111 protein-coding genes and 1 tRNA gene (2 of these 112 running past the window's edge) are annotated in these 114550 nt (G+C 52.2%); 52 read left to right on the forward strand and 60 right to left on the reverse strand.

Annotated features, from left to right (window positions below):
- Both proW and proV read right to left on the reverse strand, forming a co-directional pair.
- Positions 1-356, reverse strand: the 5' portion of a protein-coding gene (gene proW, locus ACQYWX_RS24060; protein ID WP_431686604.1) for a glycine betaine/L-proline ABC transporter permease ProW. The gene continues 754 nt to the left of window position 1, outside the view; 356 of the gene's 1110 nt are visible here — the first part of the coding sequence; its start codon is at positions 354-356; the stop codon falls past the left edge of the window.
- Between the two features lie 26 nt (positions 357-382).
- A complete protein-coding gene (gene proV, locus ACQYWX_RS24065) occupies positions 383-1594 on the reverse strand; it encodes a glycine betaine/L-proline ABC transporter ATP-binding protein ProV (protein WP_431686605.1) in 1212 nt (403 codons plus the stop codon).
- Between the two features lie 545 nt (positions 1595-2139).
- Here proV and trmL point away from each other — a divergent pair.
- A complete protein-coding gene (gene trmL, locus ACQYWX_RS24070; protein WP_431686606.1) occupies positions 2140-2604 on the forward strand; it encodes a tRNA (uridine(34)/cytosine(34)/5-carboxymethylaminomethyluridine(34)-2'-O)-methyltransferase TrmL in 465 nt (154 codons plus the stop codon).
- Positions 2605-2682: 78 nt separating this feature from the next.
- Here trmL and ACQYWX_RS24075 read toward each other — a convergent pair whose 3' ends face one another.
- The 4 genes from ACQYWX_RS24075 to ACQYWX_RS24090 form a co-directional block, all read right to left on the reverse strand.
- The gene (locus ACQYWX_RS24075; RefSeq protein ID WP_431686607.1) at positions 2683-3102 is read right to left on the reverse strand and encodes an organic hydroperoxide resistance protein; all 420 of its coding nucleotides are present in this window, start codon (positions 3100-3102) and stop codon (positions 2683-2685) included.
- A 249-nt stretch (positions 3103-3351) separates the two neighbouring features.
- Positions 3352-3831 (reverse strand): protein-export chaperone SecB, encoded by a 480-nt coding sequence (gene secB / locus ACQYWX_RS24080; RefSeq protein WP_216738604.1) that lies wholly within the window; start codon positions 3829-3831, stop codon positions 3352-3354.
- Positions 3832-3980: 149 nt separating this feature from the next.
- Positions 3981-4256, reverse strand: a complete 276-nt coding sequence (gene grxC / locus ACQYWX_RS24085) for a glutaredoxin 3 (RefSeq protein WP_127973106.1) — start codon at positions 4254-4256, stop codon at positions 3981-3983.
- Positions 4257-4299: 43 nt separating this feature from the next.
- Complete coding sequence (locus tag ACQYWX_RS24090) at positions 4300-4716, reverse strand: rhodanese-like domain-containing protein (RefSeq protein ID WP_279507586.1); 417 nt, start codon at positions 4714-4716, stop codon at positions 4300-4302.
- A gap of 443 nt (positions 4717-5159) precedes the next feature.
- On the opposite strand from ACQYWX_RS24090, the gene gpmI reads away from it, so the two are divergent.
- The 4 genes from gpmI to ACQYWX_RS24110 all read left to right on the forward strand — a co-directional run bounded on the left by gpmI (position 5160) and on the right by ACQYWX_RS24110 (position 10354).
- Positions 5160-6704 (forward strand): 2,3-bisphosphoglycerate-independent phosphoglycerate mutase, encoded by a 1545-nt coding sequence (gene gpmI, locus ACQYWX_RS24095; RefSeq protein WP_431686608.1) that lies wholly within the window; start codon positions 5160-5162, stop codon positions 6702-6704.
- A 239-nt stretch (positions 6705-6943) separates the two neighbouring features.
- Positions 6944-8062 carry a murein hydrolase activator EnvC family protein gene (locus ACQYWX_RS24100; RefSeq protein ID WP_253938529.1) on the forward strand — a complete coding sequence of 373 codons (1119 nt, stop codon included), beginning with the start codon at positions 6944-6946 and terminating at the stop codon, positions 8060-8062.
- A gap of 22 nt (positions 8063-8084) precedes the next feature.
- On the forward strand, positions 8085-9437 hold the full coding sequence (locus ACQYWX_RS24105) for a S41 family peptidase (protein WP_431686609.1): 1353 nt from the start codon (positions 8085-8087) through the stop codon (positions 9435-9437).
- Between the two features lie 59 nt (positions 9438-9496).
- The gene (locus tag ACQYWX_RS24110; RefSeq protein WP_431686610.1) at positions 9497-10354 is read left to right on the forward strand and encodes a divergent polysaccharide deacetylase family protein; all 858 of its coding nucleotides are present in this window, start codon (positions 9497-9499) and stop codon (positions 10352-10354) included.
- Between the two features lie 47 nt (positions 10355-10401).
- Here the strand turns inward: ACQYWX_RS24110 and ACQYWX_RS24115 are convergent, their stop codons facing one another.
- The 6 genes from ACQYWX_RS24115 to ACQYWX_RS24140 form a co-directional block, all read right to left on the reverse strand.
- Positions 10402-10893, reverse strand: coding sequence for a DUF2244 domain-containing protein (locus ACQYWX_RS24115; RefSeq protein WP_305901001.1), 492 nt, complete (start codon positions 10891-10893; stop codon positions 10402-10404).
- A 158-nt stretch (positions 10894-11051) separates the two neighbouring features.
- Complete coding sequence (gene hisF / locus ACQYWX_RS24120; protein WP_216738610.1) at positions 11052-11825, reverse strand: imidazole glycerol phosphate synthase subunit HisF; 774 nt, start codon at positions 11823-11825, stop codon at positions 11052-11054.
- 62 nt (positions 11826-11887) lie between these two features.
- On the reverse strand, positions 11888-12622 hold the full coding sequence (gene hisA / locus ACQYWX_RS24125; RefSeq protein WP_431686611.1) for a 1-(5-phosphoribosyl)-5-[(5-phosphoribosylamino)methylideneamino]imidazole-4-carboxamide isomerase: 735 nt from the start codon (positions 12620-12622) through the stop codon (positions 11888-11890).
- 55 nt (positions 12623-12677) lie between these two features.
- Positions 12678-13322, reverse strand: a complete 645-nt coding sequence (gene hisH / locus ACQYWX_RS24130) for an imidazole glycerol phosphate synthase subunit HisH (protein ID WP_216738611.1) — start codon at positions 13320-13322, stop codon at positions 12678-12680.
- A gap of 76 nt (positions 13323-13398) precedes the next feature.
- Complete coding sequence (gene hisB / locus ACQYWX_RS24135) at positions 13399-13992, reverse strand: imidazoleglycerol-phosphate dehydratase HisB (protein ID WP_011395282.1); 594 nt, start codon at positions 13990-13992, stop codon at positions 13399-13401.
- A 115-nt stretch (positions 13993-14107) separates the two neighbouring features.
- Positions 14108-14572 (reverse strand): SRPBCC family protein, encoded by a 465-nt coding sequence (locus ACQYWX_RS24140; protein ID WP_127973115.1) that lies wholly within the window; start codon positions 14570-14572, stop codon positions 14108-14110.
- 269 nt (positions 14573-14841) lie between these two features.
- Between ACQYWX_RS24140 and mutY the strand changes: the two genes are divergently transcribed.
- From mutY to ACQYWX_RS24155, 3 genes are all read left to right on the forward strand, one after another.
- Positions 14842-16011, forward strand: coding sequence for an A/G-specific adenine glycosylase (gene mutY, locus ACQYWX_RS24145; RefSeq protein WP_431686612.1), 1170 nt, complete (start codon positions 14842-14844; stop codon positions 16009-16011).
- Between the two features lie 75 nt (positions 16012-16086).
- A complete protein-coding gene (locus tag ACQYWX_RS24150) occupies positions 16087-16356 on the forward strand; it encodes an oxidative damage protection protein (RefSeq protein ID WP_011395279.1) in 270 nt (89 codons plus the stop codon).
- A 57-nt stretch (positions 16357-16413) separates the two neighbouring features.
- A tRNA-Phe gene (locus tag ACQYWX_RS24155) sits at positions 16414-16489 on the forward strand.
- Positions 16490-17254: 765 nt separating this feature from the next.
- Here ACQYWX_RS24155 and ACQYWX_RS24160 read toward each other — a convergent pair.
- Positions 17255-18979, reverse strand: coding sequence for a hypothetical protein (locus ACQYWX_RS24160; protein WP_431686613.1), 1725 nt, complete (start codon positions 18977-18979; stop codon positions 17255-17257).
- Positions 18980-19965: 986 nt separating this feature from the next.
- Here ACQYWX_RS24160 and ACQYWX_RS24165 point away from each other — a divergent pair.
- From ACQYWX_RS24165 to ACQYWX_RS24180, 4 genes are all read left to right on the forward strand, one after another.
- Positions 19966-20652, forward strand: coding sequence for a hypothetical protein (locus tag ACQYWX_RS24165; protein WP_431686614.1), 687 nt, complete (start codon positions 19966-19968; stop codon positions 20650-20652).
- Between the two features lie 203 nt (positions 20653-20855).
- A complete protein-coding gene (locus ACQYWX_RS24170) occupies positions 20856-21935 on the forward strand; it encodes a hypothetical protein (RefSeq protein ID WP_431686615.1) in 1080 nt (359 codons plus the stop codon).
- A 79-nt stretch (positions 21936-22014) separates the two neighbouring features.
- Positions 22015-22515: a hypothetical protein gene (locus ACQYWX_RS24175; protein ID WP_431686616.1), complete on the forward strand. Its 501-nt coding sequence runs from the start codon at positions 22015-22017 to the stop codon at positions 22513-22515.
- 72 nt (positions 22516-22587) lie between these two features.
- Positions 22588-23748 carry an HNH endonuclease gene (locus tag ACQYWX_RS24180; RefSeq protein ID WP_431686617.1) on the forward strand — a complete coding sequence of 387 codons (1161 nt, stop codon included), beginning with the start codon at positions 22588-22590 and terminating at the stop codon, positions 23746-23748.
- Positions 23749-23858: 110 nt separating this feature from the next.
- Here ACQYWX_RS24180 and ACQYWX_RS24185 read toward each other — a convergent pair whose 3' ends face one another.
- From ACQYWX_RS24185 to ACQYWX_RS24215, 7 genes are all read right to left on the reverse strand, one after another.
- Positions 23859-24542 (reverse strand): hypothetical protein, encoded by a 684-nt coding sequence (locus ACQYWX_RS24185; protein WP_431686618.1) that lies wholly within the window; start codon positions 24540-24542, stop codon positions 23859-23861.
- Positions 24543-25255: 713 nt separating this feature from the next.
- Positions 25256-25711, reverse strand: a complete 456-nt coding sequence (locus ACQYWX_RS24190) for a hypothetical protein (protein ID WP_431686619.1) — start codon at positions 25709-25711, stop codon at positions 25256-25258.
- 52 nt (positions 25712-25763) lie between these two features.
- Positions 25764-26639 (reverse strand): tetratricopeptide repeat protein, encoded by an 876-nt coding sequence (locus ACQYWX_RS24195; protein ID WP_431686620.1) that lies wholly within the window; start codon positions 26637-26639, stop codon positions 25764-25766.
- Positions 26640-26728: 89 nt separating this feature from the next.
- Positions 26729-27145 carry a hypothetical protein gene (locus ACQYWX_RS24200; RefSeq protein ID WP_431686621.1) on the reverse strand — a complete coding sequence of 139 codons (417 nt, stop codon included), beginning with the start codon at positions 27143-27145 and terminating at the stop codon, positions 26729-26731.
- 92 nt (positions 27146-27237) lie between these two features.
- Positions 27238-27618 carry a hypothetical protein gene (locus tag ACQYWX_RS24205; protein ID WP_431686622.1) on the reverse strand — a complete coding sequence of 127 codons (381 nt, stop codon included), beginning with the start codon at positions 27616-27618 and terminating at the stop codon, positions 27238-27240.
- Positions 27619-27781: 163 nt separating this feature from the next.
- The gene (locus ACQYWX_RS24210) at positions 27782-27949 is read right to left on the reverse strand and encodes a hypothetical protein (protein ID WP_431686623.1); all 168 of its coding nucleotides are present in this window, start codon (positions 27947-27949) and stop codon (positions 27782-27784) included.
- A gap of 132 nt (positions 27950-28081) precedes the next feature.
- Positions 28082-28513 carry a hypothetical protein gene (locus tag ACQYWX_RS24215; protein ID WP_431686624.1) on the reverse strand — a complete coding sequence of 144 codons (432 nt, stop codon included), beginning with the start codon at positions 28511-28513 and terminating at the stop codon, positions 28082-28084.
- 1053 nt (positions 28514-29566) lie between these two features.
- Here ACQYWX_RS24215 and ACQYWX_RS24220 point away from each other — a divergent pair.
- Entirely contained in the window at positions 29567-30118 is a 552-nt protein-coding gene (locus ACQYWX_RS24220) for a PEP-CTERM sorting domain-containing protein (RefSeq protein WP_431686625.1), read from the forward strand.
- Between the two features lie 363 nt (positions 30119-30481).
- Here ACQYWX_RS24220 and ACQYWX_RS24225 read toward each other — a convergent pair whose 3' ends face one another.
- Together ACQYWX_RS24225 and ACQYWX_RS24230 are read right to left on the reverse strand one after the other, a co-directional pair.
- Complete coding sequence (locus ACQYWX_RS24225) at positions 30482-31501, reverse strand: hypothetical protein (protein WP_431686626.1); 1020 nt, start codon at positions 31499-31501, stop codon at positions 30482-30484.
- A gap of 60 nt (positions 31502-31561) precedes the next feature.
- A complete protein-coding gene (locus tag ACQYWX_RS24230) occupies positions 31562-32146 on the reverse strand; it encodes an imm11 family protein (RefSeq protein ID WP_431686627.1) in 585 nt (194 codons plus the stop codon).
- A gap of 647 nt (positions 32147-32793) precedes the next feature.
- On the opposite strand from ACQYWX_RS24230, the gene ACQYWX_RS24235 reads away from it, so the two are divergent.
- Positions 32794-33849 carry a TolB family protein gene (locus ACQYWX_RS24235; RefSeq protein WP_431686628.1) on the forward strand — a complete coding sequence of 352 codons (1056 nt, stop codon included), beginning with the start codon at positions 32794-32796 and terminating at the stop codon, positions 33847-33849.
- Positions 33850-33962: 113 nt separating this feature from the next.
- Here the strand turns inward: ACQYWX_RS24235 and ACQYWX_RS24240 are convergent, their stop codons facing one another.
- From ACQYWX_RS24240 to ACQYWX_RS24255, 4 genes are all read right to left on the reverse strand, one after another.
- Entirely contained in the window at positions 33963-34373 is a 411-nt protein-coding gene (locus tag ACQYWX_RS24240) for a DUF4279 domain-containing protein (protein WP_431686629.1), read from the reverse strand.
- Between the two features lie 205 nt (positions 34374-34578).
- Positions 34579-35217: a thiopurine S-methyltransferase gene (gene tmpT / locus ACQYWX_RS24245; protein WP_431686630.1), complete on the reverse strand. Its 639-nt coding sequence runs from the start codon at positions 35215-35217 to the stop codon at positions 34579-34581.
- 176 nt (positions 35218-35393) lie between these two features.
- The gene (locus tag ACQYWX_RS24250) at positions 35394-35594 is read right to left on the reverse strand and encodes a hypothetical protein (protein WP_431686631.1); all 201 of its coding nucleotides are present in this window, start codon (positions 35592-35594) and stop codon (positions 35394-35396) included.
- Positions 35595-35788: 194 nt separating this feature from the next.
- Positions 35789-36736 carry an IS5 family transposase gene (locus tag ACQYWX_RS24255; protein WP_431685803.1) on the reverse strand — a complete coding sequence of 316 codons (948 nt, stop codon included), beginning with the start codon at positions 36734-36736 and terminating at the stop codon, positions 35789-35791.
- 563 nt (positions 36737-37299) lie between these two features.
- Between ACQYWX_RS24255 and ACQYWX_RS24260 the strand changes: the two genes are divergently transcribed.
- From ACQYWX_RS24260 to ACQYWX_RS24275, 4 genes are all read left to right on the forward strand, one after another.
- Positions 37300-39588: a PEP/pyruvate-binding domain-containing protein gene (locus ACQYWX_RS24260; RefSeq protein ID WP_431686632.1), complete on the forward strand. Its 2289-nt coding sequence runs from the start codon at positions 37300-37302 to the stop codon at positions 39586-39588.
- Positions 39545-40948, forward strand: a complete 1404-nt coding sequence (locus ACQYWX_RS24265; RefSeq protein WP_431686633.1) for a PQQ-binding-like beta-propeller repeat protein — start codon at positions 39545-39547, stop codon at positions 40946-40948. Before ACQYWX_RS24260 ends, ACQYWX_RS24265 begins: the two co-directional genes overlap by 44 nt.
- A 125-nt stretch (positions 40949-41073) precedes the next feature.
- Entirely contained in the window at positions 41074-41676 is a 603-nt protein-coding gene (locus ACQYWX_RS24270; protein WP_431686634.1) for a hypothetical protein, read from the forward strand.
- Between the two features lie 86 nt (positions 41677-41762).
- The gene (locus ACQYWX_RS24275) at positions 41763-42677 is read left to right on the forward strand and encodes a pirin family protein (protein ID WP_431686635.1); all 915 of its coding nucleotides are present in this window, start codon (positions 41763-41765) and stop codon (positions 42675-42677) included.
- Between the two features lie 10 nt (positions 42678-42687).
- On the opposite strand, the gene ACQYWX_RS24280 is transcribed toward ACQYWX_RS24275, so the two are convergent.
- Complete coding sequence (locus ACQYWX_RS24280) at positions 42688-43419, reverse strand: 4'-phosphopantetheinyl transferase family protein (protein ID WP_431686636.1); 732 nt, start codon at positions 43417-43419, stop codon at positions 42688-42690.
- Between the two features lie 290 nt (positions 43420-43709).
- Here ACQYWX_RS24280 and ACQYWX_RS24285 point away from each other — a divergent pair, with 290 nt between their 5' ends.
- The 11 genes from ACQYWX_RS24285 (at position 43710) to ACQYWX_RS24335 (ending at position 54829) form a co-directional block, all read left to right on the forward strand.
- Complete coding sequence (locus ACQYWX_RS24285) at positions 43710-44888, forward strand: hypothetical protein (RefSeq protein ID WP_431686637.1); 1179 nt, start codon at positions 43710-43712, stop codon at positions 44886-44888.
- On the forward strand, positions 44882-45616 hold the full coding sequence (locus ACQYWX_RS24290; protein ID WP_431686638.1) for a hypothetical protein: 735 nt from the start codon (positions 44882-44884) through the stop codon (positions 45614-45616). Before ACQYWX_RS24285 ends, ACQYWX_RS24290 begins: the two co-directional genes overlap by 7 nt.
- Before the next feature lie 267 nt (positions 45617-45883).
- On the forward strand, positions 45884-46372 hold the full coding sequence (locus tag ACQYWX_RS24295) for an acyl-CoA thioesterase (protein WP_127973136.1): 489 nt from the start codon (positions 45884-45886) through the stop codon (positions 46370-46372).
- A 435-nt stretch (positions 46373-46807) separates the two neighbouring features.
- On the forward strand, positions 46808-47794 hold the full coding sequence (locus ACQYWX_RS24300; RefSeq protein WP_431686639.1) for a 3-oxoacyl-[acyl-carrier-protein] synthase III C-terminal domain-containing protein: 987 nt from the start codon (positions 46808-46810) through the stop codon (positions 47792-47794).
- Positions 47791-48771 (forward strand): NAD-dependent epimerase/dehydratase family protein, encoded by a 981-nt coding sequence (locus ACQYWX_RS24305; RefSeq protein WP_431686640.1) that lies wholly within the window; start codon positions 47791-47793, stop codon positions 48769-48771. Before ACQYWX_RS24300 ends, ACQYWX_RS24305 begins: the two co-directional genes overlap by 4 nt.
- On the forward strand, positions 48740-49606 hold the full coding sequence (locus tag ACQYWX_RS24310) for an MBL fold metallo-hydrolase (RefSeq protein ID WP_431686641.1): 867 nt from the start codon (positions 48740-48742) through the stop codon (positions 49604-49606). The genes ACQYWX_RS24305 and ACQYWX_RS24310 overlap by 32 nt, the downstream gene beginning before the upstream one ends.
- Before the next feature lie 10 nt (positions 49607-49616).
- Positions 49617-50867 carry a F390 synthetase-related protein gene (locus ACQYWX_RS24315; protein WP_431686642.1) on the forward strand — a complete coding sequence of 417 codons (1251 nt, stop codon included), beginning with the start codon at positions 49617-49619 and terminating at the stop codon, positions 50865-50867.
- On the forward strand, positions 50855-52015 hold the full coding sequence (locus ACQYWX_RS24320) for an ATP-grasp domain-containing protein (protein ID WP_431686643.1): 1161 nt from the start codon (positions 50855-50857) through the stop codon (positions 52013-52015). The genes ACQYWX_RS24315 and ACQYWX_RS24320 overlap by 13 nt, the downstream gene beginning before the upstream one ends.
- A complete protein-coding gene (locus ACQYWX_RS24325; protein ID WP_431686644.1) occupies positions 52009-53088 on the forward strand; it encodes a GNAT family N-acetyltransferase in 1080 nt (359 codons plus the stop codon). Before ACQYWX_RS24320 ends, ACQYWX_RS24325 begins: the two co-directional genes overlap by 7 nt.
- Positions 53085-54092, forward strand: a complete 1008-nt coding sequence (locus ACQYWX_RS24330) for a Rieske 2Fe-2S domain-containing protein (protein ID WP_431686645.1) — start codon at positions 53085-53087, stop codon at positions 54090-54092. The genes ACQYWX_RS24325 and ACQYWX_RS24330 overlap by 4 nt, the downstream gene beginning before the upstream one ends.
- Positions 54093-54208: 116 nt before the next feature.
- Positions 54209-54829 (forward strand): C80 family cysteine peptidase, encoded by a 621-nt coding sequence (locus ACQYWX_RS24335; protein ID WP_431686646.1) that lies wholly within the window; start codon positions 54209-54211, stop codon positions 54827-54829.
- 35 nt (positions 54830-54864) lie between these two features.
- Here ACQYWX_RS24335 and ACQYWX_RS24340 read toward each other — a convergent pair whose 3' ends face one another.
- The 4 genes from ACQYWX_RS24340 to ACQYWX_RS24355 form a co-directional block, all read right to left on the reverse strand.
- Positions 54865-55590, reverse strand: coding sequence for an SOS response-associated peptidase (locus ACQYWX_RS24340; RefSeq protein ID WP_431686647.1), 726 nt, complete (start codon positions 55588-55590; stop codon positions 54865-54867).
- 91 nt (positions 55591-55681) lie between these two features.
- Entirely contained in the window at positions 55682-56092 is a 411-nt protein-coding gene (locus ACQYWX_RS24345; RefSeq protein ID WP_431686648.1) for a hypothetical protein, read from the reverse strand.
- 21 nt (positions 56093-56113) lie between these two features.
- Positions 56114-56407, reverse strand: coding sequence for a hypothetical protein (locus ACQYWX_RS24350; protein ID WP_431686649.1), 294 nt, complete (start codon positions 56405-56407; stop codon positions 56114-56116).
- Positions 56408-56451: 44 nt separating this feature from the next.
- The gene (locus ACQYWX_RS24355) at positions 56452-57348 is read right to left on the reverse strand and encodes a LysR substrate-binding domain-containing protein (protein WP_431686650.1); all 897 of its coding nucleotides are present in this window, start codon (positions 57346-57348) and stop codon (positions 56452-56454) included.
- A gap of 162 nt (positions 57349-57510) precedes the next feature.
- Here ACQYWX_RS24355 and ACQYWX_RS24360 point away from each other — a divergent pair, with 162 nt between their 5' ends.
- Together ACQYWX_RS24360 and ACQYWX_RS24365 are read left to right on the forward strand one after the other, a co-directional pair.
- The gene (locus tag ACQYWX_RS24360; protein ID WP_431686651.1) at positions 57511-58368 is read left to right on the forward strand and encodes a PhzF family phenazine biosynthesis protein; all 858 of its coding nucleotides are present in this window, start codon (positions 57511-57513) and stop codon (positions 58366-58368) included.
- A 3-nt stretch (positions 58369-58371) separates the two neighbouring features.
- Positions 58372-59004, forward strand: a complete 633-nt coding sequence (locus tag ACQYWX_RS24365; protein ID WP_431686652.1) for a LysE family translocator — start codon at positions 58372-58374, stop codon at positions 59002-59004.
- 10 nt (positions 59005-59014) lie between these two features.
- Here ACQYWX_RS24365 and ACQYWX_RS24370 read toward each other — a convergent pair whose 3' ends face one another.
- Positions 59015-59362, reverse strand: coding sequence for an antibiotic biosynthesis monooxygenase family protein (locus ACQYWX_RS24370; protein WP_431686653.1), 348 nt, complete (start codon positions 59360-59362; stop codon positions 59015-59017).
- Complete coding sequence (locus tag ACQYWX_RS24375; RefSeq protein WP_431686654.1) at positions 59362-59802, reverse strand: NIPSNAP family protein; 441 nt, start codon at positions 59800-59802, stop codon at positions 59362-59364. Before ACQYWX_RS24375 ends, ACQYWX_RS24370 begins: the two co-directional genes overlap by 1 nt.
- Here ACQYWX_RS24375 and ACQYWX_RS24380 point away from each other — a divergent pair.
- Together ACQYWX_RS24380 and ACQYWX_RS24385 are read left to right on the forward strand one after the other, a co-directional pair.
- Positions 59801-60550 carry an ArsR/SmtB family transcription factor gene (locus tag ACQYWX_RS24380; RefSeq protein WP_431686655.1) on the forward strand — a complete coding sequence of 250 codons (750 nt, stop codon included), beginning with the start codon at positions 59801-59803 and terminating at the stop codon, positions 60548-60550. The genes ACQYWX_RS24375 and ACQYWX_RS24380 overlap by 2 nt on opposite strands.
- Positions 60551-60624: 74 nt before the next feature.
- Positions 60625-60843 carry a hypothetical protein gene (locus ACQYWX_RS24385; RefSeq protein WP_431686656.1) on the forward strand — a complete coding sequence of 73 codons (219 nt, stop codon included), beginning with the start codon at positions 60625-60627 and terminating at the stop codon, positions 60841-60843.
- Positions 60844-60965: 122 nt separating this feature from the next.
- Here ACQYWX_RS24385 and ACQYWX_RS24390 read toward each other — a convergent pair whose 3' ends face one another.
- The 3 genes from ACQYWX_RS24390 to ACQYWX_RS24400 all read right to left on the reverse strand — a co-directional run bounded on the left by ACQYWX_RS24390 (position 60966) and on the right by ACQYWX_RS24400 (position 63695).
- Complete coding sequence (locus tag ACQYWX_RS24390; protein WP_431686657.1) at positions 60966-62027, reverse strand: matrixin family metalloprotease; 1062 nt, start codon at positions 62025-62027, stop codon at positions 60966-60968.
- Positions 62028-62099: 72 nt separating this feature from the next.
- Positions 62100-62960, reverse strand: a complete 861-nt coding sequence (locus ACQYWX_RS24395) for a hypothetical protein (RefSeq protein ID WP_431686658.1) — start codon at positions 62958-62960, stop codon at positions 62100-62102.
- A gap of 144 nt (positions 62961-63104) precedes the next feature.
- Positions 63105-63695, reverse strand: coding sequence for a hypothetical protein (locus ACQYWX_RS24400; protein WP_431686659.1), 591 nt, complete (start codon positions 63693-63695; stop codon positions 63105-63107).
- 449 nt (positions 63696-64144) lie between these two features.
- On the opposite strand from ACQYWX_RS24400, the gene ACQYWX_RS24405 reads away from it, so the two are divergent.
- Together ACQYWX_RS24405 and ACQYWX_RS24410 are read left to right on the forward strand one after the other, a co-directional pair.
- Positions 64145-66280, forward strand: a complete 2136-nt coding sequence (locus ACQYWX_RS24405) for an RCC1 domain-containing protein (RefSeq protein WP_431686660.1) — start codon at positions 64145-64147, stop codon at positions 66278-66280.
- 131 nt (positions 66281-66411) lie between these two features.
- On the forward strand, positions 66412-68451 hold the full coding sequence (locus ACQYWX_RS24410; RefSeq protein ID WP_431686661.1) for an AbfB domain-containing protein: 2040 nt from the start codon (positions 66412-66414) through the stop codon (positions 68449-68451).
- Between the two features lie 76 nt (positions 68452-68527).
- Here ACQYWX_RS24410 and ACQYWX_RS24415 read toward each other — a convergent pair whose 3' ends face one another.
- The 3 genes from ACQYWX_RS24415 to ACQYWX_RS24425 all read right to left on the reverse strand — a co-directional run bounded on the left by ACQYWX_RS24415 (position 68528) and on the right by ACQYWX_RS24425 (position 72981).
- Positions 68528-69598, reverse strand: a complete 1071-nt coding sequence (locus tag ACQYWX_RS24415; RefSeq protein ID WP_431686662.1) for an ABC transporter substrate-binding protein — start codon at positions 69596-69598, stop codon at positions 68528-68530.
- 191 nt (positions 69599-69789) lie between these two features.
- Positions 69790-70395: a response regulator transcription factor gene (locus tag ACQYWX_RS24420; protein WP_216737013.1), complete on the reverse strand. Its 606-nt coding sequence runs from the start codon at positions 70393-70395 to the stop codon at positions 69790-69792.
- 162 nt (positions 70396-70557) lie between these two features.
- A complete protein-coding gene (locus ACQYWX_RS24425) occupies positions 70558-72981 on the reverse strand; it encodes an ATP-binding protein (protein WP_431686663.1) in 2424 nt (807 codons plus the stop codon).
- Between the two features lie 124 nt (positions 72982-73105).
- On the opposite strand from ACQYWX_RS24425, the gene ACQYWX_RS24430 reads away from it, so the two are divergent.
- Positions 73106-73255: a hypothetical protein gene (locus tag ACQYWX_RS24430; protein ID WP_431686664.1), complete on the forward strand. Its 150-nt coding sequence runs from the start codon at positions 73106-73108 to the stop codon at positions 73253-73255.
- Here ACQYWX_RS24430 and ACQYWX_RS24435 read toward each other — a convergent pair.
- From ACQYWX_RS24435 to ACQYWX_RS24460, 6 genes are all read right to left on the reverse strand, one after another.
- Positions 73234-74346: a hypothetical protein gene (locus ACQYWX_RS24435; RefSeq protein WP_431686665.1), complete on the reverse strand. Its 1113-nt coding sequence runs from the start codon at positions 74344-74346 to the stop codon at positions 73234-73236. The genes ACQYWX_RS24430 and ACQYWX_RS24435 overlap by 22 nt on opposite strands.
- A gap of 29 nt (positions 74347-74375) precedes the next feature.
- Positions 74376-74681, reverse strand: a complete 306-nt coding sequence (locus ACQYWX_RS24440; RefSeq protein WP_431686666.1) for an ArsR family transcriptional regulator — start codon at positions 74679-74681, stop codon at positions 74376-74378.
- A gap of 125 nt (positions 74682-74806) precedes the next feature.
- On the reverse strand, positions 74807-75274 hold the full coding sequence (locus ACQYWX_RS24445) for a hypothetical protein (RefSeq protein ID WP_279505917.1): 468 nt from the start codon (positions 75272-75274) through the stop codon (positions 74807-74809).
- Between the two features lie 48 nt (positions 75275-75322).
- Positions 75323-76147, reverse strand: coding sequence for a hypothetical protein (locus ACQYWX_RS24450; protein WP_431686667.1), 825 nt, complete (start codon positions 76145-76147; stop codon positions 75323-75325).
- 591 nt (positions 76148-76738) lie between these two features.
- Positions 76739-77098 carry a DUF6559 family protein gene (locus tag ACQYWX_RS24455; RefSeq protein WP_431686668.1) on the reverse strand — a complete coding sequence of 120 codons (360 nt, stop codon included), beginning with the start codon at positions 77096-77098 and terminating at the stop codon, positions 76739-76741.
- Between the two features lie 34 nt (positions 77099-77132).
- Entirely contained in the window at positions 77133-77558 is a 426-nt protein-coding gene (locus ACQYWX_RS24460; protein WP_431686669.1) for a type II toxin-antitoxin system RatA family toxin, read from the reverse strand.
- Positions 77559-77843: 285 nt separating this feature from the next.
- Here ACQYWX_RS24460 and ACQYWX_RS24465 point away from each other — a divergent pair, with 285 nt between their 5' ends.
- Positions 77844-78758, forward strand: a complete 915-nt coding sequence (locus ACQYWX_RS24465) for an alpha/beta fold hydrolase (protein WP_431686670.1) — start codon at positions 77844-77846, stop codon at positions 78756-78758.
- A gap of 37 nt (positions 78759-78795) precedes the next feature.
- On the opposite strand, the gene pap is transcribed toward ACQYWX_RS24465, so the two are convergent.
- From pap to ACQYWX_RS24500, 7 genes are all read right to left on the reverse strand, one after another.
- Positions 78796-80295, reverse strand: a complete 1500-nt coding sequence (pap, locus tag ACQYWX_RS24470) for a polyphosphate:AMP phosphotransferase (RefSeq protein ID WP_279505909.1) — start codon at positions 80293-80295, stop codon at positions 78796-78798.
- A 106-nt stretch (positions 80296-80401) separates the two neighbouring features.
- On the reverse strand, positions 80402-81301 hold the full coding sequence (locus ACQYWX_RS24475) for a sterol desaturase family protein (RefSeq protein ID WP_431686671.1): 900 nt from the start codon (positions 81299-81301) through the stop codon (positions 80402-80404).
- A 169-nt stretch (positions 81302-81470) separates the two neighbouring features.
- Positions 81471-82622: a VWA domain-containing protein gene (locus ACQYWX_RS24480; protein ID WP_431686672.1), complete on the reverse strand. Its 1152-nt coding sequence runs from the start codon at positions 82620-82622 to the stop codon at positions 81471-81473.
- On the reverse strand, positions 82619-85054 hold the full coding sequence (locus ACQYWX_RS24485) for a DUF5682 family protein (protein WP_431686673.1): 2436 nt from the start codon (positions 85052-85054) through the stop codon (positions 82619-82621). Before ACQYWX_RS24485 ends, ACQYWX_RS24480 begins: the two co-directional genes overlap by 4 nt.
- Before the next feature lie 102 nt (positions 85055-85156).
- Entirely contained in the window at positions 85157-86242 is a 1086-nt protein-coding gene (locus tag ACQYWX_RS24490) for an ATP-binding protein (protein WP_216737000.1), read from the reverse strand.
- Positions 86239-87744: a DUF5691 domain-containing protein gene (locus ACQYWX_RS24495; RefSeq protein ID WP_431686674.1), complete on the reverse strand. Its 1506-nt coding sequence runs from the start codon at positions 87742-87744 to the stop codon at positions 86239-86241. Before ACQYWX_RS24495 ends, ACQYWX_RS24490 begins: the two co-directional genes overlap by 4 nt.
- A 56-nt stretch (positions 87745-87800) precedes the next feature.
- Positions 87801-89153, reverse strand: a complete 1353-nt coding sequence (locus ACQYWX_RS24500) for an SWIM zinc finger family protein (RefSeq protein WP_431686675.1) — start codon at positions 89151-89153, stop codon at positions 87801-87803.
- A 195-nt stretch (positions 89154-89348) separates the two neighbouring features.
- On the opposite strand from ACQYWX_RS24500, the gene ACQYWX_RS24505 reads away from it, so the two are divergent.
- The gene (locus ACQYWX_RS24505; protein ID WP_431686676.1) at positions 89349-90365 is read left to right on the forward strand and encodes an AraC family transcriptional regulator; all 1017 of its coding nucleotides are present in this window, start codon (positions 89349-89351) and stop codon (positions 90363-90365) included.
- A 14-nt stretch (positions 90366-90379) separates the two neighbouring features.
- On the opposite strand, the gene ACQYWX_RS24510 is transcribed toward ACQYWX_RS24505, so the two are convergent.
- Both ACQYWX_RS24510 and ACQYWX_RS24515 read right to left on the reverse strand, forming a co-directional pair.
- Positions 90380-90706: a DUF3301 domain-containing protein gene (locus tag ACQYWX_RS24510; RefSeq protein ID WP_431686677.1), complete on the reverse strand. Its 327-nt coding sequence runs from the start codon at positions 90704-90706 to the stop codon at positions 90380-90382.
- A 134-nt stretch (positions 90707-90840) separates the two neighbouring features.
- Positions 90841-91284: a GNAT family N-acetyltransferase gene (locus tag ACQYWX_RS24515; protein ID WP_431686678.1), complete on the reverse strand. Its 444-nt coding sequence runs from the start codon at positions 91282-91284 to the stop codon at positions 90841-90843.
- A gap of 388 nt (positions 91285-91672) precedes the next feature.
- On the opposite strand from ACQYWX_RS24515, the gene ACQYWX_RS24520 reads away from it, so the two are divergent.
- The 10 genes from ACQYWX_RS24520 to ACQYWX_RS24565 all read left to right on the forward strand — a co-directional run bounded on the left by ACQYWX_RS24520 (position 91673) and on the right by ACQYWX_RS24565 (position 104231).
- Complete coding sequence (locus ACQYWX_RS24520; RefSeq protein WP_279505890.1) at positions 91673-91882, forward strand: cold-shock protein; 210 nt, start codon at positions 91673-91675, stop codon at positions 91880-91882.
- Between the two features lie 320 nt (positions 91883-92202).
- Positions 92203-94617: a ribonuclease R gene (rnr, locus tag ACQYWX_RS24525; RefSeq protein ID WP_431686679.1), complete on the forward strand. Its 2415-nt coding sequence runs from the start codon at positions 92203-92205 to the stop codon at positions 94615-94617.
- A gap of 71 nt (positions 94618-94688) precedes the next feature.
- Positions 94689-95504 carry an arylamine N-acetyltransferase family protein gene (locus ACQYWX_RS24530; RefSeq protein ID WP_431686680.1) on the forward strand — a complete coding sequence of 272 codons (816 nt, stop codon included), beginning with the start codon at positions 94689-94691 and terminating at the stop codon, positions 95502-95504.
- A 75-nt stretch (positions 95505-95579) separates the two neighbouring features.
- Complete coding sequence (locus ACQYWX_RS24535) at positions 95580-96497, forward strand: DMT family transporter (RefSeq protein WP_216736991.1); 918 nt, start codon at positions 95580-95582, stop codon at positions 96495-96497.
- Positions 96498-96517: 20 nt separating this feature from the next.
- Positions 96518-97114: a Crp/Fnr family transcriptional regulator gene (locus tag ACQYWX_RS24540; protein ID WP_431686681.1), complete on the forward strand. Its 597-nt coding sequence runs from the start codon at positions 96518-96520 to the stop codon at positions 97112-97114.
- A gap of 160 nt (positions 97115-97274) precedes the next feature.
- A complete protein-coding gene (gene ada, locus ACQYWX_RS24545) occupies positions 97275-98336 on the forward strand; it encodes a bifunctional DNA-binding transcriptional regulator/O6-methylguanine-DNA methyltransferase Ada (protein WP_431686682.1) in 1062 nt (353 codons plus the stop codon).
- A 2-nt stretch (positions 98337-98338) separates the two neighbouring features.
- On the forward strand, positions 98339-99091 hold the full coding sequence (locus tag ACQYWX_RS24550; RefSeq protein WP_431686683.1) for a 2OG-Fe(II) oxygenase: 753 nt from the start codon (positions 98339-98341) through the stop codon (positions 99089-99091).
- Between the two features lie 59 nt (positions 99092-99150).
- A complete protein-coding gene (locus ACQYWX_RS24555) occupies positions 99151-99618 on the forward strand; it encodes a hypothetical protein (RefSeq protein WP_431686684.1) in 468 nt (155 codons plus the stop codon).
- Between the two features lie 388 nt (positions 99619-100006).
- Positions 100007-103444: a hypothetical protein gene (locus tag ACQYWX_RS24560; RefSeq protein WP_431686685.1), complete on the forward strand. Its 3438-nt coding sequence runs from the start codon at positions 100007-100009 to the stop codon at positions 103442-103444.
- Between the two features lie 112 nt (positions 103445-103556).
- On the forward strand, positions 103557-104231 hold the full coding sequence (locus ACQYWX_RS24565; protein WP_431686686.1) for a hypothetical protein: 675 nt from the start codon (positions 103557-103559) through the stop codon (positions 104229-104231).
- 56 nt (positions 104232-104287) lie between these two features.
- Here ACQYWX_RS24565 and ACQYWX_RS24570 read toward each other — a convergent pair whose 3' ends face one another.
- Positions 104288-106294, reverse strand: a complete 2007-nt coding sequence (locus tag ACQYWX_RS24570; RefSeq protein ID WP_431686687.1) for a calcineurin-like phosphoesterase C-terminal domain-containing protein — start codon at positions 106292-106294, stop codon at positions 104288-104290.
- Between the two features lie 198 nt (positions 106295-106492).
- Between ACQYWX_RS24570 and ACQYWX_RS24575 the strand changes: the two genes are divergently transcribed.
- Positions 106493-106819, forward strand: coding sequence for a hypothetical protein (locus tag ACQYWX_RS24575; protein WP_431686688.1), 327 nt, complete (start codon positions 106493-106495; stop codon positions 106817-106819).
- A gap of 15 nt (positions 106820-106834) precedes the next feature.
- Here the strand turns inward: ACQYWX_RS24575 and ACQYWX_RS24580 are convergent, their stop codons facing one another.
- Positions 106835-107485, reverse strand: coding sequence for a DUF3885 domain-containing protein (locus ACQYWX_RS24580; RefSeq protein ID WP_431686689.1), 651 nt, complete (start codon positions 107483-107485; stop codon positions 106835-106837).
- A 232-nt stretch (positions 107486-107717) separates the two neighbouring features.
- Here ACQYWX_RS24580 and ACQYWX_RS24585 point away from each other — a divergent pair, with 232 nt between their 5' ends.
- Complete coding sequence (locus ACQYWX_RS24585) at positions 107718-109061, forward strand: diguanylate cyclase (protein ID WP_431686690.1); 1344 nt, start codon at positions 107718-107720, stop codon at positions 109059-109061.
- A gap of 47 nt (positions 109062-109108) precedes the next feature.
- Here the strand turns inward: ACQYWX_RS24585 and ACQYWX_RS24590 are convergent, their stop codons facing one another.
- From ACQYWX_RS24590 to ACQYWX_RS24600, 3 genes are all read right to left on the reverse strand, one after another.
- Positions 109109-110986: a hypothetical protein gene (locus ACQYWX_RS24590; RefSeq protein WP_431686691.1), complete on the reverse strand. Its 1878-nt coding sequence runs from the start codon at positions 110984-110986 to the stop codon at positions 109109-109111.
- Between the two features lie 148 nt (positions 110987-111134).
- The gene (locus ACQYWX_RS24595) at positions 111135-111530 is read right to left on the reverse strand and encodes a hypothetical protein (RefSeq protein ID WP_431686692.1); all 396 of its coding nucleotides are present in this window, start codon (positions 111528-111530) and stop codon (positions 111135-111137) included.
- 24 nt (positions 111531-111554) lie between these two features.
- Complete coding sequence (locus ACQYWX_RS24600; protein WP_431686693.1) at positions 111555-111710, reverse strand: hypothetical protein; 156 nt, start codon at positions 111708-111710, stop codon at positions 111555-111557.
- A gap of 494 nt (positions 111711-112204) precedes the next feature.
- Here ACQYWX_RS24600 and ACQYWX_RS24605 point away from each other — a divergent pair, with 494 nt between their 5' ends.
- Positions 112205-112411, forward strand: a complete 207-nt coding sequence (locus ACQYWX_RS24605) for a hypothetical protein (RefSeq protein ID WP_431686694.1) — start codon at positions 112205-112207, stop codon at positions 112409-112411.
- A gap of 98 nt (positions 112412-112509) precedes the next feature.
- On the opposite strand, the gene ACQYWX_RS24610 is transcribed toward ACQYWX_RS24605, so the two are convergent.
- Positions 112510-113457, reverse strand: a complete 948-nt coding sequence (locus ACQYWX_RS24610) for an IS5 family transposase (RefSeq protein ID WP_431685803.1) — start codon at positions 113455-113457, stop codon at positions 112510-112512.
- A gap of 809 nt (positions 113458-114266) precedes the next feature.
- Between ACQYWX_RS24610 and ACQYWX_RS24615 the strand changes: the two genes are divergently transcribed.
- Positions 114267-114550, forward strand: partial view of an EamA family transporter gene (locus tag ACQYWX_RS24615; protein ID WP_431686695.1) — the start only. 607 nt of this gene lie beyond the right edge of the window; the window shows 284 of its 891 coding nt (coding positions 1-284); the start codon lies at positions 114267-114269; its stop codon lies off the right edge, out of view.

Consider the following 114550-nt stretch of genomic DNA (forward strand, 5'->3'; position numbering starts at 1 on the left):
ACAAACGTGGCCGGGATTGCCTGCAACCCCGCTTCAATAGAACTGAGGGTGATGTCGATAGGCCAGCGAACAGCCTGAAAGACCGGACGAAAATGGTTGACCACCCAGTCGAGCCCCTGCTCGACCCAGCTGTCGAGGGGAATCAACGCATCCTGAAAAGGATCGAAAATATCAAATGGAGTATCTTGTTGCGGCGCATCCGCCGGCGTGTCCAGCCATCCCGCCGCCGTATCTGGAGCCGGTTCGTTCGCCGTCGCGCCATCGCCCGCCGAAGCGCCCCATGGGTTGGCGGAAGGTTCCGGCGCATCTTCCGCCGGAGTGGACCAGGGATTGGAAGCTTGTTTATCGTCAGCCATGAATACCTCTAATAACTATTTCCGGCTTATGCCCGGCTATGACCGTTTGCATTGCTGCGATCCAACGCTTCAAGCAGCGTGGCTTTATTAATGACGCCGGCGTAGCGGCCATCGGTGTCCACCACAGGGAGTGCGCAAGGCGCCTGCGCAACCGCGCCAATCAAATCGCCCAATGAAACATTCGACGTCACCGGCTCCACTTCGGACAAGTAGGCGCTGGTAATTTTCTGCGCCTCCGCCTGGCTGCTGGCGCGCAGTGAATCCACGGACACCACGCCGTGAAACTTCCGGTCCGGACCGACCACATAACCAAAATCCCGGTCATGTTCTTTCAAGCGCTGCAACGCGGAACGTACTCCCATCCCTTCTCTTTCGATCAGAGTAACCTGAGTTTTACGGGCGATATCGCCAGCGCTCAACACGGAGGTGACATCCACGCCGCGGAAGAAGGATTTCACATAGTCATCCGCCGGGTTATTGAGGATTTCCTCCGGCGTGCCCACTTGCACCACGCGACCGCCTTCCATAATGGCGATGCGGTCGCCAATACGCATGGCTTCGTCAAGGTCATGAGAGATGAATATGATGGTGCGTTTGTCATTTTCCTGCAGTTGCAGCAACTGGTCCTGCATTTCCGTCCGAATCAGCGGGTCCAATGCGGAAAATGCTTCATCCATCAGCAGGATATGAGGGTCATTGGCGAGGGCGCGGGCTAAACCGACCCGTTGCTGCATACCCCCGGACAGCTCGTCAGGATAGCTGTTGGCGTAGGCGCTCAAGCCGACTTTTTCCAGCGCTTCCATGGCTCGGGACTCCCGTTCAGCCAAAGGAACGCTGGATAACTCAAGGCCAAAAGCGGTGTTCTGCACGACGTTGAGATGAGGCATGAGCGCGAAGGATTGAAACACCATGCTCATTTTGGTGCGGCGGACATTGAGAAGCGCGTCGTCATTCATGGCGATAATGTCTTCATCGTCCACCAGAATATTGCCGGAAGAAGGCTCAATCAATCGATTAAGCAAACGCACCAGCGTTGATTTACCGGAGCCGGACAACCCCATCACAACAAATATTTCGCCTTCCCTGACTTCGAAGTTGGCGTTGCAGACGCCTACCGTCTGCCCGGTTCGGGAAAATATCTCCGACTTATCTACGCCCTGGTTAAGGAGTTTCAGCGCAGCGTCCGGTTCAGCGCCGAATATTTTGTACAAATTCTTAACAACTAACTTATTTTTCATCAGTGGCTTCTGTTGCTTGTCTATGCCGCCGCGCCATCCCGGACGCCTTCTGCGACAAGGGCTCGGCGGCATTGTCAGAGACGCCTCCAATGGGGGTGCGGCTACGCATTATAGTTAGACTCAATTAAAAAACAGCTTTCAATTCTAACTAATATTTAAGCATTTAACCAATCCACACCAATTAGACACGCTTGGCAATCAGAAACAAAAAGCCTACAAACAGCATAAAATACAGACGATTACGAGATAAATTTAAGTAGTTTTTGCGATAGGATTGATCAGAAATACACCTGCCCGATAAAGAAACATGACAAAACGCAGAAAAAGTAGTTATACAACTAAAATTATTAATACAAACTACTTAAAGCAAGGCGAGAGGCGTTAGCAGAAGAATACGCAGATTCGATCTTCAAATGATTGCAGAAAGACCCAGTAAGAGAAAAAATAGACGCCTTTCGGCGCGCCCAGAGCCCGCCACGACCAGATAAACGCATTACTCAAACGCCCGGACGCTTCCGGAGCGCCTAATCAAAAAGAGCCTGAACGTGCTGAATATTGTTTTATTCCAACCGGAAATCCCGCCCAACACCGGCAACATCATAAGACTCTGCGCCAACTGCGGATTCGCCCTGCATCTTATCGAGCCCCTTGGATTCACCTGGGACGACAAGAGATTGCAACGCGCCGGTCTGGACTACCATGAGTACGCGCCAGTAAAACGACACGGAGATTTTCAACAGTTTCTGGACGACGTGCGTCCCAATAAGGTTTACGCGCTATCCACTCGCGGCAAATCCTACTATCACGAAGTATCCTTCTCCGCCGGGGACGCCTTGGTATTCGGGCCGGAGACTCGCGGCCTGCCGCAGCAGATGCTAAACGATCTGGGTCCCGAGTCCTGCTTGCGCGTTCCCATGCGACAAGACAGCCGCAGCCTCAACCTGTCCAACACCGTCGCGCTGGTATCCTATGAAGCCTGGCGTCAGTTGGGATTCGAAGGCGGACTTTAAACGCAGAAAAGCCTCCCGCTGGAGGCTTTATCCCAGGCGCCGCATCGCAGCTGAGAGCATAGCGGCGCCCACTCTGATTTAGTTCGCGACATGCAGACGCACGTCCACATTGCCTCTTGTCGCATTGGAATATGGACAGACTTGGTGAGCCTTATCGACCAGCGCTTGCGCTGCTTCCAGCTCCAAACCGGGCAGTTCAATGAACAGGTCGATATCCAGACCAAAACCGCCAGGAATCTGCCCTATTCCCACCTCAGCGCGGACATTCACGTCAGCCGGAAGCGCGGCTTTTTGCTGACTCGCCACAAACTTCAACGCGCCGATAAAACATGCGGAATAGCCCGCGGCGAACAGTTGCTCAGGATTGGTGGCCGCTCCGCCTGCGCCGCCCAGTTCTTTAGGCGTCGTTAATCGCACATCCAGTACGCCGTCGGAAGATTTCGCATGACCATCACGGCCGCCAGTGGAAGTAACCGCTGCTTTATAAAGTACGTTCATTGGGGGTTTCCTTTTTCGTGCTCTGATAATTTTGGGGTTAACCGGATCATCCGGGAACGAGACAATATTATCGCAACAATAGTTATCGCGATAAGTTTAATTTCCTATCAGAGTCATAGCGGTTCGCTATCCCTGTAGCACTGCCTCACCCTGAATAGAGTTGACGCCTATTTCAGGACTAGACATACCCCATATAAAAGACGAAAAAAAAGCCGGATAACCGGCTTCTTTAATAAGAAAACGCTCAGCTTAGTGCTTGGCTTCTTCCGCAGGAGCGGCCTGCTGCGCCTGTTGACGCTTCACGGCTTCCGCATAGATAGCGTCGAAGTTGACGGGTTGCAGCATCAATGCAGGGAAGCTGCCTTTAACCGCCAACATGTCGATAGTTTCGCGAGCGTACGGGAACAGGATGTTCGGGCAGAAAGCGCCCAGTGTTTGCGCCAGTTGCTGCGGGCTCAAACCATCGATCATGAACACGCCGGCTTGCTGCACTTCGATAACGAACGCAGTCTTATCAGCCAGTTTGGACGTGATGGTCAGGGTCAAAACGACTTCCCACTGGTTGTCGCTGACTTTTTTGTTCTCGGTGTTCAGGTCCATATTGACCTGGGGCTTCCACTCAGACTGGAATACCGCCGGAGAGTTTGGCGATTCGAAAGAAAGGTCTTTCAGATAAATACGTTGCAGCGCGAAAACTGGCTGCTTGGGAGCTTCTGCATTCTCAGACATGACTCTACCTTGATCTCTTTATATTGGTTTGCGGCTCGCAGCAGCGAACCCCCCTTGGTTAACTCGCGTCGGCGTGCGTCCGCAAACGCAGTAGCCATAGAAGCCGACACTTGTCGTTATTTTTCAATTATTCAGGAAGGGGAGACTGATTAGTCCGACGCTCCCGATTGCAGCAGCGCATCCAGCATGCCGGCGCGCTCCAGACCGTAGAGTTCGTCGCAGCCCCCCACATGTTCCTCACCGATCCAAATCTGCGGTACCGTGCGGCGACCGCTTTTCTGCATCATTTCCTGCCTCAGGGCGGCATTGAAATCAACTTTAATTTCTTCGAAAGACGCCCCTTTGGCCTCCAGGAGACGCTTAGCCCGGATACAATACGGGCAGAACTCCGTGGTGTAAATGGTCACGGGCTTGAACTGAGCCATAAAGAATACCGCTTAAAACGTCACTTCTATTACATATGGGCTTTTATTTTTTTGACAATGGCAAATTTGCATTACGCCATTCGACAATGCCGCCTGACAGACGCTGGACGCCTTTAACGCCAGCCGCCGCCAACGCTCTGACCGCCATGCCGGAATGCTGACCCATCTTGTCGGCGATGACGATGGTCTTGCCTTCGTGCTTCTTCAGTTCGCCGGCGCGTTCTTTCAGGCTGGTGACAGGCATATGAATGGAGCCTTTGATCACGCCTTCCGCCAGATCCTTCTTCTCACGCACATCCACAATGACGGCTTCATCATTATTCATCAGTCTGACCACTTGCTGCGGAGACAGAGATTTACCGCCGCGCAAACGCTCAGTAAGAAGCAGAGCGACGGCCAAACCGACGAATAATGAGCTTAAAATCCAGTGATCGAGAGCAAATAAAAGATACTTCTCCATAACTCCGCCTTTTCTTTAGTAATCTTCTGGGGAAGCGTCGCCGCCCTGCTCCGCTTCGATGTCACAGCCCCCACATCGCGCGCTGGCGATGTCGATGACTTAAAATCTGTTCGCAATCGGAGCCTGTCTCCGCCTGAAAAGCCCGGGCATTATACACAGCCGCCATAGGTTTCAGAAGACAAAGCCCCGGCCGTGTGGCCGATTCCCAACGACAACTCACGAATAAACAATAACTATCAACTACAAAGCAGTTTTAAATTTAAACTATCTATGCGAAACACAGTATGCTGGACCTAACGAAAATCCCAACCCCGCGCCCGAGCTGAAGCCAGGCGCCGTCTAGGCGGACAACGGATTCAGCCGTTTCTCCGATTGACGGCTTTCAAGACATGGGCGCTAATTACAAGTAGAATACTCGTAAAATTACTAATGGCGGACAGAAAATGACTGCAAAACGCAAACCTACAGCTTTACTCATTTTAGACGGTTGGGGATATCGCGAAGGCAAAGATTCGAACGCTATCGCCAACGCCAACACCCCATTCTGGGACCAGATATCCAGCCAAAACCCACATGTACTGATACACACTTCCGGCATGGCCGTGGGTCTTCCTGACGGTCAGATGGGCAACTCTGAAGTCGGCCACATGAACCTGGGCGCCGGACGTATTGTTTATCAGAATTTCACCCGTATCACCAAAGACATCGAAGATGGCGTGTTCGCTCAGAATCCCGTCATCAGCTCCGCTATCGATAAAGCGGTCAGCAAAGGCAAAGCGATCCATCTGCTTGGTCTACTCTCTCCCGGTGGCGTGCACAGCCATGAAGATCACATTTTAGCGGCCTGCAAAGTCGCCAAAGAGCGCGGCGCGGACAAAGTCTTCGTGCACGCGTTTCTGGACGGCCGCGATACGCCGCCCCGCAGCGCGCAGCCTTCGCTGGAGCGCACCGATAAACTGCTGAAAGAACTGGGCTGCGGCCGAGTCGCCTCCATTATCGGACGCTACTACGCCATGGACCGTGACAACCGCTGGGATCGTGTGCAGTCTGCTTACGACCTGCTGACCCTGGGCGAAGCGCCTTATCACGCAGAAAGCGCAGTGCAGGCGTTGACCGCCGCCTATGAGCGGGGCGAAGACGACGAATTCGTAAAAGCCACCCTTATAAAAGGAAGCGGCGATAACGACGCGGTTATCAATGATGGCGACGCCGTCATCTTCATGAACTTCCGCGCCGACCGCGCCCGCGAGCTAACCCGCTGTTTCGTCGAGCAGGATTTCGATGGCTTCACACGCAGCAAGCTGCCCAAGCTGGCGGACTTTGTCATGCTGACCGAATACGCCGCCACCATTCACACCGCTTGCGCCTACCCCGCCACGGAGCTGACCAACAGCATTGGCGAGTACATGGCCAACCTGCATAAAACTCAATTGCGCATTGCGGAAACGGAAAAATACGCCCACGTCACTTTCTTCTTCAGTGGCGGTAAAGAAGCCATGTTCGAAGGCGAAGAGCGTATCTTGATTCCGTCTCCCGATGTGGCGACCTACGACCTGAAACCGGAGATGAGCGCGCCGGAAGTTACCGACAAACTGGTGGAGGCGATTAAGTCAGGCAAATTCGATTTGATCGTTTGCAACTACGCTAACGGCGATATGGTTGGCCATTCCGGCGTCTACGACGCAGCGATGAAAGCGGCGGAATGTATCGACCAGTGTCTGAAGCGCATCGCCGAAGCCCTGGATGAAGTTGGCGGCCAATGCCTGATTACCGCCGACCACGGCAACGCGGAGCAAATGGTGGACGAAAATGGCCAACCGCATACACAGCACACCACTGGCCCAGTGCCGTTGATCTACATCGGACCAAAAGACATTACCCTGAAAAAAGACGGCAGACTGTGCGACATCGCGCCCTCCCTGCTGGATCTGATGCAGCTGGAAAAGCCGGAGGAAATGACCGGGGAATCCTTGATCATTCCGAACTGATTGTCGAAATAATCCAGAGAGGGAGAACAGTTGAACTGTTCCCCCTCTCTTTCTCTAGAGCATTGCCCCTCCCTACCTTACCACCGGGTTTTGCGCCGCAGACCGAAACTCCTCTATACTTGCCGGGGCCAAATCCCGGAGCCTCCCCTTACAGAGGCGTACATAATTATTAATAAAAGAATTTTCATACCGATCGCATGCAGCTTAGCCGTATCGTCCTCTACGTTATCGCAGTTCTGATGCTTGCGCCCGCGGCCGCCGAGAGTGTCAGGGCTGACAGCGGCTGGCAGGACCAGGGCGACCATGAAAAGAAGCTGAAAGAACTCAAGCGCGATATCAGCAAATTAAAAGACTGGATTCATGACGCCCAGGGCGAGCAAAGCGATCTTGAAAAAGAGCTGCGCGCCACCGAGGAAAAAATCCAGGATAAAGTCCGGGAAATCAACAAACTCCAAACCTCTATCAACGACACTGAAAAGCAGGTCGATGAGCTGGAGGACAAGGAGAAAGAGCATCTGGCCTCCCTTTCCCAACAGAAAGGCCTGCTCGCCAGACAGATTCAAGCCGCTTATGGCATGGGCCGCGAGCAAGGCGTCAAATTGCTGCTCAACGCGGAAGACCCCACCACCCTGCAAAGAATGCTGGCCTATTACGACTACCTGAATGTGGCCCGTGGCGAGCATATCGAAAAATATCGCCAGACTATCGAGGAACTGAAGCAGACCCGCGCGGAAATTCTCAAGCGCAACCAAGCGCTGCTGGAATCCCGCAATGCGCTGGCACTCAGCAAAGAAACGCTTGAGTCCAAACGCAAAGAGCGGGAAACGACGCTGGCCAAGCTCAACTCCAGCCTTAATTACAAGCAGAACGAACTGACCCGCATGCAGAAAAACCAGAAGCAACTAGAAACGCTGGTCAAGGAAGTGGAAAAGGCCATATCTAACTTAGAGTTAACCCAAGACTCTGTGCCTTTCTCCAAACTCCGTGCTAAATTACCCAAACCTACGAAGGGCGCATTGCAGCAGCTTCAAGGACAATCCGGCGGTGGTTTCAGACCGTCCGGGGTATTTTTCCAAACCCCACTGAACACCCCTGTTTCCGCCGTGCATCACGGACGCGTCGTGTTTGCGGATTGGCTGCGGGGCTTCGGCCTGTTGATGATCATTGATCACGGCGATGGCTATATGAGCCTGTATGGCTACAATCAAGCTTTACTCAAGGATACCGGCGATTGGGTTCGCAGCGGCGAGACCGTCGCCAGCGCCGGCAGCAGCGGAGGCCAGTCCGAAACCGGGCTATACTTTGAAATAAGGCATAACGGCAAGCCTGACGACCCTCTCCGATGGTTCAAGAAATAAAGGTGAATGCAGGGAATTTAATATGTTGTCAAAATTTACTCGAAATGCGCTATCCGGAATCATTCTCTCTCTCGCCGTTGCCCCACATGGTTGGGCTGACGAGCCCCTGCAGGAACCCGAAACTCCCATCGACGACGTCAGCGTAACAGACGCGGCCACTGCTGAACGCGGCAGTCTGCCTCTGGACGATCTGCGCAAATTCGCGGAAGTATTTGACCGCATCAAACGCGCCTATGTGGAAGACGTCGACGACACCACCCTGTTGAATAACGCCATTCGCGGCATGTTGTCCGGACTTGATCCCCATTCCGCCTACCTGGAGCCCAGCGCTTTTGAAGACCTGCAGGAATCCACTTCCGGCGAGTTCGGCGGCCTCGGCATTGAAGTCGGACTGGAAGATGGCTTCATCAAAGTCATCACCCCTATCGACGACACCCCCGCGCAGAAGGCGGGCATCGGCGCCGGCGACCTGATTATCAAGCTCGACAACAAAACTGTTAAAGGCATGACGCTGGAAGACGCCGTCAATATGATGCGCGGCAAGCCCGGCACCCCGATCAAACTGACCTTAGTGAAGAAAGGCGAAAACAGCCCCGTTGAACTGGAAGTGTTGCGCGACGTCATTCGCGTCGCCAGCGTGAAAACCATGAACCTGGACAAGGGTTACGGCTACATCCGCATCACTCAGTTCCAGGCGCAAACCGGCTCTGATTTCACTAAAGCGATCAACAAACTGAAAGAAGCCTCGCCGCAAGGTCTGAAAGGCGTGATTCTGGATCTGCGCAACAACCCCGGCGGCGTTCTGCAGGCGGCGGTCGACGTAGCCGACTCTCTGCTGGATGAGGGCCTGATTGTTTACACCGATGGCCGCATTAAAAGCTCAAAGCTGCGCTTTACGGCTACCCCTGGCGATGAGATCGCCGGCGCGCCGATGGTCGTACTGATCAACGGCGGTTCCGCATCCGCCTCGGAAATTGTCGCAGGCGCCTTACAGGACCACCACCGCGCCATCATCCTGGGCACGGAAAGTTTTGGTAAAGGCAGCGTTCAGACCGTGTTGCCGCTGGACGAAGAATACGGCCTCAAGTTGACTACTGCGCGTTACTACACGCCCAGCGGCCGCTCGATTCAGGCCCTTGGCATCGTGCCGGATATTCAGGTGCAGCGCGCCCAGATCACTGAAGAGGAATCACAACCGTTCTTCAAAGAGGCGGACCTGTCCGGTCACTTGGTCAACGAGAATGGCGAAAGCGACGGCAAAACCGCCAAGCGGGATAGCAGCGTACAGGAAATCATCGCTAAGGACTTCCAGTTGCGTGAAGCGCTAAATCTGCTGAAAGGCCTCACTATTATGAAGGCGTCTGCGAAAGGCTGAACTGTTTGAGGTCTTCGCTAATCAACCTACTCCGCGCCGGCGTCAGGGCCGGCCTTCTCTTGCTCTTGACGCATTCCGCGGCGAAAGCGGAGGAAGCCGCTGACGCCACGCAGCCCCAAGCGGCGGTGACGCCTGCGATCATGCGTTCAGCCCCTCTGGAAGATCATCCGCCCACCATCGCCATCATCATCGACGATATGGGCAACTATCAGCACATGGGGGAGCGCGCCATACGCATTCCTGCTCCGCTGACGCTGTCATTTCTGCCCTTCCGTCCTCATACCATTTCTCAAGCCAGACTGGCTTACGCCGCCGGCAAGGAAATCATGTTGCACATTCCCATGGAGAACGTGAAGCGGATTCCCCTCGGCGCCAGCGGGCTTACCAGCGACATGAGCAATCAGGATATGGTGGTGACGTTCCGGCAGGCGATCAAGGCGATTCCATACGTGAGCGGCGTCAATAACCATATGGGCAGCGCCCTGACGCAAAATCGCGCCGCCATGAATCTGGTGATGGGAGAACTGCAGGGCTATCCTCTGTACTTTGTCGACAGTCGCACCACGGCGTCTTCCATCGCGCACGCTGTCGCCGTCAGTCATTCCATTCCCACTCTGGATCGGGATGTTTTCCTGGACCATGTCATCAGCACCAAGGCCATCGACTTTCAGTTCAAACGCCTGCTGGACATCGCTCGCAAAAAAGGCACGGCCATCGCAATCGGTCATCCTCACAAAGAAACCATCGAATATCTGGAAAAAGTGCTCCCCTCACTGGGAGAGCAAGGCGTCGCCATCGCCACCATTAAAGGTTTGTGGGCGATTCGCAATAACGCCCAGGACATGTTCCAGACCACGCCCCCGACGATTCTGGCGGAACGCCATCACGACAGCGAACCCAAGAAAAGCGTCAACTAAATCAGTTTGTTAGTTGATAGAATTCGCTTAGGGTCGGATATCTATTATTAGTGATATAGATGCTGATAATGCGCCACCAGTGAGCGCAAGGTAGCGATCAACACTTTTCTGTCGCCGTCCGCCAGCCAGGCGCCCACTTCCACTTCCTCGCCTTTGCAGACGAACACCACACAGAGATGTCCATTGCGGCCGCCTTCCACCAGCACAATGCGCGTGTACCAACGGGGAAATGTCCAGGTGCGCTCCGGCTGCGCCATGCCTTTTTCAATGCAGACTTCCAGAGGAGTGATAAGGATCACTTCCTGCGAGGCGCAACGTTTGCTGACCGCCCGCAGCATCCCCGCCAGTAGCGCAAGTTCCAGACCGCAAAACGCCAGCACTGGCAGCGCACCAAAGAAAGAAAAAGCGATGGAGATAGTCAAGGCGACGCCGCCGACAGCAAAGAGGAAGACGCGGTTGCCTTTCCAGCCGGCGGAGTTGTTGGGTTGCAGAATCAGCCGGGCGCAAGCGGCATTTTCTCCGGGGACGACGTCGAGCATATACAAACCTGTTCAGGAAATGCCGAAGCAGGGCCTGTTCACACATCAACTTCAACAAGCCGGGAGCTGTTCCTAAAAAAAAAGTATATACCCGCTCTTCAAAGCGCGACACTTTACCTTTGCGGTTCAGTGGTCGCGCAGGAATACGTCAGCGAAAATCAGATGCGCACTTCAACGCCCTGCTTGGCCATAAACGCTTTGGCCTCAGGGATGCTGTATTCGCCGAAGTGGAAAATGCTGGCGGCCAACACGGCGTCTGCGCCGCCGTCTTTAACGCCATCGACCAGATGCTGCAGGTTACCTACGCCGCCGGAGGCGATCACAGGCACAGACACGGCGTCGCTCACCGCACGGGTCAGCGCCAGGTCAAAACCGTTTTTGGCACCGTCGCGATCCATGCTGGTCAACAGGATTTCTCCCGCGCCGAACTCCACCATTTTTCTGGCCCAGACAATCGCGTCCAACCCGGTTGGCTTGCGCCCGCCGTGGGTGAATATCTCCCAGCGCTCAGCTTCGCCGGGCGCGGAGACTTTCTTGGCGTCGATCGCCACGACAATGCACTGACTACCGAACTTGGCGGCCGCTTCACCGACAAATTCAGGAGTGAATACAGCGGCGGTATTAATGCTGACTTTATCCGCGCCGGCATTCAGCATGGTGCGGATATCCTCCAGCTTGCGAATGCCGCCGCCGACAGTCAGGGGGATAAACACTTGGCTGGCCATGCGCTCCACCGTATGCACAGTGGTGTCGCGGCCCTCATGGCTGGCGGTGATATCCAGGAAAGTGATTTCATCCGCGCCCTGCTCGTCGTAGCGCTTCGCCACTTCCACTGGGTCGCCTGCGTCGCGGATGTCCACAAATTGAACGCCTTTGACCACTCTTCCTTTATCTACGTCCAAGCAAGGAATAATGCGTTTCGCCAAGCCCATGTTGTTACCTATGTGTCTGTCTGATACTGGTGTTCGTGAGTTGTTTGGCCTTTCTATACCGATCAGGCGATGGAGTCGCAGTACGTTTGCGCTTCGCGCAGATCCAGCGCGCCTTCATAAATGGCACGCCCCGTGATCGCGCCAATAACGCCGCTGTCCGCCACTGTCGCCAGACGACGAATGTCGTCCATGTTGGTGACGCCGCCAGAAGCGATGACCGGCAAACCGGATTCCCGCGCCAGCGCCGCAGTAGCTTCCACGTTTACGCCCTGCATCATGCCGTCGCGGGCGATGTCCGTGTAAACGATGGAGGAAACGCCCGCGTCGCGGAACTGTTTCGCCAGATCCACAGCGCTTACGGAACTGACTTCCGCCCAACCTTCCGTCGCGACCATGCCGTCTTTGGCGTCAATGCCGACGATGACCGCGCCGGGGAAAGCGCGACAGGCTTCTTCGACGAAAGCCGGCTCTTTCACCGCTTTGGTGCCGATGATGACGTACTTCACGCCCGCATCCAGATACTGTTCGATGATGTCCAGTTCGCGAATGCCGCCGCCGATCTGAATGGGCAGATCCGGGTACGCTTTGGCGATGGCGGAGACAATTTCACCGTTCACCGGTTTGCCGGCGAAAGCGCCGTTCAGGTCCACCAGATGCAGTCTGCGAGCGCCTGCGTCGACCCATTGCGCGGCCATGGCCACGGGATCATCGGAGAATACGGTGGAGTCGTCCATGCGGCCCTGCTTCAGGCGCACGCACTTACCATCTTTCAAGTCTATCGCGGGGATTATAAGCATTGTGGTTCTCAGTCGTTCGGATGTCTGGCTGTAGGGAGTGTTGCAGCCGCCACGATCAAGGACGGCCGTTCCAACGGGTGAAGTTCTTCAGTAACTGCAGCCCGGCGTGCTGGCTTTTTTCCGGGTGGAATTGCGCGGCGAAGATATTGTCGCGCGCGATGGCGGCGGCGAAATCCACGCCATAACGGCAGGTTCCCGCCACGACTTCCGGGTGGTCGCCCGCCGCATAATAGGAATGCACAAAATAGAAGCGATCATTGTCGGCGATGCCATCCCACATGGGGTGATCAACGGTTTGTTTGACTTCGTTCCAGCCCATGTGCGGCACTTTCAGGCGTTGGCCATTTTCGGTCAAATCGTGGCCGAAAAATTTTACGTCGCCGGGAAAGACTTTAAGGCAGTCGACGCCGTTGTTTTCCTCACTGCGTTGCAGCAACACCTGCATGCCCACGCATACGCCCAGCATAGGGCGGCCGGAGGCGACTGCATCGAGGATAATCCTGTCGAAGCCAAGGCGCACGATTTCGCCCATGCAGTCACGCATTGCGCCCACGCCGGGCACCAGTACGCGATCCGCCTCAGCGATGATCTTCGGGTCGGCGGTCACAAGCACCTTCGCATCCGGCGCCACATGCTGTAACGCCTTCGACACCGAGTGCAGGTTACCCATTCCATAATCAATGACCGCGATCGTATTCATGCTTGGTATGACCGTTCCTGTTTTATTCGCTAAACGTAAAAAAGGCCGCTTTCATAGACAGCCCCTGGTTACGGAGTTACAGCGCGCCCTTGGTGGACGGCATAATGCCGGCCATGCGAGGGTCCAGCTCCAGCGCCATGCGCAGTGCGCGACCGAAAGCTTTAAACACTGTTTCAATCTGGTGGTGAGAATTGCGTCCACGCAGGTTATCGATATGCAGGGTTACCTGAGCGTGATTCACAAAGCCTTGGAAGAATTCGTAGAACAGATCGACATCGAACTGGCCAATCATGGAGCGGGTGAACTCGACATGCATTTCCAGGCCGGGTCGGCCGGAGAAGTCAATCACTACGCGGGACAGGGCTTCGTCCAGAGGCACATAGGAGTGACCATAACGACGAATGCCTTTTTTATCGCCAAGGGCTTTGGCGACGGCTTGCCCTAAAGTGATGCCGATGTCTTCCACGGTGTGGTGGGCGTCGATATGCAGATCGCCTTTGGCGACGATATCCATATCAATCAGGCCATGTCTGGCGACCTGATCCAGCATATGGTCGAGAAACGGCACGCCGGTTTCGAAACGGGCCTGACCGCTGCCGTCGAGGTTAATCTTGCAGGTGATTTGGGTTTCCAGCGTATTGCGGGTGACTTCCGCCTTGCGCTCCGCCATGCGTTACTCCAGCCAATGCAGAAAACGCGCATTATAGCGTGTAATCTCCGCTTAGCCTACAGCGCCGGGGACCGTCGCGGATAATCCGTCCGGTCCCAGCGCATCCGCGCAGGTATCAGGAGGCGAATTCTTTTTGCAGGTTGTCCATATAGACGTCGACCAAGGAGTTGAACTCGTGTTTAACCACGGGGCTGATGGCCAGTTTCAGCAGGCTTGGCAGAGGCAAAGTCAGTGAGCCTTTGGTCTGGAAGCGCGCTTCCACGCGACCGCCTTTGTCCACCACGGTCCAAGAACCCTGCACTTCGCTGTTCCCTTCTCCTTTTATAGGCGCCCAGGTGATGCTGCCGCGTTCTTTATCTGCACTGTACTGGCAGGCGTAAACAGTCTGGATAGCATGCTTGTCAACGCCGATCTTCTTCATTTCCCAGCGATAGGCGTTATCGCCCAGGTCCACCAACTGCTCCACTTTCGGAAAGTGGGATACGGAAGCCGGCACGTCGGCCAGCAAATCGAACACCCTGTCGTAACTGGCGGATGTTTCGAAGGTTCGGCTGATTTCAATTGTGATGTTTACAGACACAAGCTATCTCCTTAAGACTGCACACTTTATTATCGGCGGGTTTTCATTGGTGTGGTTTATCAGGCGTAATCCTGTACACTCCGCGAAGTACTGTTCTATATATACGGATACGTCTTTATATACGGACACGTCTTTTATATACGGACGCGCAATCTAAGCGGCCGCTGCAACAGCGGGCGGGACGCGCTATCCGCCGGAGTACGCCCGACAAATCGATCCTTCAGGGCCCATAGTTTGCTACGCTAATTGCCACAAGTCTATCTACTTACATGAACAATCCGTCGAATCCCCAAAAAAAACAGCCTGTTACTCTATCCCATGATTCCGCTGGCGAGCAGGACGCCGCCACGGCGACAAACAGCTTCGCTGCGCGCCTGCTGACATGGTTTGACCAATATGGCCGCCATGACCTGCCCTGGCAAGATCCACGCACGCCTTATCACGTGTGGATATCGGAGATCATGTTGCAGCAAACCCAGGTCAGCACAGTGATTCCCTACTTCATCAAATTCATGGAGAGCTTTCCCACTGTCGCGGCGTTAGCAGAGGCGGATCAGGATACGGTGCTGTCTCACTGGGCCGGTCTGGGGTATTACGCCCGGGCGCGCAACTTACATAAAGCCGCCAAGACTATAGTGGAGAAATTCAACGGAGAGTTTCCCAACACGCTGGAAACAATTCAGGAATTACCTGGCATCGGGCGCTCCACCGCCGGCGCGATCCTGTCCATGGGCTTTGGCATCCGGGCGCCGATTCTGGACGGCAACGTCAAACGTGTACTCTGTCGTCATGACGCCGTAGAAGGCTGGCCGGGGAAACGGGAAATTGAAGTCCGCCTGTGGGAGTTAGCGGACGCTTACACACCTGTCGAGCGAGTCACCGATTACACTCAGGCGATCATGGATCTGGGAGCCACCCTTTGCACCCGCAGCAAACCTGCCTGTAGTCGATGCCCCATGGAGGACACTTGCCAAGGGTTGGCGCAGGACATGACGGACCAGTTGCCAACGCCCAAAGCCGGCAAGAAGATCCCCACTCATGAACGCTTTGTCCTGGTGCTGCAAAATGAGGACGGACACATTCTATTGGAGCGCAGGCCGCCGACAGGCATTTGGGGTGGACTCTGGTCTCTGCCGGAAAGCGATAAGAATATGGACCTGCCGGACGCCCTGCAAAGTTGGAAAGAGCAGAAGCACCTACAGTTGAATCAATATGAGCTGGCTTCTCCGTTCCGCCACACCTTTTCTCACTATCATCTGATACTGAAGCCCATCATCGCTTCTACAGCCGATCTTGAGCGGCGGGAGGACGCTGCGTCCATCGTCGGCGAATCCGACAGCCAGTGGTTCGATCCGGAGCAGGAATTACCCGGCCTGCCCGCCCCTATAGAGAAGTGGCTCAGCCAGAAGTCGCTGGACAGGCAAAAGCGCCTGCTCTGACAGCTTTGTTATAATCGAACCCTAATCACGCTCAGATAATTGAAACTACACGAAACCCAATAAAGGATAAGCAACATGGCGCGAATGGTATTCTGCAAAAAGTATCAGCAAGAACTCGAAGGCCTCGCCCTGCCCCCCATGCCGGGCGCCCGCGGCAAGGAACTGTTCGAGACTGTTTCCAAGAAAGCGTGGCAGGAATGGCTGCAACACCAGACCATGCTCATCAACGAGAAGCGTTTAAACCTGATGGACCCGGACGCTCGCACCTACCTCACCGAGCAGATGGAGAAGTTCCTCAACAACGAAAATTTCGACGCTGCGGAAGGCTTTGTTCCTAAAGACTAAAAAATTAAAAAAATATGCTTGACCTTTTTTCTCCCAGAGGTTTAAATACGCGCCGTCGCCCAGATAGCTCAGTCGGTAGAGCAGGGGATTGAAAATCCCCGTGTCGGTGGTTCGATTCCGCCTCTGGGCACCACCAAATTCCTAAGAAAAACAGGAACTTACGAGAAATCGAAGTTCCTGTTTTTTTTTGCCTAGCGCCAAAGTGTCAACGCAATTTCACCGTCGACACTCAAAAGCGCCCAATCACCCCCATGTCTCATTTGTTACGCACAATTACCTACCCTCCTCTATTTAGGCTGTATAACAACCTAATAGACGCACTCATTCAGCCAACCGAAAGACTGCCTATCCATCTCCGGGAACTGGCATGGTGTGACCCCGAATAATCAATTCGTATAGGGATTTCATCCGTAGTACATACAGTCGCTGCAGATCAGCGCGCCCATTTCTTCCTGGCTCATCTTCTGCGTGAGATGGCTGGACTATAGTTATGGAGTTGCCCTCCATGCGGGGGGCCTGGATTGAAACGGAATGCCGCGCAGCTGACCAGGGCGGCTCGGAGTAGCCCTCCGTGTGAGGGCGTGTATTGAAACTTAAGGGTTCGACCCAGGGTTCCCGGAGTCAAAGTCCGGTAGACGATCTATTTTTTATGGATTTTCTAGATTTATTTTCTTTTAAAAACAATTAGATGTATGTTTTTGATGGAGTTGGAACTGTTCAAAAAATGTAAGTGTGTCCACAAAGCGTCCACGCAGGTTACCAAAGTGGGTATCTAATCAGACTGTGGAACAAAAAACCGATATAGCTGGATAGGGGCAGTGTAGCTACTAACTACCAGTGTGCACTTAATGCTGTGTTAACAGGTCACAGCATTACGGAGTCCGAATTGAATGCCTTGCTATGCATCTTCAATGTTTACACCGAACCTCTTAACTCGTCTCTTATTAATTTCGCTCTCAGCAGCAATTCTTTGTAATGCTTTTGTAGCCCTATTAGCAATCTCTTTTTGTTGATCACTAGCATTCCCGAATTGTCCAAATTTTAAACAGGTCGTCACAAAGGATAAGAGGGGGCGGCCAGTCTGAGTTTTAAATAGTTTGTAATAGTCGTCGACCGATGTATTTACTAGCACCACTTCGTCGCTTTGATTCCAGCTATTTGTAGCAGCTATGCTTTCCAAAACTTGTTTCGTTTTTTTGGCACTAAAATAATTAGTGTATACATCATTAAACTTATCTACTATCTCCTGATCTGTTATATCACCAAAGAAGTTATTTTCTTCCATGTTAAATAATTCGATTTCATCATTTCTTTTTTGGATATATATATCGATTATTTCGGATGCCTTATCCTGTTCCCCCAAATCCCTAAATAGTGAAACAGTGCCGTTTAAGTTCATGGGTGTAATGTATTTGCAGTTTTCCTTAAAGCTTTCATAAAGCCCTTCTATAACTTCACCGCTATTATCATGAAAAGAGTCGCCATAGAGCCTCCATGCGTTCGAGAAAGAGCTTTCGGACTTCGAAGCTATTATTTGCTGGTTCTTTGCAGATGCTTTTTCTTTGAAATTCTCTTCGGCGCAGTAACCGGTCTTTACTGTTTCTACCAGTACCATATCTAGCTCATCAGTAAGCTGATAATTATATGCTTGAAGTATGGTTTGCCACTTCTTATGCTTCTCACAGACTTCCTTGCTCCCTATACCTAGCAATGTGTAGCCATTACTAGTTATAAAATCTAAATCTGGTACTTCATCACTCGCTTTTGAACTGAAATAGCTCCATGCAAATAAAACGATCGAATATAAGACTTGATCTGATATTTCTGATTCGTATCCATTCGTTAAAGGGAGGCATAAATTAATTAAGCGCTCGATTTTTTTTAGAATACGGATATTTCTAATTCCAAGGTTTGTTGTTAACTCTCTAAGTCTGGAATAATATGGTGCCTCTTCAGAATAAGCAATCGCCGCACATTCATCTGGATTAGGTTCAAATGCGATCTCAATATCTACTACCTTTTCACGGTATTTCTTATAATCATCAAGCCCATCTTCTCCATCATTTAATAAAATTACCACCTGGCATTTTCTTTGTTCTTTTAGTAAAGAAACAAGCCCGAGAACATCTTTAATCGATAGCTCTTTCCCCTTTCTCTCCAAGTCGTCAATACAGATTAAGTGTTTTTCGAGAGATAAAAAAGAAAACGACTCTATCGCTGGAGAAAAATCTTTTAGAAGTGAAGCGCCTTTTACGAGCCTCACAGTCTTGCGTCCTAAAGATGCGAGTAAATCAGCTGAATTCTTCTTGAAAGTATCTACATTAGCTTCTTTGCCAATTAATATTTTATCAATAACATTTTCAAAGATGGAGTATTTAAATACATCTACAGAATTAATACCAAACATCGAAATGTAGGAGTATTTTCTTAAACCTATTCTATTTTCATTTTTTGCTTTGAGTAAATACTTATTCCAAGCAAAAGTTTTTCCAACGCCCCATTCTCCTTTTATCGCCATAACCCCTGGCTCTTCTGAGGCTAGAAATTTGTCTATTTGATTTTTAATGACATCTAACGTCATATCCCTGACCTCTAATTTGCATAACACTTGTATATCGCGCATGCGCATTTTTCCATTTCAACACTTTAAAAATAGTCTATCCAGCCCACTGATTCCAGTGCACAAATACAGGATTTTATTCACGAAAACTGCGTGAGCCTCTTGTCACCCTAGTGGTGCCCCTACATTCCACTGTCAGTCGGAGAGGGATTTAAATAGCTAGCTCTATCCCTAGGGCTGGAAAAATCGGACGGAGACAGTTCTCCTCTGGACCACTTAAAGCTGGCTCGCTGTTACAGTTCTGTTCCAAAGTATGCAATAGATGAAGTATCGATCCTCCCAATAACTGCCGCCTCTTGGGACTCTGGGCCTATCTCCAGTTTCATCAATCTGGCATTTGCTTAATTCGCGCAGGCGTGGGGAGGAGTGAGTTTTCGTTCCACAACAGCTTACGGACTGTAGCGAGACCACAACATGGTTTTTGGGAGGATGAAAATTTGAAGCCTGTAAAGTTATAGAAGGGCGCAGCACATACTCGAAAGCAGACGCCGGGGAGAAGCGCTACTTTTTAGTCAATATCAAATAACGATAGACCGCTTTCGGCCAAAAGCGGGCATTAAGAGTTTTTGCTCCGATCCAGGATTTTCCTGCTTACCGACTACTTGATCAGGCTTTCCTTTCATCATTTTCAACGCGAGGCCAAATACTGGTTATAATTACAATATATTTCCGATTCATCAAGAATTGTGCTCGCTTTGCCGATACCACTGGCAGGGTTTGTCATCTTGTTCTATAAGAAAAGTTAAGGTACTCAATAAGCTGGATACCGATCCATTCAAATATCGGGACCAAGTGGGCAAGACAGATGCGCATGCTCGTTTTTCGGCGAGCCACAAGAGCCGATTGTAGAGATTTTTCAATGGAATCAGGGAACTGGAGGAAGCATCTTCAGAAACTAATATTGGAAAAACGCGCATGCGCGTTATACAAATGTTATAGGGCGAAGATGGTCAGCGATTGCATTCTTTTCAAATGTGTGGGATTGGGTAATGTTTAATATAGAGGTACTAGATCAATTCTATAATGAGCTATCTAAATCAAATGGAATGTCCGTGGCCGAATTTCGGCAAAAGTATTCAATGCTTCTTACAGAGAGTCGAACCGATCGTGATGCGAAAGACTATAGGCTTGGGAAAGATCCATGGAAGAAGCTTAGAGATGAAGTGGCACCTGTATTTCGTTTTTTAAAATATAGTCAAATCAATCCAAGTAGAATACGTTTCCCGCTTGACAATAACACTCCTGATTGCTGGCTATTAGATGTTGATGGCGAAGATCGCGGGGTTGAAGTAACAATAGAAAGAGGGCGCGAACGTTATCACTTGGCCAAGGAGTTGAATGAGGCTGGTGAGGGGCGTGGTTTTATCGGAGTGCAAGACGATGCCTCCCAAGAGGAATTTGATACTCAAATGTCCAGCCCTCAATCTACTTATTCCACAGAGCAGGCACTAGATGCCATGAAATCAGGTGTCATCAGCTGTCTTAAAAAGAAAAAAAACGTCAGATATTCCAAAGTATTCTATTTGTTGATTCAGGCTGATTTGTCTGTTATTCCAAATCAACGTTGGAGCACTATAGAAAATGATCTGTGGCAAGTTGCATGTGATCTTCCTTTCAAAGAAATTCACGTAATTGGCAACGCTGATGGTGAACTATATGGTTTCCAAATTAAATAAGCATATTTTGGGTAATGTTAGTTTTCTATTGCATTTTTGTTTAGGCGGTCTGCCCTATAAAAATCACAAGCAAGGGAGCAAACTACGCTCAGCCCATTTGCGATTTGCTACGCAAACTTTACCGCAAATAGGCTCCATTCCGTTTTGCCCCTGTTGTGGGCGTTAGGTGATAGAAATAACTGAACACCGAAGGAAATGAATCAATGGAAGACTTTGAAAAATCCATAGAAGACGAGAATTACTACATTTGGAAGTCAGAGAGACAGCAACGGTTAAGAGTAGCAATGGCTATTGTTCCGGCAATAATCGGTACCGCTGCAATATTCTATATTAACTTGGTTCCAGATTATGCCGAACCAGTCTTTCCCTTTAGCCGATCAATGATGAGTTTGCTTGCTCCAGTCTCGTTGCTGATATCTGGCATGGTTGTGTTGATGATCTATTTACAAACGGGTTTCAAAAAAAGGCCGGAATCAAATATTGATTATATAAAATATGAAAGTGAACTAAGAAACCTTAGAAACAAAATGGAGCATAGTGTTTCTATTAGCTCATCTGATTTAGAGGAAGTTCAGTCTGAACTGAGCGCGCTTAAGGAACAGATTAGCAATCGAGAATCTTTAAATGAGGTGATTTCGTCAGAACACAGAGAGGAATTGGTATCACTGTTAAAAGAAGAGATCCTAAAGGAATCAAAATCGGAAGCGTCAAGCCAAGTCCTTAAAGATCTTGAGGCGAAAGTTAAAATTATTAATCAACTAAAAGAAGTTGAAGTTGTATTTTCTAGAACTTTAGAAAGATTGTATTCCGAGATTGGCGCGCTGAGCCGAAGGGGGAATCTCAATCTAACTCTTGGCATTCTCACAACGATAATTGGTCTAGTAGTACTTGGGTATTTTGTTCTTAAAATTGATTCAATACCAGAAGATAAAATGGCCTTTATTGCTCATTTTACACCCAGATTATCACTGGTTATATTGATTGAAGTTTTTGCCTATTTCTTCTTAAAGCTATATAAATCAAGCCTTGCGGAGATAAAGTATTTCCAAAACGAAATGACTAATTCAGAAGCAAAATTGGCGGCCATCAAGTGCTCAATTATGACTTCTGACTCCGCTGCAACATCCAATGTAATTCAAACGCTTGCGACAACAGAGCGAAACGCGGTATTGGAAAAAGGGCAAACTACTGCCGAGATTGAGAGGGCAAAGATTGAGCAGCAAAATATTTCAACAATTTCCGATAAGGTGTCAAATTTTCTCTCATTAAAAAAGAGCGCCTAACAAAGTTGCTGCACTCAGAAAATTTACTCACTTCGCTCCAAATTTTCCGGTGAGCAAAGCGTTAAGACGAGATAGAGATATGAAAAATAGTTACGAGCAGGTTGTCGTAGTTTGTTCTACAGTCAGTGCGTGCTTTTCCTGCGTGTCATGGATGGCTGTGGTAAAGCCGAAGCTGGATGAGCTGCAGCTTTATTTACCCTACGAATATGGCGCAATAGCTATTTCATGCCTGACCAGTAGCCTATTGGCAATTCGCAAGTTCGATGATTTCTTTCAAAATAAGAAAATGCGACACGATGACGTAACTGTATCCGATTTTGGCTATGGTCCAGGCAGCATTCTCACGGAGGCAGAACGCAAAGATATTAATAAGCGGATTGCTCATTTCACAACCGCAATGGATGACGCAGGAAACGAGTGTTGGGCTATTGATGATCTGCTATTCAGATTGTCCACGCCACTGCGCGATTTTTTGACTTTTTTAGCGGAGCAGTGCGGCGATGAAGACAAAGGCGAGTATTTTGAGATCTCTGAAACCATAAAGTATTTGGATTCGAGTCTAGAACTTCTGAAGTCTTAAACCGATTGTCCGCCGCTTCGCGGCTCCAAACAGGCGCGTGAGCCGGCCGTTATTTGAAAAGGTGGTTCGACCATGAAGCTAACGTGTATTTACTGTAAGACAGAACAATTTGACCAAGGAAAAGGTTCTGAAGAACACGTTGTATTGTCTAGTCTCGGTGGCCGCAAATCTTCGAGATCTATCTGTTGTCAGAAATGCAATATAGAACTTGGTAAGGAAATCGATAAGCCTTTAGCTGAAGGCTTGAGAATTATTTCTACATTTTACGGTATCATCACGGGTCGTGGAAAAGAAGCTGCAACCCTTAAGAGCTATGGCACACATAATGGGAGAAACTTTGACCTCCTTCCAGGAGGACGGGTTGAGCTATCTCGCGTAAAGATAGATAGACAAATAGATGAGGAAAAAGGGGTTGTTAATATTTCAGTTAGAGCACGAAATGTAGATGAGGTTAACAAGCTACTAAAGCAACAATTGAAAAGCTTAGGAAAAGGGATAGAAGATATTCAAATTGGTGAAATTACAGAAAGCGTAGAGTACCCTAAATCGATTTCTGTAAGTATTGATTTGGGATTGGTTTCTCAGCATCGATCTATAGCTAAAACCGCACTAACATATATTGCCACGATGATATCGCCTGAAAGACTACGAAGTGGATGCTTTTCAAATATAATAGAATACATAATCGGTAGTGAGGAAGCCTCGAATTCAATCTCCATGACGCAGATAAATTTCCCTCCTTTGCCAAATATTTCTGATGCACAGCACAGAGTTATAATATCCGCATCAGAAGATAAAAAAATGGCAATTGGCTTAGTGGAACTTTTTGGGGGATTGAAATTTATGGTAGCTTTAACTGATTGCTGGGAGGGGCCAAACCTACAGAAAGGATATGCAGTAAATCCATTGAATGGTGACCAAGTTGAGTACGAAGATACTGTAAACTTGAATGATGAACATTGGAGCGAGAAAGCATCAGGTTTTGATGGAGGTATATACCTGGAAATGGTGAGAAAGGTATTCGGAGCTGCATTCAACCACCACGTTAAGTTAGAACATGAACGGATAATCTCGGAGGTAACTGAGGAGTTTTTTAAAGAATTCGGGGGCGAAGATTTTACGGATGAGTTAAAGATGAAGCTGTCATCAAGAATTGCAAAAGCGATAGCAAATTCGGTTTACAAAATTAACGAATATAGAATAATTCCACCAGACCATTTTAAAATCATATAACAAGAGCAATGTCCGCTTCGGTTCGGAAGTAGTCTTTTACCATTCAACACAGTCTAAAAAGATAGCGCACGCACGAATATCTGCTTTGTGTGATCGGCTAATATTTCAGCCTATGGCATTACTCCTGTAATCAGACTTTTCAAAGCGCCCGCGCGGCTCGCCTGGCTGCTATGGCTCCCGCTGCTTGATGGCGTCCCGCTTCCCCCTCCACCATGAGTATGGCTCGCCGTCGTAGCCGCCAACTCCTGCACCACCCCGATCAGATCCGCTATCACCTGCAACACGTCTACGCCACCGCCGCCTATCGCGATGGCCGGCGCTTGGATGGTCACGGCGGCGCTGGCTTTTAGTTCGATGATTTGCGCCTGGATCTGTCTGGCCGCGCTGGCGATGTCGGTATGGCTTCCCTGAACGTTTATGGTTTTGTTGGCGCTGGTTTGCGTGTCGTTGCCGTTGATCGTTGCGGAGCGCGAACCGCCCACGGTGGCGCTGTCGTCGCCTTGGATCGACGCTTTCCGATCTCGCGCGACGGCCTGGTTAAGATCGGCGGCAGTGGTTAGGTTCAGGTTATCCGCCGCCGAGAGGTTCGCATGGCCGCCGCTCAGCAACTTTAACGCACCTAAGGCTTCTACCGTCTTCACGCCGCCGACATGCTCCGCGCTATGTTCGCTGACCTCGATCTGGCTGTCCTGGTAATGCTCCTGGTTGTCCAGGGCGTCCACGCGCCGGCGGGCGCTATTGTCGGTGGGGTAGGCCGTCACCTTTTTATCCTCACGAAACAACGACGCTACCACTGGCACTCCAGAGCATGCTGTTGTTGCAGATCAGCGTAGCCACTTTTTCTCGGAGATGGCTGGATAGGGACGATGTAGCCAACATTTGTTGAGTCCACCTACGTGCACTTAACGCCTCTGTAGCAGGCATTTTTTGTGCAGCGGAGTTTTGCAGTAAAGTGGCGCTAAGCAAAAAATGTCCTGTTGACAGACTTTTTAGGCTTTTGACTTTATGTACTCATTTACAAAACCTGAAAGCACGATCTTTTTTGCTTTTGTGAGATACCTCGAAACTAAATCAAATGGGTTAACTTCAAAGCTTGTACAAGAACCAACTTTCTCAGTAGAGATTTGTGATGGCGTTATTTTATACACCCAACCATCTTGTCCAGCCCGACCACCACTACTGAGTGGTCGTTAGTGTGCTTCAGTATCCAGAGTAGGTTTGATTAATATATTCGTCCCAAAACACATCCAAATAGAATTTCGCTTTTTAAATATATTCGCCAACTTGAAGATTAATTAAATACTCTTCAACCGCAGGCATGTACGACTGTGTATCGTAGATCATTGATACAGGATAAGTTCCTTCTAGACCTGATAGGGAATTAACTAGACTCTGCCAAACTCTCTCATTCGTCATGCGATAACTTTTGACGCCTAGCACCGACGATACGGACAAGAGTGGAATTCCAGCCCCGAAGGGGCTAACGTGTTTGTGATTGTTATAGCCTTTACTTGCATGAAAATACCACACTAAGCTGAACTGAAGTAGGATTTACAATATTTCTATTTGCTGGATGAACTATTGATAAATGGACAATAGAACCGTTGACATCAATGAACAGGAATTGCCCAGATTTAGTCAGAGTATTCGCATCAGGATGCTTTATTCCATAGATACTACTGCTGTCTTGATACGCAATGTCATAGGTTGAGTATTGCGTTTCAAATTCAGTATTTCCCCCAGAGCGAGAATATTCCTTCAATTCTACTTTCTCCTTTGAAACACGAAGATCAAGTAACCAGTCGGAATCCCCCTTCTCGGAAACAGCTGATAGTTTTGCAACCTGATCATTAAAGGTTACAACGTTAGTACTTCCTCCAAGTGATTCACACTCTTTTAACTCAAGCGCCGACACACATCGAGCGGTCAGTAAAAATAAATATATAAAGTGTAATTTTTTCATCGATTATTTTGGCCACCCCCTGCATCTTCTTGTTAAACGCGAGCACATGATTTTAATTTTTTTCAGGTATAGCCTGAAGCACACCTTCAATAACTTTACTTAAGGGCGCTGTAAAAACTCCAGCCTTACCGGAACTGTATGCCTCAAACCACATTCCATAACCTTCACCAAAATGATCATCCTCACGCTCCCAATCTTGTTTCACATCCAATTTCGATGTCACGCAATCCAGTAAAGCATTAGCATCATAAGGAAGATGAGATATAAATATCAAACTACCATCTGGAGCTTGGACTCCTGAAACTGAAATATGCACTATCACTCTTCCACCATCACTAGGCTCAATCAACTTGATCCATATTGTAGAAGAATCATCGCAATCTCGGGTTTTGTATTTCCAAACTTGACCTTCCTCCAGCGGCGATGCCAGATGCTGTTTTCCTTTTGGCTTACCGAGATGACTCCAGTCTATGTATGGAGATTTATCAGGCCAATGATGAAGCAAATACTGAGCACAAGCGGAGGATAAATTCTTTGCACCTGTTTCTTCATAACACTTCACCAAGTAAACGAATGCGAGTGGACTATTAGGCTCTGCCACCGCAGATTGTTCAAAGAAAGGAATTGCCTCTGAGAATTTAAGCTCTTCGACAAGGCCTATGGCATAGTTGTCAAGCGCTTCTATATGCGTTGGCAAATATTCAAATGCTTGTTGATAGTGCTTACGAGAAATTGAAATCTCCCCAGCTCTATCCGCGGATATTGCGCGTCGGTATGATGCCTGGGCTTTAGAGATTAGCTCACCTAACTCATCCTCTGTCATTGCTTGAAATTGGCTACGATCAAGATTCACTTTATTTGAAAGTTGGTTCCAAAATTCGTTTGGATCACCAGGCTTTGACTTTCTAAACTTATCAAAAAACTTCATATAGATTTTTCCTAAAAACCCATCTTTCTAGACTACGGTTGTAGATACGTTTAACAGCACCCTCATGATAGCCTGATTACAATTAACCATCACATACCAGTGAAATAAGAAAGCGCCTGATTTAACTGTTCCGCTGACATTAAACTACCCGACTGATCATCGATAGCTACGCCATTATATTTAGTTATTAGAATTACTGCTGTAGTAAATGCTGATTGAACCTCAATAGGATTCACGCCGAAACGAAGTTGATAAACAGTACCTCCACTAAATTTGAGAGGTACTACTTTTTTGAATGGTTCGGATAATTCTGAGACAGGAAACGAGTAAACTTCCACGCCAGCCTCCTGGCCATTCAGTTTCGCCGGAAGAAAGCCTGAACGCTCATTTAAAAATGTGTTTTGAGCGTATTCAATATTATACCCACTCTCCTTCGCGAATTGGTTTAACTCATTCGTATTTGGTTCTACTCCAAGAGCCAGAACCACAAGTAAATTCATTGACATGAATAGCTCCTTTTAGAGAAGATATTTAAATTTATTACGGTGTGCTCTAGAACAAGCCTGAACAAAGCGTAGGTTTATTTCTAGGCCAGTTTTTATGCATTAATCCAGCATTTCTCCACATTCTCAATAAGCCGCCTTGCGTTTTCTTCGTTCCAGTAACGACCTTCCAGTTGCTTTTCTAGTCGCAGTATCATTGAAGGAGAATAAATAAGTTTAACACGCCAGTTAGCTAGGTATTTACTGTCTACGACAGTGCGAATAAACTTTCCTGATCTCTTACAAATACCTAAAACCTCGTACTTTCCCCAGCCTGGATCCCAGGCGCATGGTAATAGGTACACCTTTGTTCCCGGCGAAAATAGCGTTGTGCCTTTTATTACACCCTTTCCTCCAGGTCCGTAAGGAGTTTCTTTCCTTACATTCGCCATGACAGACCACAAAGGAGGATGAATTGGAGTTACATTATCATTCATGCTCTAAACATAAAGCCTTTAGGTGTGACTGGTACTGCGAGAGTGGGGCTTTGGTTTGAAATTTCGTGGCCATACCAAAATGGAGCGCAGAAGTAAAAGTCACTACGGTAAACTTCTTAAATCCATTAAGGTTTGTAATTTGAGTTACTTTTGTATTCACCCGTTAAATCTCCGTGCTCATCAATCTTCCACGCCCCTTTGATCCCTTCTGGCGGCACATCAACATCAGGGTCATATTTCGGATCGGTTTCGTATATCCATCCATTGGGATGTTTTTTTCTTCTTCTATCATTGCTTGTGGAAAATTTGGTTTTTCGTTCTGCTTATCCAAAACGCCCTCCATATCTTTTCCCAATAAAATATTTATTTAATGTTTTTGGATTTGAATATAACGCCTGCAGCAGGAGTATATTTTTCGTGCAGGGGAAGATGAACGAAAAATGGCTCGATCTGCCTGCACTTGTTAACCTATCAAACTTAGTAATGAAGAAGCAGCCCAGGCTCCCAAAACTATCAATATAAAAAAACTACCCAGCTTAAAGGTCATTTCTCCCCACTTAGAACTTAATTCCTTTTCCTCTATAAATCTCGCGACCACTCTTGTCGTTCCCTCTGGTATATCAAGTGCTTCCGATATAGAGCGAGGCTCGTTTGTGACACTTCTCCTCTTTGCAGAATGCGTTTCTGTAAGCCCAAGGAAGTTATTTTCTGCGTCAGAATAAGATAGCTCACAATCAAATGAAGAATACTTAGACTTTTCATCAATTCTTATTCGAGCTTGAAAGTGTGGTATTGATTGAGGCCCTACATGCGGATTAGAAGAACAAACGATATCACGAATAACATATTCCACCACTTCAAGACTTTGGATATCGCCACCTATTTCTACTTTCACAATACGAACCCATTTAAGTTAACATTTGTATATCACGTATGCGCGTTTTTCCACTCCAACTATTTGAAGATAGTTCCTCAAACCCACTGATTCCAGAGTAAAGGTACTGAAAAGTCAAACCATCTCATTTACGAAATACCGTGCGTCCGCACATACACTTTACTTAGGGGGCTCGTTATCACAACAAGCAAGAACTCAAGTTATTGAATAGAAGCACTTTTCAGGACAACATCATTGGAAAAACTGGCCATTCGGTACGACAAAACGAGCGAGCATCTTGACTGCAAGCGCAAGTCCCCCCTACGAGAGGCGACTTTTTCTCTCACTTACAATTCAAAACGCCTCAAAAATTTTCAATAGACGAATTTCAGCCTGCCCGTCCAGCATGAGGGCTGCCCTGTTTTCCGACTTTCCCTACACTAAGTTTTTTGCAAAACCCGCAGGAGTGAATTTTCGTTCCACAACAGCTTGCGGACTGTAGCAAGACGACAGCATGGCTTTTGGGTGGATGAAAATTTGGGGGCTGTACAGTTAGAGAAGGGCACAGTACTTGCTCGAAAGCAGACGTCAGAGAGAAGTGCTACCTTTTTATTTAACATTAAATGGCAATAGATCGCTTTCGGCCATAAGCGGATATTAATAGTTTTTTACTCTGACCTAAGATTTTCCTGCCTACCAACCCCCCAGGAACGGGCACTCCTTTCATCACATTCAATGCGAGGCTTAATACTGGTTGAAATTGCAGCATATCTCTGGATTCTCTAGAAGCATGCTCATTTTACCGATACCACTGCCTCGATTTGTCATCTTGTTCTATTAGAAAAATTTAGGAATTCAATAATCTAGATACAGGCCCATTTAAATAACGGGACCAAGTAGGTAAGATATATGCGCATGCTCGTTTTTCCAGTGAGCCACAAGAGCCGATTTCAATGAGCTTCCAATGAAATCATGGAACTGGCGGAAGTATCTTTAAAAACCAAAATTGAGAAACGCGCATGCGCGTTATACAAATATTAGATTTTTCAAGTAGTAACAAAATGGAGTTATAAAATGAAAGTAGTAAAAAGCACATTTTCTGTATTATTAGTTTTATTATCAACGTCAGCATACAGCCTGACCATCAATGAAAATGATGCAATCAATATAAATGGTAGTGAATCAATGGTTTACACACATGACCAATCTACCCTGACTGCAATGCCAGATTCTGATATTAGCTGGCTTTATGCGTATGACGACTCCACCATAAATATAAATGGTGGAGAAACTAGCTGGCTCTTTGGTTATCATAATTCAACTATCAATATCTCGGCTGGCGATATTTCTTGGCTTAAAGTTTTTAATAACAGTGAAACCAACATCACCTATCTTGATAATCTAAGCTGGCTTGAGGTTTATAACGATGCGGTAGTAAATATTTATGGCTCTAACTTTTCGTATTCCAACAGTCATCTTTCAGGCAACTGGGCAAATGGAAATTCATTTTCTTTTTGGGCTTTAGGTAATATAGATAACATCGTTCTGCATGCTGTTCCTGAGCCATCGACTTTTGCTTTGCTTGTCTTGGGGATGGGGTTATTGGTCCGAAATAGAAAAATCTAACAAGTGCAGCTTGCCGGACTTGGGTAAACTGTCACCTTTTCGCGCTGCGCGGCAAAAAGCCGCCAGTTTGCTCAAGCCGCAACTGCAGGCGTTAACGGTACAAAATCGGATTCAACCAATAATTGCAACAGGAACAATGGCCGCTTTGGGTCGGCGGCGGCCAGGTTCAGGTTATCCGCCGCTGACAGGTTGGTGCACACTGCGCCAAATTGCGGCTACATGAAAATGATCTTCATTGACTGCTTGGAAAGTGGAGAGTCTTCGAAGGGATTAGTTTGCTCAGCTTAGCTGCTGAGTACAGAGGAACTGAAAACACCCAAGCGTTAACCCAAAGGTGTTTTCAGTATTGATTCGGTAGCTGGTTTAACTCTTTTTACCTTGGCTAGAGTGTTTAGCCTCCATCTCAGCAGCCTGCTCCATTAACTTAAGCATTTCTTCTTCGGTTGTGGCTGCGTTCATTTTATTGTGGAGTTTATCTTGCTCGGATTTAGGAACTTGCTGGTCTGAGTAACTAAGCCTGCGTAGCTCAGCCAGGTTCTTGCAATATTCCTCCCACTCCGCGTCTTGCTCTGGTGTCGTCCACTTCAAAGGACTGAGAGTTTTAGAGATTTTTGCGCTGGAGTGAGTGCACTTAATTTGCTCCAACTCATTAAGCGCGGAAGGCGATAGCTCGATCTTAACGCTGGATATGATGTTTTCTACAAGCTCGTAGAGCGGTTTAGGCGACACCATTGCGTCTTTCTTCGAGAGCTCTCCCGGCTCATATTGCAAAAGATGAAAATATATAAAGACGCAGACTTCATGATCAACCGGGAAAGCATATATAACCTTTCGGTCATCGCCACTGGTCACCGGCGTCACTTCAAATGTCACAGCATGTATTGGATGGCGACTATCTGGTTTCCAGTTAACCGGCGCATCAAATTTACTGCGTCCATTCGAAACCAAGTGGCCATATTCAGTAGTTAAAGCATCCGTTATGAACTGCTGGAAATGGTCAGGCCTTAATAGCGAAAAGTCTTTGCTTGACGGGGTAATTCTCTGAACCGAGACTGTGGCGTCCACTTGGGCGGCATAGCCGGTAAACGCCTGCCCTCGAAAAGCCCAGCAACGCCGCAGAGGAACTATATATCTTAGTTCTTTATAGCAGGCCTCCTCACCAATTTTTCTACGGTCAGCTTCGTATAGATTACTGTCAAATAAGTTATATTCGCTAGAAGGAGAAATATATTCTTCATAGAAGCCATCAGGAAGATGGCGGTTCATTAAAAAGCTGACTTTAGTTCCTGACAAGGAAATCTGAATAGCTTCAGCCTTTGAAAAATCTGGTCCTATTGGGATACAAGGACGCTTTTTTCGGAGCTTAAGTGTAAGCAAACTCATGGCTTATGACCTTTCTGGGATGAGCTTCACTACTATTAAAAAAACCGCTCAGGCGTGAGGCTACAACAAATTAACATTCGCTTGCCAAGGACGCCGCAAATCCGAATAGAACAAAAGCCCTTTTAAGCCCGCCTTTTCAATCGCATCCTTCACTTCCTGCGTACAGTATGCAACATAAAAGCGGTCAAACTTCGCTCTAAATATTGATACATTTTGTAGTTTTCCCTCGTGGAAGCCAATGCTCATTACATCACCGTATTCGTCCTGCTCACACTGAGTTTCGTCAAGCGCTTCAAGATCTTCAGCCAGACGTAGTGTGTTAAACATAAAGCCCTTACTTCCGTCGTAAACAACGGGCAAAAATTCGCCATCCTGGTCAATGATGTCCTTTAAAACATCGTATGCTTTTTCTGACAAAAACAGACGTCCCTGATGCTCTGATATATCAGGGATTAGCAGCCCCTTCTTGTCACTACCGAAATATATGCCAATTGGATTTTTCCAGATGTCTTTATAGGATCTAGGAGATCTATTCGCGTCGAAGCGGGTATCTTTGCTATCGCCAAACTCGCTAATAATTTGCTTATAGTCAGAACCGACATACTGGTATTTTTTCTGATCAGCATAAATTGCATATAGAGTCATCGTTTATCCCTTCAGACTTAAATTTTGACGGTTACTGGCGGCAAATGCCCCCGCTCAAGCCGAAGCCTGATCATTTTCAAAATTTTGATCAGGTCGCTGATACTATTGATATCAGTAAAGTTAATCAGCCCACCGAGCCAATTGTAGTATGCATGAGTGTGGACCCGGCTATGGGGTATAGCGTTTGCGTATGAGAGGGATAGCGATGTTAGCACTCAAGGAATGCACAGCCCCAACAGCCATAAACCCTAAATCAGTCGCCATCACATATGTATCAGGGCCAGCTTGGTCTGACTGAGCTCAACCTCCCCCTACAGGGTTACCCCTAGATGGATATCAAGTCATTTTAAGAAATAATGCGTTAGAGATGACGATGATCTCGTTAGAGCGTTTGGAAGGCGACGATAGTCATATCCGCGGTGTTCTCGCCTTGTTTTCCGCTGACGCTCGTGTAGTTGGCTTGATCTCTAACTTCTTCAATACCGCGATGATGGTAGTCGCTAAAGATTTAATAGCGCCGCTCGGAACAGCCCAGTCTCAAAATGTTAAGAGAAGCATGTCGGAAGCAAGGCATTCTGTTTTTTCGTATTTGCGACAGTGGGTGCTGATGACTGAGCGGTGGCTGAATATTGGAAGGATATGTGGATATGTCAGAGAACCCTATAGTTACCAAAACCCGATCCTTATACAGGATTTTTATACTCTGCAGCCTGGCGTTTTTGAATGCCGCTTGTGGCGGCGGTGGAGGCTCATCAAAAGGCGGAAGCTCTTCCAGCGATGGCGACGGTTCGCCAGGGGGCTCGACGGGGCTTGAAGGCACGCTCATTTTTGAGAAAGTAGTCAATAAAATTCATCAGTACAATCTGGCGACTAACGAAGCAAAGGAAGTGTTGGAGCTGGATGGCGTAATAGGCGTTGATGAGTCACAAAACCTGATATTTGTGGAAGATGATTTCCAAGTTGAGGGAGACGGAGTCAATTTTCGGGTAACCACTCATACCATGGATCGTAATGGCAATGTCATTTCATCATTCGTCAAGCCAGGTAGTTTTACGCTCGACGTTGATCCCAAAGTCTCTCCAGATGGCAGCGTTATCGCGATGTATTACGAACCGGAAAACCTGGGTATACCTGCGCTGGTTTTAGTGAACAGAAATGGCGACACGCTCCGCTATTATGAGGATCAACATTCCCATATCAGAGCCTTTGACTGGTCACCTAGCGGCGTATTGTATATTGCCGAGGACGACTCGATTTATAAGGTTGATTTCCAGGTTGGGCCAGGAAAGCAGTTGGTGAGAAAGTTTAATAATAGCCATGTCTGGGACACCCTATCGATCAGTCCCAATGGAATGCAGGTGGCTTTCAGTATGAGCCAAACATCAATGACGCGGGGCAGCGGTTATTTCGATTTATATGTCATGAATGTTGATGGAACCAATCTTCGAGTTATGGTGAATAACGAAGAACACGATATCCATGGAGCCGCTTGGTCACCTGATGGTAAGCATTTAGCGATTACTCGGGGAATCGATGTTCATGATGCAATCCAGCCCTGCCGCGGCGCGCTCTACATCATCAAGGCAACGGCGGCTAATCTGACTCTGGATGAGAACAGTCCTGACGTGATCTCTTTGGTCGATACGCTTGGTGATAGATTCTGTTCAAATCCCGCGTCCGTGCCGATATGGGCGGATTGGTGATTCTTGGAGGTGCTTTTGCCAATAGGGCTGACGTTTGAATGAGTCAGCCCTGAGTCTTTCTCTGGTTGTCGAAGCATCTAATTTAGGCATCTCAAAAACACTTCACTCCCACATCAGTCCGGGCCATAAATATCAAAATCCAAACTGATTCCTCTGGAGCCCAATAGACGCAACGTATGCGGTGATATTAAAAGGCCCTCATTGTCGACATTCATAAACAAGCCGCAAAACAAATCCATTGAATATCGTTCCGAAAGCACTTTCCACACATCGGGATCAGAGGTTAGTTGATCGAAAATTTCCTGCACCTGATCGTCAATATTCCCAGGCTCTCTACTTATAGCGCGTATACGCCACAGGCCGGTGCTAGCGGTTCTTTTATGTCCAGTTTTCTTGGCGATAATAACGTCACCTTTCGTCTGACCATGTGTGGGCTCACACCCCAAAATATTCGTAATTTCCTCCGGTATTAGATCATCACCGAAGACTCTAAATGAGACGACTGAACGCGAAAGATGCGCCATTTTCAATTCCTGATTATTAGGTCCGTTTACTAAATGGCGCCACTCTACCTCAATTAATTCTGCAATTTAATTCATCACCAAAAACTGAGGGGGGTTAAGGAAAATAATGACAAGGATACGAATCTATTATTAGTGACGAGATTGAGGTGCAAACTGAGCAGCTAGCGCCAGGAAATCCCGGCGTGTCACTGCCTTCATAAGCCGCTTACTTACTCTTCAACAACCAAACCGTCTCCGTCACTTCAGTCAACTCTCTCAAGCCTCCTTCCACCCCAACCGTCGCAAGCGCGGTTAACGCATAGTTTTCGGCATAGTGGTGTTTGACCTCTTGGGCGCTAATTGAAAATGGAGGGCCTTCCATTTGGTTTTGATCGTACTGATAGCAGAGCATGAGTTGGGGGGCGTTATTGGTGAGCGCCATAAGGTGTTTGGCGTAGCGATCCCGCATTGGCTTTGGTAGCGCCACCAGGGCTGCGCGATCGTAGATGCCGTCGACATGCCCCAGTGCTTCAGCGGTAAGTTCGAAGAAGTCGCCGACGATGATATCCAGGTTCTCTACGCTGTAGCGTTTGCCAGCGGCGATTTCTGATATTGCAGGCGTCACGCCCAGTTCCTCGAAGAGCTGCTCGATGGCCATTTCGCTCAGCTCACATCCGACCACGGGATGGCCCTTTGATAGCAGCCAGGCAATATCCAGGGTTTTGCCGCACAGCGGCACAAAAACACGACTACCCTCGTCTAAATCAAGCCTGTCAAAGTGAGCGACCAACAGTGGATTAGCTTCGCTTTGGTGGAAGGGTGTATTGTTTTCCGCCCATCTCTCATGCCAGAAATTTGCATCCATAATGATTCCTCTTGTAGCCGATAAAAGAACATCGCGCCGATATCCAGCAAGACTACGCGTTGCTCCTTCGAATGTGTGGGGACAGCATACAAGCTCAAGTCAACTTGAGGTCAAGCACAAATGCCAGACAGAAAAACTATGGATGCGTCTGTGCAGCCAGCCCATCTCCTCCCTGATCACACCATTTTCCATCGACGATCAAACTCGAACCAATCAAAAGGATGCACGTATCGCCCACGCCAATCGATTGATGGCAATAAATTAGCCTCTGGAGGACACTTAACAAAGGCGAAAGTATGCACAGCTCTGACTTCGCCCCTCGCTCTCTCGTCATCATATCTATCCAGTTCACGAATATCGTCGTAAATGCCGTGCATATTCTTAACCGCCTGGAACGAATCCCAGGTGTGGAACTGCACCTCAAACTGAAACTTATTTGAAACAGCTCTAGGGAACCTCTGAATAACCCATAGTTATCCCAATATCCCTCTCCATTGTGCATTTGGCCCAACCATATACTGCTTTTTCCAACAACTTTCGCCCCTTTCAGGACGGAAGTGGGCCTATCGCCCTATATCCGCAGCTCTTTCCACACCGTAAGAAGATTGCTGAAGGCCGCCAGTAGATATAATCGATTCCTGTTCTTCGCCAGGCCTCGATAGCGGACTTTGCCATAACCAAACACCTGCTTAATGTAGCGGAATGGATGCTCCACTTTGGCTCGGATGCTCGCTTTCAGCATCTCCATTCTCTGATGCTCTTTGCTCAGTGTGCGGCGCACGCCTGGACGTCTCGCGATAAACCAGGCGACACCCGCCCGCTTCTGGTGTTCCTCCCGCTTATGAATGCCTTGGTAACCGGCATCGCCGAACACGACGCTTTCTTCTCCATGCAGCAATTTGCCCGCAACTGTGATGTCATGGACATTCGCTCCCGTCGCTTCAAGGCTGTGAATCAGTCCCCGGGCGCTGTCTACGCCAATGTGCATTTTCATACCAAAGCGCCACTCATTGCCTTTCTTGGTCTGGCGCATCTCCGGGTCGCGTTGGCCGCTCTGGTTTTTAGTGGAGCTCGGGGCGGAAATAATCGTCGCGTCCACAATGCTGCCTTCCCGCATCATCAGCCCTTGCTTCTGTAGTTGTTTGTTCACTTCCTTGAAAAGCGTCTTGCCTAAACCGTGACGCTCCAGCAGGTGACGAAAATGGAGGATCGTGCTTTCATCCGGCAATCGGTCTGACAGGCGCAGACCAGCAAAGCGACGCATGGACTCAATCTCATACAGCGCATCTTCCATCGCGGGATCGCTGAGGTTATAGAACAGTTGCATGCAGTGAACGCGAAGCATGGCGGATAACGGATACGGCGGCCGGCCATTCTCACCCTTGGGATAATGACGGGCGACCTTCTTCTCCAACCGTTCCCAGGGAATCAGCTTATCCATCCGCTCCAGAAAGATTTCCCGGCGGGTCTTACGCTTTTTATTCTGGTATTCGGCTTCGGAGAAAGTCATCTGATCCATGAAAAGTGTTCCTGCTGAGTTGGACTGCCGTATTATGACTGATTCTGGGAGTTATTCAGAGGTTCCTTAAGTAATGCTTAAGAGGTTCGTGTTTTTTACGTAGAAATTTTTCCGTTTGAGACTGGCAGCCACTTCATTCGAAACCGTCAGCAGGGAGGGCTTTATGTTATCGCTGAACAGAGGCGTCAGCGGGGTTCAGGCTGCACAGCCTTTCCTTCCTCTCCCGTAAAACTGATCCATATCACAGCGCTTAAAAGATGCCAGTGCTACCTTTCCGGCTTATACAAACAAGGAAAACAATAACAATGAGAAACGCACATACGCCTCCCACGAATAATTAGCCATTTAATACTCTTGGCCCAGAAAAAACTATTTTTTATTAACAACAAATGCATATTCAATGTATGAATATTTATTGCCACCCTATCATCCACATAATCAACATTTAAATATTAAAAAACAAATAATCCGCATTTAATACGGATGAAGTTAAAAATAGCCATGGTATGTTATAGCCCGTCAAAATTTACATAAAATATATTTTGCAATTAAAGGGAGTTATTGTGATTTATTCTTTTTCGTCACTACCAGAAGAAAAAACAGAGGTAGGCGGCAAGGCTTATATGCTGGCGATGATGACGCAAATGGGAATTCGCGTCCCCGAAGGTTTTATCTTGGACGCCAAACCCAGCCAGGAAGAGCTTGCAACCATTTACCAAACACTGGGAGATCAGTTTTGCGTCGCCGTACGCAGCTCCGCAACCGGAGAGGATTCCAAAGAACACAGTTTCGCCGGGCAAAACTCCACGTTTCTATTTATCAGAAACCAGGAAGATCTGGTCACCGCCATTAACAACTGCTTCGACTCCATTCTCAAAGAGTCTTCCACCACTTATCGCAAACACTTCCTCGGCTCCGCCAAAGCCGTCCCCATGAATGTCGTGATCCAGCAAATGATCGACGCCAAATACGCTGGGGTTTTCTTCACCAAAGATCCCAGAGATGAAGACAAAGGCTGGCTGCTGGAATATATCAACGGCGTGGGAGAAGACCTTGTCTCAGGCAAAAAGACGCCCAAGCAGATTCACGAAAATAGCGGCAGCGATGACATCAAACCAGAGCAGGTCGAGGAAATCGTCATCGTTTCCCGGCAGCTGGAAGCTAAATATCATCAGGATTTCGATATCGAGTGGGCGATTGACGACAAGGGCGTCGTCTACCTGCTGCAAGCGCGCCCCATCACCGCCAAAAATTCCATTTCACAGATCAAAAAATTCGGTCTGGAAGAACTGGAGCGCCTGAAAACCCACTACAGCAAAGACACCACCTGGGACGGGCAAACCTTCGCCGAGCTTTCGATTAACCCCAGCATTTTCTCCAGCGAACTTTGGAGCGACTCATTCAAGAAAAACGCGGCCTTCGACAAAGCGCTGCAGAAGATCGGCTATCTGGGCTTTCGCGACATGAAAGAAGGCGAATCGATTCTGGATAACGTCTTCGGCAAGAATTACGTCAACCTCACCCGACTGGCGCCGCTCTATTTTGGTCCCATGCCCTACTCCATCGAGCCGCTGCCCAGGCCTCATCTGAAGTTCCATGTCTCCAAGATCAACCTGAAGACCATTCTCTACACTCCCAAAACCGTGTTCAAAATGGTGTCGGCGGGTCTGAGCGTGAACACTCACAGGAAAGAGTTCATCAATCTCGCCAGCAAGGATCTGATAAGTTTTTCCACCGTCATGGACAGGCCTAACGACCTGAGCTACTACCAGTCCTGGAGCGACGACGATCTGAAAGGCCGCCTGCTGAAAGAAATGATCGTTTTCACCCGGGATACTCTGGTCTGGCCCTACATTCTGATTTCCCTGACAGAAACCACGATTCAAACCCTGCACTCTCTGCTGGCGAATATCTTCAACGATCAGAAAGCGGCGGAGTTGATACGGCAATGGACCGGCAACGGCATTAGAACCGAAACCTTCGAAATGGGCCGCTATTTCAAAAAGGCCTGCGCCAAGCCCGAGTTGAGGGGCATGTTTCTGGAGAAATACGGTCATCGCGGCCCTGGCGAGCTGGATCTGATATCCAGACGCTGGATCGAACTGGGCGAAGACGCCTTTTACGATCTCAGCGTGGAGGATTATGAGAAAGGCAAAAACAATCACACCTTTATCGATGTCGAAGATGAAATAAACCAGTTTAAAACCTTCAAGAAAACACTGGTTCTGGAAGAGTGGCAGCTTCTGAAAGACCTGCTGGAGCTGCGGGAAAAATGGAAAATGGCGACCCTCAAACCCTTCGCTCATTTCCGCTATATCCTGCTGGAATTCGGCAAACGCTATGAATTGCCTTCCAATGATATTTTCTGGCTGAACGCAGAAGAAATCATCCGCTTCGATAGAGCGGCGTATGCTGCGCGCATAGAAGAACGCAAACTCAAATCCAAGCTGTTCAAGCATTTCAATTTTTCCGCCGTCACCTCTATTCAGGAAATCGAGAATGTCCTGAATAACCGGCAACCACAGAACGACAACCTGAAGGGCGAAGGCATCTCTCCCGGGTTGGTTAAAGGAGAAGTGCTGGTTATTAACGATCCGAACAAATGGAAAAACATCAAATGGCCGGCGAACCCGATTGTCGTGGCGGAATCCACTGATCCGGGCTGGACGCCAATCTTCACCAAAGCCAAGGGCATTATTGTTTCAAAAGGCGGCGTGCTGTCGCACTGCGCCATTGTTGCGAGAGAAATGGGAATTCCTGCTGTGAGTGGAATCATCAACTGCCATAACAAATTTAAAGGAGGAGAGAATGTTTGGCTTGACGGAAATGATGGAACTATCCGCATCATCTAATACCCTCAGCGAAGGCTATCAATACGCTATAGTTCCAACGGTATTATTGCCCCTGGCCTTTTTGGGAACCGCCCTCAGCGTCGTCGCCACCTTCATCGCAGGGATGTTCGGCGTGAAGCTGAAAGCCGAAGGCCCCAAAAAGCTGCTGGAGCTGCTGCTCAAGCCGAAAGTGCTGTTCGCCGCCGGCGCGCTGAATCTGGCCATATACGCCGGCTATGTTGGCGTTGATTACGTGAAGAACGGCCCGGTTCCGCAGGCGGTGCAGAAGTTCGCCAACTCGGACACCAGCTATCATCAGAAAGCCAAGCAGGGCGACCGCGCGCTTTGGAAGCAGTCCCTTGAGGACGAGGGCGTTTTCGCCCGAGGAACCATCGTGAACGGCGAGCTTTTCTTCGGCACCAATGAGGGCTACTTGTACGTCGCCGACGCCGATACAGGCACGATCAAAAACAAGCTGTTCTTCGGCAAGTTTCTCTCGCCCAGCCCGACCCTCTATAAAGACTACCTGTATTTTGGGGAAGGCCTGCATCAGTCGCATGGGATGGGCGTATATAAATTCGACCCGGAGAAAAAGCAGGTCACCGGCCACTTCAAGACCAACGGACACACAGAGATATTCCCTGTATTCGCCAACGCCGATGGTCAGGATTACCTGCTGCAAACCGCAGGAGAAGATGGCCTTTACGCCATCAATCCAGACACGATGGAGAAAATCTGGCAATTCAAAGGCGGCCATATGGACGGCTTCGCGCTGGTGCATGGCGACTATGTCTATATTGGCAGCGGCATCCCCAGGGAAGGATTCAGCATCAACAGACCTTTCGCCTACAAGCTGAACCTGAAAGACGGTTCTGTGGTCTGGAAGAAAGAGCTGCCTCTGTCCGCCTGGTATGGGCCCGTGCGAGTACAGGATGAGGTCTGTTTTATCCAGGGTGAGATTCATATCGACACCCATGTCGGCGGTCTTTCCTGCTTCACCCAATCTGGAGAAAGATCCCACTCCCTCGTCATCAACTATCCCGTCGTGGGCAAACCTATCGTTAAAAACGACACCATCTACTTCAATGATTACTACGGCAATCTGTACGCCTGGAACGCCATCAATAACAAACTTGAGTGGGAAATCGAGTCTGACATCAAAAAAGGCTCCTACTCCTCACTACAGTTCTATAACGACAAGGAAATCATCTACGCCAAACGCACCGGCGGCGTTCTCATCATCAACATGGAAAGCGGAGAAGTCCGGGAAAACGTCGACTTCGCCCAGGACGAACTCATCTACGCAGATCCCCTCGTCAAAGACGACGCCTTCTACCTGTTTGGGATGAAGGGGAATATTTATAAATCCGCGAAGATCTAACCTTCCCCTATCTGGAGGAGCTTGACCTACAAGCTCCTCTTGTCTGGCGACTTGACACTAATCCATTGATTTAACGACTATTAACGCTCCTTTCATATTTCCTCCGAATAAAACAAGGAGCCGTTTTGACCAAACTTTATAAAGGCATATCACAGGAAGAGTTCGAGAACGGGTATTTCTACGCCACGGAATTAAAAGAGTTCGCCCAATCTCTGGGGATCAAAACCGGTTCGTTACGCAAGAACGAAATTGAGCAGCATATTAAATCTCATTTGTTCGGCGTCGCTCAGGGCGAACTGCCAAAAAACGTCGCTAATCGACAGACTGGCGGCGCTCGCGATAGATTGGCGGCGAACTCCTTCGTGGTTAACTACGTCAGCGACAAAGCCACCAAAGCGTTTTTGCGTGAGGAAATCGCCAAGCGCGCCCCGCAACTGAAAGACAAATCCGGTCAGTGGTATTGGCTGAATGACTGGCGCAAGGGGCAAATCGGCGCAGATCAGCGTATCACTTATCAGGATCTGGTGGACAAGCTATTCGAATTAATGACCACGCCCGGAAAACTGCCGCGCATTCCCTCCACGCGATTCAACAATTTCATCACAGACTTCCTCGCGGACCCGGTGAATGCCGGCGCCACACGCGCGGACGCCATGGCGGCCTGGGAAACGCTCAAAGCCCTGCCCGCCCAGAAGACGTATCAGGCCTATAAGCAGAGCAAAGCTTAAACGCCTGGGCGGCACGGCGCGAAAGTAACTATCCTGAATAGAGTCCAATCCGCATAGCCAAGGTGAAAAGACGCTCAGGAGGCGCGATGAGCAATCTGACCAGACAGAACGAATATGAATGTGACGTCAAAGACTGTTGCGGCGCTATCCAGTTGATTATCGAGCCCAGGGAGAAAGATCTCGGCGGCTTTTCAGTGCGCAGGACATTGCCTACCGCCAAACGCAAAATGGTGGGGCCATGGGTGTTCTTCGATCATATGGGGCCAGCCAATTTCTCCGCAGGAGACGGCATTAACGTCCGCCCACACCCCCATATTGGCATTGCGACTGTGACCTATCTGTTTGACGGCGAGATACTGCACCGGGACTCTCTGGGAAGCGTTCAGCCAATCCAGCCCGGAGATATAAATCTCATGGTCGCAGGCCGAGGCATCGTCCATTCAGAGCGTGAAAGAGCGGAAATTCGCAACAAGGATCATAGCGTACACGGACTGCAACTTTGGCTTGCGCTGCCCGAAGACCAAGAGGAAATCGAGCCGGCTTTTTACCATTATCCCGGCGCAAGTATTCCGCAGGTCACCGTGGACGGCGTCAACGTGCGGGTAATGATGGGAAGCGCATGCGGCGTCGCCTCCCCGGTAAAAGTCTTTGCAGAAACCTTATATCTGGAGGCCCACCTGCAACCGGGACAAACCTTCAAGCTGCCACAGACGGAAGAACGCGCCGTGTATGTGGCGCAAGGCGAACTGAAAGCCAGGGACAACCTGCTTCCACAATACGCCATGGCGTTCTTCTCCAACGAACCCGACATCACCCTGGAAGCGACTCAGGACACTCGTCTCGTTCTTATCGGCGGCGAATCTTTCAATAAACGCTTCATCGACTGGAACTTTGTTTCCAGCCGCAAAGAGCGTATTGAACAAGCTAAACAGGACTGGAAAAACGGACGTTTTCCGAAGGTTCCAGGAGATGAAGATGAATTTATTCCTTTGCCGGAATAAGCTGAAAAATTCACCCATGGCCTCGTACGATAACAGTCAAAGCACGCTGCGCATCAATCTCGAAGCGTCCCTCAAACTGACTACCGGAAGGCAGCGCATCAGTGAGCGTCTGTAGTAATTCCAAGCGAAACATACCCGATCGCCAATCAATAGTGAGCATCTTCGCCGCTTCAAATCCAAAGTAATAACCAACTTCTACATAGAGCGCTTTGAATAAACTTTCTTTGGCCGAAAAAATCAAAGTCAGCGCCTTAGGATCAGGGCGTTCAGCACTACCGACAAACCCATGCTCCGCATCGGTGAGAATAGATCCTACAATATCCGCGGCCACTTTTTCGCTGAGCATATTCTCTACATCAATGCCGACGCTTTTTACCCGATCACTATCAGCCACGGCGCAAATAGCCATGTCCTGTGCATGACTGATTGATCCGGTGAATGACTCAGGCCAAACAGGCGCGCGGTTCTCGCCAATTCCGACAGAAAGATCAGTGGCCTCTAACGCCATCAAAGCACGCCGCGCCACATAGCGTCCCGCAACAAACTCGGCTCTGCGTTTCGCCACCGCCCGATCCATTGAATCAGGCAAATCCGTCCCAAAAAGATGACTCACCATGTCATCTGAATAGCGATCCACGGAAAACTCACATTGAAAGCATACCCCCGGAAACCCGGGAATCTTTCGTTCTGAAAGGTGCTTGATGTACAGGTCAGTTGAATCGCTCAACACGCGGTCGTCCACTTCCGTGCCCCTTGGCCATACAAAAGCGCCATGATACTAGCCGGCTCCACTCATAGCGACTTTCGTTAACGCGACCATCAAAAACAAGCTGGCCAAGAATTAATCCATATAGCCTAACCCCCATGCCCAATTTCAAAAATCGGTAAATCGAATAAAATTTCGTCCAATTTTCCTTAGGGATGAGGCGCCGAATCTGCACAGCCAAGAGCTACCACTGCAATCCCCCCACGGCTGTCTCATCATCTTGTTAATCTTATGTTTTTATTGATATTTAACAGGAATGTTTGCAGATGAATAGCTTTATTGCCCCAGCCAAATCATACTTACCAGCTCAAACCTACGTAGACCGTAAATTCATAAACTTCATCCCATTTTCGCCTGAGACCGTTGGTAAATCTGGCCGCAAGGTATTCATTGACGCAAAACTAATACCTCAATTTCTGGCGCTTGTTGACTCAAGGACTCCTGCAGGAATAAAAATCATTAAAAAAATTATCGAACTAAAAAGCCTTGCAGGTGGAATAATTAGCTGCAGCAATTTAAATAACGCATTTCAGCATATGGAATTGGTGGAGCACGTTAGAGTTTTTTACAAAATATTCCAAATTGGCGATCAAAAAGCAAAAGAGGCAGGGGTTTACATTAACGATATCAGGGCTGGATATAAGGGTGACGAAAACAAAGCTGGTTTCTATAGAGTGAAAGGATCATCAGCATTCTCTGATATGCCGCCTATGCCTATGAAGCAAGAGAAAATACAAGAGAATCACGCAGCTATCAGCGACCATGAACAGACTCTTAGCGAAGCTGTAATGTCCTGCGCAAGGCATACACAAACTATCGGCTTCGGCTCCCAGCCACAAGATTTTTCTATGTTTTATTTACATAGTCATATTTATAACGAGCTCGGCGTATGGATCACTCCAGAGCAGAAACAACATAACCTAGATGATGCGGCACAAAAACTGGCGAGGGTTTTAGTAGATACCCAAACTCACCGCCAAGCATTCAACTCAGGCGATGAACCTTTACGCTGGGTTATTATCGGTGATGGTGCAAAGTTACTGGCCAAAGCGATTGGGAAGCTTCCTAGCCCCAGGGCAAACCATAAAGAAAACCTTAGTAAACATAATTTTCAATTTGTAGATCCAACTATTGATTTATACCCTATAACAAGAGACTTAATGAGAACAGGGGCAAGCATTGATAAGGACCCAATAATTACGGGTAAGAAGCGTAATCGAGCCACCATCGTCTCAGCTTCCTTACATAGAGGCCAAAGTGCAGGTGCTGTATCCATGGTTGGAAAGCAGACTGGAGAAAAAGTAAACGACGCAAATAAAAATTGGCTCGCAGGCACACAAGTTACAGCAAACGCGATAACGAATGCCAAAAGCCTGATCTCAACCCCTCAAGATCGTACATTTCTGGAAATGTTCAATCAGGTTAAAGGAATAGCTAAATGGTAAAGCCCAGCCATATAATTACCCCAAATTATAAAGAAGCTGATTTAATTTGTCTTGACCTCTCTGGCACTCAATTAGTGTTCAGACTACCAATGCATGAAGGGTCGTTTGAAGCGCTCATATCAGAGTCACAGATTGATTTACATGAGATGTTTGGAAAGTTTCCTGAGGATGCACATAAATATTCAAAGTTTATTACCTTGGTACAGCAGCTTTGGACCTATAAATCAGCCATAACACCATTTGATGCCGGAAGAGTGATATTCAGTGCAAAAATATCAGAGGTGTCTGTTTCGCCTGACTCATCTCTGCTATGTTTAACTACCTTTTTAAACTCTACCATTGATGCTTTTAGTGACATTTTCGGAGAGTATGATAGAGAGGTGGAAGACGAGTTCAAAATGCTAGGAAGTACGCCCTCTCAAGATGATATGTGGGTATACCCTAAGAAGGCGGACGACCTCAAGGCCTATCAAAACAATTTAACTACTTGGCGAATTTGCCGCACAGGTCATCCTGGCGCACCGCCGCTAGCCTTCTGGGTTGGTACTCCAATAGATCCGACTCATATTCTGGTATTAAATTTCAGTTTCAGTGGCTTCCAAGAGAAAGATATTGGCCCAGGTATCTGCCGAGATGAGTTAATGGAGGCATACGTCAAAGACTTCCTAGAACACTTCCACATCCAATATTCCCCAGAAACTCTGGCGGAAATGGAGCAGTACAAGTAATTTCTGACGGCGCATTGCTTGATGCGCCGCTTTTCTTTCCTCTTATTGCTCGCTCTATGCTACCTCCGCTATCCCTGCCATCTCTGACCCTGTCCCAGCTCACTTAACCTTTAGTCCGACAGGGTTAATGCTTAGATCATATGTCTAATTATCCGGACAGTTAGCGGGCTTTATAGTGCTTCGACAGCTATTATTTAATCAGGCGACTACTACGTTGATACTTAGAGCATTGCCTGACGTTTTTGAGCAGTTAACAAGGGTAAAGCCATGTCATCGCAAACGACGGATAAACGACAACTGACGCTGCAGTTTCTCGCTGAGCCCACTGACGTCAACTTTGGTGGCAAAGTGCACGGCGGTGTGGTGATGAAATGGATCGACCTCGCCGGCTACGCCTGTGCAGCCGGATGGAGCGGACGCTATTGCGTGACCGCTTATGTGGGCGGCATCCGCTTTATTTGCCCTATCCATATCGGCATGTTGGTGGAAGTGCAGGCCAAGGTGATTTACACCGGTCAGAGCAGTCTGCACCTCGCCATCGACGTTTATTGCCGCGATCCTATCGAGCAGGAACGTAAAAAAGCCACGCATTGCATCATGATTTTCGTCGCCATTGATCGCGACGGCAAACCGGTGAAAGTGCCGACGTGGGAGCCGAAAACCAAGAAAGACGTCAAGCTGCGCGACTACGCCCTGAAGCTGATGAGCCTGCGTCAGGAAATCGACGAGGAAATGAAGGATTACTTCAACGAGTAACCGCTCCTCCTACCTCTAGCAGGCCGCCTTCAGATCAGAGGCGACCTGCTCGTTGACCAAAAGCTAAAGCAGACTCTACAAACCCTAACACTTTCGCCTCAATTTTGCTGTTTCGGTCCCCTCGGTTTTCCACTAATATGCCCGCCCGAGCCACACTCCGTCGCAATGTTTGAAACCGGCCAGCCTGTCTGGGTTTAGACCTCATTCCATGTAGCGACGCGGGGCTTTGACAAAACATCTTCAACGTCAATATCGCTTAATTTCTCGACAGTTTCGCAAAAATCAAGTATGGATGAGGATCTATCGGCCAAGCATGGCCGGTGGTCGCCACCGAAACAGGAGTTTAACGACAAAGGGTACACTGACGCGGAATACCGGATTCGGTAGAAAGGTGTTTGTACGTGGTTTCTCAAAACACTTTGCACGAGATTTAAGATGTCATTTGTTATACGGTCCAGCGCCTGTTTTCTCCCTCAGGGCAGAATTTCAGCGAAAGAACTGGATCAACGATTAAGTCTGGAGCCTGGAACCTGCCGTAGACGTTACGGTGTGGATTACCGCCACTACGCCTCCCCGAGCGAAACCGCACTGTTTATGGGAGCGGAAGCCGCCAGGGCCGCCCTGGACAGAGCAGAATTACAGTGGGCGGATATCGACTTGCTGGTCTGCGCCAGCGGCACTTCCCATCAGGCCCTTCCTTACAACGCAGCCGGCGTCCTGGCGGAACTGCGGATCGCAGAGCCGTTGGCCACAATGGACGTCAACGCCAGTTGCCTGTCGTTCCTGGCGGCGCTGGAGTTCAGTCATTGCGCCATCGCCAGCGGCCGCTATCGACGGGTGATGATCGTCTCCAGCGAAGTGGCCAAGATTGGCGTTCAGGACGTCAAACCCGAAACAGCCACCCTGTTCGCGGACGGCGCCGCCGCTTTTGTGCTGGAAGCCTCCAAGAACAGCGCAGGGTTGCTGACCAGTCTGTTTCAGACTTACCCGGAGGGATATTCTCTGTGCCAAATTCGCGCTGGCGGCAGCGGTTTGCACCCTACTCGCAACCCCATGGACGCCGTTGCGGAAGGCAGCTACTTCGAAATGCAGGGCAAAGCCCTCTACAAAATGGTTTCCAAACTCGCGCCAGACTTCATCCGCCAAGGCCTGGGAAAAGCACAACTCACGCTATCCGATATCGCCCATATCGTGCCTCATCAAGCCAGTCACGCAGGTCTCGCACACCTGGTTCATCGTCTTGGTCTGGATGAGGACAAAGTGGTCAACCTGTTTGCAACCATGGGTAACCAGGTCGCCGCGTCGCTGCCCATTGCATTGGACCACCTGCTGCGAAACAAGCATGTGGCCCGCGGTGAGCTAGTGATGTTGTTCGGCTCCGCAGCGGGCCTGTCGCTGGGGTTGGGAGTGCTGAGTCTGTGAAGATTCTGGTGACCGGCGGAACCGGTATGTTAGGCCAGTCTATCGTGCGCAAGTATAAGAACCGCTTCGACATCCGTTTTATGGGTCGAAATCAACCTCTGGGAGCGCGCATTTCCTCGGAAACCGGCGCTGAGTTTTCTCCAGCGGCCCTGCAACAACAAGCGCTTCTGCATCAAGCCTGCCGAGGCGTGGACGCCGTCATCCATTGTGCGGCGCTATCGAGTCCCTGGGGAACACGCGAGGAGTTCGAAGCTGCGAATGTCGACGGAACCATTAATATCCTGGCGGCGGCGGAGGCCAACGGCGTGCGGAAGTTCGTGCACATCTCCACCCCCAGCCTGTATTTTCAGTTCCGCGATGCGTTGAATATTCCAGAAACCCAGCCCCTTGGCCCTCGTTTCTGTAATGACTACGCCGCCACCAAAGCCCGTGCGGAACACCTCGTCACCGCCAGTCCGATGCATACGGTCATCCTGCGTCCAAGAGGTATATTCGGCCCTCACGATAACGCCATTCTGCCCCGCATCATCGGCGCAATACGCAATGGCGCGCTCTGGCTGCCTTCCGCCCGCAACCCCGAAATTGACCTCACTTACGTCGATAATGTCGCCGATGCGGCGATCCTGGCGTTGCAACAGCCTGTTGAGCGGGGCTCCGTCTTCAATATCAGCAATGGCGAGCCTGTGCGGCTGCTGGATGTGCTCGCTCAGCTATTCAACACGATGGGGCAGCCTACGCCGATTAAAACGCTCCCCTATGGCGCGCTGGCTCCGGTAATCGCTGGCGCAGAGTGGCTGCGGGCGCGTCTGCCCGGGCGACCTGAACCCAAGCTGACCCGCTACAGCGCGGGCCTGTTTCACTATCATCAAACCCTGGATATTTCCAAAGCGCGCGCCCAGCTCGGCTACGCGCCCGCCATATCCATCGCTGAAGGAATCGAGCGCTATGTCCACTGGCGTCAGAGTCAGGCTGTTTGAGGCTGGCCATTGCGTCCACCCCGGCTTCATGGTGAAACCTGGGCTGGGTTTGGCGCCGCGCAAATTTCCCGCCGGCGTCGCCCTGATCGAGCACCCCCAGGAAGGCGTACTGCTGTTCGACACGGGCTACCATCAACGTTTTTCTCAATGCACGCAGCATTACCCAGAGCGCTTTTATGCGCTGGCGACGCCCTGCTCCCTGCAACACGGAGAGAGCTTGAAAGAGCAGCTAGCGGCGCAGAATATCGCCGCGGATCAGGTCAGGCATGTGGTGTTGTCCCACTTTCACGCCGACCACATCGCTGGCGTCTGTGACTTTGAAAAGGCGACCCTGCACTGCCATCCCGCTGGCCATCGTTACCTCACACAAACCGGACGACTACGTCGATTGCGCAAAGGCTATCTGAAAGATTTGCTCCCCGCCCAAGCGGAGTCACGCCTGTCATTCACGGAGAGTTTTCCCTTGGATCTGGGCGATATCCTGGATATGCCGACGCGACCTCTCGGGTTGGGCGCCCGCGACCTGTTCGGAGATCAAACGCTGTATCTGGTCGCCCTGCCCGGCCACGCCGCCGGCCAGATTGGATTACTCGTTCGTTTGCAGGACAAGTTCCTGTTTCTACTCGCGGACGCCTGTTGGCTGGTGGACAACCTGCGCGATGGCGTAGATCAACATTGGCTGGCGAACATCATCTGCGACGACCGCAAGGCCTATCGCGACACGCTGCAAAAATTGCGTCGCTGCTATCGCGACATGGCGGACAAAGTCATATTCGCGCCGTCCCATTGCCAGGACACGCTTGGCCCGCTGATACAACAAGGCTGGATCAGTTAAAGGCGCGCCGATGGAAAAGCTCATCATACTCCGCCACTTTATCGCCAGTCGCTATCGACGCTTTCAGTCCCGAGAGCAGCTGGAGTCCTGGCAAACGCGGCGACTGCGTCGCCATCTGGACTGGGTATGCCGCCATGCGCCGTTCTATCAGGGGTATTTAGGCAAGCCGCTGCAGGATTTTCCCATCATGTCCAAAGCGTTGATGATGGACAACTTCGATCAGCTGAATACGCGCGGCCTGCAGCGGGACCATCTGTTCGACATCGCCCTTGAAGCGGAGCAAAGTCGGGACTTCAGCCGGTCGCAACTGGGCGACATCACCGTAGGACTTTCCTCCGGCACGTCCGGCCGACGCGGACTGTTTCTAGCCTCCCGCGCGGAACGTCTGGAATGGGCCGGCGTTATCTTCGCCAAACTCTTGCCGAGCCTGTTGGGACGTCATCGCATCGCACTGTTGTTACGGGCGGACAGTCCGCTGTATCAAACCGTCAATCGAGGGCGCATTCAGTTTCACTATGCCGACCTGACGCAGCCGCAGGAACAATGGCTGGCGGCGCTGGAAGCCTTTCAACCTACCCTGCTGGTGGGCAGCGCCCAGGCGTTGCAGCTATGTGCGCAGTATGGCGACAGGTTGCAACCGGAATTGATTATCTCCGGCGCCGAGGTGCTCACGCCTTCCGATAGAGCGCTGTTGCAGCAGCGCTTCGCCTGTCCGATCAAAGAGATTTATCAGTGCACCGAAGGCTTTCTCGCTTGCACGCAACAGGATGGCGTCTTGCGATGGAACGAAGATTTTGTGCATATCGAGCCGCATTGGCTGAATCCGGAGAAGACGCACTTTTCCCCCATCGTCACCGACTTCCGCCGCCGCACCCAGCCGATTATTCGTTACCTGTTGGACGACGTGATCGAGGCCGGCGATGAGCCCGGCGTGTTTCGCGCCCTCCGCAGCATCGGCGGCCGTACCGGCGATGTACTACAACTGCCGGGGGTGTCTTCCACGGTGACGGTTTTACCCGACTTATTGTATCGCGCCGCCGCCCTGGCCAGCCCAGAGCCTTTGGACTACCGCATCAGCCAAATTGAGGCCACGCGGTTACGCATTGAAAGCGACCGCCGCCACGTTGATATAGAGCAGGCAATACGCGCCGCACTGACAAAGTTGGGCGTAATCCAAGCCCTCAGTTTTGAACACAGTCCGCGTCCACAATGGACGCCCTCACAGAAACAACGCAGAGTAATCAATTTATGGTCGTCCTGATCACTGGCGCCCGTGCGCCTGTCGCGCTGGATTGGGCCCGCATCGCGATTAAATCCGGTCATCAGGTCTGGCTCGCGGATAATCTGCGTTGGCCATTGGGGCGTTATTTGCAAGGGGTGCAGGGCTATCTGCGTCTGCCGCCGCCCAAAGGCGATCTGAATGCTTACGCACGCGAGCTGGAGCGTCTGCTGCGGGAGCATAAAGTCGATCTGCTGATCCCTACCTGCGAAGAAATTTTTTATCTGGCCCAGGCGCGCCCCCTTGTGCAGGCTGACGCCCACTGGTTCATGCCCGAAACAGAACTGCTTTTTCGCTTGCACAGTAAACTGGACAGTCTGTCGATCATGCACGGACTTGGGGAAGTACAAGCGCCGGAAACCCATCTGCGTTGCAGCCCCGATGAGATAGAGAACAATCCCGACACGATCCTGAAACCCGTGTACTCCCGTTTCGGCCGCCAGGTGATTCGCAATCCGCATCAGGCGGCGCTCACTCCCTCACAGATCAGCGCCACCCGCCCCTGGGTGCAGCAGCGTAAAATCGTCGGTCAGGCGATCTGCAACTACGCGCTTTTCGATCAGGGCAAGCTGATCGCGCATCAGGCCTACCTACCGGAATACTGCTTTAATCAGGCCGCCGCCAGTTATTTTGAGCCCTATACGGACCCGCGTCTGGAAGAATTCGCCCGCCAGTTTGGGCAAAGCACGAGGTATCACGGACAAGCCGCGTTTGACTTCATTGAGGAGGCCGGCCAGTTGTTCGTGCTGGAGTGCAACCCGCGCGCCACCAGTGGACTGCATTTATTGCGGCAGACCCTGCACATTGATGAACAGGGCCGATTTGCATACACCCCGGGTCCGGCTCAACCATTTCGAATCGGCGCCACGCTGCCTCTGTTTTTTGGCGCGCCGTCCCTGCTGCAAGGCAAGTTCGGCCGTTTGTTGCATGACTACCGCCGCGCCCAGGACGCCCTTTCCGATGAGCAAACGCCCTTATTGCAACGAGCGCAATGGCTGGCGTTGACGGAGATGTTTTATCGCTCCGCCCGCTTTAGGCGTCCATTAACCGACGCCAGCACCTTCGACATTGAATGGGACGGCCCTGACGCCAATGTCGACGCAGATCCCGCGCAGGACGCCTCATGCTAGAGGCCAATGAGCTGCATCGCCGCTTCGTCGAGTTGATGCAGCAACCCGGACTGATCCGCAATCTCACTACGGATATTGTCGCCTACGAACAAAACGGTGTGGTGGCGCCCGCCAGCGTCAATGACTACCACCCGCAAAACTGTTATGTGGTTTCGCCGCTGACGCAGATTATCTATTACGCCCGCGATGAGTTGCCGAAAGTGGAGTCAGCGCTGTTACGTTATTTCTGCTTCGGCCTCACGCATTTGCTGGAGTGGCCGTTCAGGCTGGCGCGAGTGGATCGATTGCAGGTGCTCAACAATCAATGTCTCTCCACTAATTTTTACAGCGCCAACTGGCGCGAGCTGAACCTACGCGCACTGCGTGAGCAAGCCCTGCGTCGCTTTCCCAAACACGCGCTGATGTTGCGCTCGCTGAATGCGCGACAGCACCCTGACATCATCGTACAGGCGCGCGAGGACGGCTGGTTACCGATCATCAGTCGCCAGGTATATCTGTTTCTTGATCGCGAGCAGTGGTGGAACAGAAACAACACCCGCGCGGATGATCGTCTCCTGCGTCAACCGAACTGGTCATTCAAAGAGCTGGACCCGGATGACGAAACGCAGATGGCGCGGGCGGAGCAGCTTTACAACCAGCTCTATCTGGAGAAGTACAGTCACCATAATGTGCGCTTTAGCGCCGACTATCTCAGCGCCTTCAGTCGCAGTGGCTTGCTGAAGCTGTTCGGTCTGTTTCATCAGGATGAGCTTTTGGGCGTGGCGGGCCTGTTCGGCGTCGACCAAACCCTGACTGCGCCCGTAGTCGGTTATGACACCCGCTTGCCCGCAAAAATGGCGCTATATCGGCGCATCATGGCCTTCGTGATCCGCTACGCCATGGACAACAAACTGGAACTCAATCTCAGCTCCGGCGCCCCGGACTTCAAAAAGTTGCGAGGGGCTGAAGCAACGATCGAATACAGTTATGTTTACGTCGCTCATCTTGGGCTTTATCAGCGCGCAGTTTGGCGCGGCTTGTCTCTGCTGACGGAGAAACTCTATCGCCCCATTCTGGAGAAGTTCGAGTTATGAGCGCGCCTGAGGGTTTTCCTTATTCCGGCGTCACTGACGGCTGGTTCCCTTTGCTGCCTGTGGCGAAATTGCGCGATAAGCCCATCGCGGCGAACTTGCTGGGAGAGCCATTGGTCCTGGCGCGACTGGAAGGCAAAGCCTGCGCATTTCAGGACCGTTGCCCGCATCGTTTGATCCCGTTGTCGCAAGGAAATATCTGCAACAATCGCTTGGCCTGCCGCTATCACGGCTGGGAATTCGATGCAGCGGGACGCTTGCGCCACACTCCCGGATCATCAGAATGCGGCGCACGCGCGACACTGCAAAGCTATGTCCTGCAGGAACGGGATGGACTGATATGGGGCTGCCTGAAATCTACGCCAACCGAAGCGCTGGTCTGCTTTTCCGAACTGCCCGATTACGTGTGGACTCAGGCGTATCGCCGTATCCGCTGCAGCCTGTTTCATACCATTGAGAATTTTCTCGACCCCTGTCATACGCCCTATATCCATCAAGGCCTGTTGCGCAGTCAGGGGCCCCAGCAAATGCAGATTGAGCAGACCGTCAGCGCCGATGGTTTTGCAACCCATTATGCACTGACGCAAAAGCAGAATGGCTGGATCAACCGGCTGTTCGATCCCGGTGTGGATCAGAACATCGCACGCTTCAAACTTCCCGGGCTGGTGGAACTGGACTATCTCAAGAACGGGCGCCTGCTGTTTCGCTCCGCACTTTATTTTGTTCCCCACAGCGCCGAAGTCACCGGTATTTTCGTCAGGCTATACGCCCCCCGCTCATGGATGCCCGCCGCCCTGCGTTTTGCGCTGTTCAAGCCCTTCGTTCACACGCTTTATATCCAGGACAAACAAATACTGGAGCAACAGCAACTCGCGCAACAGACCTATGGCGAGCGCTATCTCTTTTCCCACACGGATGTGGCGGCGCGGCCCTTGTGGGCGCTGCTGCATGGTCAATCGCCCATCCCCTCCGCAACAAAAGAGTTGAACTTCCAGACGACTCCCTGATCCAAACAACCGTGATCATTGAATAACCTTAACTATCTAATTTCCGCGTGGAGAATTAGCCTGAAGTGCGCGCTAATTGCGCAAAAAACGGGCGTCAAACAAGGGAGATAAAAAGGATGAACTACGATAAACAGCTGATTATTGTGTTGTTAACTGAGCCCAAGGATAACCTGCGATCTTTCGGAAACAATCTCTATCGAAAGCACCCTGACAAATCAGAACTGGTTGAATATGACGTGGCGACCAAAACCCATGTCGTCATCAATAGCGCAAATGGCGCCGGCTTAGGCACGCTGACGGAGAACTCACGCATTCAGATCGTCGGACACGGGGACTTGAACGGCGTGACCTGTGCGGGAAAATACGGCAAGGCGGTGGCGGGCTTCATCGCCAATAAGGCCGCGCCGGGACTGAAGCAAATCAAGAAAATCAGTCTGACCGTGTGTTACGCCGCCGGCAACGCCACCCAGCCCAACTTCGATCCCGCCAACAGCTTCGCGGCGTCGTTTCATAACTACCTGAAGCAGGAACACGGGGTGATAGCAAATGTCACCGCCCGTCCGGCGACCATGATCGTCAACGCGCAGGGTCAGAAGGAAACCCGCTTTAACTACGGCGGATTTGGAGAGCGTTACCAGCATCAAGGCGATAACACCAAATATCTGTTTTCATGGGACAGCGGCAAGCAGGTGATCGCCAATGTGAGGGAGCCGGCGGATATGATGGAAATATGTTGAGTCGCCTGCGGTCATTTACATCAGAACAAGTCATATCAGAACAGCTCCGCCTGTTCGAACTGAGTTAGCTTTTCATCGCTTGCCGTTGTATTGACCGGCTGAATAGCATCGCTGCTTTTGTTGGTTGCGGCGCCGATGGACGGGTTAACGGGAATGATTTCCCAATCGCTCAAATCGCGCGGAACCAGCATGGCGCGAACTTCACTCAACGGCGTCGCAGGATCAACCCAGGCGTCGAACTGATCCGGCGATAACAGCGCCGGCATTCTGTCATGGAGCCAGCGGATGGAGTCGCTGGCTTCGGTAGTGATAATGGCGCAGGTCTCCAGATAGTGCTCTTCCTTCAGCCAGACATCCCAAAGTGCGGCGAAATAACAGTTCCCAGAGGGGGGCTTGAGATAGTAAGGCTGCTTAACGCCCTTCTCGGTGCCCCACTCGATAAATCCCGAAGCAGGTATCACGCCACGTCGGTATTTAAACGGCCCGCTGAACGCACGACTTTTCTCCAGCGTTTCCGCCCTAGCGTTGAACATGCTGAACTTATTGGAAATTTCTGACGCCCAATGGGGCGTCAGCCACCAGCGCATCTCCCGCATATAGCGCTTGCCGCCTTCCTGAATCGCCACCATCACCGCTTCCGTCGGCGCGATATTAAACATATCGCCAAACCAGCGTTTGCGCAGGCCGGTGGCGTCAAAACCAAAACTTTCCATCGCCGCAACGATTTCAGCGGAGGCGGTGGCGTTGAATCTGCCGCACATTGAGTAAGAACTCCTTGTTGGGACTATCCGACAATCGCTCTCCTCAACACAAAGGGAGCAAAATAAATGCTTGAGCTACCTATAACCAAGGTTATTTAAGCCAGGGCAACAACAGCATGGAAAATATAAAGACGATAAAACCTAATACAGCTACGGCAAAAACCCAAGGTTTTACAGACGTCTCAGCGTTTTTGACGTACTTTATCTCCTTCCCTGAGACGCTTGCATCCGGCCCCATCCGCCAAAATACAAACAAAATAATTCCGAAAGAGATGAAGAGTAAGTAGGCCTTACTTATATATTTCTCAGCAGCCAGATTGATCCAGGGAATAGTCACGAAATATATCAGCAACGCCATCTTGCGTTTGTTGTACTGATGAGGATCAACCACCTTGTCTTCTATTCGAAGGTGCGCACGACAAGCCGGACAGTGGAATGACATGACTCTCCACCACTTTGTTTCGATGTTCGCGCCACATTGCGGACACGGTAGCACCTTCATTCGCCGTCCCTTCTATCTCTATTACAAGGTCCCATTCAATTTAGCCGCCGCTGTCATAAACACCCCCAGAAAATACATATTGCCGAGTTTAAACTCCCGGTCGAGCCACTTGAGAAACAGCCCGACCAGCACAAGGCAAGCGGGAAGAAGAACGACCCCGACCAGGAATTTAGAAACGGCGACGGTGAGTAAATATCCTGCTTCTTCAGCTCCCCAGGCGACCCTGCACGCCCATGCTAAGGGGAGAGTATGTACTGCAAACAATATGATGATCATGAACAGGGGAACATCTGATTCGAATAGTTTTTTGAGCATCTACATCCTCTATTTGTAATGAGGTCGCTGATTCAAATTTTGCGTTATTGCGCCACCAACAACCCCATCAACCACTCCCGAAACTTCTTCACCTTCGGCCAGTCCGCCCGTTCATAGGGGGTGGCGAAGTAGTAGGTGAAGGGGGCCGGGATCGGGTCTGCGTCCAGGGCGATCAGGCTGCCGTTGGCGATGGCGTCTGCGACGATGTAGGTGCGGCCGAGCGCTACGCCCTGGCCTGCCTGGGCGGCTTGCAGCACCAGTTCCGTGCGACTGAAATAGATTATATCTTCGCCGACGTCGATGCCTGTGCGTCGCGACCATTGCGCCCAACTTTTCATACAGTTATCCGAGCCGTCATTGGCCGTGGCCAATAAGGTGGCCTGACGCAACATCTCAGCAGCGCTGATATCAGGATACTGCTGAAGCAGCAAAGGACTGCAAACCGGAAAGATTCGTTCTGTTCCCAGCGCCTGACTGAAAAAGCCGCTTGGCGGCGCGGAGGAAAATCGTAGCATGACGTCCGCATCGCTTGATCCGGCGGGGCGAATGCTCTCTTCCGTATTCAGATACACGCGAATGCCGGGATGCAGTTTGTGAAATTCCGGCAGCCTGGGCAACAGCCAGTACATCCCGAAGGTGGAGAAGGTCTCCACTCGCAGCACACCCTCTTCCCGTTCGCTATGAATCTGGTCCAGGGCGCCTTTGATCTCGCCAAGCGCTTTACGAACGCCCAACAGCAAACGTTCTCCCTGAGGGGTGAAACGCATGCGTCGAGTGGTTCTCTCCAACAGAGGAAAGCCGAGCTGGGCTTCCATACGCTTAATGCTCTGACTGATGGCGCTCTGGCTGACGCCCATGGCGGATGCGGCGGCGGTGAAGCTTTGCTGCTCCGCTATCGCCTCCAGGTAAAGCAGGTCGGCAAGAAGTTGTTTATCCATCATCAAGAGTCTCAGATTCGATCAAAGCGCCACTCATAATTTATAAGCTGTACTAATAAGTATATCGTTCGATACGGCAGACAGTTCGTCTCATAATCCTCTCAAAACCTGTCAATAAAGCGCAAACGTTTTATTGATCATAACGTCTATAGCGGAGGCGAACCTATGAATCAATCAGTCAAATTAATAAGTTCCTTCGTCGATAACGGCATCGGCGGCAACCCTGCCGGAGTGGTGCTTGAAGCAGGCGGGCTGGCTGAAGCGGACATGCAAAGTATCGCCAGCGCCGCCGGTTACCCTGAGACCGCGTTTTTATCGAACTCGGAAATCGCCACAGTGAAGCTGGACTTCTTCACTCCCACCAAACGTATCGCTCACTGCGGACACGCCACGGTCGCCGCCTTTTCCGTGCTCGCGCAGCAGGGTAAGGTCGCTCAGGGCAAACACAGTAAAGAAACCGTCGATGGTTTGCGCAATATCCGGGTGGAAGGCGACAAAGCCTATCTGGAGCAAATTCGTCGCCATGTGACGCCGATTACAGCGGAGCAACAGGAAGCCGCCGCCCACGCCCTGGGACTGCAGGTGGAGCAGTTAAACGCGCTGGCGACGCCCCATGTGGTCAATGTCGGCGTCTCGTTTCTGGTGATCGCCCTGCCGACCATGTCTGATCTGCGCAATCTGACGCCTAATATGGAGAGCATCTCCGCCTTAAGCGAAGCGCTTGGACTTATCGGTTTCTATGTCATCAGCCCGGAGACGGAAGTGAGCGGACGCACTGTCAGCGCCCGTATGTTCGCCCCTTATTTCGGTATCGAGGAAGAGTCCGCCACCGGCATGGGGGCCGGCTGCGCCTCAGTTTATCTTTATGAAGTTCTGGGCCAGAAAAGCGAGCATTACCTCATTGAACAGGGCCGCTTGATGACGCCTCGCTCCCCCAGCCTGATCGAGGCGGAGCTGGAAATCACTGACGGTTTGCCGCACCGCCTGTGGATCGGCGGCGTCGCTAAAATAATGGAGGGCTGAGTCATGTTGGATGCACTGCTCTCCGCCGAACTGGCTCAGGTTTGCATGATTGCGGTGTTTATGGCCATCAGCCCCGGCGCGGACTTCGCCATGATCACTCGCAACAGCCTGTTCTACTCCCGTCGCGCCGGGTTGCTCGCTGCGCTCGGCGTCGCCAGCGCCACCTGGGTGCATACCGCTTACACCCTCGCAGGACTGGTGGTGCTAATGGCGAGTTCAGTCTGGGTGTTTACGGCGGTGAAGTGGGCAGGCGGACTCTATCTGATTTATATCGGCTGGAAGACCTGGAAAAGTCGTCTGGAGATACCTCAGCAAAATGCCCATCCAGACAGCGCAAAATCAGATTGGGCGTATTTCCGGCAGGGCTTCATCACCAACGCCACCAACCCCAAAACCACCCTTTTCTACCTGAGCATCTTCACTCAGGTAGTGAACCCGGACACGTCACTGGCGGTGCAATTGCTTTATGGACTGATCATCAGCCTGGCGCACGGTCTCTGGTTCTCAGCGTTAGCGATCGGTATTACGCACCAGCGTGTGTTAGAAAAATTGCGGGCAGGCGGACGCCATATCGGTCGCGCCCTGGGCGGAGCCCTCATGGCGATGGGCGTGGGCCTGATGGCGTCTCACCGGTAAGCCGCCTCAATCAGTCCGGGTGGACAGCACGGCTGTCCTCCGGCGCCTGCGCCCGGTCCGTCATGCCGTAGTCTCTGACCACCGCAGCCACCCGCAGCCGATAATCAGAGAATACATCCGCCCGGCCGCACTGCTGCGCCATGCGGTGCTCCACCTGATTGCGCCAGACTTTCACCGCCTCTTCATCACGCCAGAAAGACAGGGACAACAGTTTTTCCGGCTGACTCAGGCTTTGAAAACGTTCGATGGATATAAAACCGTCGATGGTCTCCAGCAATGGTTTTAGGTCCGCGGCAAGTCGCAAATACTGGGCTTTTCGATCCGGCTTGGGCTCCAATTCGAAGATAACGGCGAACATCAGCTCACCTTCCCCAGCGCCTGAGCGCTCAACTTCAACAGCGTATCCGGCGCGGCTGTGAGAAACGTGCGACGTTCCTGCAGAATGAATTTATGCGCCTGGGCGAACTGAAAATTCTCCCTTCCGGCAGGATCACTTTTCAGGCGGGTCCGATAGGCTTCATAGGCGGCCAGACTCTCAAAACCAATCAGTCCGTAGGCGACATAGTTGGTTCCTTCGTGGGGAAGGAAATAGCCGATCAGCTCCCCGCCGCACTCTGGGATGATGCGCCCCCAGTTTTGCGCATAGGTTCGGAATGCGTCCAGCTGGAACGGATCGATGTTGTATTCAATAAAGCAGATCAGATTCATGGTCGTTGTCTCTGTTTGGGTTTTCCGGCAGTCTAACTGCACCAGGAAGCCATGCTTCGACGCCCATCGAACTGTCAGTGAACCTCTCATGTCGAACGAACCGCATTTCAGTCCAGACGCGGACAGAAGCCAGACCCCGGACATAAACCAAGCGCCAGACATAACAAAAGTTGCCGCCCTTATCGGCGACGCCGCCCGCGCCAACATGCTCATCGCCTTGCTGGGAGGGAAAGCGCTGACCGCAACGGAACTGGCTGCTGAAGCGGACATCACCGCCGCCACCGCCAGCAGTCACCTGAAAAAGCTGACTGACGCCCATCTGGTGATCGCGCAAAAACAAGGGCGTCATAAATACTTTCAATTACGCAGCCGCGAGATCGCCGAGTTTCTGGAAACGCTGCTGAATGTTTCCGCCGCCGTGGAGCACAGCCGCACGAATACCGGCCCGAAAGATCCAGCGCTGCGACATGCCCGCGTCTGTTACGACCACTTGGCGGGAGAGGTCGGCGTCGGCCTGTTGGACGCCCTCAAAAGCAGCGGCGTATTGATCGAACAAGATCAGCAACTGCTCCTGACCCCAAGCGGCCGTGAACTGTTTAACTCATTGGGCGCGGATGTCGGCAGTCTGGAGAAACTGCGCCGGCCGGTATGTAAAAACTGTCTGGACTGGAGCGAACGCCGACATCACTTGGCGGGCTCACTCGGGCAATGGGTTTTACAGGATATTCTCAACCGGGGCTGGGCGCGGAAAGACCTGGATTCGCGAGTGATCCGATTCACGCCTGAGGGTCTGCAAGCCCTGCGCAAACGCTATGCGTTAACACATCAGTTCGCCTGAATTTCCAGGCTGGCATAAAGCTTGTAGTGCCTTAAGCGATCATCGCTCTCACCTATGACAGATGGAGACACGCTATGAGCAAGCAATCGAAGGATAAACAAGCGAACGTCACAGCAAACAAAGAGAAACAGGAAGAGATCGACGCCGTCGATGAAACATCCGATCAGTCCTTTCCCGCCAGTGATCCGCCCTCTTTCACGCCAGTGGATCACTCCGGCCCGCCTCAGCATGAAGAAGACGGTAAAGAGAAGTCCAGGAAGAAAAAGTCCACGGCGAATAGCGCCGAGTCCTGATGTTTCCCCCTAAGACTGATTTGTAATTCTTACATGCATGATCATGAAAGGTAGAAAAGTTACTGGAGACGGACCTCGCAAGGTCCGTCCCAGGAGCCAGGGATACGACGTATTTTTCATAGTTAGTAGATCGTGATGCTTCTGGGCATTTCCATGTAGTTATTGCTTTCAACCGATTCTGATATCGCATTGTTGGGGTCCACTATGAACCCGAGCCAATAGGTTCCCGGCGCCACGGTTGTGGGGATATACAACGTGCGGCTGAATGTGCCGGTAAAGCCTTGAGAACCCCAGGCGCCATAGTTGGAGCCTAGATAGGTGTCTCCTGTGCTGATGTAATTATTGGTGGACAGATAGAAGCTGATATCAAAAGTCTTGGTCGCCGTGCTTTGGTTGCTGAACGTGAACTGGATAGTGACGTTCGAGCCGCGATAGGCGTATGTCGGACTGGACACCAGCCCCGATGTGCCTGTACCCGTGTGTTTAAACACGGAGCCGGCGATATCGGTTTCTGTGGTGCTGTCGGGGTAGATCACCCGTGAGCCAAGGCGGTCATCCGCCAAGGGGTCCCATTCCTTGTAGTGGCCAAGTGGGCCGCTATTCGGGTAATAGGAATTCATGGTGGCCATCCAGCGGTCTTCATGCAGTAACCCTAGAGCATGCCCAAGTTCGTGCAGAGCGACGCTTTCAAAGCTGTAGGGCGATCCCAGATTGGCGTAATTCAGGTCTCCCAGGTTCCAACCGATATTGTTATTAAAACCGATATCGGTCTCATCGATGCCATACTGATAGCCGAACAGCCAGTAACAGTGGTAACGGGTCAGCGTCACCGCCAGGGTGCTGCCTCCCAGACTGTTATCCAGATAGACTTCATTACGCCCGTTATTATCGTTATGACTGCCATCGGTATCGCGATTGACGTAGTACAGAAAGCGTGAGCCTTTAACGTTATTCCAATGCCACATAGCGTTCTGCAACCGCGAATCCCAGGTGCTGCCGGCTGGGAATGAGGTGGTGCTGATATACATCGTGGTTTGGTTGCCGTTCCACTTGATCGCATTACCGTCGCAAGTGCGGTAGGTATAGGCTCCGGCGAACGGCGCCGCTAGGCAGAGAGTCGCCAGCAAAACCAGCCGGACGTCGCTCAGCCCCGATAGAAGTTTGTGAATAGCTTGACGATACATAGAAAGTCCTCCTTCTAAACGTACCTGTCTTCGAATAGCCGCTCGTGACTGGTTTGCGCGTAATGCGCATGATCAGTCCCGATCCATGGACGACCTTGCCCCTTGATGGGTTCTGCGGGGCAATGCGGAAGCGGCGGACTCGTCGCCCATGCTGTTGGCGGAGGCGGCGGAACCGGCATCACGGGCCTGACGTTCAAGCGCCTGCCCCACTTTCACGGAACGCAATTCCTGAGCAAACGCGCGAGATTGCGCCTGGCTCCGCACCATGCCAAGAAAACGTTCGGCGCTCATCGGCGCACCTTTGACCTCCTCCGGCGCCAGCATCGCTGCGCCGCTGTCAGAACGGCCGGCGCTGGCTTTGCCTTGTGCGCTGCTGGCGTTGGCCAGATGCTCCGAATTGGCGATTTGCGCGCGCTGGGCATGACGGTTCGCCTTCAGAATTTCGCCTTTCTTGCCGACGCCATAGACTTCATTGCCAACCTCGTCAGTAACGATGGCGGCGCCGCGATCATCATTCTGCAAACGGAATACGCCCTGCCCCCAGCCAACCAGAGGCACCATACGCTGACCGTTGCCTTCAACAAACAAGACGACCCTTTCGCCAGCGCTGAACTCAGGACTGCCTTCAACATGCAGACCGTTGCGGCCGTCATAACCGCCGCTCATCATCAGCGTAAGTTCATTGTCGTGATAGACCCCTGCCAGGGTCTCAACGTCCGCCAGGCGGACATAGGTGTACAACTGCCGGTCCTCAGCCCGTTGCGATACCACTTCCTTCACCGTTCCAACCACTACGCCCTGCGCCTCAGCAACCAACGAATTAAAGTCTTTGTAGATTAACGTCGTCGCCTGCGCGCCGGCGGCGAACATCAACGCCGCCAGCCATGGAAGGAGCAACAGACCCGCACCTGAATTTAGGAGTAATTTCTTCATTTCCAATCTCCTTTTTAAGAAATGAGGTGGGAGTTACTAGCAGAGGGCATGGGGCCCTCACAGGTGATAATAGCTCTCGTATAAATCGTGAAAAGTGCAAAAATTTTGGCGCCCCTGACTTTCTCCGACAGACGCAAAGGCGATTTATCCAAGCTTTTTAAGATGGTATTGCACCAGCTGGCGGGAGATGCCCAAGACTCGCCCAAGCCCTTTCTTGGAGCCCGTGACGGCGGTCGCCATTCTGAAGATCAGCGCTTCAATTTCCGCAGTCAGTTTCTTCAAATCCAGCTCGTTATAGTCGCTGTAAAGAAGCGGACTGACGATGCGATTGATGCTGGAAGCCAAAGACGTCGACGCGGTTACCGTCTGCAGCACCGCCTGTTCGAATGTGCCTGGATCAAAGGGTTTGTCGATGACGTAGGAAAAGCCGCAGCGCATCGCCTGCACTGTGTCGGCGCGGGAAGCGTCCGGGGCGATGCCAAGAATAAAAGGCGCAGCGGGAATCAGTTCCGCTTCGCTAAGCAGAGGGACGATGTTACCGCCTTCCAGAACGAAGTCGATCACCGCCAGTACCGGGCGCCACTCCAGTATTTCCCGGCGGGTTTGCTCTACCGATGCGGAGGTGTGTATGTCCGCATGAGGCGCCATTTGCGCCAGAGTATGCCGTAGCCTGGCGCGTAAAGTCGGACTCTCCTCGGCCAACAATATTCGATTGATTCGCACACTCAGCGTCATCCCGACCGCTCCTGCCAAAAGCAATGGACTCAGCGGGAAAAGAAGCGATTCAACCTGTCCCTGTTAACGCCGGGCCTCCCTATCGCATCCGGAGAGCGCCGCAAAACTATATCTCAAACACACAACGGTATATCAGCGGAGCAGCCTCCCCGTTTCGCATAAAATTCGAAATCGCTCACAGGCTTCCCCAGAATCAAAGTCTACGACTGCGCCCGCAGAATAGGCATCCCGCGTTATGGGTAAACGATGGTTTAGTCTCGCCGCAACAATAAGCCGGTCACACCTCACAACCTCTATGCATCCTACAACTGTAGGATTATCAGATTGGCTGATGTCGATGAGAATACGTCCTCCTTCGTCTTCATACAGGCATTAGCAATGGGTGAAGCTTACGAAGGGGATAGGACATCCAACAGGAAATTATTCAATATGGAAATAGGGTATGGATCATGAATAATAATACTCTCATCAAGGCGCTAGCCCTCTCACTTCCGACGCTTATCAGCCCCGATGCATTGGCCTTGGCCAACTGCGCCAGTGACTTTCAGTTTTCAAAAGATCACAACCTTCCAGATAATGTGGTCTCTCTCCAGATCAGCGCCTCAGACTTTAGTTCTCTGGCTTCCAAGGACTTGAGGGGGGCCGTGCTTGCGAATATCAACAATAAAGTATACGAGTGCTTTCAAGACGACTTTCACTTTGTAAACGTAATTAGAAACTTGGACCGAAATGTAAGCGACGGAGCCAATCAAACTAACTACCATCGACTTGGAAATTCGAATACCCAACTCACCACTATCTTTTATCCTAATCGCAGCAACATCGCTTATGGCGCCAGTCTGCATGAAATAGGTCATACCTGGTCCAATCGCATTGTTGAAGCCAACGATCTCCAAGGCAAGTCCGTGGGTGGACATTGGGGGCTCTCAGACGCTAACGGCGCAGTTGGCGGCTTCGATCCAGACAAACTCACATTCTCATCAGGCGTCTATCGCTATGCCGGCTCCAGCATAAACACCCAGTGGGGAACGAACGCAATCCCGTACTCAGACCTTGAGTTGTACATGATGGGCATAATGGATAAAGCATCCGTTTCCCCCCTTAATGTCTACAGAAATCCACGCAATGTATCTCTTGGCTCCGACGCCATTACTTTCAATGCCGACAGGCACGTTTACTCTGTCGAGGATATAGAGGAACTGGCGTTCAGCAACGTCAACGGATTTACAGGATCAAGCGCCAACAAATCCTTCAGGTCCATTCATATTGTCGCCACGGTCAGTCCACTAACCCAGTCAGAGTGGGAAGAGGTCAGCACTCAGGTGAGCTGGTTCAGTCACCCCGGAGATGACAGTATATTCGCTGATCAACTAGGCGATAGCGCAGTTGAAAGACTCAATAACTTTTGGGAAGCCACCAAAGGAAAAGGGAAATTAAATGCGGAAGGTTTATCAGACTTTCTGCTCGGCGCAGGTAAAACCAACCCACCCCGCGCCTCTCGCAAACCTGTCAATATATGTTGGACAGGCAGCACAGATGAATATGACGCTTACATCAATGAATCCGTCAACGAATTAAATCAAAACTATAATCAAAAGTATGGCTTCAGACTGAGCTGCGGTCTTGATAACGATTCATTCGGGATGCTGAATATCAATGCTGGCGCTTCATTTCAGGTGTCCCAGGCAACGATAGATAAGGTCAGCATCAACACAGATACAACTGATTCTGCCTGCACCCAAAAATGCTACAAAAATCAGGTTAAAGAACTCATTTTTAAAGGCCTTGCAGTGATAGGGTCACTTAAAAGTGAATCGCCTGAGAAAGTAACCACCAAGCATTACCACAACTGTCAGTTAAAGGACGACGCTTCTGTTTCCTGCTGGGGAAGTAACTCATTCGGCGGAGCGGACGCGCCTTTAGAGAGCTTCAAACAGGTTACTGTCGGCAACTTCCACTCTTGCGGGATCAAATTAAACAACGAAGTGCAATGCTGGGGTTACAACGGTAACGGTCAAACACAGCCTATTCAGGGCGTCTACAAAAATATTGTCGGCGGCGACTATGCAACGTGCGGCATTAATAACGATAACGAGACAGTTTGCTGGGGAAGACTCAGTTACCTGCCGCCGCAGAAAACAAAGGTGAAGCAGCTTAAACTAGGCTCTTATCATAGTTGCGCCATTATGTTGGATGACTCTATTCAATGCTGGGGCAGCAACTTCAGCGGTTCCGCAACGCCTCCTGCCGGTAAATTTTCCAAACTCAGCACGAATTACTCTCAGAACTGCGCAGTAAGCTTTGATGGAAATGTCACATGCTGGGGACAGAACAACTATGGTCAGACTAACTTCCCTGCCGGAAACTTCGTAGACGTATCTATGGGCTGGGGCCACGCATGCGCTCTTCGCGCCGATGGCGCAATTAATTGCTGGGGCTTAAATGAAGACGGCCAGGCGACGCCGCCAAATCAAAGTTTCACCGAAGTTCATGCCGGCATGAGACACACTTGCGGCGTTACGTCTGAAAATACGGTCCAATGCTGGGGCAGAAATGCTGATGGCGAGACTAACGTTCCACTTTAACGCATAAACACCATCCCACTAAAACAGAAGATCAGTTGCAGGTGCGACTGATCTTCCCAAAACAATCCACTATGGAGAACAAGAAGTTGCAACTAATACGGAACATTAGCCTGCTTATTGCCGGCGCTACCATGGCTTCAGGATCAATGGCGGCGGAGTTAGGCGATGAAGTGAAGCTGGTGGATATCACCAACCAGAGCGTTTTCAGGCACAGTGGTTATTGGCTGTGGCAAAATCCCTTGCCGGTTGGCGCCAGTGAGCTGGATATTCAGGACGCCACGTTTGTCTTGAGAGCAGGCTTGGCGGAGAGTAACTGCTACTCTTTTGAATCAAAAAACTATCCAAATCACTTCATCCGTCACACCGGCTCAAGATTACGCATCTCCCAGAGCGATAATTCACAACCATTCAAAGAAGACGCCACATTTTGCTTTGGCTCCGACCAAACTCTCAACGCATTTAATTATCCCAACAGCAAGCTGACGGTGAACAGCAAAAACGAAGCGTGGATCTCCGGCGATTACAGCCACAGCACCTTGTTGCGACTGCGGGAGAACAGAGAATCGCAAGCCTGCTGGAACGGCGTGACCGGTCAGTTCAACAATGTATCGGGCAATAACGCCCTTAACCTGGCCTGCCAGGCCCAGTTTGGCGCAGGCTCCGCAATGAAGGCCGCCGGCGCCGCCAGCTACGTCTGCGTCACGCCTGGAGGCGCAACTCAGTCGATCAATTACAAGCCTTGCTCTTCCTCCTTGTCCGACATGCTCCTGAAAGCGGGATGGCGCTCCTACAAGTATCTGGATGACATGTCCGAAGGCGACAAGCGCAATACCCTGATCGTGGAGCTGTACAATCGCAGCGCCGACGATATCGTCAGTCTGCAACAGCGCAGCGACGAGGACCTTGTCGCACGCGGAGAAACATATTTGTCCCTGCTAAACAGAGTGGGCTACGGTGAGAAAACAAGAATCGAACAGCTCACCACGGATCAGCAGTATCAGGAACTAAACGGCGACAAGGCCGACTATCTTGCGCAACACTTGCCGGTGGCGAGAGTATCGCAACTTCCCCTGGCGCAACGTCAGGCGCTGATTCGCGATAACCTGCCCATCTGGATATTGCACGGTTCCGAGGATTACTATCCGAAGGCCTTCCAGCAATATTTATCCGCAGATGTGAAGTTCGGCCGCGCCGACGGCGTTTACTACAACCTGCGCGCGTGGGTGGACAAGCGCCATCACGATAAAAACGGCTCCCAAAACTCCGTCAGACCTAGCGAAAACAGAATCAACTCCAATATATTCGTGGATAGAATGGGAGACCGGAGCGACGTCAATGTCTCCGCCATGGCGCCTCAGGCTGCGCCCACCTACACCACTTATCTCGAAACCCAAAGCGGAGAAGTCTGGATCCGGTATTTCCTGTTCGCAGGCTACAATGACACGTCCGCCACCAATCCAGGCAGCGCAATCAAAGGCAATCATTTTGCAGACTGGGTGCACGTTTCTGTCAAATTGACCAATCAGGGCGGGCAATACCTTCCGGCTGAGTACTACTTCTCTGCACACGCAGGCGGCGAGCATTTCGCGGCGAATGACGGCAGGCTGACCTTTTACGAAGCCAACCTGAACGCCAGTGCGCCCTCATTGAAAGAAGTGGGCTTTGACGCAGCGACTCAGAGCGGAAAGCATCACGTCGGCGTCTACCTCGCACTGGGAACCCATGAGGCTTACGCGCAGGCGGGCAACCATAGCTTCCTGGACGGAGCCAGCACTTTCTGGGATATCACGCAGTTCGGCTCCCTGATTATTCCATTCGCCGATGCGCTGCCCAATAACTCCAGGTACTCCTATCACCCTTACCCGACCTGGGATATGAGCAGCCCGATGAATAATCCTTATTTCCAGTCTCACACTGCGACGCCAGAACAGGCACAAGTGCATTGGCTGCAAAAGGTCCCTGAAGTCATCTTCGGGTCAAGCGACCCCAACCATCAGGACAGCTTTATGCAGATATTCACGACGAAGTACAAAGCGAATGAAAGCGAGAGCAACCGCAGGGCCATCCAAAACTGCGGACAGGATGACGGGCTGTTTGAAAATAACGAAAACTTCACGGCTAAAAACCCGATCGCGAAGATTTTTGAATGGGGCGGAAATTTCAATAACTAAGACGTTTTCATAACTCCTTGTTCGCCATTAGCTCTTTGAGCCAGCCTTGCAGCGGAGCTAATGGCGCTTTTTTGGACTACCTTTTCTTCTCCTGTGACGCGACTTCCTGCGTCCAGCGATCCAGCAGGCGCTGCCGGTTTATCCCCGCCCACTCGAAATTCAATGGCAGCAGTTTTACGTCCTGCAATTTAATCTGCTGACTTTGCTCGCTATACAACTTGCCATAGGTGGGTATGCGATCACTGCCTGCGTTTTTTATTAACGACTGTCCCTCCCAGGAAAGCGCAAAGTCGATAAACGCCTGCGCTTTCTGTAAATCCTGGCCGTCGTGTTTGATGATGCTCAGTCCGCCGATTTCATATCCCACGCCTTCAGGAGGAACGATAAACGCCACATCGCCGCCCTCAATGGAATTCACGACCTCATGGTAAAAGGTGATGACAATGCCGATCTGCCCTGTCGAAACGCGATAGGTCTGTCCTTTGCCGTAATACTCCACGTTCTGATGCAGCGCTTTGAAATAATCGAAGGCGGCGTCTTCTCCCATCAGGGCGATCATGCTGATCAGGGTGGTAAAGGCCGTACCCGAAACCAGAGGGCTTTTCATCCCGATCATGTCGCGATATACAGGATCTGCAAGGTCCTTCCATGTCTTAGGAATCGGCGCGTTCCTCTCCAGCAGGAACGGTTTGCTCACGACTATTCCCAGAATGCCGCCATACAATCCATTCACCGTTCCCTCCATAAAGGGGCCACCCAACAACGGCTCCAGTCTGGTCGTTTCCGGCGAAACATAAGGGACCAAATATCCTTCCGCGCCAGCCTGAATATGCGACCCCAGACTGCCGCCGAACCAGATATCGCCACTACCGGAATGCTGCTCGTATTGCAGTCTGGCCATCGCCGCGCCGCTGCCGCGCATCTCAATGATTTCCACTGGTATTCCCGTTTTTCGGGTGAACGCATAACTCACCACGTTCGGGTATTCGGAAAGCACGCTATATAAAATCAGAGGCTTAGTCGCTGGATCAGTTTGACTTGCAGCGTTAGCAGGAAGGTCGGCGCCTTTTGCGAACGACAGCGGCGCGAATAAAACAGTGAGGGAAAGCAGCCGCCGGAAATGGCGACATCGGTTGGCGAAATCCATTGCATGACCACGTGTATCGACCGTCGAAACTCAACGCTTCCAGTGAGGTTCCGGAAACAACATCCGCCGCTTTCTGCAATACGAATCAGACAGTAAAGTGCTGACGCAACAGAAAGAAATACGGGTAAGGAAGGGTAAGGCGCCGGGAAACAGGTTGTCAAAAAAGGAGGAGTTAAAAGACCAAGCGGTTCTCAGTCGATAATGATGCCGCGCTTTTTCGCCGCCATCACCGCCTGCGTTCGATTCTCCACGCCAAGGTGATCGATAATGTCGGACACATACTGCCGAACGGTGATATCGGAAATGCCGAGGTTCCTGGCGATTTCTTTATTCGATAATCCCTGAGTCAGGTACTCCAGGGTTTCAAGATGACGAGGCGAAAACGACGGCAGTTGATCATGACATTGCGTCACTGTCACCAGTTCACCGCGCAGTATCGCCAATAAGCCTTCCTGCATTTCATGCTTTTTGGCGGATTTGGCGATAAATCCATTCACGCCCAACGCCATGACGTTCTGCACGTTAGGCCCCATTTCCAAGGCAGACACAACCACTATCGGCAGCAACGGATAAGCGCCGCGCAACTGCTTCACGCCATCCAGGCGTTGCGTGCCGGGCAGCTGAATATCCAGAATCAGCAGGGACAGGTCCGGGTGCAATATGAGCTGCTCGCTCGCCGTATAAAAGTCAGACGCCTCCACGATCTTGGCGTCCGGAAAAATTTCCATAACCAAATGCCGCAGGCCGTCTCGATACAAGTCATGATCTTCGGCGATGAGTATTTTTGAAGCCATCATCAGGAATGTTCTCAATAGTCCCTTAACATGTAGTCGCCTGGCGCACACTCCCCGCCAGGCACACTGCGCGCAGCCTAGTCTAAACCCCTCCTGATTCATATCCTGCAAATGTAGGATATCCTACCTGCGTTTCTTACTAATCCAGCCAACCCGCGACAGTGCTTATACGGTTTCTGATTGCCGCTGGTTTTGCGCATGCATCAACAAGGAGCGCAACTGGGCTGGAGCGACAGGTTTGTAAAGCATGAGCAACCCCATCTTCGCCGCTTCCTGCATGCGCGCCACAGAAGTGTCTCCTGTAATCAATGCGGGCGTAAACGGCGTTTGCAGCCGCTGCGACATCAGTTCAATCGCGGCCACGCCGTTCTCGCCATTCGCCAGCTCCACATCCGCAAGCAGCAGACTCGGCGCGCTGGAGAGCGTATCCAGCTTATCGTCCAATTCCGCCAGGCTCCGCGCCAGCACAACGTCACAGCCCCACCCTGTCAGCAACGCTTCCATCGCCTGCAATATCTCCTGATCATCATCCAGTACAATGATCAATTGGCGCGCCGGGACGCCCGCCAGCTCCGTTTGCGCGTCAGTGTACGTCATTTCCGGTTTAGCGACCCGCGGCGTTTCGAGGGTGAAGATGGAGCCTTTGCCGGACTCCGATTGCAGACTCAACGGGAGCTCCAGTAATTTCGCAGTTTTCTCCACGATGGATAAACCCAGCCCTAACCCATCGCTGCGCTTATCCAGTTGCACAAACGCTTTGAAAACCTCCTGCTGCTGCTCTCGCGTCATCCCCACGCCGTTGTCGCAGACCTGAATAAACAGTTTGTCGCCCCGGCGTCGACACCCCATCAGCACCTTGCCGCCCTCGGCATATCGCAAGGCGTTGGTCAGGAGGTTGCGCAGCATGCGCTCCAGCAACAGTGAATCCGTATGAATATAGGCGCCGCAATGGGCGACGCGCAGCCGGACGCCCTGGGCTTTCGCCTGAGCGCGATACTCGCCCTCCAGTGTGCTGAGCAGGGAGTCTACGCAAAACGTCTCTTTATTCACCGTCACCGCGCAGGCCTCCAGCCGCGCCATGTCCATCAGGGCGTTAAACAGCTTGGTCAAAGAATCATGGGAGGATTTGAGTCGACGCATATGCTTGGCGCCGGTGGCGTCCTCCACATAAGGCTCCAGCGCAGAAATAAACAGTCCCATGGCGTGCAGGGGCTGACGCAGATCATGACTGGCAGCCGCCAGAAAGCGGGACTTCGCCTGATTGGACGCTTCCTCCGACAGCATAGCCTCCCGCATGGCGTAAAAATAACGCTCGATGCGGCGGATATCATCCTGCTGCTCGTCGCTCTTCGCTCCCGCGCCCTGTTGCTCCAACAACTCGTCCCCCAACAGCGTCAGCTGCTTTATCGGGCGGGTAATCACCCCGGAGTAGTGCCAGGCGACGACGCCAATGATAAAGATCACGCCGATGACGATAGCCAGCCCAACGCCCAAGGTGGCGTACATCTCATTAAAGATGGGCTGGCTGGGTATCTCCGTCACCAGCGCCCAGGCTTCGCCATAGACGTCCACCGGCGTGGAAACTGCGAGCACCTGGGCGCCATCATAGGACGAATACGCCTGTCGCACGCTCAGTCCGGCTAAGGCAGAGGCAACCGCCGGGTTATCAATGTCGGCGGGGCGCTCGTTTATTCGCGTCAAGGCGGAATGCAGTCGATGATCCGGCGCAACCAGATACGTCTCGCTGAGACCGGCCAGATGCGCAAACCCGCCCAGCAGTCGACAAACGCTTTCATTGCTGTATTGCAAAACCACCACCCCCACCAGTTCGCCGAATTCAAACAAAGGTTTGGCGACATAATTCACAAAGTGGTCTCGGCCAGGATAGGGATAAAATCCGGTGAACACGCTATCCGTGGCGAGGGTTTCAGTGTGAGCGGTTACTTTCTTGAATATGCTCGTCAAACCGGCCTCAGCACCGGTTGAGTATCTCCCTGATTTAAGGTCTTCACCGAAATAGACGCCTTTCTTTACCGAGTAGACCACCCGGCCGCGTCGCTCAATCAGGTACATATCGTCAATGGCGAAGCGTTCGCTGAACGCACGCAGTCGGGTATGAAAGTCGGCGTGGATATTATCGTAATAGGCGCGTCGAACAAGACCGCCTGCTGACGTCGATAACGATGGCGCCCTGGAAGGCCCCTCCCCCGCCGCGCTCTCAGCGAACATGGACTTCAGGATCGCCGTGCGTTCACTGTCGTCAGAGGTCAGATGCATGACGCCAATGCTGAATTCTTTCAGGTAATGCAGAGCGGGCGTGTTATTTTCAGACATTCCATGACTGGGGGCCTCCCCCACAAACACCTGCGCAGTCGCTACCCGTTCTTTGAACAGCTCCGCCACCTGATTGCGCTTTACATCCTGCACGGAAGCCAGATGCTCGTATCCCTGCGCCGTCATATTTTCTGAAAAGGTAAACGCGAGGATCGCCGCAAATAACAACAACGGCAGCACGCTCAGACTGAGGCAGACCAGGATAAGCTTGCTGCGAACGCTCAAGTTCCGCTGGGCAATCAAAGGAAGCGCCATCTCAACCCTACAGCGCCTTGCGCTCCGGACTGGCGCGCAGGATCAGAACGAAGGAAAAGGGGAAACATTTCTGTACAGGTGAAATAAAAAGCGTCTTTCAACATCGTCAAACCAGTCCATTTTAATGGTGCGCGCGATTCCTGCGCTGTTCGGCGTAGCCTGGATCGACAGTCAGGCCAAAGCGCCTATCGAATTGATCTTAATCGTTTTTTCTCACTTCCGGCAACATACCGACGCCAATGGTGTGAACGGTTACGACAAGTACGCTTTGTAGTTTTGCAGATAGAACGTTGTCATGCAGGAGTCCGATAGAGGAAAGCGCGTTGCATTCAGCGCGTGTAGGACATCCGCTATGAGAGAAGGCGCGATGGACATGGTGTCGCCAGTACTGCGGTAGGGTTCTGCGCAAACGAGGGCGAGCAACTCCAGCAGACGCTTTTCCGTTGCCTGGCAAGGCGCAGGATTAACGAAAAAGAGACCACAGATAGCAGACAGAAACGCGCCCTCTTTTTCAAACAAATTGATGAAGTAAGGTTCGTCTTGATTCTTGCTCTTAGCTTTCGCCTCGATGAGAAGATCGTTGATCCGGCCGATCAATGCGTCATCTATCTGCGGTCTGGCGTCCGCCAGCGCGCTTTCATATTTGCCAATCAGGTCGGCATGCAGAATCGGTCGGTCTGAACCGGTATACAGGTAGTGGTCAGCGACCTTTTGCAGCAATGCGTCAAAGTCGGACAGGTCCTGCTCATCCACGGTGATAACTTGAGAAGGTTCGAACACTTTATCGAACAGGTCGTCAGCGATGGTTTGTTTGGCCAGAGCCACACTCTCCGCTTCATCCAGGTCCCAACTCGCCGCGACAAACGCCACAAAGTCATCGACTGTGTTCATCGTGCGCAACTCCGCGCTGACGTCTTTCAGAGCTTCAACGTGCGCCTCCAGGTAGAGATCAGGGAGGAGCGAGAGAAGACGCCCGGCGATTTCCCGCTCATCCATTCCTGCATCCGCGTCTTCCGACGCATCAAAATAGTCACGACAGATTTCATTAAACAATACGCTGAATTCTTCCAGCTCATCATTGCCTTCCGCCCGAATGGGAAAGTCATCCACATTGAATTTGCGTCCGCTAAAACCCAGTAAATCTGCGGCGGAGTGACTCTCACTGCCGGTAAAGGCCTGATAGCCAGCCAGATTATTTACGCCAACCACACAGTAATAGTGATGTATGCGCACATCGATAATGAACGCGTAGATATCTTCGTTATAAGGCGACGGTTTGATCTTCGCGATCAAGTCCAGCAAATACCGGCGCAGGGCCTGCCGATAGTTTTGTATTGTTTCGCGCAACGCCTGTTCGCTTTGCATGAGTCGCCTCCAAACGTTTTATCTATGCCCTATCGGGACTTTGCGGAGAATACCGGTTCGTCAATAAAAGTGCCTTTGCACTTGGGACATTTACCCGGCTTTTTGACTCGGGAGCGGTCTTCAAATACATAGTCGCACTTGCCGCAGCGAGCAGGTTCAATGTTCAGATAACCGGTCTTCTGCAAATGCTCCAGATGACCATAAATTTCTTTTTCGGATTTTCCTATCAGCTTTGATAAAGAGCCGACAGTAAAAGCGCCGTCCTGCAACACGGACATCAGTTCCCGCCTGACCGTTTCATTGCGTTCTTGTGGAATGGGGGTCTTTGATTTCATGGGTTCCATGCATTCAATTGGCAATCGCCACTGCGCCTGTCATGAAGCGCAATAAGTTCGTCATTACTTACACAGACGCAGGGCTTCATCGTGCTCAAGTGGGCAATAATGAACCAGCGGCGCCCCTACTTGGCCTTACCGGCTTCCAGAATCGGCAGCCCGGCTTCGGTAGGAATATAAATCCGCTCACCATTCCCGTCCTGCAAGCCTTTAATCCAGACGTAGCGCAGATAGGCTTCATTGTCTTTCAGTGACGCGCCGATTATTTTGTTGGCTTCGGCGGCGGCTTTGGCCCTTTCAATATCCGCCTGCCCTTCGGCTTTGGCGCGCGCAATCGTCGCCCTGCCTTCCGCTTCGGCCAACGTGACTTGAGCTTTCGCCTGCAAAAGCGACGCCTGTTCCTTGGCTTTGGCTTCTTCTATCAGAATCTTCTTGGTCCATTCCGCTTCCCGCAGCGCGGCTAAGCCGTCCGCCTCCATTTTGTAGATTTTGTACTTTGGCCATCCCCATAACGCCAGAAGAATGAACGCCACAAATGCGAAAGCGAAAAATATCAGAGATCCTAACGCCAGTGCTTGTCGGTTTTGATGCATCTAAAAACTCAAGTCCAAAAAAGAATTGGGCGTCATGTTATACGGAGATCAGTCCCCGGCCAACTCTTTCAGCTCTGCGTATGAGTAGTAGGTCCCACGACCGCCACTATGGTCGATCCAAACGCCGTCTCCGACGGAATCAAACTCAATGGTGAAACCTGAGCCTTCCGCGCCGTTAACCTGAAGGAGGCCCGCAGTAGGCGCGTGGTCAACAACACCTGACACTTGCTGTCTGGTCATAACGCTAAACCTCTTGTTATCAATCATTGAACCGCTGACATAATAGGACTGGCTGTAATTGTATTCGCCATATTCTATGTTCATCGCCATTTTGATGTCGCCGATAGTGACGCTCTTGCCAGTATAGTGGTCACGCAAACTCACACTTCCACTCGTATTGGAGTTACTCCTTGAGCCATGATCATAACTGTCGCCAGCAGTCGATAAGGCGCCATTCAAGGTAAAATCGCCGTCGTCACTACAGTTATCAAATGCAAAGGTTCCCGAAAAAGTAGTTGAGACGCCACCGTCATTTGATATTGAGGTCATATCCATAGTGACCGTACCATTGTGCTCGCAACTAACAGATAAACCGCCTCCCGTTGTATTGCGCTCAAAACGCCCATCGTCAAGCGCCTCAAAATACTTCTTTTGCACCGGAATGGCCGCAAAATCAGACGCATCATCGATACCGTTTTCTAAACCACCAGTAAAATCAGCGGCGACAACAATGGCGGCTATCTTCGGCGCGTTTTCACTATTAATGACCAACGTGTCAGCAGGCTGACTGCTACTGGAGCCGCCACCTCCGCCACAACCAAATAACGAAACAGAGAGCGTAAAAAGACTGCCAGCTAAAACTTGTTTATTCATAGTTATATCTCTAGAACTCTTGGATTCTTCCACATTGAATTAAAAGATGAGAGAGAGCTAACAAGAAGGTGATCAACTCTCACGCCAAGCATTCTAAACAGATACCTATTCTATAAACAAACCTTATAATTTACCCTTGTTCAGCTTACATTCAGGTTGCTTTATTAATGTATATACAACGCTAACAAATACATTACATTTAGCCGACCAACCTTTTATGAATAATAGAAATAAATGGCGACACCGCCAAAAAATGACAGCAGTTTCATTCCCAAGAAGCCCAGATACTGAGCAACACCAACGCCACCTCGTGGTCTTTACCAGGTAGTACGGTAAAGTAAACGGCCACAGAAAAAATATAAATGCATGAAACTCGAATGGCGCTTTAAAGTATTGTCTCTTGGGGTCCTTGGATACCCAAAGAGCAACTAGCGATGCAAACACCAGGCTCCACACAATGTCTGTTGAGTCCGAGACATCAACGCCTTGTAGATTCAGATACGCTTGAAAAAGCGCGTATAGAATGGATAAGGCAATCAGCAGCGCCAATATCATATTGTGGATTTTGTTCATTAAACTTCCCGTACACTTTTAATCCGATCCGCCACAGGTTGGCGTTCCTCCTGGAGCATTCCCAGTTGGAGAGAACCCTCTGATATTCACCTTGAAGTCTATATCCCCAGCGAAAAACCTGTCCGCCAACTCTTTGCGGACTCTCTCGTATTCCTGTTCTGGAAAGTGCTCAGTGAAAATAACCTCAATATTTTCCTGAACGGCAAACAGCGCGACGGCGTAATGAATATACTTGCCTGACAAACCGTATTTGGAAATCGCTGTCGTAATCTGTCCAACTGTATATTGAGGACCGCCGCCATAATCCTTACGCAATACGGACGGCAGCACTCGCAAGTATTTATTCAGTGCACGGCGCTTAAAAAAACTGCTTAACATATTAGTCCTTTGGTAGATCAACCTGTTTGAATTATTACTGAATAGCTTCAGCATAATGTTTAAGCGCAGACAGTCTACGTTCAGCGCTACGACCAAATACAAAGTTAATCACTGGCGTCACGATATAACGCAGCCATGATGGGGCGCCAATGATGTTATATTTAAAGGTCACTTTACTGCTGTCGGGGGATATTTGCTGGAATGTCCAGGAGCCGGCGAACTTTGCAAACGCCCAGGGGCCGCGCACCATTTTTATCGCGACAACGAATGGGCGTTTATAAGAGACATACTCCACGGTCATGGAGAAACCGTTTTTCGCAACGATTTCAAGCTGCAATCCCTTTGCAGGCTGTGTCCCATTTAAAAAGCGATAAGATTCTGGAAACGGGTCCCACGCCAGGCGTTTACTGTAATCCTGACTGAGATCAAACAGCATCTCGGGAGACGCTTTTATTTCCAAACTCCGCTCTATCATATTTCACCGCACAAGATTGATGCGTACAGCCCGCGGCTCACCCGCCGCGCCATCGCCTTCCCGGCAATTTTCCTCTGGTCGCAAGCATCTGTCTCATTTAAAGTAAGAAGGCTTTCCATCATTCCGACAGATTTCCCGGCGATAAGGAATTTCCGTGAAGCGCGCAGTTGTTCGCCTGATGGGTAAGCGCCGTACGTATAACTATTAATCCTATAGCTTTCAAGAAGATTACTCCTTTAATCAGGCTAAAATCCTAAAAATGGAGCCGCCATGGACGATCAATGGATAAATAGAGAGGAATACCCTTTCACATCGCACTATATTGAGCTCGGACCCGGACGCATGCATTACGTCGACGAAGGTCAGGGCAAGCCTATTGTCATGCTGCATGGCAATCCCACGTGGTCCTTTCTGTATCGCAACATGATCAAGGGTCTGTCTGGACAATATCGCTGTATTGTCCCGGATCATCTCGGCTTCGGCCTCTCCGACAAGCCACGCAACTGGTCCTATCTGCCGCAAGATCACGCCAAGAATCTGGAGACTCTGATCAGGCAACTGGACCTGCAGGACGTCACGCTGGTGGTGCAGGACTGGGGTGGCCCTATCGGACTTTCCTACGCTCTGAACAACCCTCATAACGTGCGCCGGCTGGTGATTATGAACACCTGGATGTGGTCCGCGCACGGCGATGTTAAGTATGAGACCTTCAGCGCCTTGATGGGGGGACTGCTCGGACGCTTCATGATCAAACGCTTCAATGTTTTCGTCAGCGTATTGCTCAAGCAGGCAGTGCAGAAAAAACTGAGCGCAGATGTCTACAGACACTATTCGGAGCCGCTGAAAAACCCTGCGGAGCGCAAAGGCTGCTGGGTGTTTCCCAAGCAGATCATCAAAGCGGACGAGTGGCTGGAAGAACTCTGGGAAAAGCGCGCCAACATCGCCGACATTCCTGCGTTGTTATTGTGGGGGATGAAAGACTTCGCCTTTCAGGAGAGAGAGTTGCGCACCTGGATGCAGTTGCTCAACCATCACACTGCGGTGACTTTCGATGACGCGGGCCATTTTCTGCCCGAGGACAAGGGCGCGGAGGTTTGCCCTCTCATCGCCGATTTCCTGCGGGACGCGGAGCCGACGTTTCAGCGTGAAGCCAGCGCCCCGCGCCAGCGATCTAGTTTGAAATGAACCACCACCGAAGGAGTCAGGGCGCAGACCGCCCTGGCTACCCGCGTTTTTCCTGCAATGCTTTCTCCAACCTGTCGCACAACGTCTCAAGCACCGTTACTCGGGCATGTCGTTTGCTGTTGGCGGGAACCAGCGTCCAGGGCGCATAGTCCGTACTGGTGCGCATAATCATCTCGTGGGCCGCCTGTTCATAAGCGGGCCATTTTTCTCTGTTGCGCCAGTCCTCATCCGTGATTTTGTATCGCTTACGAGGCGTCGCCTTACGCTCTTCAAAACGTCTTAGCTGCTCTTCCTGATCGATATGCAGCCAGAACTTCAGCAGCACATTACCGTGATCGCAAAGCTGCTCTTCAAAATCATTAATCTCTGAATAAGCGCGACGCCATTCGTCTACGCTGGCGAATCCTTCCACACGCTCGACCAGCACCCGTCCGTACCAGCTTCGATCATAGATGGTGGCGCGCCCCGCCCGCGGCACATGTCGCCAGAAACGCCACAAGTAGTGATGCGCTTTCTCCTCATCCGTCGGCGCGGCGATGGATATGACTCTGGCGATGCGCGCATCGACCGCCTCCATAATGCGCCGGATAGCGCCGCCCTTCCCCGCCGCGTCCCAACCTTCGAACAACAAAACGGTAGAGACGCCCTGGTGATAGGCGCGCCAACTCAGACTGTTCAACCGCGTCTGCGCCAGCGCCAGTCGCTCTTCGTACTCCTCCCGCGACAGGTCTGCGGACAGGTCGATCTGGTTCAGCACAGTTTCTGTTGGAAAGTCGCCGGGAGGTTTTTTGCCGGAGGCGACCTTGATCGTTTCGACCTCTTCCTGCTCCTCAGCCAACCGCTTTTCCAACGCCTGTAGAATCGTTTTCGCCACCATGATATTGCGGAAGTAGTCATCCTCGGACTCCACCACGATCCATGGGGTTTCAGGCTGGTCGGTCAGGCGCACCGCGCGCTCGGCGGCCTTGATGTAATCGGAATACCGTTCGTGCAACGCCTCGTCCAGTTCCGACACCTGCCAGCGGCCGTGTTTGTCCTTTTTCAGCTCTTTAAACTTGCGCTTCTGATACGCCTTGGAGGTGTGCAGCCAGAACTTCAGAATCAGCGCGCCGTCTTGAGCCAGCATGCTTTCAAGACGATTGATGCGCAGCATATGGCTGTCGAAGTCGACCTTGCTTTGCTTTTCCAGAGAGCGTTTGATCAGCTCCCCGGTATACCAGGAGCCATAGAACAGGCCAAAGCGCCCACGGGCGGGAAAGGTGCGCCAATAACGCCAGAAACGGGGCCGCTCCGCTTCTTCATCCGTCTTGGGGCCAAAACCGGTGACTTCCAGCCCCCGTGTATCCAGCCATTGATTCAGCAGGTTGACGACTTCGCCTTTGCATGTGTTGTCGACGCCTTCCAGCAAGATGTAGACAGGCACGCCCGCATTGACCAGGGCGAACTGCGCGAACAACAGCTTGTCCCTGTAATAAGCCGCCTGCTTCTTGTAGTCCTTCTTGTCCAGCTTACGCCCCAGCTCCACTGCTTCAAACATGCTACAACCCTCTGATTCCCATACTCTTTACGACGCATAGCGGCCGTCGCCTATGTGTCCATTAACTATAGTGGATTCAGGGACAGGGAGTCGAAAAAGTCTGCATTCAGGTGGAGGTCGCATTCAGCTGCGCCTTGGTCTGTGCCTGAGGCAGCGTCTCAGACGGCGCCGACTCGGGAGGACCAAATAACGCCCTTAATCTGCCCCCCAGAGTGAGCCCGGGAGCCCGGGCGTCACGCCACATGTCCCGCCACTCATGAAATGTCAGTATGAGTGGATTGTGGCTGCGCACCTGTTTCACCACGCCATATTCACAAGGCGACTCTTCCTTCTCCGCGACAAAGGTGCCGAACACTTTGTCCCAGACAATCAGAATGCCGGCGAAGTTCATGTCGATATATTCCGGATTACGCGCATGGTGCACGCGATGATGGGAGGGGGTGTTAAAAACAGCCTCCAGCCAGCCGAGCCGCTTCACCACTTGAGTATGAATAAAGAACTGAAACGCCAGGCTCAGCATCACCATTGTTACGGCTTGCTGTGGCGTAAACCCGACCAATATAACTGGCAGCCAGAACAGCCACATGCCGGAAACAGGATAAGTCAGGCTCTGCCGGAACGCAGTGGAGAGGTTCAGGGACTCGGAAGAATGGTGCACGACATGGGACGCCCACATCCAGCGAATGCGATGGCTTCCTCTGTGAAACCAGTAGTAACAAAAATCCTGCAGCACAAACAACAGGATGAAACTCCACCAGGTAGCGGGGATGTCAAACAGGCGTATCGCGAAAACCGCATCGTACACATAAATCAGCACGATGGCGGCCACCGCCTCAGCCCCCTCATGCATTAACGCCAATGCTGCGTTGCTGAGCGTATCCGGCCAAGTGTACCGCGCAGACGGAAACTGCTCCCCTCGTCCGTTGAGATACCACGCCTCCCAGGCAATAAAACCGAGAAATACAGGCGCTAACGCAAGTAATAAGTATTGAAGTTCAAACTGCATCCGAACACTCCGTTAAGTCCATACATAACCGGCCTGCGCCAGTGTGGACATTTTCTGTTGCGGAGACAGTTTGATTATAGATGTTTCACGCCGAGGTTATTGACCTGAGACGACAGCAGATGATCGCGGTGATCAGAACTGGATGAGCGCAGCGCGCGGCAAGGCCGCGCTACCCTTGCCGCTCCATTACAATATCCTGACTCGCGGTCCAGTCCGCGACCGAGCCGCCGCCCAAAGCCACCGCCATCAGATCCGGGAACTGGTCCGGCGTGCAGGCGAAGGTGGGGACATCCAGACTGGCGAACTGTTGCGCCAGACGTTTATCAAAGTACGGCGCGCCGTCATCATTCAGCGCCAGTAAAGTGATGACGTTAACGCCGGCGTGTTTCAGCTCCGCCACGCGCTGCACCAGTTGCTTCTGGTCGCCGCCTTCATACAGATCCGTGATCAGAATGAACGAGGTGTCCTGCGGCTTGGTGATTTGCTGCTGGCAATAGGTGACGGCTTTGTTGATATCCGTGCCGCCGCCCAGTTGCACGCCGAATAAAACATCCACCGGATCCTGCAGTTTTTCCGTCAGATCCACCACGGCGGTGTCGAACACCACCAGCTGGGTTTTCAATGCAGGAATGGACGCCATCACCGCCGCAAAAATACTGGCGTAGATCACACTCGACGCCATGGAGCCGGACTGGTCCACACACAGCATCACTTCCTTGAGCGCGCTCGGTTGCTTACGCCCGTATCCGATCAAACGCTCCGGCACGATGGTGCGATATTCCGGCTGATAGTGCTTGAGGTTCGCCCGAATGGTGCGCGCCCAGTCGATATCCGCATGACGCGGGCGCTGCTTGCGCATGGCGCGATTGAGACTACCGCGAATGGCCTGCTCGGTGTTGCTCTGCAACTTGCGCATCAACTCTTCGACAATCTTGCGCACCACTTGCCGCGCAGTCTCCTTGGAGCGCTCCGGAATCAGATGACCTAGCGACATCAGATTGGCCACCAGATGGATATCCGGCTGCACCGCTTCCAGCATCTCCGGCTCCAGCAACATGCGCTCCAGATTCAGACGTTCGAAAGCGTCTTTCTGCATCACCCGCACGACGGAGCTGGGGAAACGCTCGCGAATATCTCCCAGCCAACGCGCCACCTTCGGCGCGGACGAGGATAAGTCCGTGCCACGCTCGTCGTCAGAGCCGTACAGCGCGTTGAGAATCTGGTCCAGCTGCATATCTTCGGCGCTCATCGACGCGTTGTCCTGATTATCGCCGCCGAGCAACAGCCGCCAGCGTCTTTCTCGTTCGGAAAGCAGAGTCATGAGGATGAGTTCTCCGTATCATTATTGGCGCCAAGGCCAAGCAGGGTTTCCAGCAAAGGCAGCATGGCGTTCACCCGGCTGTAGTCAAAATCAGGGTCAGCAATAATCCCCGCGGCGGTCGCCGTGGCGGAGCGAGATTTGCGTTTCAGGTTCGCCCGCTCGCCATTGGCGAAGCTGGAGAACGTCCGGCGCAGCAACGGCAGCAACAGCATGAAGCGTTCTTCCGGCAAGGCGCATAAATAGGCGTCCAGCACCGTCCACAAGCGGTCGTCGTGAATCAACAGCAATCCGGAACCTTCCAGCAGGCCTTCGATCCAGGCCGCTGCGTGAGCGGGCTCTTCCGCCGCAGACAGCGCAAAGGACAGCGCATTCGCGGCATCCTCGCCACTGATCTGATCCGCCCCCAGCAGCAATCGATAACAGCGCCCCAGAATCACGCCATTCACCTCAGTTTGCCGCGCCAGGCGAGACAGCTCTCGCCACCACTCAGAAAGACGCTCTGCGTCCGCATAGAGCTTGAGAGCGTCCGAAACGTCCGCGATCAGTTTGGCGTGCGCCTTGGCGGCGTCCTCATCCACATTGCGGCATTGATAGACCAACCCGATATTGATGCGGGCGCAGAAGCCTTCGATGACATGATGCAATATTGACGTATCCGCACCGCGCACATCGCCGTAGCGCACGATGTTCACCAGTCGCGGCAGCGCCGCCATCAGCTGGTCCACATCATTAACCGTGGCGGCCTGCTGTTGCAGGAAGATAATCGCATCCTGAATGGCGTCCGGCAGGTCCGCCAGCAGCAGACGATCCACCCAGGCGGTGATATCGCTTAATTTGCTGGCGTTGCGCAGCTGTTCCAGAGCGTATCCCATGGCGGCGGTGGCGATGTTATTGCCCCATAGACTCTGTTCAATCAGGTTGAGTTCAAACTCAGGCTGCCATTGCAGACGCCAGATTTCTTTAAACGTGCCCTTGCCGCTGCGATCGCTGACCAGACGCGCCCACTTCACTCCCAGCAAATTAAGCCGATGAAATAACGCGGAGCGCAGCTTGCCATTGTCTTTGCGCAGATCCAGTTCAAGATCTTCCTCCACCGTGGACACTTTCAGGCGCAAGGACTTCTGCTGGGCCTGCAAGTCCGCCTGCAGCGGCGTCTTAGGTAAATTTTCCGGCACGGTTCCAATGCGGTCGCCGACCAGCAACTTGCGTTGCAACAACGCAAGAGGGGCGGCGTCGCCGAAGCAGAACAGGGTCTGGATGGTTTCATTCATTTCATCCAGGCTGGGCTGCGGCTTTTCCCTCAACGCCGCCAGCGTATCCGCCATGCGCACCGCTTCGATGACGCTGGAAGGCGCCACGTCAAAACCTTGCTCGCGCAACTCCCGCGCAGCCCGGGCCAGCCAGGAAGCCGAGATGCCGTCACGGACAGGCGCGCCGTTTTCTCCCTCCCGCACCGCGTATCGCCAGATATGCTCATACCAGCCTGGGGCGTCCACCCCTGCGCCGTAGCCGCTACGATAACTGATACGGTCGTAGGTCCAGGGAATCCATGTGGCGCTCAGCTTGATTTTGGGCAAGCCTTTGATCAGGGCGTTGTCGTCTTTGACGGCGACCTTCCGCACCAGCGCCGGAACGTGCCAGGCGCCGCAAATCACCGCGATACGTTGAAAGCCTTCTTTCTCTGCCTTGCGCACCATCGAGCGCATCCAGGCTTCGCGACGCGCTTCACGATCACTGAGTTTTTGTGCGGAGGCTTCTGCGCGCAACGCTCCCATGGCGTCCGCGATCGCAGCGAACACTTCAGCGCCCTGGCTGTGCTGCTCCACTACATGCTCCCACCAGCGCTCGCCGTCGGAGAATCCCGCCGCCGCCGCCAACGCGTCGAGAGGATCGCCGCTGAGGGCCAATGAATCGATACTGGGCTCGCTGTCCTGTTCAGAGCCGTCGTTCTCGTCAGTCAGCGCTTCCGCCGCAGGCGCATCAGATTCCGCCTCATTCTGGCTCGCAGAGCTTTCATCCAACGCCTCTGCGCTCTGTTGCTGCGCCATCTCCCGCTCGGCCGCTTCCGCAGCCGCCGCGGCTTCCTGTCGAGCTTGCCGCGCCAACGCCAGACTGTGGGTTTGCGGCAGGTCTATAAAACGCAACGGAAGATTATTGCGTCGCGCAAAATGCATGGCCTGCCATTCCGGCGAAAATTCCGTGAATGGATAGAACACGCTGTCGCGGTAGTCATCGCCGGCGTATATCAATTGCGCCACCGGTGGCTGCAACTGCTCGTTGTGCAGGTGCTCCAACAATGGCTCCGCTTCCTGCGGTCCCTCCACCAGCAGAATCTCCGGCTGGAAATCCGCCAGCGCCTTCAACATGCTGGCGGTGGAGCCCGGCCCGTGATGGCGGATACCGAGGTATAAAATCTTGTCGTTGATAAGCATGCTTCGCTTGTCGCCCTTTATTGGCGCGCGCCTTCAAGCCATCATGGCTCCGCCGCAAATAGCAGCGCTTGCTTAGGGCGCGCGTTCGTCAGACTGGATGTTTCAACTCAGTTCGCGACAAGCGCGATAGACGTCTTTCCAGCCGTCGCGCTCTTTCACCACCGTTTCCAGATACTCACGCCAAACCACCGCATCCTGCACAGGATCTTTCACCACGGCGCCAATCAAGCCTGAGGCGAGATCTGAAGCCGATAGCTTTCCGTCGCCAAAGTGATGGGCCAGACTCATGCCGCTGTTCATGACAGAAATGGCCTCAGCAGTGCTGAGCGTAGCGCTGGGGGACTTCAACTTTTCCTTGCCATCCAGGGTCTTGCCTTCACGCAGTTCGCGGAAGATGGTCACCACACGCTGGATTTCAGCAATGGCGTTGACCTCCACCGGCAACTCCAGCGCCCGCCCCATATCGCTGACGCGCTTGGAGACGATGCTCACTTCTTCTTCGATGGTGGCGGGCGTAGGCAGAATCACTGTGTTGAAGCGACGCTTGAGGGCGCTGGAGAGTTCGTTGACGCCGCGGTCGCGGTTGTTGGCGGTGGCGATAACGTTGAAGCCGCGCACTGCCTGCACTTCGTCATTGAGCTCGGCAATGGGCAGGTGTTTTTCCGACAATACGGTGATGAGCGTGTCCTGCACGTCGGACGGAATCCGCGTCAATTCCTCGATACGACAGATCTTACCCTGAGACATGGCGCGCATCAGCGGAGACTCCACCAACGCATTCCGGCTGGGACCGTGAGCCAACAGTTGCGCGTAGTTCCAGCCGTAACGCATGGCCTCTTCGCTGGTGCCGGCGGTGCCCTGCACGACTAACGTGGAATCTCCCGACACCGCCGCCGCCAGATGCTCGGACACCCAGGATTTCGCCGTACCGGGCACGCCGTATAACAGTAGCGCGCGATCGGTAGTCAGCGTCGCCACGGCGATTTCCATCAGTCTCCGCGAACCTATGTACTTAGGCGTCACTTCAAAGCCGTTATCCAGCTTGCCGCCCATCAGATAAGTGCATACCGCCCAAGGGGACAGCGCCCAGTTAGCAGGACGCTGACGCTTGTCCACTTCACGCAATGCCTCCAGTTCCTGCTGGAACAGTTGCTCCGCATGCTGTCTTAGAATGGCTTGTTCGGTCATGACTGTAGCTCCTTATGGAAATCAACGCGGTTCTTGTACACCGCCAGCAAAGGGTTGGTTCGATCGTCTTGCAGGGGCTCCAGCAGGGAGCGGATTTTTTCGTAAGACGTCAACGAGAACTGGTAAGCCAGTTGATCAATGGTCTGGTGAGCGTCGTAATACCAACTCTCACCTTCGAGAATCTTGGCGCGAATCATCTCCGCGATGGCTTCAGATAATTTGGGCGTCAGACGAGAGAAGGCTTTGAGCTGATATAGAACCGGCAGCCAGAACTGACTGTCTTTCTTCATCGCCGCCTGCAGCGCCGGTAATATCAGCGGCTCGATCTTTTCAGCGGCGAAGCCGGCGGCCAGCCCACCCAGATATTCCGTCCGCTCAACTTCGGTCAGCGCTGGGAACAGCGTCTCAAAATAAGTCACGTCGCCGTGCAGCATAGCGCCTTCGGACAAGGCCAGCAGCGCGGCCTCCGCGTAGTCGCTGCGACGATACAGATCAATGGTCTGTTCTAAAGGCGTTTGCAAAATCTCGGCGCTGACGCGCGGAGGCAGCAAAGCCAGCACTTGATAGAACCAGCCCGCCCGTTTGCCCACCTTGGTGCGATTGGGCAAATGCGACAGATCTTCTTTGACGCCCCACTTCTCCCAGGATTTATCAAAATCCTTGGGGGGCTCAATGTTCAGTTGGGACTTCTTCAGCAAAGCCTTTTTTAGCTGCAAAGCGCTGGCTAGCCACTCCCGTAACGGCGTCAACACGGACGCATCGCCCAACTGCGCTAAAAACCGCGTCGCCTGATATCGCACAGGCAAGCTGCGATCATCAACGCAGGCGGCCAGAAACTCAGCGTCGTTGGGATTCAAACCGACTTTCATCACTTCCAGTAACGCAGCGCGCTCCTTGGCGGGCTCGTCTTTCCAGATCGCGTTCAACTGATTCAGCGCGGCGGCTGGGTCCGCCTCACGCAGACGACGAAACGCATCTACTCGGGCCACGCCGCTGAGATGGGCCAGTTCCTCCGATGCGGGAGCGTCGCTGCGCAACGTTTCCCACTTGGGGTTGAGTCCGCATAGCCAGCGCCCGCGCGCGCCCATGACGTGACGCAGACTGACCTGCAATCGCGGCTGGTTAAGCGCTGCGTCAAACAGATCCGCCAATGCTGCCGGCGGCGACACCCGTCCGGCGTCGGCCAGCGTAGTCAGATACTCAGCCAGCAAACGCGTATCTTTGGCGCGCAAGGCGGCGCGTAGTAATTCTTCCGCACGTTCGCTGCATTGCTCAACACTGTCACTCTGAGCCGGCGCCACCGCTAAAGCGCGCTGATGAGACTGTCCCAGCAAACGCGTAAAGTTGAACATAACGGCGGCCTTCAGCAGGCGACGCTCCGCCGGCTCCTCGGCCATTTTATCCAGCGCCGCGCCCAACTCCGCTGATGGCGCGGTCCAAGGCGCGTCTTGGGCGTCGCAGCCCAATATCAGACGCTTAACGCTATCGTTCCATTCCTGCATGATGATTCCTGACCTGCATGATAATTTCTGAATAGATCCGACGGCTCAGGCGCCGCTTAAGCAGCGAGCGCCTGACGCGAGGTGACATCGAAATACTGATGTTCGGCCCATACGCCGAGGGGATTGAAACGATCGCCACACCACTCGCCTACAACGCGCACCGGGTGACCGCCACTGACGGCCAGCAGTTTCCAAAGATCCCCTGCGCGTTCGGCCAGCGGCACAGCTTTACCGTCAGCGTCAACCAGCCAGAATGCGTCATCCTGCCGCCAGGGAACCACCGCGTCCACGATAAAGGGATAAGGACCCACCCAGGGATTTCGCGCGAGTAATTGCTCATACTGGTTGAACATCGCATCCAGACTTATCCCGGCGGGGGTCGTATGCGTATCGCCGATATGCTCCGGCGACAGAGTGGCGGCGTCAGCAAATATCGCCCGCAACGGTGAACCGGAGGGATAAAAGTGAGCGTCGCCTCGGATCAGCTGGCCGCCGCGCCATCCCATCACCAGACTGGCGCGTTGCGTTTCATGCGCGAAATTAACCACCTTGGCCATGCGCCCGCTCTCCAGCCCCACAAGATGGATCACCTGCATCACCAAACGCTCTTCCTGAGTCTGACTGTGCGACAGCGCCAACCAGACGTCTTTCACAGGCGGCGTGGCCAACAGCTCGTCCTGGCTCCATGGCCAGCCTATTTGCGTACGAATATCCGCCTGCAGATCATCCGCCAATTGCTCCATTCTGCCGTAGGCGTTTAGCAGCAGATACAAACGGCTCAGCGACGCCGCCAGCTCAGACATGCGATCGCCGGTAATAGCCAGAGAGGCCATCTGGCGCACATGATTGGCCAAACCCGGCGCCTGCGCATCCACCATGCGCGACTCCAGATTTTTCCAGTACTGGTAATTCTTGTTCTGCAGGTCCGCCAGCCCGGTACGGGCTACGTCTTCAGCCCATAGCGAGAGTTCTTCTACGCCACGACTGACTTTTTGTTCGCGCTGCCCTTTACGCTTCTCCTGCGCGGCGGCGTCAACCGGCTTCTTGTTCTGGGCGCGCTCGACTTTCTTCTGTTCCCGGTCGGCGCGGCTATCCAGCCATTCAGCAACCCAATCGGGCGCGTCTTGCTGGCGAGTAAAGCCATTCTGTTGCTGGGCATACAGTAGAAACAGCGCGAGCCCGTGCTTACAGGGAAACTTACGGCTCGGGCATGAGCATTTGAATGCAGGACCGGACAGGTCGATGCGGGACATATAAGGCTTCGAACCGCTTCCCTGACAGTGCCCCCAAATGGCGTCATCGTTAAATTCCAATAACGGCCATTTACTTGTGTTGGTGAGTTTCTGTGCGGCTTTGACTGAGGCGCTATCCGGCGCCATGGCGATAATTTGTTCTTGATTCCAGGACACGAATTACAACTTTCCAATATGGGTGGTTGATTAGTGACGAGCGGCGGCTTATTTAAAACAGAATCGGCGGTAATTGTATAGAGCCGTCATTCATAATTCATATTTGCGCTTCGCAGGCAAAGGTTGGGTAGAATAAGTTCGCCTGCGAACGCAAAAAATACAAACTCGTTCCAACATGCAGCTTAAAGACGCGCCATGATTATTCGAGACAGTCAGATTTCCGCCGCCTATCTCCGCGGCCTGGTAGATTATCTCATTCTGAAACGACAGGATGCGTCTTTATTTCTAAATCCTTTCCAGATTTCCGCAGCGGCCATTGGCGAACCGCAGCAACGTCTTCCGACCCGATTATTCGGCGCCATGCTGGAGGCCGCAGGGGCGCTGCTGCATGACGCAAACATCGGGCTGCACGTCGGCGAGCAGATCAAACCCGGGCAGTACGGCGTACTCGGACTCAGCGTCATGAACTGTAAAACCCTGCGGGAAGCAATCGTAAGGCATGAGCGCTACGAACGACTGGTATGTGATGTCGGACACACCACTTACCGACTCGATGGCGATGAAGTGATTCTGAGCTGGGACAGTTGTTCGCCGGACCTGTCGCGGCATATCGCGGAAGAGAATATCGCCAGCTGGACCACTTTCGCCCGCTGGATAACCGGCGCGGATGTGTCCCCCACGCTCATCCGCTTTCAACATTCGCGGCCTCAGGATATTCAGGAGCACGAACGTCTTTTCCGTTGCCCCCTGCAATTCTCCTGCGACAGCATTGAAGTGCGCTTTCCCGTCGCCTATCTGGATCTTCCCTTACGCCAACATGACCCTGCCATGCTGGCCCTGCTGGACGAATACGCCGACCGCCTGCTGTTGCAGCTCAACCCGGAGGCGGACTTCAGAGATAAAGTGAAAGCGGCGCTGACGGATCTGCTACAGGCTGGCGACATCAGTCTGAAAAAAACGGCGCAGACGTTGGGGCTTTCTGAAAGGGCTTTGCAACGCCGGCTACAGGAAGAGGGGCGCAGTTATCAGCAGATTTTGGATGACACCCGTCGGGAATTGGCGCTCAGGCAAATCAGTGATAAGCGTCTGGATCTGTCGGAAATCACCTTCTTTCTCGGGTTCGCGGATCAGAGCGCGTTTCAGCGGGCGTTCAAGCGGTGGACCGGGCGAACGCCGGGGCAATATCGTCGCGAACTGGAACCTGTAAGCTAACTATTCGCAGGGGGCTAATGATAGCTGATGCGATGCGCATCCAGACGCACATCCTTGACCCAGCGCCCCATAGTGTCCACTTCGCCGTTGTAGCGCTCTTCCCCGGTTGAGGAAAACTCAAACGTATAGGTTCGCGCCAGCCGCATAGAGCCCCGCGCATCCCGCCGCAAACCCAGCTTACGCAGGGCCACGCTGCCGTCGAGAAATTGCAGATCAAGCTCCTGACATTGACGCCTCGCAGCGCCAAGAGCGATCTCCCGAACCTTTAGCGCCTCCCACCATCCCCAGAGCGCGATGGCGCAAAGCGTCAGCCAGAACAGGTCGATCAATTGCAGATTCATAGGGTTTCCATCTTTACTATGGAGATAGCTTTCATCATAACGATTTTGCCGCAGGGGACGCTAATCACCCGCAGCGCATCTGACTATTTTTACGCAGTTGAAGTAACGACGCAGATCACTTTTGTGGGGGCGACTCAGGCGTAGGTCAAGTGCATCAACAGATATTCGCCTGTCGGCAACTCGACACCGCGCTCGATTTCGCGCCAGCCGCGATGACGATAAAAAGCTACTGCAGGCTCATTTTGGGCGGCGACTTTCAGTTGCAATGGCGAGGCATATCGCTGACGGCAAAACTCCAGCAGCGCCGTACCGACGCCCTTGTTTTTGAAAGGCTTGTCTACATACAGGTTATGAATGAAGCTCTCCGGCTTCCAGATAGAGATAAATCCCACCGCCACGCCCTCGTGATCGGCGACATACACCTCTTCGTCCCGAACGCTACCCAAAAAGTCATGGATTGAAAACATATCAGCCTCAATCCAGAAAAACGTCTCCTTGCGCGACTCAAAAAATATCCTGCTCAAATCAGGCGTGTCCGCCGCCGTTGCAGCGCGGATAACCAGCTCATTCAGCTTCATCTGATACCAATCACTCAGTCCTTTTTAAACCGTCAACATGGTTCCAGAGCCCACCTGCGAATGCAATGTCGGATTGAGCGCTCCCGCGTAACGGCCCTCGGACTCGCCATTGGATCGCTCGCAACCTGTTCTAATCAAAGCACATACCTTAAACCTGGGGCGAACGCATCCGGCGTTAGAAATATTTTTTAATAAATTATTTATTGACAACCACAAACAAAGCTATAGACTCACGAAAAGGTAGAAAGTAAGCCTATAGTTTTATTTAACACTCCGCTCGATGTTTTATTCATAATCTTCGTCCTGTAGTTTTAAATTCCAGTCTTGTTTTTCCACTTTAAAAACCGCCCGCAAGGCAATTTTTATTCATTTTTTTCAGGAAATTTTTATGTCCGAAACAGTTAAAGGCACTGTTAAATGGTTCAATGAAACTAAAGGTTTTGGTTTTATTCAACAAGAGTCCGGCCCAGACGTATTCGCGCACTTCAGCGCTATCACTGGCAACGGATTCAAAACCCTGACCGAAGGTCAGCAGGTTGAGTTCACTATCGCCAAAGGACCAAAAGGTCCACAGGCTGAGAACATTGTCTGCTTATAAGCGGCAGTGATCAGAGCTATCAAAAATACTATTTTTGTTAGCCCTTTTTCTCAGTGCGAGACCGGGGCGGATATATCGCCGCCTCGGCCGCATGAGTCTAAATCATAATTTGATACGCCTTAATCCGCACAAAGCTTTACGGCATCTCGCCATCGCCTTCCGCACATGTACCTTTATAAGCGCCAGCCGCTTATTTCTTAACAAATTAAAGCATTACCAGCCAATATATCTTGTCGAGTTTTATCTGAACTACACTGAAGCCTCTCTTCATATATCATCCAGAGCAAGTTATCGGCTGTCTTTTCCAAAGAGGAAACACCATGAGCACAGCCTCAATAACTGCAATTAGCGCCCAAGACGCGCAAAAATACGAAAATCCGATTCCCAACCGCGAGTACATTCTCAGTGTGCTTAGCCAGCAGGGCGGACGTCTTAACCGTGAACAACTGGCTGAACGCCTCAAGCTGAGCAGCGATCAGGACCTGGAAGCGCTCAGACGTCGCCTGCGTGCGATGGAGCGTGACGGACAGATCCTTTTCGATCGCGGAGATTACACGCCAATCAACCCGAATGAGCTAATTTCCGGTCGCGTAATAGGCCGCCGTGAAGGACACGGTTTTCTGGCTCGGGATGAAGGGGGCGAAGATCTGGTTCTGGGTAAAAGCCAAATGCGCAAAGCGATGGACGGCGATCGCGTGCAGGTTCGCATCAGTGGCGTCGATCACCGTGGCCGACAGGAAGCCCAGATCGTCAACGTACTGGAGCGCAACACCACGCAGTTGGTGGGTCGCCTGAAAACCGAATCCGGCGTTCATACGCTGATTCCAGATAACGACCGCATCTGTAACGAGATCATCGTTACGCCGGAAAGCATCGGCGACGCCGTTGACGGACAGTATGTAGTGGTAAGCATCTCCAAGTACGCCCGAAACCGTTCGCCAATGCTGACGGACGTGATTGAAGTGCTAGGCGACGCCATGGCTCCGGGCATGGAGATCGATGTCGCCCTCCGTAATCACGACATTCCCTTTATCTGGCCCCAAGACGCCATTCAGGCGGCGAAGCGACTGGGGTCAACAGTCTCAGAAGAAGACAAACTGCACCGGTATGATCTGCGCAGCGTTCCCCTGGTCACCATCGATGGCGAAGACTCCATGGACTTTGACGACGCGCTCTTCTGCCAGCCGCGCAGCAATGGCGGATGGCGTTTATTTGTCGCTATCGCGGACGTCTCTCACTACGTAACGCCGGGCAGCCCGTTGGACCAGGAAGCGCAGAAACGCGGCACATCCGTTTACTTTCCCGGTCGCGTAGAGCCCATGTTGCCGGAAGCGCTGTCCAATGGATTGTGCTCGCTGAATCCTAATGTGGATCGTCTGGCCATGGTCTGCGAAATGTTCATCGACGCAGCGGGCAATCTCGGCAAGTACCAGTTCTATGAAGGCATTATGCGCTCTCACGCCCGTCTGACCTACACTGAGGTGGGCGCGCTGCTGGAGCAGCCGGAATCCCGACTTGGCCAACAGGTGCAACAGCGCTACAGCGACCTGGTTCCTCACCTGCAGGCGTTGCATCAGTTGTACGGCGCGTTGCGAGAGGCCCGCAGCAAACGCGGCGCAATTGATTTCGAAACCACGGAAAGCAAGTTTCAATTCGACGCTCAGCGCAAGATCCGCCGCATTGATCCAGTTGTGCGTAACGATGCTCACAAGCTGGTGGAAGAATGCATGCTGTGCGCCAATGTCGCGACGGCGCGCTTCCTGCAGAAGCTCAAGCTTCCCGCACTGTATCGGGTTCACCAAGGACCGTTGCAGAAAAAGCTGGAAAGCCTGCGCGCTTTCCTTGGCGAATTGGGATTGTCCCTGGGCGGCGGCAAACGGCCCACGGCTACGCACTATCGTCGTCTGTTGAACAGCATCAGCGAACGTCCGGATGCGGAAGTCATCCAGTCCATTATGTTGAGATCGCTCAGTCAGGCTGAGTACAGTCCGGACAACCAGGGGCATTTCGGGCTGGCGTATACCGCGTACTCTCATTTCACATCGCCGATACGGCGTTATCCCGATCTATTGACGCATCGCGCCATTCGTTCGGTGATCCGGGGCGATGAAAGCGGCGGTAAGCTCAAGCGTGCTCTCAAGTCGATTACTGGACTGGGCGTCGATCCCGTGCGCCGCGTCGACAGCGCCGCCTCTTTGTCGCCATCGCAAAGTTATCCCTACAGCCTGGAGGACATGGTGAAGCTGGGGGAGCAATGTTCTCTCGCATCCCGTCGGGCGGATATGGCCAGTTGGGATGTTGAAGCCTGGCTGAAGTGCGAATACATGCAGGACCGTATTGGCGACGCCTTCGCCGGAACCATCTGCGGAGTGACTAACTTCGGTCTGTTCGTTGAGCTGAAAGGCGTAATGGTTGAAGGTTTGATTCATATCTCTGCGCTACAGGGCGACTATTATCAATTCGACGCCGCCAAACAGCGTTTGATCGGCGAACGCAGTAAAAAGAGCTATGGGCTTGGAGACGCGCTTCAGGTCAAAGTAGTTCGTGTCGACCTGGAACAGCGCAAAATCGAGCTTGAACTGGATAGCCATGAGCAAGCGCCAGGAAACGGGAAAAGCGCCGCCGGCAAAAGACGACGCCCTCATGACAAAACTTCCGGCCGCCGCCCGGGAAAATCGAAATCCGCCAGCCGCTACGGGAAAAAGAAATCTGCGGTGGGAGAAAGCGTCCACTAAACCCAGGTTAATTACTTAGCGCAGAATTCAGGATAGGCTGACGGAAAATTGATTGAAGAAGGATAAATTCAATGACTTTGACCGAAATCGCCAACGCCTATTTTACTGACCTGGACGTTAACCCGAGTCGTCCAGTCCTGGAAATAATCCGCGATATGCAGAGCCGGCATATCGCCAAGCACAGCTTTAATAATCTGGCGGTGGCGCTGTCACAGGACATCCAGATCGACAGTGAGTCTGTGTTCAACAAAATCGTGCGCCAGGGCTTCGGCGGCTATTGCTTCGAACACAATAAACTGACCTTCGACGCCCTTTCCGCACAGGGTTTGGATGTCCGCATCCTGCTGGCCCGAGTGGTCTACAACACCGACAACGATGTCCCCCGCACCCACCGCATCACGTTGCTCACGCTGGATGAAGGCCAGTACATTGTCGACACAGGCTTTGGACACTTCGGCGCGCGCTTTCCCATCAAACTCGAAGAAGGTCTGGAGCAGGATCTGGGAGACGCCATCTATCGCATCGTCAAAAATGCGCGGGGAGATTATTGCTACCAGATTCTGAAGGAAGGCGAGTTTTTTACCCTCTACACCTTTGATCTGGGACGCTATACCGAAGCGGACTGCCTGACTGGGCATTTTTATTCTCACAAGCATCCCAACGCCGCATTCCTGCACAACCTGGTGGTGTGCCGCAAGTACTTCAACGACGTGCAATCATTGCGCAACGGCGAACTGCATCGTATGCGCAACGGCGAAACCACCATTGAGCCGGTCGCCGACGTCGAGACGCTGCACCGCCACCTGACGCAAACCTTTGAGTTGAGCGTGGACGCCGCCGTTTCAGAATTCCTGTTCAATAAATTTATCGCAGAAAAGTCCGCTTAAACGCGGACGCTCCTCGCGCGGCGCGCGAACCTTTCGTTTTTACCCTGATTTTATTCCTTAAAGTGGATTCGACTTATGCACGCGCTCACGAAAGATACGCTGACGCTGTTGCTATGGGTGGCGTTAATGGCGTCCTCCTTTGTGGTATCAGCCGACCTTCCTCAATACGCCAGCCCCATCGCCGGTACGGAGCTGCGTTTTATTCTGGCGACCTTACTGCTGGCGCCGCTGGCGCTGTCCCGTTACGCCCTGTTCAGCGACCTTGGCCTGCTCATGCGCTATGGTTTGATCAGCCTGTTCCTGGTGCTGTTCTTTATCGGGTTGTTTGAAGCGCTGAAAACCACGACTGCCCTGAATACCTCCGTGATCTATACCCTGGTTCCGTTGATGAGCGTGGCGATCAGCCGCATATTTCTGGGCGCCGGCGTCAACGGCGTTATGTTATGCGGATTCGTCCTCGGCGCCGGCGGCGCGCTCTGGGTTTTGCTCGCCACTCATGGAAGCAGCGCGGAAACGCTCGCCTGGAACGATGGCGACGCGCTATTCCTGCTCGCCTGCGCCAGTCTCGCGCTGCACGTCACGCTCGTCAAAAAGTGGGGCTCCAATACGCCCCCCATTCAAGGGGCGTTTTACATCATGCTGATGGGCGCGGTCCTGATGGCGCCAATTACGATTGTCGCCGGCGATATTGAACAGGTCGCCTGGGGTGAGTTCGATTTCTGGCGGGTGCTGTTATATTTGACCCTGTTCGCCACGATCGCCACTTTTTATCTGCAGCAGCATCTGGTGCAGAAAGTCGGCCCGAACCGCCTGCTGGCGTTCAGTTATCTCATCCCTACATTCGTCGCCATCGGACAGGGTTTCATGCAAGGCCCAGGGCTGTGGTACAGTCTGCCCGGCGTGGCTCTGACGCTGCTCGCCCTGCTGCTGATCTCCGGCGCCTGGTCGCCAGCGGCGCGTAAGCCCCATGTTAGCGACGCACCGGCAAATTGATGTAGAGATGAGGGGACACGATGAATCAGCGGGAAATCGAACGGAGTTTCCTGAATTTTCTCAAGCAATCATTCCACCTGATTGACGCCGTCGACCTGACGGATTTGGATCTGCAGGGCGAAGTGCATTGCTACCGCAAGGGCGACCTGCTGATTCAGCAAGGTCGACCCGCCCCCAAGCTTTACTATTTCGCCAAAGGTTTCGCCCGCTATGTCTGCGTCTCCCCTGAAGGCAAAGAGTTTACTCAGTCCTTCGCCTGCTCGCCCAATATCGCCGGCTCCACCCGCGCCATGGTGCTCAATGCGCCAGCGTTATTCAGCATAGAAGCGCTGGACGACGTACTTTGTCTGGAGTTCGACTGGAGTCATTTCAGCCAGAGCCTGCAACGTCATCCTGGGCTGCTCGCCACCTACACCAAAATGCTGGAAGCTCTGTTCATTGGCAAAGAAGAACGTATCTATGGCTTTGTACAACTGACGGCGGAGCAACGCTATCTCAACTTCCTGGAACAAAATCCTCAACTGAGCAACAAAATTCCCCTGCAATACATCGCCTCCTATATCGGCATCACCCCTGTAGCGCTCAGCCGCATCCGCAAAAAACTCCGCCTCGACTGAACACCTAACTACCCTCGACGGCTCCCTGGTAGATGGAGGGACAGGCGGAAGGGTGAACAGATGGACGACTCGAATTTGAAAGCAATCCCCAGAGTGCGAGCAAAGTCGTCCATTGCTAAATTCTCCGCCATCAGGTAGACCTTAACCAAGGAGCGCCACCATGAACGCATCAACCAAAGCCATCGCCACAGAAAATGATCCCCGCTGGCGCGCGCTGCTGGAGCGCGACGCCCAGGCGGACGGCAGTTTCTATTACTCAGTGAAGACCACCGGCGTTTATTGTCGTCCGTCCTGCGCCGCCAGGACGCCGCGCCCGGAGAACGTATGCTTTTACGATAGCCGCGAAGAAGCGGAGCAGGCGGGATATCGCCCTTGTCGGCGCTGTCGCCCTGACGCTCCGCCTCTGGCCGCGCAGCAGGCGGAGAAAATCGCTGCGGCCTGCCGATTGATCGCTGACTCAGAAACCTTCCCCAGTCTGGATGAACTGGCTCAAAGCGTAGGCATGAGCAAGTTTCACTTCCATCGCCTGTTCAAACAGATCACCGGCCTCACTCCGCGCGGCTACGCCGCCTCACAACGTCAGCAACGCCTCAACAGCGCCCTGAAGAATGCAGAGACGGTGACGGATGCCATCTATGACGCCGGGTACAGTTCCAATGGGCATTTTTATGGGGAATCGGATCACTTTCTCGGCATGACGCCAAGCGACTATCGTCGGGGCGGAACCAACGCGGAAATCCGTTTCGCGGTGGGCGAGTGCGCCCTGGGCGCCATCCTGGTCGCGCAAAGCGCTCGGGGCGTCTGCGCTATTTCACTGGGGGACGAACCTGAAGCCCTTGTGCATGAATTGCAGGATCGCTTTCCCAAAGCGCAACTGATTGGCGACGACGCTGACTTCGAACGCCTGATCGCCAAGGTCGTGGGATTTGTGGAAGCGCCTCAGATCGGGCTCGACCTTCCCCTTGACGTGCGCGGCACCGCCTTTCAACAGCGCGTGTGGCGCGCTTTACAAGAGATTCCCTCAGGCGCGACGGCGAGTTACGCCGATATCGCCCAGCGCATCGGCTCCCCCAAATCCGTGCGCGCGGTGGCGCAGGCTTGCGCCGCCAACCTGCTGGCCGTGGCCATTCCCTGCCATCGCGTAGTGCGCAGCGACGGCGCGCTCTCGGGCTATCGCTGGGGCGTCGAGCGCAAGCAGGCGCTGCTGGAGCGGGAGACGTAGGAATGAACGGTTTTACTGGCGCCGCTGTAATGCAAACACCCGCTACGAGCCTGTCCACGCGTTTGAGCGGCTACGATTGGGAACAAGCGGGTCATGAGTTAACGACCCGCGGCGCAACCATACTGGGCGGATTGCTGAGCAAGCAGGAGTGCGCGGCATTGATCTCCCTGTATGACGAAGCGGAACTCTATCGCAGCAAAGTGATCATGGCGCGTCATGGCTTCGGGCTGGGCGAATACCAATACTTCCGTTATCCCCTGCCCCATCTGGTCTCAGAGTTGCGGGCGCAGGCTTACCCCTATCTTGCGCCCGTGGCGAACCAATGGAACGCCGCCATGAATCTGGACATCCGCTACCCCGAAGCGCATCAGGACTTTATCACACGCTGCCACAACGATGGGCAGACGCGCCCGACGCCATTGATCCTTCAATATCAGGAAGGCGACTACAATTGCCTGCACCAGGATTTATATGGCGAACATGTCTTCCCCCTGCAACTGGCGGTGTTGCTGTCCGCGCCAGAGCGCGACTTTAGCGGCGGTGAATTTGTGCTGACAGAACAGCGGCCGCGCATGCAGTCCCGCGCGGAAGTGGTTCCACTACGGCAGGGCGATGGGGTAATCTTCGCAGTGCATCATCGCCCTGTACGAGGCGTCCGAGGCGTGTATCGCGTCACCATGCGCCATGGCGTCAGCCGGGTGCGCTCAGGCAGGCGCTATACGCTGGGAGTGATTTTTCATGACGCCAAGGGTTAAATTTCTCAGCAAGATCCAGGTCTGACAAACGGCCGCAATTGACATTGATGGACTTATTCATGACAGCAGAGCACAGCGACAAGCAGTTCCATATCCAACCCGGCGTTGGCATCGGCGATTTGATATTCGGCCTTGGCAGAGAAGACGTGGAAAAATTGCTGGGCGCGCCGGATAAAGAGCATGTCAACGACTACAACGACGTCTTCCTGCATTATCACGAAAAACAACTGGCGCTGAGGTTTGACCATGACAGCGATCTCCGCCTGTCGTGGATTGAGTGTCACAACCCCAAGGCGGTTTTGTTTGGACAAACACTGATCGGAGAACCCCAGGGAGAGGTCCTCACAGTGATCCAAAATCATCATGCAGGAAAGTCTGAAGTCGATGAATTTCTGTCGTTCGAAAGTCATACCTATTACGATATCTGGACAGAATTTCAATTCACTTTAGGCCGTCTTACCAACATTAACTTCGGCTATGTGTTTGACGAGGACCATGAGCCCATCTGGCCTGAGCGCAGTAGTTAAACTGCGCTTCCCACTTAACCTCCGCCTGTTCTTCTAAACGCTCGCAGCGACCTGATTTGGACGCGTCGAAAAAATTAGCAGTCGCCTTCACGCCGGCCAAAGATAGGCTTGCAGGGATATGCAGGCCATTCTTTCTTTGATGGGATCTTTCCCAGCCTCCGATTTTCCAGACAGTCCCGTCAGGTTACTTTACAACCAGCCCTGATCAACCTCGCCGAAAAGCTGACAATTACTCGATTTATAAAGCCCATAGCCCTGACTGGCTTAAGACTTGCTGGTTGTCACAGTTCATCACATTAGCAGTGGAAGTACGTGATTATAAAAGTCAGGGCGCCACTCGCTGTATCCAGGCGCTGCTCCGATAAGATCTACCAAGGAGAAGGGATATATGGTGGACAAAAAGCGCACGATCTCCTTCCTGTATATTGCAGCTCATGTCTTTGTATTTCTGATTGGCTGTCTGTTAATTCAGACATCCTTCGCACAAGAAGATGGCGACGTCTGGCCCACGCTGAACGGGCTTGTCGCTCCCTCGATGCTATTGACCCGCAGCTCACCGTTCGATCCTCCGGACACTGACAGTTTCGTCGCGGACGATGGCCCCGGTCTGGATACGGGATGTACGTTCAATACCAGCCCTGAACACCCGCTCATGATTGACGTCATGATTGACGTTTCCGTCGGGCCGGTGGACGGGGACGGCTACTTGATCGATCCCGCTCCCCTCATCGCCCAGGGAATCATTCCCGCCACCGTGGACATCATTCTGCCCGCCTTCGATGTGGACTATAACGGCTCACCGCCGCCGGAACGCGATGAAGTTGTCTTCAACGGAACCAGTCTAGGCCTGTTGACCGGCGACAACAATGTCTGGAAGCTGAACACCTTCACGGTAGGCATTGAGAACATTAAGTTTCCCGCGCCGCCTGCGCCCGGAACGCCTCCCGCTCCTCGCGCCAACCGCGTCCAGGTCAACATCGACACGCTCAGCACCGGCCGCTGGTGCACCGCCGTCGATTGGGTGGCGCTGATTCTCCCGGTGGAGCCGAAAGTTGCGCTAACGCTGGAGCCCACTATCTCCAACCCCGTACGCGTCAATGACCTCGCCTCTAATGACTTGATTGACGTGATCTACCAGCAAACCAGCGACGCCAGCTGCAACCTGACGGAAGTGATCGGGCCGAAAGACGACTATCCTTTCTCCGGGCCAGCGGAATCCGGATGGTTCGGCTCTGGCGAGGTCAAGATACGCACCCGTCTGGACGCCTGTCCCACAGGCAGCCTGCCCTCGGATGCGGAAGTCGAAGCCTCCTGGACAATTGTCGGCACGTCGTTGCACGGCACGGAAGTCTGGTCTGGGCCGGAGGGCGACATGACGCTCACCATGCCGGACGTCATCGGCAGTTATGACGTCGAGTTTGAATACAAAGTGGATGGCGACGCTCTGCCCACCATCACCCGCAAACTCTACGTCACCAAAACCACGCCGATCACGGCTGGCGCGCCCCGCATTTCCTGGTACGAGCACGCCACTGACTGGGCCAGTGGTTTGATTGATGAAGGCGACGTGCTGGAGCATCTGCTCAGCGGCGGCTACGCCTATGGTGGCTTGAACTGGCGTTACGGTTACAGCTTCGGCGCCGCCGTCAAATGCAATTGGACCCAACTCAGCGCCGACCCCATTACCTGTGACTACTCCGACTGCTATGTATTCAGCGATGTGTTTGAAAACATGGCGGCCACGCTTGGAATCGGCGGACTCAGCGCGGTGCGCACTGACGGGCGCGGCAATGGCTTCGTCACCACCGGCGCGCCATCGCTTGATCCCGCCTTTACCGGCAGCGCCCGCCCCTTCGCCGGCGGTCCCTATGACAAGTATGAATTCTCCAGTCACAGCCTACGCAGTCGCGGCTTTTTCTTTCCCGATTATTACGACGCCACCTTCAACGGCATTTACGCCGCCGTGGATGAATTCATCCTCTGGAACCATAACGGCGCGGTCGACTATGACGCCGACGGCGGTTATCTGGAAACCTTCGAAGGCGCCAAGGTGTATCCGGTTCCCGGCGCCCACTCTTACGATTCATGGGGGGATTACAAATACAAAGCGCCGGCGCCACTGGCCTTGCTCGCCTCAGTCAACAACGATCAGGGAGTGATGATGATAGAGCCTGACCTCAGTATCCCCGGCGATGTCGACTACGTGACGCCGGACTCCAACAGCGACGGGGCGTATGAAGCCTTGATCGCCAATGTGCGTGTGGACGTCAATCGCACAGGCGTCTATCTGGTGATGGCGACCTTGCGTAAAAACGGCGAAGTGGTCGCCAATATTCCTGAGTTTGAGTCGATGACATTCACCCAGGACACCGTCGGCGACGACCCAGGGCAGTACACCGCCAAGCTGAAGTTTTCCGGCGAGCAGATCCTGCGGTCCGGCAAAGACGGCCCTTATGAGGTCAAGGTGATCGCGTTCGCCGAAGGCTCAACGCCGGTGCAAGCTGTGCTGACGACGCCCGCGTATGTTCACGGCCAGTTTGGCGAGAAAGGCTCGCACCTGACGGATATCTCTGACGCCGCCGTGGATACTGACGGCGACTCCCGCTATGACTATCTGGAAGCCGTGGTGCAGGCGAAAGTCTCCAAGGAAGGCGAGTACATGCTGCAGGGCGTTTTGATGAAGGCGGGCAAAACGGTCGCCAACGCGACGGAACGCTTCCCTCTCGCCAATGGCCCTCACAGCCTGACCCTGCGCTTCCCCGGCTCCACCATTTTCCGCTCCGGCGAGGACGGCCCATATGAGTTGGTGGTGGGCCTGTTCAATGCCGATGGAGAACGTCAGGCGGATATTGGCGCGATGACTCAGGCGTATCACCATGGCGAGTTCGAAGGACTGCTGGACGTCACCGGCGCCTTTTCCGATCAGGGCGTGGACACCAATGGCAACGGACTGTTCGAGCAACTGAAAATCCAGTTCAGCGCAGACCTGAGAGCTGCCGGAACCTTCATGACGTCCGCCGCGTTGCGCAACGCATCCGGTCCTTTGGCGGTATATATGGATGAGATCAAGACCTTCAACCACGGCGAACAAACCGTCACGCTGACCTTCTCCGGTCCTGAAATCAACCAGTTGGAGTTAGATGGGCCCTATTTCGTCAGAGTAACGCTGCGTCACCCCGATACGCTGGAGATTATCGACCAGGTCGCGATCAGCGATGCGACTGCGCCTTATAGCCACAGCGACTTTGAGCCGATATCAACCCCCGGCGCTATCGTGTTGACCGGCGCCTCCAGCGACGCCGGTGTCGATAACAACGGCAACGGGCTTTTTGACTTGCTTCGCGTCAAGGTTGGCGTCTCTCTCGCCAAGTCCGACGTCTATACCTGGAGTGCAAGGCTGCTGGACGTTAAGGGTAATGAGATCGGCTTCCACGCCAAAACCGGCGCGCTCAATAAGGGAGATTCGGAAATTGAGTTCAATTTCGCCGGACTTCCCATCGGCCAAAACGGCATTGCCGGCCCTTACTACGTGCGAGGCTTGCTGATGTATGGCTCCAGCGGCGGCAATCTGGTGGCGAGCAGCGTGGCGACGACCAAAGGCTACGCCGCCAGCGAATTTGAGGGCTTTGTCGGCCCGGTCAAAGGCGATGTTGATGGCGACGGCGACGTGGATCGGGATGATCTGAACGTCGTGGTGTCCGCCCGTAACACGCCAGCTACTGGCAGTGATGACCCCAGGGATCTGGATGGCGACGGCATGATCACCAGTCTGGACGCCCGCCAGCTGCGGCTGCTGTGCACCCGGCCGTACTGCGCGACGCAGTGAGCGCCGTCGCCCTGTCGTTTTGACGTTTATATTCACTCACAAGCACTAACTGGAAACCGGAGCGACGGCGCAAGCCGCCCGCTCCGGCCTCAACCCCACAGGGAGAACTTCTATGTCCACCTCTCGGTTGTTGTCTATCGCACATGTGTTGAAAAGCGTTCTGGCGTCGCTTCTATTAACTTTCGGCATAGCGGTGTTTTGCGGCATGCAGGCCCAGGCCGCAGTCATTACCGTTCTGCCTTCCACCTCCACAGTACTGCCAGGCCAGCTGTTTACTGTCGATATTTCCATCAGCGGTCTGGCGCCCGGCGGCGCGCCGTCGTTATCCACCTTTGACCTCAATTTAAGCTTTGATCCCGGCGCCGTCGCCATCGACGCTACCGATGCGGACGGCAATGGCGTGATAGACAGCGTCGCGCTGGACCCCGGCGGTCAGTTGGATGTTCTGGGGCTTGGGCTGAACCCCATGTCCGCCGAACTTCTCGCGCCCGGGGAACTGAACCTGTTCGATCTGTCTCTGGATATTCCTGCGGATCTGGACGCCCATCAGGACAATTCCTTTCTGCTCGCGTCTCTCAGTTTCACCGCCCTGTCGTCGGGATTCAGCTATTTTTCCGTGGTCGTCAACTCACTGGGAAATTCTCTCGGCAATCCTATTGCAGCGACCGTCAATAACGGCGGCGTGACGATCGTGGCGGAGCCCGCTCTATTGCAGAGTCTGTTTATCGGCGGTCTGATGTGGATCGGTATGGCGGGGTTGCGTAAACGAGGCGCACAGGTCGTATAAAGGCCAACCTGACGCACGCCACTGCCGGAGTCCAACCCCGGCAGTGGCATGTAAATCTACTCAAATACTTCCTTGCGGAAATACGGCGCCGGCCGCTCGTTCATCACTTCAAAGGCTTTTACGCTGGTGAAGACCTGACCGTAGCCGTCACGTACGTTGACCTTTAATATGTGCGCGCCTTGCTCCAGGTCCGACGGTATAGTGAGCGCCCAAATATGATTAGAGGATTCCGTCCACATGGACGCGCCGGAGGGTTGCGGATCAGCGACTCCAAAACGGGAACCGCTAAACAGCTCAAACCCCTGCGCCCGCTCCTCTCCTGACTCGCTCTTGGCGGCGTAGCGATACACATACATCTGCTTCTTCAGGGCGAAAGGATCGAGACTGCTGCTCTTGCCTTCACCGGTTCCACTCTGAGTGCGTACTGCTTCAACCGGAGAACGATCATCGATCTGCGTCCACACCTGCGTATCTTTCGAGCCGTTCCACACATTGATAATTGCACTGACGCCGCCAGTAAAATCAGCGTCGGTCAAAATGCTGGTGTCCGGTAAATCATTAAGATTCAAGGGCGGCGTCGGCGAACGGGAACCCTCGGGCGTCAGCGCCCACTCTTTCAGAGATTGATACCAGTTCATAAAGGTCGGCGACAAAAAGTCCACGGACATTTGCTCCTGTGGTCCTTTGCCGGCGGCTTTAAAGGTACTGGTGAATTGCGAGCCCTTAAATTCGAAGAGCATATATCCGCGGGGCGCTCCCATACGCTGGATGGACATAGGCAGGTTGTTATCGTCAAAGTCGCCGGACCACCATGAGCCCGCCGTAGCGCCGGTAATAATGTGCGGGATCGGCGTGGGCCCCGCCCCAACCGCGTCATCCCATCCCTGATAGAACTCGCCGGCGACGATGTTTTCCAGGTTATGCGTATGCCCCGCGAGCGCCAGTGCGGGACGCCCCTGCAACAGTTCATACAGCCAGGCGACGTTATCCGTCTGATGCTTGGTGGAGCCCATATCCGAGAACGACACCAACGGAATATGCATGTTCAGCACGATCAACTTATGTTCCGACGTCGCGGCGATATCATTGGCCAGCCATTCCACCTGCGCTTCGTCAATGACGCCGTTATAGGTGGGAGCAGTCGCCGGATTGTCGCAATAGTTGTGCTTGCCGTCAGTGTTGTCCGACTCCGGCGTGCAGGGATAGCGCACATTATCCAGCACGACAAAATGCACGTCGCCGACTTCAAAGGAGTAGTAGGCAGGGCCCCACTCGCGCTTGAACGTATCCAGGCTGTGCTTATCGCTGGTGGCGTCATTGTCGATATCATGGTTGCCCGGCGTCAAATAGACCGGCACGCCAGCTACGCTCATCGTCTTCTTCAGACGGGGATACAGACCCAGATCATCGCCAATGATGTCGCCTTCAATCATCACCAGTTCCAGATCCTCCCTCGCCGCCAGCTCTGCGGCCAGAGAGTCGCGAACGTAACCAACTTCGTTGTTGGAATAGGGCTGCGTGTCGCCGGATACAGCAATTTTGAAATGTTTCTTATAAGGGCCCCGCACCATGGGGAAATTCACCGCCTTCGGCTGTGGTCCGCTGGCTGGCAACCCGCCAAAGCGCAGTTCCGGCGAACCGTTGGGAATATGGTGATAGGAAAACTGCGGGACGTTGTCTTCGTTGACTGGCAATTCGAAACCGGCCGGCTTGGTGACGAACAGAGTGAATGCATTCAGGCCGCGGGATTTCGCGGGTAATTTGTAATACCCACGATGATCAGTCAGCGCTACATCATATCCGTTGGACACCCGCACGCGCGGCAATCCGCGCTCGCCACGGTCCAGCTTGCCGTTACGGTTACGATCTTCAAAAACCCGACCTTCCGCAAATTCCCGTGTGACCTCACCGTTGTCAGAGGGAATCACTTCCACTCCGCCACGATACAATTCCGGGCGTACGCCCAACCCGTTGAAAGCGTCCGCTGATGGCGTCGGCGCCGCATCAGCCAGCCCGGCGAACGCCGCGCTCACGCCTATAATGAATGGGGTTATGGTTTTCACAATGCCTCCTTTTGTTGCATGAATTCCTTTGTCTTGAGCTAAGGAGTGTACATCGTAAAAGTGCAAAGTGACGTTATAAGGTCATGTTTGTAAAAGTTATTTTGCAGGGATCAAATTAATGGTGGATGGGCTGGACGATAGCCCGATTGCGTGCTTCAGCAAGCAGGTTAAGACGCTGGTTAGAGGATATCTCGACTTATGAGCAAGTCTGGCTTTCTGTCTCAACTGTTCAGGGAAATCATCATCCCCCTCGCCATCGTAGCGGCGTTGATCGGCGCCGTTATCGCCCTGCGATGGGGACTGGAGCATCCAATCCAGACATTTTGCGAGGACCTCCCGCAAGGCGCGTTAATAGAGACCGTCATTCAGGAAGCCGAGTCCAAGGGATTCATTGTGATGCGCGACGGAGCCGCGTCAGACAGAGTAAGCATCCTGAATCATCAAGCGCCTTTCTTCCGGGTGACCTGTCAGTGTGAGTTTTCGGATGGAGGGCTGCAAACCAAGCGACTATTGCAGGCGGATTAGCGCTTAAGCGTGTGGCTACTCATTCAGGAACAGAGCGTCGATTCCCGGCCTATCATGATCCAGAATCCAATCGTTACAGCGAACGTATACCTCCTTCAGAGCGCTTCGATTTGTCGCAATGACATCCAGGCCACGGTCATCGTACAAATGAAGGATTATTCCCTTAGTTCGGTTCACGAAGTAACAGCGTCCACACAACGATGGCTTCCGCTGAGGAAAGTCCGTGTTCACAATGGATAAAAACAGGTTTGCGTAGTTCACTTCTCTGGAGATTGCTCCGGTCACATACGCGATTTTCCGATATTGGCCTCTACCGCCATCCACCTTTCTCGATGCAAAGGTTACATGCTTGCGCGCCGAATCATTTATCTGCCGTAAAACATAACTCTTCATTTTTATTTTACGGCGACGATGGCCAACGATTTCATATACAACGTCCACGTCGTCGGATTCTGAAAAGGCCGCATTACAGATAGATATCGCTCGTAGTAGAGCATTTTCAAAATAAAGGGTATTCAAAACGCCGTTTTCAAAATCGCGCCAGACACCGGCTTCCGGCGACCCGATCTCGAACCGGACTCCAACAGGCCACCTGTAAAACAAGGGCGGCGCCAACTCGAGCCCCTTGAAGTTATTTTGAAGATAGCGGCACACTGAGTTTTCCATTTTCTCTCTCTTTCAAACCTTTTCTTACTTCACCGATCTTCGGGGACATAGAAAAAATTCACATCAGACAGCCCTTAATCTTTAAGCGTCACTGCTAAATCAGCAGGGCCCTGGCTGGCCTTATACTTTTTGGCCATACCTGAGCAGCGTTATCACGCTGGGCTATAATAAGTAGGAACACCTATTCAAGAAAGGCTACAATAATTCACCACGTCCACTTGTTGAGAGCGCCGTGACCTCATTAAAAGCAAAACTCGTTTTGGCCCTGATTTCCACCAGTCTGCTAGTCGTGATTATCATCGCCATTATGACGCCCATTATGGTGGAGCACGAATTCGTCGAGCATGCCAAGGACGCGCATTATGGGCGCTTTCAAGCCGCCATTGAACGCTACATTCGGGAGAACAATTCCTGGGACACGGAAAAAGACGCGTTGCGTTTCGCCATTGCGGAGGAGAATAACCGCAAGTTGCATCGTACGCCTCGCAATCCTCCGCCAATGAGACCGCAAGGACAGGGGGACGCGCCCTATTTCTCCGGGCTGCCCCCGCCGATGCAACGCCCTGACGCCAATGCATCGGATGAACGCCCCTTCGCCTTCGTACTGACCGACACCCAGGGCCATATCCTGCATGGAGGCAAGGATTATAAAATTGGTCAGAAGCTCACAGAAGAGGAGCTGTCAGGCGCCGATTCTCTGTGGTTGAAAGGCCGCCTTGTGGCCTATGCGCTTTCCAGCGGCGAACCAGATCTGTCGGCAGCCGATCTCGCCTATTTGCATACGCTGAGGGAAACGCTATTCTTCTCCGCATTAGGCGCCATCGTATTCATCATTCCATTTGGGATCTGGGAAGGAAGTCGTCTCGTGCGCACGCTTAACCATCTGACATCCGCGGTAAACCGCATGGCGGAGGGCGACTTCAAGCAGCAGGTGCCGGTCAAATCCGAAGACGAAGTCGGCGCTCTGGCGAAGGCGTTCAACCTGATGAACACCCAGTTGCACGAGGCTTACAAGAACCTGGAGGACTCTCGCAACAAAGTCGCGAAACAGGCGGAACAGCTAAGAGAACTCAGTATCCGCGATGAACTCACCGGGCTTTATAATCGCCGCTTTTTCAATGAAGAAGTCAAAGTGCTTCACGCCAACGCGTTACGCTACGGCAACGGCTTTTGTCTGGTGCTGGGAGACATCGACTTCTTCAAACGCATCAATGACGGTTATTCCCATGTCATTGGCGACGAAGTGCTGAAACAGGTGTCGAAAATCCTCATGAACAGCATTCGCAACAGCGACATCGTAGCCCGATACGGCGGTGAGGAAATGGTGTTAGCGCTGCCCAACACCTCCCCTAAAGCCGCGATGGAAATGATGGAGCGAATCCGCAAAGCCATTGAGCAGCACCCATGGGAGCAGACCGCCGATGGCTTGACCGTCACCATGAGCTTCGGCATCTGTGATGAAACCAACGGCGAACACTTTGAACACATGTTGGCCGTGGCGGATGAGTTGCTATATAAGGCCAAGAACAATGGTCGCAACCAGGTTTGCAGCCTGAGCTGCTCCCAGGTTCATTAAAGAGACATCAACCAGGCCGCCGTAGATGGCGGCCTTTCGCCTGACGGCTAATGCGAATCGTCCCGTTGCGATTCCTGTCTGAGATAGCCAGCCGCCTCTTCATCATGAGCCAGCGTTTGCTGGGCGGGGATAGCCCGGGTTTGCTGATTAAGCTGATGAATCTGCGACGCGTTGCCTAGATCTCTTGCGCTGGTGATCGCGGCGATGGACTCCCTGTCTTTCAAGAACGCCACCACGTCATGTTTAATCTCCTGCAACTGCTCATCATCCCGATGCATCTCCAGAATATGTCTGGGATGCTCCAGGTTTCTCATACCAGTGGCGGCGAAAGTGGTCGAAACGATGCGCGAGACGATCACCCATGGCGTAATGCTGCAGCGCACCAGGGTATTCTCCGAACGTGTGCTGTCGTGAATGCCAGTTCCAGTGGAAATTTTCGACTCAGTAAAAGTGCCTTCGCACTTGAAGTAGACCAGCAGCGATTCAAACTGGATTTCAGCGAAAAACAAATGCGCCGCACCACTGAGCAATTTGGCGAAAGACTTGAGCAGAAAGCCGATCAAAAACATATGCGCACAACTCATCAGCAGCCCCGCCCACTCTTCAAAACGCGGCGTGCCCCATATTTCTTTCAATGAAGAGATGCCCGACTGCGCAGTAAAGGCATATAGATCCACCAACGCATACGCCAGCATCAACGTGTACACAGTCGCTGCGATAAACAGGATATTTCCCGCCAACAACGCCGCTACTCGCAGCTTTTTGAAGAGCTCACCCAGTTCCAGGGCTCTGACCTTAGGCTGCACTTCCTGAATCATTTCTCCTTTGAAGCCGCCTTTGCCATCCACCTGCTCGTCCAGTTTTGGGTCAAGTTCACGGTATACGCGGTTCGGGACCTCTTTGTAACGGCGATTGGCCATGACAAGGTTATCGAGATTGATGAAAATTTCCTTGGGATGAACCGACTCCTGCCAGTTCTCCCGCAGCTCGGACACTTCGGCGACAGGCTCAGCGCTACTCAGGCGCCGCTTCAACATCAGCAATACGATCACACTGCAGGCAGCGGCGAACAGCAATGCGCCGACAATATAAAGCCCTGCGTGCAGGTCAGGCAGTTGCGCCAGCCAACCTTCAACGTCCGTCCGCGAGATCTTCCACTGTGACATGGCCCAGGACAACGCCAGACCGACGATCAATGGAATAATGAACGAGAGCGCAATTACCTTGGCGAGAGAGCCGCCGCCCAGCGATTCAACCTGCTTCTCCGCTTTGCGGTCCAAAGGTTTTCCTGCAGCTCGCCAGGTAAACAACAAATAGGCCATCAATAACGCCGTATACACGGGAAAGGCCAACTCTCCCGCCTCTCCCGCAAAACCGGCGAGAGACACAAATGCGACAAACGCGTAGGCGACCAGCATCACTGCGGTATTCACCCAGGCGCCAAACAGACGCTGCGACATATTCCTGACCGGATACGGCATAAATAGCAACTTGGGAACAAGGCTGTGAATCAGACGCGCCAGCAAGCCTTTCGGCTCCACAAAGGTGATGTTCTTGCGCCCCATCAGCATTTCTTCCAGCTGCCGATGGTCATATCCCACGTAGGTCCGTTCTTCCTGCGCCGTACTGGCCTGGGATTTACTCTGATTTACCGCCAGCGAGGTAGGGTGATTACGCCCGACAAAATAACGCAGCATCGCATAGACGCCCGAAGATAAGGCGATGACGCCCATACTCAGAACGAGCACGCCAAAGGCCATCAGAATCCAGCCTGAAGCGGCGTCGCCTTTGACCACGCTCGCCGCCGTCACAAGAAGATAAAGAGCGACCAAAACCTGAATCGCGCCTCTGCCCGCCGTCACAGCGCCTTCGAGTTTGAAAGGATTTTTCAGCCCCAGGTCGATGGAGCCATAATCAAATGCCATTCGTTAATCCTTAAGTCAGGGATGTAGTAAGAGGTGTAGTGGGTTTTTGTTGTATTAATTCGCCCTATTATATTCCGAGCCCAGGCGCTTTGGATAAACAAAAATCGTCCACCCAATAACGCGCGCCAGCACAGGGAAAACAACGCCGCTAGGCGACGTCGGGAAAGACAATGGTCGGATAAGCCTGCGACAGGACACTGATACAGTCGTTTTCGCCAATGATCAGATACTCCTGCAACGCTTCATGATGCTGCGACACGAATCCCGACCGCTGCGATTCCTGCTCCAACCAGCCGCCGGCGTGAATCCTGAACGCCCATCCCTGCTTTGAAGTGAGGCTTCCCCAGAACTCCAGCAGATCTCCCTCATCCAGCACTCTGAATCCCGTAGGGCGTTCAAAAGTCATGCTGATCCGGCCATCCAGCGTCGGCGACGCCAAATCAACCCGTAAACACTGCAAATCATAGTGAACGCCAACGATTTCCAGTCCCTCGCCATGCTCACTTTCAATGACGTCAAAAATGACCTTTTTATCTTTATCCACACTCACATCCATACTCATAAATGACTAGTAATTGGCTCCATCAATCTCCCGCACAGGAATAGCTGCAAGCACATCCAAAGGAGCCATGTTCATATTAACCGCCACGACCTTCTCCGGGCATTTAGGCGTCGTGACATAGTGGGTGACGCATCCGCAGAGATTGCAGCGATGGAACTTCACTTCCCTGTCTCCCCATATATAAAAGACAGATTTTTCTTTCTCATATGTAATCTTTACTTCTTCAGGGGAATAGTATCCCCATAAAGCGGCATACCTGCGACAAATAGAACAATTGCACTTACCAACTCCGGCCGGCGGATTTTCAATTGATAGCCTGACGTTCCCACAGTGACAAGTTAACTGCATTTCATAGATCCTTTATAGAGCCTAGTCGAACCCTGGTTAGGCGGAAGCCTTTAACAAAATAAAATGGACAACCTCTACTCATAATAAGGAGACAATCTGTCGCCGCCCTTACATAATCGAGTATGTTTTAGCCGAATTTCATCCCCTAAGATGCTGATTAACGTTTACTCCATCAAATCGTACTCCTGCATTTTGGAAAACGCATCATCTATTGCCTGTAGCTAAAAGAGAACACATAATTGCTCTGTAATACGAGCAGATCTACTACCTATGCAGATCATTAAAGCAGGACTCAAAAGACGCTAGAGATGAGCTGGACCGAAGAACTGTATAGAGAAGTATTAAAAGCAACTCCAAAAATTCAGCTAGCGGGCGTAGATGCTGGAAAAATTCAAGATTTTGAAGCTCTAACCAACTTATCATTACCTCTTAAATACAAAGAATTTTTGCTTTCCATGGGGGAAAGTGATCATCGCCTTCTTGCCAGAACTAGGGAACCTCTGAATAACCCATAGTTATCCCAATATCCCTCTCCATTGTGCATTTGGCCCAACCATATACTGCTTTTTCCAACAACTTTCGCCCCTTTCAGGACGGAAGTGGGCCTATCGCCCTATATCCGCAGCTCTTTCCACACCGTAAGAAGATTGCTGAAGGCCGCCAGTAGATATAATCGATTCCTGTTCTTCGCCAGGCCTCGATAGCGGACTTTGCCATAACCAAACACCTGCTTAATGTAGCGGAATGGATGCTCCACTTTGGCTCGGATGCTCGCTTTCAGCATCTCCATTCTCTGATGCTCTTTGCTCAGTGTGCGGCGCACGCCTGGACGTCTCGCGATAAACCAGGCGACACCCGCCCGCTTCTGGTGTTCCTCCCGCTTATGAATGCCTTGGTAACCGGCATCGCCGAACACGACGCTTTCTTCTCCATGCAGCAATTTGCCCGCAACTGTGATGTCATGGACATTCGCTCCCGTCGCTTCAAGGCTGTGAATCAGTCCCCGGGCGCTGTCTACGCCAATGTGCATTTTCATACCAAAGCGCCACTCATTGCCTTTCTTGGTCTGGCGCATCTCCGGGTCGCGTTGGCCGCTCTGGTTTTTAGTGGAGCTCGGGGCGGAAATAATCGTCGCGTCCACAATGCTGCCTTCCCGCATCATCAGCCCTTGCTTCTGTAGTTGTTTGTTCACTTCCTTGAAAAGCGTCTTGCCTAAACCGTGACGCTCCAGCAGGTGACGAAAATGGAGGATCGTGCTTTCATCCGGCAATCGGTCTGACAGGCGCAGACCAGCAAAGCGACGCATGGACTCAATCTCATACAGCGCATCTTCCATCGCGGGATCGCTGAGGTTATAGAACAGTTGCATGCAGTGAACGCGAAGCATGGCGGATAACGGATACGGCGGCCGGCCATTCTCACCCTTGGGATAATGACGGGCGACCTTCTTCTCCAACCGTTCCCAGGGAATCAGCTTATCCATCCGCTCCAGAAAGATTTCCCGGCGGGTCTTACGCTTTTTATTCTGGTATTCGGCTTCGGAGAAAGTCATCTGATCCATGAAAAGTGTTCCTGCTGAGTTGGACTGCCGTATTATGACTGATTCTGGGAGTTATTCAGAGGTTCCCTAGAGCTTCATTTAAATTCAGCAGGATTGAGAACCACTATCGTACATACATAAGAGACTTTCCTGAAGACTTACCAGAAGGATCGGTCGTTATTGGATTAGGTGAAACTGGCGTCAACTATGCTCTAAACCTAGAGTCCGGCATTATCCACAAATGCCAAGATGATGAGATACTTGAGTTCTACACTGACGGTATCGACAAGCTCGTATTACAAGAATTATTCTATCAGCTCGATATAGTCAGCTTGGATCACCATGTAGAGTACGGCGCATCCCCTAGTGTAATTAAAAGCGAGAACCTGCCACTCCCACCTCTTACAGTATTGAAAGACTACTGCAAAAACTTGGGCGTTTCAGAAGAGTGGTTTTGCGATGAAAATCGATGGTATGGAAGGCTAAATGGACTAAATATTATGTGCGAACAATATATGTCAGGAGACTTACATGGAATCTGGTTTTCAGCTTCGTCTAAAGACAAATTCTATTTAGATACTATTTCGAAAAGAATAGCTAATCTATTCGGCGCCAAAATAAACACTGAAACTTGACATAAAGGCTTTATCTCTAAAGACATGACTGTATATTTTTAAGTCACTTATGGATATAGCCATAATTTTTCTCCTTACAACTTTCGAGCCTATCAAGCTTGTTATTGTAAGGAGTTCGTCTATTTGAGGCTAATCAACCTCTTGCAACGGTGTTCGACTAACAATTCAAACACAGCTCCGAACTTTCAAAGCATCATGTTATACAGCTTTCTATGCGCTACTTTATGGGCGTCGACAGGGATTTTCGTTAAGTTCATTGATGGCATGAGCGTTTTCCATATCATCTGGGGACGCTTTTTAGTTGCTTTCATTTTCGGCGCAGTATTACTAAAAGCGCATTCTTTCAGCCGTAGTGGGCCTTCTGCCTATCAGGCGCAGGAATTCCCATTGGCGTTGATGATGACGCTTTATTATGTGCTGGCGACATTCTCTTTCTATTACGCTCCTGTCGCCGTCGCTGCGCTGTTGATCGCTCTCGC

Source organism: Hahella sp. NBU794 (genome assembly GCF_050749805.1).
Lineage (GTDB): Bacteria > Pseudomonadota > Gammaproteobacteria > Pseudomonadales > Oleiphilaceae > Hahella.

What these genes read in the sequence shown, in the direction of transcription:
- proV (WP_431686605.1), bottom strand. Translation starts at nt 1,594, where the DNA reads ATGAAAAATAAGTTAGTTGTTAAGAATTTGTACAAAATATTCGGCGCT.
- ACQYWX_RS24075 (WP_431686607.1), bottom strand. Translation starts at nt 3,102, where the DNA reads ATGAACGTACTTTATAAAGCAGCGGTTACTTCCACTGGCGGCCGTGAT.
- secB (WP_216738604.1), bottom strand. Translation starts at nt 3,831, where the DNA reads ATGTCTGAGAATGCAGAAGCTCCCAAGCAGCCAGTTTTCGCGCTGCAA.
- grxC (WP_127973106.1), bottom strand. Translation starts at nt 4,256, where the DNA reads ATGGCTCAGTTCAAGCCCGTGACCATTTACACCACGGAGTTCTGCCCG.
- ACQYWX_RS24090 (WP_279507586.1), bottom strand. Translation starts at nt 4,716, where the DNA reads ATGGAGAAGTATCTTTTATTTGCTCTCGATCACTGGATTTTAAGCTCA.
- gpmI (WP_431686608.1), top strand. Translation starts at nt 5,160, where the DNA reads ATGACTGCAAAACGCAAACCTACAGCTTTACTCATTTTAGACGGTTGG.
- ACQYWX_RS24100 (WP_253938529.1), top strand. Translation starts at nt 6,944, where the DNA reads ATGCTTGCGCCCGCGGCCGCCGAGAGTGTCAGGGCTGACAGCGGCTGG.
- ACQYWX_RS24105 (WP_431686609.1), top strand. Translation starts at nt 8,085, where the DNA reads ATGTTGTCAAAATTTACTCGAAATGCGCTATCCGGAATCATTCTCTCT.
- ACQYWX_RS24115 (WP_305901001.1), bottom strand. Translation starts at nt 10,893, where the DNA reads ATGCTCGACGTCGTCCCCGGAGAAAATGCCGCTTGCGCCCGGCTGATT.
- hisF (WP_216738610.1), bottom strand. Translation starts at nt 11,825, where the DNA reads ATGGGCTTGGCGAAACGCATTATTCCTTGCTTGGACGTAGATAAAGGA.
- hisA (WP_431686611.1), bottom strand. Translation starts at nt 12,622, where the DNA reads ATGCTTATAATCCCCGCGATAGACTTGAAAGATGGTAAGTGCGTGCGC.
- hisH (WP_216738611.1), bottom strand. Translation starts at nt 13,322, where the DNA reads ATGAATACGATCGCGGTCATTGATTATGGAATGGGTAACCTGCACTCG.
- hisB (WP_011395282.1), bottom strand. Translation starts at nt 13,992, where the DNA reads ATGGCGGAGCGCAAGGCGGAAGTCACCCGCAATACGCTGGAAACCCAA.
- mutY (WP_431686612.1), top strand. Translation starts at nt 14,842, where the DNA reads ATGAACAATCCGTCGAATCCCCAAAAAAAACAGCCTGTTACTCTATCC.
- ACQYWX_RS24150 (WP_011395279.1), top strand. Translation starts at nt 16,087, where the DNA reads ATGGCGCGAATGGTATTCTGCAAAAAGTATCAGCAAGAACTCGAAGGC.
- ACQYWX_RS24160 (WP_431686613.1), bottom strand. Translation starts at nt 18,979, where the DNA reads ATGCGCGATATACAAGTGTTATGCAAATTAGAGGTCAGGGATATGACG.
- ACQYWX_RS24165 (WP_431686614.1), top strand. Translation starts at nt 19,966, where the DNA reads ATGTTTAATATAGAGGTACTAGATCAATTCTATAATGAGCTATCTAAA.
- ACQYWX_RS24170 (WP_431686615.1), top strand. Translation starts at nt 20,856, where the DNA reads ATGGAAGACTTTGAAAAATCCATAGAAGACGAGAATTACTACATTTGG.
- ACQYWX_RS24175 (WP_431686616.1), top strand. Translation starts at nt 22,015, where the DNA reads ATGAAAAATAGTTACGAGCAGGTTGTCGTAGTTTGTTCTACAGTCAGT.
- ACQYWX_RS24180 (WP_431686617.1), top strand. Translation starts at nt 22,588, where the DNA reads ATGAAGCTAACGTGTATTTACTGTAAGACAGAACAATTTGACCAAGGA.
- ACQYWX_RS24190 (WP_431686619.1), bottom strand. Translation starts at nt 25,711, where the DNA reads ATGAAAAAATTACACTTTATATATTTATTTTTACTGACCGCTCGATGT.
- ACQYWX_RS24195 (WP_431686620.1), bottom strand. Translation starts at nt 26,639, where the DNA reads ATGAAGTTTTTTGATAAGTTTAGAAAGTCAAAGCCTGGTGATCCAAAC.
- ACQYWX_RS24200 (WP_431686621.1), bottom strand. Translation starts at nt 27,145, where the DNA reads ATGTCAATGAATTTACTTGTGGTTCTGGCTCTTGGAGTAGAACCAAAT.
- ACQYWX_RS24205 (WP_431686622.1), bottom strand. Translation starts at nt 27,618, where the DNA reads ATGAATGATAATGTAACTCCAATTCATCCTCCTTTGTGGTCTGTCATG.
- ACQYWX_RS24220 (WP_431686625.1), top strand. Translation starts at nt 29,567, where the DNA reads ATGAAAGTAGTAAAAAGCACATTTTCTGTATTATTAGTTTTATTATCA.
- ACQYWX_RS24225 (WP_431686626.1), bottom strand. Translation starts at nt 31,501, where the DNA reads ATGAGTTTGCTTACACTTAAGCTCCGAAAAAAGCGTCCTTGTATCCCA.
- ACQYWX_RS24230 (WP_431686627.1), bottom strand. Translation starts at nt 32,146, where the DNA reads ATGACTCTATATGCAATTTATGCTGATCAGAAAAAATACCAGTATGTC.
- ACQYWX_RS24235 (WP_431686628.1), top strand. Translation starts at nt 32,794, where the DNA reads ATGTCAGAGAACCCTATAGTTACCAAAACCCGATCCTTATACAGGATT.
- ACQYWX_RS24240 (WP_431686629.1), bottom strand. Translation starts at nt 34,373, where the DNA reads ATGGCGCATCTTTCGCGTTCAGTCGTCTCATTTAGAGTCTTCGGTGAT.
- tmpT (WP_431686630.1), bottom strand. Translation starts at nt 35,217, where the DNA reads ATGGATGCAAATTTCTGGCATGAGAGATGGGCGGAAAACAATACACCC.
- ACQYWX_RS24250 (WP_431686631.1), bottom strand. Translation starts at nt 35,594, where the DNA reads ATGCACGGCATTTACGACGATATTCGTGAACTGGATAGATATGATGAC.
- ACQYWX_RS24255 (WP_431685803.1), bottom strand. Translation starts at nt 36,736, where the DNA reads ATGGATCAGATGACTTTCTCCGAAGCCGAATACCAGAATAAAAAGCGT.
- ACQYWX_RS24265 (WP_431686633.1), top strand. Translation starts at nt 39,545, where the DNA reads ATGTTTGGCTTGACGGAAATGATGGAACTATCCGCATCATCTAATACC.
- ACQYWX_RS24275 (WP_431686635.1), top strand. Translation starts at nt 41,763, where the DNA reads ATGAGCAATCTGACCAGACAGAACGAATATGAATGTGACGTCAAAGAC.
- ACQYWX_RS24285 (WP_431686637.1), top strand. Translation starts at nt 43,710, where the DNA reads ATGAATAGCTTTATTGCCCCAGCCAAATCATACTTACCAGCTCAAACC.
- ACQYWX_RS24290 (WP_431686638.1), top strand. Translation starts at nt 44,882, where the DNA reads ATGGTAAAGCCCAGCCATATAATTACCCCAAATTATAAAGAAGCTGAT.
- ACQYWX_RS24295 (WP_127973136.1), top strand. Translation starts at nt 45,884, where the DNA reads ATGTCATCGCAAACGACGGATAAACGACAACTGACGCTGCAGTTTCTC.
- ACQYWX_RS24300 (WP_431686639.1), top strand. Translation starts at nt 46,808, where the DNA reads ATGTCATTTGTTATACGGTCCAGCGCCTGTTTTCTCCCTCAGGGCAGA.
- ACQYWX_RS24310 (WP_431686641.1), top strand. Translation starts at nt 48,740, where the DNA reads ATGTCCACTGGCGTCAGAGTCAGGCTGTTTGAGGCTGGCCATTGCGTC.
- ACQYWX_RS24315 (WP_431686642.1), top strand. Translation starts at nt 49,617, where the DNA reads ATGGAAAAGCTCATCATACTCCGCCACTTTATCGCCAGTCGCTATCGA.
- ACQYWX_RS24320 (WP_431686643.1), top strand. Translation starts at nt 50,855, where the DNA reads ATGGTCGTCCTGATCACTGGCGCCCGTGCGCCTGTCGCGCTGGATTGG.
- ACQYWX_RS24325 (WP_431686644.1), top strand. Translation starts at nt 52,009, where the DNA reads ATGCTAGAGGCCAATGAGCTGCATCGCCGCTTCGTCGAGTTGATGCAG.
- ACQYWX_RS24330 (WP_431686645.1), top strand. Translation starts at nt 53,085, where the DNA reads ATGAGCGCGCCTGAGGGTTTTCCTTATTCCGGCGTCACTGACGGCTGG.
- ACQYWX_RS24335 (WP_431686646.1), top strand. Translation starts at nt 54,209, where the DNA reads ATGAACTACGATAAACAGCTGATTATTGTGTTGTTAACTGAGCCCAAG.
- ACQYWX_RS24340 (WP_431686647.1), bottom strand. Translation starts at nt 55,590, where the DNA reads ATGTGCGGCAGATTCAACGCCACCGCCTCCGCTGAAATCGTTGCGGCG.
- ACQYWX_RS24345 (WP_431686648.1), bottom strand. Translation starts at nt 56,092, where the DNA reads ATGAAGGTGCTACCGTGTCCGCAATGTGGCGCGAACATCGAAACAAAG.
- ACQYWX_RS24350 (WP_431686649.1), bottom strand. Translation starts at nt 56,407, where the DNA reads ATGCTCAAAAAACTATTCGAATCAGATGTTCCCCTGTTCATGATCATC.
- ACQYWX_RS24355 (WP_431686650.1), bottom strand. Translation starts at nt 57,348, where the DNA reads ATGATGGATAAACAACTTCTTGCCGACCTGCTTTACCTGGAGGCGATA.
- ACQYWX_RS24360 (WP_431686651.1), top strand. Translation starts at nt 57,511, where the DNA reads ATGAATCAATCAGTCAAATTAATAAGTTCCTTCGTCGATAACGGCATC.
- ACQYWX_RS24365 (WP_431686652.1), top strand. Translation starts at nt 58,372, where the DNA reads ATGTTGGATGCACTGCTCTCCGCCGAACTGGCTCAGGTTTGCATGATT.
- ACQYWX_RS24370 (WP_431686653.1), bottom strand. Translation starts at nt 59,362, where the DNA reads ATGTTCGCCGTTATCTTCGAATTGGAGCCCAAGCCGGATCGAAAAGCC.
- ACQYWX_RS24380 (WP_431686655.1), top strand. Translation starts at nt 59,801, where the DNA reads ATGTCGAACGAACCGCATTTCAGTCCAGACGCGGACAGAAGCCAGACC.
- ACQYWX_RS24375 (WP_431686654.1), bottom strand. Translation starts at nt 59,802, where the DNA reads ATGAGAGGTTCACTGACAGTTCGATGGGCGTCGAAGCATGGCTTCCTG.
- ACQYWX_RS24385 (WP_431686656.1), top strand. Translation starts at nt 60,625, where the DNA reads ATGAGCAAGCAATCGAAGGATAAACAAGCGAACGTCACAGCAAACAAA.
- ACQYWX_RS24390 (WP_431686657.1), bottom strand. Translation starts at nt 62,027, where the DNA reads ATGTATCGTCAAGCTATTCACAAACTTCTATCGGGGCTGAGCGACGTC.
- ACQYWX_RS24395 (WP_431686658.1), bottom strand. Translation starts at nt 62,960, where the DNA reads ATGAAGAAATTACTCCTAAATTCAGGTGCGGGTCTGTTGCTCCTTCCA.
- ACQYWX_RS24400 (WP_431686659.1), bottom strand. Translation starts at nt 63,695, where the DNA reads ATGACGCTGAGTGTGCGAATCAATCGAATATTGTTGGCCGAGGAGAGT.
- ACQYWX_RS24405 (WP_431686660.1), top strand. Translation starts at nt 64,145, where the DNA reads ATGAATAATAATACTCTCATCAAGGCGCTAGCCCTCTCACTTCCGACG.
- ACQYWX_RS24410 (WP_431686661.1), top strand. Translation starts at nt 66,412, where the DNA reads ATGGCTTCAGGATCAATGGCGGCGGAGTTAGGCGATGAAGTGAAGCTG.
- ACQYWX_RS24415 (WP_431686662.1), bottom strand. Translation starts at nt 69,598, where the DNA reads ATGGATTTCGCCAACCGATGTCGCCATTTCCGGCGGCTGCTTTCCCTC.
- ACQYWX_RS24420 (WP_216737013.1), bottom strand. Translation starts at nt 70,395, where the DNA reads ATGATGGCTTCAAAAATACTCATCGCCGAAGATCATGACTTGTATCGA.
- ACQYWX_RS24425 (WP_431686663.1), bottom strand. Translation starts at nt 72,981, where the DNA reads ATGGCGCTTCCTTTGATTGCCCAGCGGAACTTGAGCGTTCGCAGCAAG.
- ACQYWX_RS24430 (WP_431686664.1), top strand. Translation starts at nt 73,106, where the DNA reads ATGGTGCGCGCGATTCCTGCGCTGTTCGGCGTAGCCTGGATCGACAGT.
- ACQYWX_RS24435 (WP_431686665.1), bottom strand. Translation starts at nt 74,346, where the DNA reads ATGCAAAGCGAACAGGCGTTGCGCGAAACAATACAAAACTATCGGCAG.
- ACQYWX_RS24440 (WP_431686666.1), bottom strand. Translation starts at nt 74,681, where the DNA reads ATGAAATCAAAGACCCCCATTCCACAAGAACGCAATGAAACGGTCAGG.
- ACQYWX_RS24445 (WP_279505917.1), bottom strand. Translation starts at nt 75,274, where the DNA reads ATGCATCAAAACCGACAAGCACTGGCGTTAGGATCTCTGATATTTTTC.
- ACQYWX_RS24450 (WP_431686667.1), bottom strand. Translation starts at nt 76,147, where the DNA reads ATGAATAAACAAGTTTTAGCTGGCAGTCTTTTTACGCTCTCTGTTTCG.
- ACQYWX_RS24455 (WP_431686668.1), bottom strand. Translation starts at nt 77,098, where the DNA reads ATGTTAAGCAGTTTTTTTAAGCGCCGTGCACTGAATAAATACTTGCGA.
- ACQYWX_RS24465 (WP_431686670.1), top strand. Translation starts at nt 77,844, where the DNA reads ATGGACGATCAATGGATAAATAGAGAGGAATACCCTTTCACATCGCAC.
- pap (WP_279505909.1), bottom strand. Translation starts at nt 80,295, where the DNA reads ATGTTTGAAGCAGTGGAGCTGGGGCGTAAGCTGGACAAGAAGGACTAC.
- ACQYWX_RS24475 (WP_431686671.1), bottom strand. Translation starts at nt 81,301, where the DNA reads ATGCAGTTTGAACTTCAATACTTATTACTTGCGTTAGCGCCTGTATTT.
- ACQYWX_RS24480 (WP_431686672.1), bottom strand. Translation starts at nt 82,622, where the DNA reads ATGACTCTGCTTTCCGAACGAGAAAGACGCTGGCGGCTGTTGCTCGGC.
- ACQYWX_RS24485 (WP_431686673.1), bottom strand. Translation starts at nt 85,054, where the DNA reads ATGCTTATCAACGACAAGATTTTATACCTCGGTATCCGCCATCACGGG.
- ACQYWX_RS24490 (WP_216737000.1), bottom strand. Translation starts at nt 86,242, where the DNA reads ATGACCGAACAAGCCATTCTAAGACAGCATGCGGAGCAACTGTTCCAG.
- ACQYWX_RS24495 (WP_431686674.1), bottom strand. Translation starts at nt 87,744, where the DNA reads ATGCAGGAATGGAACGATAGCGTTAAGCGTCTGATATTGGGCTGCGAC.
- ACQYWX_RS24505 (WP_431686676.1), top strand. Translation starts at nt 89,349, where the DNA reads ATGATTATTCGAGACAGTCAGATTTCCGCCGCCTATCTCCGCGGCCTG.
- ACQYWX_RS24510 (WP_431686677.1), bottom strand. Translation starts at nt 90,706, where the DNA reads ATGAATCTGCAATTGATCGACCTGTTCTGGCTGACGCTTTGCGCCATC.
- ACQYWX_RS24515 (WP_431686678.1), bottom strand. Translation starts at nt 91,284, where the DNA reads ATGAAGCTGAATGAGCTGGTTATCCGCGCTGCAACGGCGGCGGACACG.
- ACQYWX_RS24520 (WP_279505890.1), top strand. Translation starts at nt 91,673, where the DNA reads ATGTCCGAAACAGTTAAAGGCACTGTTAAATGGTTCAATGAAACTAAA.
- rnr (WP_431686679.1), top strand. Translation starts at nt 92,203, where the DNA reads ATGAGCACAGCCTCAATAACTGCAATTAGCGCCCAAGACGCGCAAAAA.
- ACQYWX_RS24530 (WP_431686680.1), top strand. Translation starts at nt 94,689, where the DNA reads ATGACTTTGACCGAAATCGCCAACGCCTATTTTACTGACCTGGACGTT.
- ACQYWX_RS24535 (WP_216736991.1), top strand. Translation starts at nt 95,580, where the DNA reads ATGCACGCGCTCACGAAAGATACGCTGACGCTGTTGCTATGGGTGGCG.
- ACQYWX_RS24540 (WP_431686681.1), top strand. Translation starts at nt 96,518, where the DNA reads ATGAATCAGCGGGAAATCGAACGGAGTTTCCTGAATTTTCTCAAGCAA.
- ada (WP_431686682.1), top strand. Translation starts at nt 97,275, where the DNA reads ATGAACGCATCAACCAAAGCCATCGCCACAGAAAATGATCCCCGCTGG.
- ACQYWX_RS24550 (WP_431686683.1), top strand. Translation starts at nt 98,339, where the DNA reads ATGAACGGTTTTACTGGCGCCGCTGTAATGCAAACACCCGCTACGAGC.
- ACQYWX_RS24555 (WP_431686684.1), top strand. Translation starts at nt 99,151, where the DNA reads ATGACAGCAGAGCACAGCGACAAGCAGTTCCATATCCAACCCGGCGTT.
- ACQYWX_RS24560 (WP_431686685.1), top strand. Translation starts at nt 100,007, where the DNA reads ATGGTGGACAAAAAGCGCACGATCTCCTTCCTGTATATTGCAGCTCAT.
- ACQYWX_RS24565 (WP_431686686.1), top strand. Translation starts at nt 103,557, where the DNA reads ATGTCCACCTCTCGGTTGTTGTCTATCGCACATGTGTTGAAAAGCGTT.
- ACQYWX_RS24575 (WP_431686688.1), top strand. Translation starts at nt 106,493, where the DNA reads ATGAGCAAGTCTGGCTTTCTGTCTCAACTGTTCAGGGAAATCATCATC.
- ACQYWX_RS24580 (WP_431686689.1), bottom strand. Translation starts at nt 107,485, where the DNA reads ATGGAAAACTCAGTGTGCCGCTATCTTCAAAATAACTTCAAGGGGCTC.
- ACQYWX_RS24590 (WP_431686691.1), bottom strand. Translation starts at nt 110,986, where the DNA reads ATGGCATTTGATTATGGCTCCATCGACCTGGGGCTGAAAAATCCTTTC.
- ACQYWX_RS24605 (WP_431686694.1), top strand. Translation starts at nt 112,205, where the DNA reads ATGAGCTGGACCGAAGAACTGTATAGAGAAGTATTAAAAGCAACTCCA.
- ACQYWX_RS24610 (WP_431685803.1), bottom strand. Translation starts at nt 113,457, where the DNA reads ATGGATCAGATGACTTTCTCCGAAGCCGAATACCAGAATAAAAAGCGT.